Genomic DNA, 83,603 nt, shown 5'->3' with positions numbered 1-83,603 from the left:
TAAGCGGCTTACTAACTTCTCCAAGAAAATAATATCGATTTTCTCGGATTCGTGTCGTAACCCGCTAAGAAAATTTCTGTCGCAAGCTCCGTATTTTCTACGGAAGCCACTATCCTGCGGTCTTCCTAAGCGGCTTACTAACTTCTCCAAGAAAATAATATCGATTTTCTCGGATTCGTGTCGTAACCCGCTAAGAAAATTTCGTTGAATATGCGACGAAGTCGCAAGGGGATAGTTTCCGCCGTGTTGAAAGTCATAGAATGTTTACATTCTATGACTAGGGCTTGGCAAGACTTAGGTTTGCCAAAAAGAAATGGAACTCCGCAGGAGATCGCTTTCGGCCTGCACCACTTCAGGAAACTATCGGAAAACAGAAATTCTTAGCAAACAAGATTTATTTAAAAGGGGGACATTTTTATGTCAGAACGTAAGTTGTTTACGTCTGAGTCAGTTTCGGAGGGGCATCCGGATAAGATTGCTGACCAGATTTCAGATGCTATTTTGGATGCTATTTTAGCCCAGGATCCAGATGCCCACGTGGCAGCAGAGACAGCTGTTTACACAGGTTCTGTCCATGTGTTTGGCGAAATTTCGACCACAGCCTATGTGGACATTAACCGCGTGGTGCGCGATACCATTGCTGAGATTGGCTATACCAAGGGCGAATACGGTTTTGCTGCAGAATCAGTCGGGGTGCACCCGTCATTGGTGGAGCAATCACCGGATATTGCGCAAGGGGTTAATGAAGCCTTGGAGGCACGTCAAGATGCCAGTCAAGATCCACTCGATTTGATTGGGGCAGGTGACCAAGGGCTCATGTTTGGTTTTGCGGTAGATGAAACGCCGGAACTCATGCCTTTGCCAATTTCACTGAGTCATCAGTTGGTTCGTCGCTTGGCAGAGTTGAGAAAATCAGGCGAAATTGCTTATCTTCGTCCAGATGCCAAGTCTCAAGTAACTGTTGAGTATGATGAAAATAATCAGCCTGTTCGTGTTGATACAGTAGTTATTTCGACCCAGCACGACCCAGAAATCAGTCAAGAACAAATTCGTCAAGATGTGATTGAGCAGGTCGTTAAAGCGATTATTCCGGCAAATTATCTGGATGATCAAACTAAGTTCTTTATCAATCCTACAGGGCGCTTTGTGATCGGTGGTCCGCAAGGTGACTCTGGTTTGACTGGTCGTAAAATCATTGTGGATACCTATGGCGGTTTTGCTCGTCATGGTGGGGGTGCCTTTTCTGGTAAAGATGCGACCAAGGTTGACCGTTCAGCATCCTATGCAGCCCGTTATATTGCCAAAAATATTGTCGCGGCAGGATTTGCCAAGAAGGCAGAAGTCCAGCTAGCCTATGCTATCGGTGTGGCCCAGCCTGTTTCTGTCCGTATTGATACCTTTGGCACCAGCACTGTTTCTGAAAGCAAATTAGAGGCGGCTGTGCGTCAGATTTTCGACCTGCGCCCAGCGGGAATTATCCAAATGTTAGACCTCAAGCGTCCGATTTATAAGCAGACGGCGGCTTATGGACACATGGGACGGACAGACATTGACCTTCCGTGGGAACGACTGGATAAGGTGGATGCTTTGAAAGAGGCTTTGGCCTAGTTGATAGGGAGGTCTTGTGATGAAAAAAGCCCTGATTGTATTTGCCCATCCTCGAAAAGAAAGTTTTACCCATGCCTTGGTGGCGCGGGTTGAGCAGGCTTTACGCAAAAATGGGATAGAAGTGACTGTGCGTGATTTGTATGCGCTGGGTTTTGATCCTGTATTGCGTGGAGAGGATGCCATCCATATTGAAAATGGTCAGTTTGTTCGCGATGCAGCTGCCTATCCAGCTGATGTTCAAGTTGAGATGGACTTGATTGCGGAGAGTGATTTGCTGGTTTACATTTTTCCGTCTTGGTGGAATGGGATGCCGGCTATCATGAAAGGCTACGTTGACCGTGTTTTTCAGCATGGATTTGCCTACAGCTTTGAATCTGATGAACCGCGCCAGCTATTTTCCACGAAAAAAGCCATGTTCTTTACTCCAACAGGGCAACCGCAGAATACAGATGGCAGCTTGACACCGATTGACCAAGCCATGAAGTTTTTGACCTCTGATTGGCTCTTCAATAGCAATGACGCCCAAGTTCTTGGCCATGTTTTTTATGGCCGTGTGCCTTATTTGACACGGGATGAATTGGAAGTCTACTTGCAAGATGCAGAAGAGCGTATCCAGAAAATATTCGATTAAAGCAAAGGGGGCCTGCAAGGGCTACCCTTTTCATTTCAAATAACTAGCATTTTCACTAAGCTTGTGGTAAAATAAAACGTATGCCTTTTTGGGCAAAGTTAGAAATGAGAAATTCTAGTATGAGAAAAATTGTAATTCAAGGCGGGAAACCTTTAAAAGGGACTGTTACAGTCAGTGGTGCTAAGAACTCTGTTGTAGCATTGATTCCAGCCATTATTTTATCGGATGGGATTGTAACTCTGGATGGTGTGCCAGCTATTTCCGATGTAGATAGTTTGATTGATATTATGGAGACTATGGGGGCAACGGTCAAACGTGACGGCGAAACTCTTGAGATTGACCCGCGTGGTGTGCAAGATATGCCCATGCCTTTCGGGAAAATCAATAGTCTGCGGGCCTCTTATTATTTCTACGGTTCGCTGTTAGGTCGTTTTGGACGGGCAGTGGTCGGTCTACCAGGTGGTTGTGACCTGGGGCCTCGTCCCATTGATTTGCATCTGAAAGCATTTGCTGCTATGGGCGCTGAAACGACCTACGAGGGCGAGTATATGCGTTTGGCGACGGATGGTTCTCGTATCCGTGGGGCTCATATCTTTATGGATGTTGTCAGTGTTGGCGCGACTATCAATACCATTTTGGCGGCTGTCAAGGCTGAAGGGCGGACAGTTATCGAAAATGCGGCGCGTGAGCCAGAAATCATTGACGTAGCAACTCTTTTGAACAACATGGGAGCCCATATTCGCGGTGCTGGTACAGACATCATTACCATCGAAGGTGTTGACCGTTTGAATGGTACCCGTCACCAAGTCATTCCTGACCGGATTGAAGCAGGTTCCTATATCGCACTTGCAGCAGCAGTTGGGGAAGGTATCCGCATTGACAATGTGCTCTACGAACACTTGGAAAGTTTCATTGCCAAATTGGAGGAAATGGGCGTTAGGATGACTGTTTCTGAGGATAGCATCTTTGTTGAAAAACAGGAGCAGCTTAAGGCAGTCAGCATAAAAACAGCGCCTTACCCAGGCTTTGCGACGGATTTGCAGCAACCCATTACCCCACTCTTGCTCAAGGCAGAGGGGACTGGGACAATTACCGATACAATCTATGAAAAACGTGTCGGACATGTTCAGGAATTGTCAAATATGGGTGCCAAAATCATGACCCGCAGCAATCACATTGCCTTTGAAGGTCCAAACAATTTGGTTGGAGCGCCTGTTAAAGCAACGGATTTACGTGCAGGTGCGGCCATGGTCATCGCTGGTTTGATGGCACAAGGGCGGACAGAAATCACCAATATTGAATTTATCCTTCGGGGCTATTCCAATATTATCGAAAAACTAACAGAACTGGGTGCGGACATCCAGCTAGTAGAAGAATAAAAGAAGGAGGCTGGAAGTCATTCCAGCCTCTCAAGATAGATGATGACTATATGGATGGGCTTGGCAGCGACTGCCAGATTTGAAACAGAACGCCTCATCTTACGGCCTTTTCGCTACGAAGATGGGGATGATTTTTACCAGATGGTTTCTAAGCCAGAAAAGATGCCTTTCATTTTTCCGGCTTTGCCCGACAAGAACTTGGCAGTAGCGACCATGGTGGAGAAATTTATGCGCCAACCCTTGGGCAACTGGGCTTTGGTGGACAAGGTTTCCCAGCAGCTAATCGGTGCGCTCTGTTTTGAAAAAATGGACGAGAGCAAGCTGACTGCGGAGCTCAGCTATTTCCTTAAAAAAGAAAAATGGAGGCAGGGTCTGATGACAGAGGCCGTGCGCAACCTAGTCTTTTTGGCCTTTTATGAATTGGGCTTGCGTGAGCTGACCATCATCACCCATCTGGAAAATGCTGCTAGTCAGGCTGTGGCCAGAAAGGCTGGCTTTGTGCAGGTTGACCACTATCGAGGGAGTGACCGTTATAGTCACAAGACGCGGGACTACCTGAAATTTAGCTTGAAAAAAGCAGACTTTAGATTAGAAATCAATGAGGAGAACCAATGATTACCATTAAATCACAGCGTGAAATTGATGCCATGAATCGTGCAGGAGACGTCTTGGCTGGAGTGCATATCGGATTGCGTGAGCTGATTAAGCCGGGCGTAGACATGTGGGAAGTCGAAGAATATGTCCGAAAGACTTGTAAGGAAAAGAATGTTTTGCCCCTTCAAATCGGTGTAGATGGCGAAATCATGGACTATCCTTATGCCACTTGTTGTGGTCTTAATGACGAGGTGGCTCATGCCTTTCCGCGTCATTACAAACTCAAAGAAGGCGATTTGCTCAAGGTGGACATGGTTCTGAGTGAGCCATTGGACAAATCAGTTATCGATGTGTCAAAACTCAATTTTAACGATGTAGCAGCCATGAAGAAAATCACCCAAAGCTATCGCGGTGGTGTGGCGGATTCTTGCTGGGCTTACGCAGTTGGTCAGGTGTCCGAAGAAGTGACTAAGCTGATGGAAGTGACTAAAGAATGTCTCTATCGTGGAATGGAGCAGGCTGTTGTTGGCAATCGGATTGGTGATATTGGCGCAGCGATTCAAGAATATGCCGAAGGTCTCGGCTACGGTGTAGTCCGTGACTTGGTTGGTCACGGGGTTGGTCCAACCTTCCACGAAGAACCAATGGTGCCTCACTACGGAATTAAAGGCCGTGGTCTCCGTTTACGCGAAGGTATGGTCTTGACCATCGAGCCTATGATCAATACAGGTACTTGGGAAATTGACACCGATATGAAAACAGGTTGGGCTCATAAAACTTTGGATGGCGGTTTATCTTGCCAATACGAGCACCAATTTGTCATCACCAAAGATGGTCCTGTTATCTTGACCAGTCAAGGCGAAGAGGGAACTTATTAAACAGACTCATGCTATAAAAAAGGAGGACAGAAGATGAAGGAGGAAACACTTTTTGAGAAGGTCAAGTCCTTTTTCGGGTCCTTCTTTTCTTTTTATCGATCAGCAGAGGTGGATTTGACCAGCGTGGCAGTGGCCTATTATTTGCTGATTTCAGGCTTTCCCATTTTGCTGACTCTGGCTAATCTTCTGCCCTACTTTCCCTTTGATGTGGAAGAAATCCTGGTCATTCTCAAAGAATTTATTCCAAGTCAGTTTTCTGGGACAGTTTTGCCAACGGTGCGGTTGCTCCTGACCCAACGTTCCTCCTCTTGGCTAGGAATTTCAATTATGACAACGCTCTGGACGGTCTCTAAGAGCATGATGATTTTGCAAAAGGCGGTCAACAAGGCCTACGGTGTCACAGACCACCGCAATGTAATTCTTGCACGGATTGTAGGTGTCTTGATGGGGCTTGGTCTCCAAACCATTCTCATTTTGTCCATTACGCTCTTGACCTTTGGCCAAGCCATTGTCCAATTTATCCGGTCCAATCTGGGTATTGCCAATGATTGGTTGCTGGGGATTTTTAGCCAGGTCCAGTGGATTGCTTATCTAGCCCTGGCGGTTAGTTTGATTATGTTTTACTATGTTTTACCTAATGTAAAAATTCCCAAGCTACGCTATGTTTTGCCAGGACCTGCTTTTGTTCTGGGAGTCTTTATTAGTCTGGGGAATATGTTAGCGACCTATGTTCAGCGTTCGGCAGATAAGATGGTCGATGTCCGCCTGGTGACTAGTTTGGTCTTTCTGGTTGTCATGATTTGGTTCATTCTCTTGAGCCATCTTCTCATAGTGGGAGCAGTTCTCAATGCCACTGTCCAGAGCAGACAGGAGGGCGAATTTGAACAGCGGTCGGGAGATATGAAAGAAACCTGGAAGGCCCTGAAAAGATTTTTTACAAGAAAGCAGAGTACATGACCAGCGAGAGTTGGTCTTTTTTGGTGCGTTTTTCTGGATTTTATGAATAATTAGTGATACAGTTATAAAAAAAGTTGGATACAGGAGGTTGATATGAAATTTAGCCGAATTTTATTTTTATCCTTGTTCAGTTTGATCCTTGTAGCCTGCGGGCTTAGTCAAGGTCAGAATTCTGCACAATCATCAGATTCTGAAGCTACTGTTACTGGGACTTCAAGCAGTGGAACAGCTGAAACTTCTAGTCAATTGCCTTCAAAGCAAGCATTAGAGGCTGATCCCACACCCTTGGATATTGCGAGTGTAGTCAATCTTGCAAATTTGGGTCAGAATCTGTCAGACGGAGGCTATGTTTTTGTTTTTCGCTATACAGGGGCTGGCGGAGAGCGGACAGCAGTTCCGGAGAATCTACAAGGTCAGGTTATCGATGATGGCCAGCGGATTTCTGATTCTAGCGTAGAAAAGATGGGACTCTATGGGCAAAAATACCGGGATTTAGGGGTAGAAGCTGACCATATCCTTACTTCTGAATATTACTTCGTCTGGCAGCATGCCCAGGCTGCATTCGGGGATAATTTGGAAATCAATCGAGATTTGACAGGGTCCTTGAATTTTTCTGACGATCAGGAATTGGAGCAATCCTTACAAAACTTGCGGAATCGGACCATTCAAGTCCCTGAAGCTGGAAAATCAACGATTTTATTTACCCACCAGGGCAAGTTTGACAAGGCCTATGGCTACTATATTCCAGCAGGGACGACCCTGGTATTCAAGCCGGATGGCAGCAACCAACCCAAGCTCATTGCTGTTTTGACTTTTGAAGAGTTTTTGAATGTATAAATTAGATACTTAAAGCAAATAGGTTTGGACCCGCCAAACCTATTTTGTATTTTTAAAAATAAATAATTTACTAAGGACATAGTTGAGGACGATGACCAAGACCTGCGAAAGAGCAGTTGCGATAGCATTGACTTTTTGAATGTCCTGTTGAACAAATTGTCCGATGATGTGAGGGAATTTTTCGACTAGGAAATAGGCTAGAGCCATATCGAGGACCAGGGTAGAAATACGGGCACCGATAAATTTGACTAGCCGTCCCTGCCAACCATTTTTTTCCTGCTTGAAGACATAGCGGTCATTGGTCCAAAAGGCAAAGAGAATGGCAACTGTGTTGGCAATCAGAGTGACCATTAAAATGTTGGGCCAGATGTAAAAGAGGCTGGTTCGCGTGATGATATAGACCAGGGTTGCGGCGACGCCTGCGATTAGATAGAGGATGACTTCATTTTCTAAGAATGTTTTTACTAGTTTTTTCATAAGAACTAGTCTATCATTTTTTTGAAAATTATGCTATACTGGAAAACGTTGTAAATACAACCCTTGGGACTTGCTCACTTTACCCAAGCATATTTCAGGCGGTCAACCCGCTAAAGGAGAATTTTTTATGAAGACATCTACCTTTTCTGTCAGAGATCTGGCAGAGATTGCTATCGTTGCGGCCATTTATGTGGCTTTGACCCTCACACCACCCTTGAATGCTATATCCTTCGGTGCCGTTCAATTTCGGATTTCAGAAATGCTGAATTTTCTAGCCTTTTATAATCCTAAATACATCATCGGAGTGACCATCGGTTGCATGATTGCCAATCTGATTGGCTTTGGGGTCATTGATCTATTTGTTGGTGGTTTTTCAACCCTTATCTTCGTGACACTTGGTGTGAAATTATTTTCAAAATACAAGGACCAATATCTTTTCAATGGTTTGATCAATAAGGCTTTCCTCTATTTTTCCTTGTTTTTCTCATTTACCATGTTTACCATTGCTTTAGAGCTAAAGTTCTTGTACGATTTGCCATTTTTCCTTACCTGGTTGACAACAGCGGCTGGGGAATTGGTTTCGCTCTTGGTCGGGGCAGTCATTATGGATAAATTGGCTAAGCGATTGAATTTGTAACAGAACGAGTTAATGTGAGCAGGGTCTGGACTGAAGTCCAGGCTCTTTTTGCATGTAAGATAGAATGAGCTCATTTAGTTAATCAAAGACAATAGGATTTTCTGGACTATAGCAATAAAAATTGCTCCGCAGACCGGATCTTTGGCTCTCTTTTTGAGCTGTTCAGGTCTTTTTTCATGGTATAATAGAGCTTATGGAAGAAAAATACATGAAGATTGCCCAAGAATTGGGTGTAAGTTTGAAACAGATTGATACGGTATTGACCCTGACAGCTGAGGGCAATACCATCCCCTTCATCGCTCGTTACCGCAAGGAAGCAACGGGTAATTTGGACGAGGTTCTTATCAAGGCTATTATTGACCGAGATAAGGCTTTGACGGCTTTGGCTGACCGCAAGGCGACGGTTCTGACCAAAATTGAAGAGCAGGGCAAGCTGACTGACCAGCTCCGTCAGGCCATTGAAGAGGCTGAAAAGTTGGCGGACGTTGAAGAGTTGTACCTGCCATATAAGGAAAAACGTCGGACCAAGGCGACGGTGGCGCGTGAGGCTGGTCTCTTTCCACTGGCACGCTTGATTTTGCAGTATGGTGCAGACTTAGAAACTCAGGCGGCAAGCTTTGTCACTGAAGGCTTCGATACGCCGACCGCTTGCTTGGTCGGTGCAGTGGACATTCTCGTGGAAGCTCTGGCTGAGGACGCCAAACTCCGTTCTTGGGTCTACCATGAAATCCTGACCAATTCCAGACTTATATCAGAAGTCAAGGACCAGGACAGCGATGAGAAGGCTGTCTTTGAAATCTACTATGAATTTGCCGAGAAAATTGCGAAGATGCAAGGCTATCAGACTCTTGCCATCAACCGCGGTGAAAAATTAGGCATTCTCAAGGTCGGTTTCCAGCACAATCTGGACAAGATGATCCGCTTTTTTGAATTGCGCTTTCCGCAGCAAAATGCCTATATTCAAGAAGTTATCAGTCAGGCCCTGAAAAAGAAGATTATCCCAGCTATGGAGCGCCGTATTCGTACGGAATTGACTGAGCAGGCGGAAGAAGGGGCCATCCAACTCTTCTCGAAAAACCTCCGCAACCTGCTTTTGGTTTCACCCCTGAAGGGCAAGGTAGTCCTCGGCTTTGACCCTGCCTTTCGTACAGGGGCAAAACTAGCGGTCGTTGACCAGACAGGAAAACTCCTGACGACACAGGTTATTCACCCCGTCAAGCCGGCCTCACATGCTCAGATTGCCCAAGCCAAGCAGGATTTGGCGAATCTGATTGGTCAATACCAAGTCGAAATCATTGCCATCGGAAACGGTACGGCCAGCCGCGAATCAGAAAGCTTCGTTGCTGATTTGCTCAAGGACTTCCCACAGGTCTCCTACGTCATCGTCAATGAAAGCGGAGCCTCAGTCTACTCTGCCTCCGAACTGGCCCGTCAGGAATTTCCAGACCTAACTGTCGAAAAACGCTCTGCTATTTCCATCGCCCGCAGGCTCCAAGACCCGCTGGCTGAGCTGGTCAAGATTGACCCGAAGTCCATAGGTGTCGGCCAGTACCAGCACGATGTTAATCAGAAACTTCTGTCCGAGAGTCTGGATTTTGTCGTCGATACGGTGGTCAACCAAGTCGGTGTCAATGTCAATACGGCTAGTCCCGCCCTCCTTGCCCATGTGGCTGGTCTCAACAAGACCATTTCGGAGAATATCGTCAAGTACCGCGAGGAGCATGGCGCTCTGACCACCCGTCAAGAGCTCAAAAAGGTGCCGCGTTTGGGCGATAAGGCTTTCGAGCAGGCGGCTGGCTTCTTGCGTATTCCTAACGGCACTAATCTTTTGGATAATACTGGCGTGCATCCCGAGTCTTACAAGGCTGTCGAGAACTTGCTTGCTCATCTAGCTATCGACCACTTGGACTCTGCTGCGCAGGAAAAATTAGCGACGGTGTCAGTTGCGGACATGGCTGAAACCTTGGGCATCGGTCAGGAAACACTGAAAGATATTATCGCAGACTTGCTCAAACCGGGGCGGGATTTACGGGATGATTTCGAGGCCCCTGTTTTGCGTCAGGATGTCTTGGATGTCAAAGACTTGAAAGTCGGTCAAGAATTGCAGGGAACGGTCCGTAACATTGTGGACTTCGGTGCCTTTGTCGATATTGGTGTCCATGAAGATGGGCTTATTCACATTTCCCGCATGGTCAAACGTAAGCGTGACGGCAAAGGTCGTCTTATGGCGCAACCTCACCCGAGTGAAATCCTTGCGGTCGGCGAAATTGTCACTGTCTGGGTGACAGAAGTAGATATAAAACGCAACCGTATCGGTCTGAGCCTCTTGAAACCTCATGGACTTGACTAAGTACGTAGAGCTGGTATCCAGAGAGGACTTCGGCAAGGAATTTCGTCATGTAGCCATCTGGAATCGCCGTCTGCGCTCGACAGGCGGACGCTTTTTCCCGCAGGATGGGCACTTGGATTTCAATCCCAAGCATCTGGAAGAGTTTGGTTTGGAGGTCTTTAGGCAGATTGTCCGCCACGAGCTCTGCCATTACCATCTCTATTTTGAGAAAAAGGGCTATCGCCACGGGGATAGGGATTTTCAAGAACTATTACAGGCTGTCGATGGACTTCGTTATGCACCTAAATTGGCACAAGCACAGAAACCAAATCCCCGCTACAGTTGCACGGCCTGTGGTCAAGTCTACATGAGAAAGCGCAGGATTGACCTCAAGAAATACAGGTGCGGCAAGTGCAGGGGGATGCTAAAACAGCTAAAAAACGAATCATGATAGTTTCGTCATCACGATTCGTTTTTCTTTTTATAGGGGTAAAATCAATTCTTCCTCTTCCTCTGTAGGTTCGCCCCCAACGGCCTTGATTTCAATCATGAGGTTGTGGGGCAGGCAGACGGAGAGTTGACCGGGTTTGCTAATCCAGCCTGTCATGACGGCAATCTGATCCGGGCTATTGTCTTCCTTGACCCGGATACTCTGACCGTCGACTTCGATGATATTGTATTGGCCAGGATTGGGATAATAGGTGATTTCCTGGTGTTTGGTATCGGCAGCTAGTTCAAATTCATCCACGACCTCGCCGTTGATGCGGACATAAGCAATGATTTTTGCTTCTTGTCCCTGCTCTGATAGCTCTGCATAGGTGAGGATAGCAGGTGTGAAGGACAGAACCAGGGCCAGTCCGATGAGCAGGTAGTCGAATAGTTTTAGCTGCTTGAGAATAGTCTTGAACGTCATAGCTCTATTGTATAGAAAAAATCCAGCTTTGTAAATTGCTGGATTGATTTTATTCTGGGGGACAGCTTTATAACTGAGTAGCTGACTTGATGATGCCTAATCCAACTCATTTTTCATATCCAGGTGTTGGGCTAGGATACTCCAGCTTGGGTTTTCTTGCCAGTTGGCTTCAGCGGTAATTTGGCTAGCCAGGCGCCTAGCTTCTTCTAGGATAGGATAGTCATCAATGATATTGGCAACCTGAAATTCTGGCAGACCGGATTGGCGGGTACCAAAGATCTCACCAGAGCCCCGCATTTTCAGGTCTGCTTCGGATAGGACAAATCCGTCCGTAGTTTCTGTCATCAGTTTCATCCGTTCCTTGCCGGACTCGGTTTTGGGATTGGCGACCAGGATGGCGTAGGATTGCTTGTCTCCCCGACCCACCCGGCCCCTCAGCTGGTGGAGCTGGCTGAGACCAAAACGATCCGCATCCATGATAACCATAATGCTGGCATTGGGAACATTGACACCAACCTCGATAACCGTTGTTGAGACCAGGATATCTGTTTTTCTTTCCTTGAAAGCCTGCATGATACTATCCTTTTCCTCGGAGGACATCTTACCATGCAGGAGGTCAATTGTGGTCTTCGAGCCGAAATAGTCCCTCAATTCCTCCGTTAAGGCAACCGCATTTTTCAAGTCCAGGGCTTCGGATTCCTCAATCAAGGGAGAAACGAAGTAGACCTGGCTTTCTTTTTTTAGCTCCTTTGTCATCCAATCCAGTACAACTGGTAGCTGCTGGTGTTTGACCCAGCGCGTGATAATGGGTTTTCGTCCGGCTGGAAGTTGGTTGATGATGGAGACGTCCATATCGCCAAAGGCTGTGATGGCTAATGTCCTTGGAATCGGTGTAGCCGTCATCATGAGAACATCTGGATTGCTCCCTTTTTGACGGAGGAGTTTTCGTTGCTTGACCCCAAACCGGTGTTGTTCGTCTGTGATGACTAAGCCTAATTTATGATAAGTGACTGCATCCTGAATCAAAGCATGGGTCCCGACGATCAAGTCGACCTGATTTTCCTCGATAGCCTTGAGCGCGGCCCGTCTAGGGGCAGCCTTCATTTTACCGGTTAACAGGGCTATGGACAAGTTGGGAAAGAGTCCCTGTAGGCTTTGATAATGTTGCTCGGCTAGAATTTCCGTTGGAACCATGAGGGCAGATTGAAAGCCAGCTGTGTGAGTGGCGTAGATGGCCAAGCCTGCCACAACCGTTTTTCCGGAACCGACATCACCTTGCAGCAGCCGATTCATGTGGCGACTGGATTTCATATCTTCTAAGATATCCTCCAGGACCTGATTCTGAGCCTGGGTCAGAGAGAAGGGGAGGGCCTGGATGGCTTGCTGGACAGCTAGTTGGTTAAATGGAATGGCTAGTCCCTTAGATTGGTCACGGTTTTGCGCCTTGAGTTGCTGGAGCTGTAGCTGGAAATAGAAGAGTTCTTCAAATTTAATACGGCGCAGGGCTTGTCTATACTGGTCTAAGTCTTCTGGGAAATGCATGGCCCGAACAGCGTCGATCCGTCCCATGAGCTTGTAGCGTTCCAGTATAGGGCTGGGGAGATTCTCAGTCAGGAGGTCTAAATAGCCTAGGTCCACGGCGGACTTGACCAGTTTGACCAGCTGGGTCTGACTAATTCCTTGAGCGACATGATAGACAGGCTGCAAATCATCTGCTTGCTGGGACAAGATTTTCATTCCCGTCAAGCTAGCCTTGGCTTTATCCCATTTACCCCAAATGACTATATCTTGTCCTACTTCCACCTTGTCGGCCAAATAGGGTTGATTGAAAAAAGAAACGGATACCACCACCTGGTCCTGCTTGATAGAAAAACGAAGGCGGTTGCGTTTGAAGCCATAATATTGCACATTGGCTGGAGTGACGACCTGCCCCATAATCACGGCCTTTTCGCCGTCCATAAGCTCTAAGATGGACTTTGTCTCGTAATCTTCGTAGCGGAAGGGATAGTAGCACAGGACATCTTCCACGCTATAGAGGTCTAGTTTTGTAAATTTCTCTGCTGACTTGGGTCCAATTCCAGGCAAGACAGACAGCGGGTCCTTCAAGTGTTTCATGCTTGTATTATAGCAAAAGTTTGACCAATTTCCCAAAACAAAAACACCCAGTGTCGAACTAGGTGTTTGCCATGGCTTGTTTAAGCCGTTTTCTGTAAATCAGGCTACTAGGTATGAGGACGAGAATGCTGCCAATCCAGGCTGCAGGATTAGCGGCCGCAACGCCATTGAAGCCAAAATAGTGGAGGCCAACAATGGCCACGAGAGCCCGCATGATCAATTCTCCGAAACCAGCCAGCATAGGTACGGCACCATTTCCCAGCCCCTGGATGAAGCTCCTAAGGATAAAGAGGCTGGCCACAATCCAATAACAGGAGGCATTGATAATGTAGTAGGCCAGTGCTAAGTCAAGAACGGTCTCGCTGGCGTCTGCGATGAAGAGACCTGAGAAGAACCGATTTCCCCAGATAAGAACAAGAGCGAACAAGATAGACCAGGCCAAACTGATATAGAGGGTCTTTTTGACCCCTTCCAAAATGCGGTCATATAGTTTAGCACCATAGTTTTGGGCCGTAAAGGTTGAGATAGCCAGTCCCAGATTCACCATGGGCAACATGGCCAATTGGTCCGTCCGTAGGGCAATAGATTGGGCAGCGATGGCATCGGTTCCCAACTGGTTCATCATGACCTGGAAGGTCAAGGAGCCAATGGCAATAACGCTGGCCTGTAATCCCATTGGAAAGCCAATATTGGCATGTTTGATTAACTCCTCTTTTTCAAGTTTCAAATCGCCTGGTTTTAAGTGGTAATGGGGAATTTTTCTCTTGATGTAAATGATGAGGAAGATAACGGAGAAGGCCTGGGCCAAGACTGTTGCAAAGCCAGCTCCGAAGACGCCCCATTTCATGGTTAAAATAAAGAAAAAGTCAAGGCCGATATTGATGATGCAGGCGATGATGAGGGCGATAAGCGGAGTTCGCGAATCTCCCAGACTACGGATGGCACTGGACAAATAGTTATAAAAGATGGTAAAGGTCATTCCGCCATAGATAGCTAGAAGGAAGTCGTGGGCGTGCTCGATGATATCAGCAGGCGTCTGCATGAGTTCCAGGGTTGGGCGGAGAAAGAGAAGGGAGACCGTCGTCAGTACCAAACTAACGATGGCAGCATAGAAAAGTCCGTGAACAAAGCTTTTCTTGAGGCCAATCAAGTCCCCTGCACCAAAGCGTTGGGCACTAATAATGGTGAGGCCATTAGTTAAGCCTTGGGCAAAGCCTAGAATCAAAAATGTCAGTCCAACAGTGGCTCCTACACTTGCAAAGGCCGTGGTCCCAAGGGTATGGCCAACAATCATGCTGTCAGCAAAATTGTAGGTTAACTGGAAAAAAGAGCCGATCAAGAGAGGGATAGCAAATTGTAAAATAACAGTTAAGGGTTTCCCCTTGGTCAAATCGTTCATATAATCTCCTTAAAATATGAATGATAAATCAGTCAAAATTTGTCACCTTATCCTGTGAACTCTTCAAAATGATCGACCGTGTTGTGGTCCGTTACAGCCATAACGACCTCGTCTTCATTGAAAACATAGTCAGGCGATAACTGGATATTGAGTTCCTTGGTGGTTTTGAGGCGGTAGCCGATAATGTTCATCTTGTAGTTCTGACGCAGTTGCAACTCTGCCAAAGTCTTGCCCAGCCATTTTTTAGGGGGGTGAAACTCAACGATGGACACGTTACCATCCAGCTGGACTAGGTCCGTCGTATTGCGGTGGAGGAGGTGCTTGGCCAGGGAAACGCCTGTTTCTCTTTCTGGTGAAATAATCTTATCAGCACCAATTTTTAAGAGGACCTCTTTAGCGGTCTTGCTCTTCACCTTTGCGATGACCTTTGGAACACCCAGTGCCTTACAGTGGAGGACGGCTAGGACGCTAGACTCCAGATTGTCACCTGTTGCGACGACGACGGTATCACAGCTGTCAATACCTGCGGCCCGCAAGAGGGATTTATCAGTGATATCTCCGACAATACCGCGGGACAGGATGGGCTCCAATTGGTTGATTTGATTTTCATGATTATCGACGGCGATAATGTTGCAGTTGTAGGGATGTAGGGTCTTAGCGATAGTGGTACCAAAAACGCCTAGACCTAAAATACCGATAGTAAATGATGACATGGGTTCTCCTTTAAACAATCATGGTTGATTTTGCATATTGTAATTTATCCTTCTTGTCAGGTCTGTGACTAGATAGACTGACTAGAATGTAGATAGGGCCGATTCTGCCAAAGAACATCAGGAACATGATGATAACTTTTCCAGCCAAACTGAGGAAGGGGGTTAAATTGGCGGTCACACCGACCGTTGCCAGGGCTGACATGACCTCAAACATGAGGAAAATCAAAGGTTGCTTAGCATCTGTCACACTGAGTCCAGCCAAGCCTAAGATAAAGACAGACGTAAAGACGATGAAGGTTGCAAATGCCTTGCGGATGGTCAGATGGTCAATGGTATGGTGGTTGAAATTAGTATGGGGAAGCCCCAGAATTTCGCTGCGTGCATAGAGTAAAAGCGTCAGGAAGGCTGTGATTTTAATACCTCCTGCCGTACCACCAGGGGCTCCTCCCAGCATCATTTGGAAGATATAGAGGAGGAGGGTGATAGGTTCGGCCTTGGTATAATCAATACTGGCAAAGCCTGCTGTCCGCATGGTCACCGTTTGGAAAAAGCTGGTCAATAGTTTGTTGCCCAGCGACATGGAGCCAATAGTGGCAGGATTATTGTATTCTGTGATAAAGGTTAAGACTGTCCCCGCTGCAAGAATGAGTACAGTCAGAGCCAGCACTACCTTGGTATGGAAATGGAGTTTTCTGTGGTGGAATTTCTTGCCTATTTGAGAACGTAAGTCAAACCAGACGGAAAATCCCAATCCTCCCATGATAATCAGAGCAGCCAAGGTTAGATTGATGAGGGGATTTTCAGCGTACTGGACGATGCTGCTGGCCCCTAAATTATCAAAACCAGCATTACAGAAGGCAGAGACAGCCACAAAGACAGAAGAAAATAGACCGTCCTTCCAGCCGTATTCTGGAACAAATTGAAAGGCCAGGAAGAAGGCGCCCAGGGCCTCACTGGCAAAGGTAAAGGCAAAGACAGATTTGATAAAGCTGGAAAAATGCTTGGTGTCCGTTCGCGACAGGGCCTCCTGTAAGGTAGAAGCATTGACAAAACTCAATTTCCGTCCTCCTCGAAGGGAGAAGAGACCGATAAAACTAATTAAGCTCAATCCGCCGATTTGAATCAGGACCATACAAATCAATTGTCCAAACATGTTGTAGGTTTCAGCCACAGGCTTGGTAAATAACCCCGTCACGCAGACCATGGATACCGTAGTAAACAAATGGTCCAGGTAGCTAGCAGTAGAGCTAGCCTTTTGAGCAATTGGTAAACTGAGCAAAAATGAGCCAACCAGAATTACAGCTAGGAAACTGGCGATAATCCGTTGACTAGGTGAAAATTTCATTTTCAAAGCCCCATTCTATTCTATAAAATATGAAGCCATTTTAGCATAATTTTTCCAAAAAGTAAGGAAAGAAGTGGCGAGAAAGCAGAAGAACCAGCATTTTGGAAGAAATAATTCATTAAATTTTCAGAATATTTAATAAAATCCTTTACAAGTCCATGAAAATGGGTATAATAGGGAGTATAGAAAAAATTAGGAGGTTTAGGTATGAAGAAAAATTTCATTCATCAGCAAGAGGAGATTTCTTTCGTCAAGAATACATTTACCCAGTATTTGAAAGACAAGCTGGAAATCGTTGAAGTGCAGGGACCGATTTTGAGTCGTGTCGGGGATGGTATGCAGGATAATTTGTCTGGCGTGGAAAATGCCGTTACCGTTAATGTCAAACTGATTCCAGATGCGACCTACGAGGTAGTGCATTCCCTTGCAAAATGGAAGCGTCATACCTTGGCTCGTTTCGGTTTCAATGAAGGCGAGGGACTCTTTGTCCACATGAAGGCTCTCCGCCCGGATGAAGAGGATTTGGATGCCATCCACTCGGTCTATGTAGACCAGTGGGATTGGGAAAAGGTTATTCCAGCTGGTCGGAGAAATCTGGCCTATCTGAAGGAAACAGTTGAGCAGATTTACAAGGCCATCCGCCTGACGGAGTTGGCAGTTGAGGCGCGTTACGATATTGAGTCTGTCCTGCCCAAGAAAATAACCTTTATCCACACAGAAGATTTGGTCAAGAATTTTCCTGATTTGACACCTAAGGAACGTGAGAATGTTGTTGCCAAAGAATACGGTGCTGTTTTCCTCATCGGTATCGGTGGTGAATTGGCCGATGGCAAGCCACATGATGGTCGCGCACCTGACTACGATGACTGGACGACACCGTCAGAAGGTTCTTACAAGGGTCTCAACGGAGATATTTTGGTCTGGAATGAAGCTCTAGGTTCTGCCTTTGAATTGTCCTCAATGGGCATTCGGGTGGACCAAGATGCTCTCAAACGCCAAGTAGCTATTACCGGCGATGAGGCTCGTTTGGCCTATGATTGGCACCGTGCTCTCTTGGACGGCCAGTTTCCGCTATCTATCGGTGGTGGTATTGGACAATCGCGTCTGGCCATGTTTCTCCTTCGTAAAAAACATATCGGTGAGGTTCAATCCAGCGTCTGGCCACAAGAAGTCCGAGATAGATTTGAAAATATTTTGTAAGAGATTGGTGACAATCTCTTTTCTTTCGCTTTCATTGACTCATTGAAAACATTTACAACATGATTATCTGTGATTTTTGCGCCAAACTGTGATATACTTTTTTAGTTACATTAAATGATTTAGAGGATAATATGACAAAACTTAGAGAAGACATCCGTAACGTTGCTATTATTGCCCACGTTGACCACGGAAAAACAACCCTCGTTGATGAGCTTTTGAAGCAGTCACAAACCCTTGATGAGCGTACGCAGTTAGACGAGCGTGCCATGGACTCAAACGACATCGAAAAAGAGCGTGGGATTACTATCCTTGCTAAAAACACTGCTGTAGCTTATAACGGTACTCGTATCAACATCATGGACACACCAGGACACGCGGACTTTGGTGGTGAGGTTGAGCGAATCATGAAAATGGTTGACGGTGTTGTGCTTGTCGTAGATGCTTACGAAGGTACCATGCCACAGACTCGTTTCGTATTGAAAAAAGCCCTTGAACAAAACCTGACACCAATCGTTGTTGTCAACAAGATTGACAAGCCTTCAGCTCGTCCAGAAGAAGTAGTGGACGAAGTGCTTGAGCTCTTCATCGAGCTTGGTGCGGATGATGACCAGTTGGAATTCCCAGTTGTTTACGCATCTGCTATCAACGGAACATCTTCTCTGTCAGACAATCCAGCTGACCAAGAAGAAACAATGGCACCAATATTCGATACCATCATCGAGCACATTCCAGCTCCAGTTGATAATTCAGACGAGCCACTTCAGTTCCAGGTTTCGCTCTTGGATTATAACGACTTCGTTGGTCGTATCGGTATCGGCCGTGTCTTCCGTGGTACGGTAAAAGTTGGTGACCAAGTTACCCTTTCTAAACTCGACGGTACAACGAAGAACTTCCGCGTAACTAAGCTCTTCGGTTTCTTTGGCCTTGAGCGCAAGGAAATCCAAGAAGCTAAGGCAGGTGACTTGATTGCCGTTTCAGGTATGGAAGACATCTTCGTCGGTGAAACTGTAACGCCAACGGATGCGGTTGAAGCACTCCCAGTTCTTCGTATCGATGAGCCAACTCTTCAAATGACTTTCTTGGTCAACAACTCACCATTTGCAGGTCGTGAAGGTAAGTGGGTAACTTCTCGTAAAATCGAAGAGCGTCTTTTGGCAGAATTGCAGACAGACGTGTCTCTCCGTGTAGAAGCGACTGATTCACCTGACAAATGGACTGTTTCAGGGCGCGGTGAATTGCACTTGTCCATCTTGATTGAAACCATGCGTCGTGAAGGCTATGAGCTTCAAGTTTCACGTCCAGAGGTTATCATCAAGGAAATCGATGGCGTGAAGATGGAGCCATTTGAGCGCGTGCAAATTGACACACCAGAAGAATACCAAGGTTCTGTTATCCAATCTCTTTCAGAGCGTAAGGGTGACATGTTGGATATGATTTCAACTGGTAATGGTCAAACTCGATTGGTCTTCCTTGTACCAGCCCGTGGTTTGATTGGTTACTCAACGGAATTCCTTTCTATGACTCGTGGTTACGGCATCATGAACCATACTTTTGACAAATACTTGCCAGTTGTCCAAGGTGAAATCGGTGGTCGCCACCGTGGTGCCCTGGTTTCCATCGATCAAGGTAAGGCAACGACTTACTCAATCATGCGTATTGAAGAACGTGGTACCATCTTCGTCAACCCAGGTACTGAAGTGTACGAAGGTATGATCATCGGTGAAAACTCACGTGAAAATGACTTGACAGTTAATATTACAACAGCTAAGCAAATGACCAACGTTCGTTCAGCAACCAAGGATCAAACATCAGTCATCAAGACACCACGTATCTTGACTCTTGAGGAATCACTTGAATTCTTGAACGACGATGAGTACATGGAAGTAACGCCAGAATCAATCCGTCTTCGTAAGCAAGTCTTGAACAAGGCAGAGCGTGACAAGGCTGCTAAAAAGAAAAAATTAGCAACGGAAGAATAGAAATCTCAAAGGGGATGGTCATGTTTTATCTGATACTAGCAATATTATTGGTGCTCTTTTATATCTTTTTAGCCCCCAATAATGTACGAGGGACTATCAACCTCATGGTAGCAGTTGTTGCCGTTGTAGCCCTCTTCATCTTTTTAATGCTAGCCTTCCTAAAAATCTTGCAGGTATCTTCAGATATTTGGGTAGGATTTATCGTCATCTTCATCGGCCTATGGGCCATGAGAGACATCTATTATTTAGATAAACCGAGTCGAAAAACAGTGAGAAAATAAGAAGAAGCAGGATTGGAAAGAGTCCTGCTTTTTTGTTATATTAAAAGCCCGACTTACTGTCGAGCTAAGATATTATTCTTTATCAATTTTCTTTTCTAATTTTTCCAATTGTTTGGCTGCGAAGTCACGACCACCGAGACCGAAGGCCAGGGCAAAGGCAACAGCCAAGGCTCCCAGAACAATCGTGAAGGTCGATTGAACGATATTCTGTGCGAATTTCAATTGGTCAAGAGCCATGAAGGCTGCAAAGACAATGAGGCCATAGCGGACAAGGCCAGCTAGGAAGGCATTGTTGGTCACCTTGCTCAAGAAACCAGATAGAATGTTGCCACCAATGACTGCCAAAACAAGAATGGCAATGGCACTAATCAGGGACGGAAGGTAGGCAAGAATGGCTGTACCAACAGCGTTAAAGACTTGCAGGTTAAGAACTTGGATAGCTTGAACAAAGAAGAATACAATAATGATGCCACGAACCAATTGAGCCAGGATAGAGGAAAGTTGGAAGTTGGCATCTTCTTTGTTTGTCAAATACTTAGAGTAGGCATTGATACCAGCAGTTTCAAGAAGATTTTCCAAGAGGTTGCCCAAGAGCTTGGCAATGAAGCTACCAAGAGCGACTAGGACAAGGGCTACCAGGATATTTGGAAGGAAGCCAATGACCTGGTTGAGAATGGTGACGATTGGTTGAGAAATGCTGGTGATACCCAGAGTTTCCAAGGCCAAGGTCAAGATTGGAATGAAGATAAGAACGTAAACGACTGTTGCTAAGACAGTGATGAGTTGTTTAGTGTCAAATGGCAATTTTTCTTGGCCAGTAACCTTGGTGTACCATTTGTCAATTTCCAGACGCTCCAAGAAGGCTTTCAGAAGACCCTTAATGAAGTTACAGAAGAAGGTTCCTACAAAGAGAATCAATCCAGCTGCAATCAAATTAGGAATAAAGGCAAAGAATTTTTGGAACATGCTCGAAATCGGGTCAACAGTACTGCTGATATTCAAGCCCGAAAGGATAGAAGGCAGGAAGAAGAGAATGACCAAGAAATAAACCAGTTGACCGAGGTTTTTAATGATGGCCTGTCCATTATCTTCCGGCTTGAGGACACCCCATTTTTGCAATTTTTGAGCAAATTGAATCTTGTTCAAACCAGCCAGGGTTAATTTACGCAGGAGACCTGCAAGGACAAAGGCAATGATCAAGAGAACGATCATGCGGACAACTCCTGGCAAGGCCGAAACCAAGGGCAGGAAGAGTGTATCGAAAATATTAGACATATAGATACTCCTTAAAAATATATTTCTATTTTAGTCTAACATTTTTATAGGTAGGGTGCAAAGAAAACGCTTTACAGTCTGCTTTTTGTGGGATAAAAGGTAGTATAGGAGGCGTTAGCTTGTTGCTATGGCTTGAAAAAGCCGGGCTTTCAAGGTAAAATAAAGTGTTAGAAAGTTGAGAGATAGGAATTGTAAGATGAAACAAATTGATAGTGTCAAAAATAAAAAGGTCCTGGTTCTGGGACTGGCTAAGTCAGGCGAGTCGGCAGCTCGCTTGCTCCACCAGCTCGGTGCCATTGTTACAGTCAATGACGGCAAGCCGTTTGAGGATAATCCCACAGCTCAATCTCTCCTGGAAGAGGGGATTCGTGTCATCTGTGGCAGCCACCCCCTAGAATTATTGGATGAAGAATTTGCCCTCATGGTGAAAAATCCAGGTATTCATTATCAAAATCCTATGGTAGAGAAGGCCTTGAAAAAAGGGATTCCAGTTTGGACAGAGGTGGAGCTGGCCTATTTGATTTCAGAAGCGCCGATAGTGGGTATCACAGGTTCAAATGGCAAGACTACGACTACGACCATGATTGCGGAAGTTCTCAATGCTGGCGATACATCTGCTAAACTGTGTGGGAATATCGGTTATCCAGCCTCATCAGTGGCTCAAACAGCGACAGAAGAGGACACCTTGGTCATGGAATTGTCTTCCTTCCAGCTTATGGGGACGGAGTCCTTCCGACCACACATTGCTGTGATTACCAACTTGATTGCCAGCCATATTGATTACCATGGGACCTTTGATGCCTATGTTGCTGCAAAATGGATGATTCAGCGTCAGATGACGGCTGACGATTTTATTGTGCTGAATTTTAATCAGCAGGAAGCCAAGGATTTGGCTGCTCAGACTTTAGCGACCGTGGTGCCTTTTTCTACGCTAGAGGTGGTAGATGGGGCTTATTTGGCAGAAGGCAAGCTGTATTTCAAGGGTGAATATATCATGGATGCTGATCAGATTGGTGTTCCCGGCTCGCACAATGTTGAAAATGCCCTGGCGACGATTGCGGTTGCCAAGTTACTGGGTGTGGCGAATCAGTCTATCCAGGAAAGTTTGGCTGCCTTTGGTGGTGTCAAACATCGCTTGCAATTTGTAGGAACGATCAACGATATTTCCTTCTACAATGACAGTAAATCTACTAATATATTAGCTACCCAAAAAGCTCTATCAGGTTTTGACAATAGCAAGGTCATTTTGATTGCCGGTGGTTTGGATCGTGGCAATGAATTTGATGACTTGGTGCCAGATTTAGTTGGATTGAAACAGATAGTGATTCTCGGTCAATCTGCTGAGAGAGTCCAGCGGGCTGCAGACAAAGCGGGAGTGGATACCATTTCAGCGACAGATATTGCTGATGCCACTCGCAAGGCCTTTGAATTGGCTCAAGCAGGAGACGTCGTTCTCCTTAGTCCTGCCAATGCAAGCTGGGATATGTATGCCAATTTTGAAGTTCGAGGGGATGTTTTCCTCGACACCTTTGAGGAGTTGAAAAACAAATGAAAAAAATCGTATTTACGGGTGGGGGAACAGTCGGTCATGTGACTCTCAACCTCCTCCTAATCCCGCGTTTTTTGGAAGAAGGCTGGGAAGTTCACTATATTGGAGATGAAAAAGGGATTGAGCATGAACAGATTAGCCAGTCTGGTCTGGACGTGACCTTCCATTCCATTGCCACAGGTAAACTGCGCCGTTACTTTAGCTGGCAGAATATGCTGGACGTCTTTAAGGTTGCCTGGGGGATTGTCCAATCCTTAGTGATTATTGGCAAAATCCGTCCTCAAGCCCTCTTTTCAAAAGGTGGTTTTGTATCCGTTCCGCCTGTCATTGCTGCCAAGGCTCTCGGCGTGCCAGTTTACATTCACGAATCAGATTTGTCTATGGGACTGGCCAATCGCATTGCCTATAAATTCGCTACAACCATGTATAGCACTTTTGAGCAACCACTGTCACTGACAAAGGTTAAACATGTGGGGGCAGTGACCAAGGTAGGTCAGACCAAGAAGAAAGTCACCCCTATTCAACTGCCGGAAATTCTGAAACAGTTTGATAAAGAGCTGCCAACGTTACTTTTTGTTGGTGGTTCGGGTGGTGCCAAGGTTTTTAATGACCTGATTAGTCAGCATAAATCGGCCTTGACCGAGCGATTTAACATTATCAATCTGACTGGAGATAGCAGTCTCAACAGTCTGGAACAGCACCTCTATCGTGTGGACTATGTGACGGAGCTCTATCAGCCCTTGATGGATTTGGCGGATGTGGTAGTGACCCGTGGTGGCTCCAATACCCTCTTTGAGTTGATTGCCATGAAAAAGCTGCATCTGATTGTCCCGCTTGGATTAAAGGCCAGTCGAGGAGACCAGATTGAGAATGCCAATTATGCGGTCAATAAGGGCTATTCACGAAAATTGGATGAAGAATTTTTGACGCTGGAGTCACTTTTTGATGAAGTGGGTTATTTGTTGACCAATAAAGACCAATTTGTCACACAAATGGAAAACTCCAATGAAATCCAGTCGGTAGATAGTTTCTATGCTATTTTGATGTCAGATATTGAGGGTGGAGGTGCCAATGGGCCACAAAGATGAACAACTGATTTCTGATGAAAACGAAAAACTTGTAGAGGTCCAAGAGATGGAGGAAACTGAAGACCAGGAGGTAGAATCTGAGTCCTTTTCAGAAGAGCAAAGTGATATAGAGCGAGCTGATGAACATTCGCATGTAGAAGGCGATGAGGAAAGTTCTTCTGAGGATGAAGAGACCGATGCTGAACCTATAGCATTGGAAGACTTGGATCCAGATGAAGCCAGCGAATTTTTCAGGAACTGGAAGGAAAAGTTCAAAGAGCACCAACAAATCCAGGAAGAGGAAATCAAGCAGGCAGAAGACCAGACAGAGACTGAAGTAACACCTGTTTCAAAAAGGTCTTTCTTTCCATTTGGACGAAAAAAAGCAGGAGAAAAGAGTAAGAAAACAGAAGCTAGAATTCCTAAGGATGCCCTCCTTAAATCTATTCCGCTTTATTTAGCTGGGCTCCTCATCATTCTCTCTTCTGCCTATCTGATTAGCCCTTTTGGTAAATTGAAAGATATTCAGGTAAAAGGAAATGAGCATATTTCGGAAGAATTGGTAAAAGAGTACAGTAATATCCATGAAAAGGACTATGTCCTATCTGTCCTTCTCAACCGAAAATCCTACACCAAGAATATCGTCAACAGAAGTAATCTAATCAAGGACGTATCTGTTCAATTCCAGCTGCCTAATCGCTTTTTGCTAGAATTAGAAGAATATAAAGAGCTTGGTTTTATCACAGAGAATAATCAATTTTACTCCATCTTATCTAGTGGCGAGGTTTCAGAGGTTCCTACTGAGGAAGAAAATATGCCTCTGAATGCAACAATGGTTCACACAACTGACAGGGAATTGTTGAAAAAAATGGCTTTACAGCTAGCTGAAATTGATGAGAATATTCGCGCCAATATCCTGACTATCGATTTGACACCTACTAAAGCAACCAAGGATTTGTTGACCTTGACCATGGCTGATGGCAACGTCGTCCTGGTGCCAGTTTCAGAGCTAGATATCAAGCTTCCCTACTATCCAAAAATTGCTCGCCAGCTCATTTTGCCGAGTATGATAGATATGGAAGTTGGAGTTTACAGTTATGCTTTATAAAGCAAGGAAATGAGAAAAAATCTTTTAGAAATAAGCATGAAAAATAGCCATTTTAGAATGTTATATGGTATAATTAAGGATGAATAATTCTATTTATCTAAAAAATGGATGCTTTTTTAAAATGAGATGAAAGTAAGAGAGGACTGACAGAATGGCTAGAAACGGCTTTTTCACGGGATTAGATATTGGTACAAGCTCCGTTAAAGTCTTGGTTGCGGAATATATTGATAATGAAATGAACGTTATTGGAGTAAGTAACGTTAAGAGTGCTGGGGTCAAGGACGGGATTATCGTTAACATTGATGTTGCAGCCGCAGCAATTAAAAAGGCCTTAGAACAGGCTGAAGAAAAATCTGGGATTCGCATCGATAAGGTAAACGTCGGTTTGCCAGCAAACCTTTTGCAAATCGAGCCTACTCAAGGGATGATTCCAGTCACAACAGATTCCCAAGAAATTACAGACTTGGACGTTGAAAATGTTGTTAAATCAGCCTTGACCAAGAGCATCACACCAGAGAGAGAAGTGATTTCTTTTATTCCAGAGGAATTTGTGGTGGATGGCTTCCAGGGAATCAAAGATCCCCGTGGAATGATGGGAATCCGTCTAGAGATGCGGGGTATGCTCTACACAGGTCCAAGAACTATTTTGCACAATCTACGTAAAACCGTTGAGAGAGCTGGAATCCAAGTTGAACATGTTGTGATTTCTCCTCTGGCCCTAACAAGGTCCGTTCTCAATGAAGGTGAACGTGAATTTGGTGCTACGGTGATTGACCTCGGTGGTGGTCAGACAACTGTTGCAGTTATGCGTGGCCAAGAGCTCCAATACACGAATATCTACCAAGAAGGTGGCGACTACATCACCAAGGATATCTCTAAAGTCCTTACTACATCTCAAAGTATTGCTGAAAATCTTAAATACAACTACGGTATCGCTTATCCAGCAGATGCAACTGAAAAAGAAACATTCACTGTTGAAGTGATTGGAGAAAGCAAGCCTGTTGAAGTAACAGAATTGTACTTGTCAGAAGTGATTGCTGCTCGTCTTCGCCAGATTTTCAATAAAATCAAACAAGATTTGGAAAGAACACGAGCATTGGAATTACCAGGCGGGATCGTTCTTGTCGGTGGTGGAGCAATTCTTCCAGGTGTTGAAGAATTAGCAGAAGAAGTTTTTGGTGTAACGACAAAAATCTTCGTACCAAATCAAATTGGTATCCGTAATCCATCCTTCGCACATGTGATTAGCCTAGTTGAGTATGTCGGTCACCTGAGTGAAGTGGAAAAAATTGCACAATATGCTGTAAACGGTGAGGCTCAGCTACGTATCAAACCAGTTGATATTCAACCAACAAGTCGAGTTCAAGTTCAACAGCCTGTAAGAGATTTTGAAGATGAAATCGCTGATGAACCGGTATATGATACGACCGTAAAACCATACGGACAAGAAGAATATGGTCAAAACGAGGAACCAAAAGTTAAGTTGACCGATCGTATCCGTGGTCTCTTTGGAAGTATGTTTGAATAATGAATGAAGGAAAAGGTAAATAATCTATGACAATTTCATTTGAAACGGCAAATACTGGTGCTGTAATTAAAGTTATTGGTGTCGGCGGTGGCGGCGGAAATGCTATCAACCGCATGATTGAAGAAGGTGTAGCTGGCGTAGAATTTATTGCGGCTAACACAGATGTTCAAGCTTTGAGCAGTTCAAAAGCTGAAACAGTCATCCAATTGGGACCTAAGTTAACTCGTGGTCTTGGTGCTGGAGGTCAACCTGAAGTTGGTCGTAAGGCTGCTGAGGAAAGCGAAGAAACTCTGAAAGAAGTTCTTTCAGGTGCAGATATGGTCTTTATTACAGCTGGTATGGGTGGAGGCTCTGGTACAGGTGCTGCACCAGTTATCGCCCGTATCGCCAAAGAGTTGGGTGCCCTTACTGTAGCAGTTGTAACTCGCCCATTTGGTTTCGAAGGAAACAAGCGTGGTAACTTTGCTATCGAAGGTATTGATGGTCTGCGTGAGCAAGTAGATACTCTCTTGATTATTTCAAACAACAACCTCCTTGAGATTGTTGATAAGAAAACTCCGCTTTTGGAAGCCTTGAGTGAAGCAGACAATGTCCTTCGTCAAGGTGTTCAAGGGATCACAGACCTCATCACTAACCCAGGTTTGATCAACTTGGACTTTGCGGATGTGAAGACTGTGATGGAAAATAAAGGCAACGCCCTTATGGGTATTGGTATCGGTACTGGTGAGGACCGTGTCATTGAGGCGGCTCGCAAGGCGATTTATTCACCATTATTGGAAACAACTATCGATGGTGCTGACGATGTCATTGTCAATGTGACCGGTGGTTACGATATGACCTTGACAGAAGCAGAAGAAGCTTCAGAAATCGTTCATCAGGCAGCCGGTCAAGGTGTAAACATTTGGTTGGGTACATCAATCGATGAATCGATGAAAGATGAAATCCGCGTAACCGTTGTTGCGACAGGTGTTCGTCAGGATGGACCTTCTGCTAAAACATCGCCATCAGGTACAACCAAACATCACCGTCCTGAGGTCGTTTCTGCAGCCCGTTCTGCGGCTCGCTTTGACTACACCTCAACACCGGCACCAACTCCTTCTTCTGTTCAACAAGCAGAAGTTCCAAAAGCTTCAGCATTTGGTGAATGGGATTTACGTCGCGAGAATTTGTTGAAATCTTCTGAGCTTGAAGCACGTCCTAGTATTTCGGTTGAGAAATTTACAGTCGAAGAAGATGAAGATGAGTTAGACACTCCACCATTCTTCAGAAATCGCTAGTATGACCATAAAAGAAAACGTTGCAAGGGTGGGCCAAGCAGTTGAACAAGCCTGTTTGGAAGCTGGTCGCCCATTAGAATCGGTAAAGGTAATAGCTGTCACAAAGTATGTTGACAGCTCTATTACTAGAGAATTGATTGAAGCTGGTGTGACAGATATTGGGGAAAATCGGGTGGACAAGTTTCTCGATAAGTACCATGCCCTGAAAGACCAGGCAGTAAGCTGGCATCTGATTGGAACCCTGCAAAGAAGAAAAGTCAAGGATGTTATCAATTTTGTTGATTACTTCCATGCCTTAGACTCTCTTAAGTTAGCAGAGGAAATTCAAAAACGGGCAAAGAAACCAATCAACTGTTTTTTACAGGTCAATGTTTCTAAAGAAGAATCAAAACATGGTTTTTACGAGGAAGGGATTGAACCGGCATTGGTTGAATTGGGTAGGTTAGATAAGGTAAGATTGGTCGGTCTCATGACCATGGCACCTATCAATGCTGATAAAGAACAGCTCAGTCAAATTTTTCATCAAACAAACGCAATCAGAGAAAGATTAGCAAATTTGAATCTCCCTAATATGCCTTTTACGGAATTAAGTATGGGAATGAGTGGAGATTTCAAGGAAGCAATTGAGGCGGGCTCGACTTTTGTTCGCATTGGGACAGCATTTTTTAGTAAGGGAGAGTAAAAGTGGCATTCAGAGATACATTTAAAAATTTTTTCACCTACTTTGAAGTGGATGATAGTGCTGAATTAGAAGATTCAACCGGCCATCAAATGCCCAATGAACAGCCCAAATTGCAAGTTGCTAAGAAAGAAGTTACAAGAGAGCAGGCTTTACCATTGGAAAAAAGAAGAGGAACTGGGAGTCATTCTTCGGAATCCGTTGCCAATATTCAACGGTTGAATGAACGGCAGCAAGAATTGCTCGCAATCAATGGTCCTGAGAGAGAGAAGAAGACAACCATCGACATTAAGTTTCCTAAGCGATACGAAGATGCACCTGAGATTGTGAATCTATTGTTAGAAAATGCAAGTATTTTAATTGATTTCCAATTTATGACAGAGCAGCAAGCTAGGAGATGTTTGGATTATCTGGATGGGGCTCGGTCAGTCTTGGCCGGAAATCTTAAAAAGGTTTCCAATTCTATGTGGCTATTGACCCCGGTTAATGTTCGGGTAAATATTGATGAGTTGAGAAATGTGAACTCTGGCCAACATTTGGACGGGCAGTTCGATTTCGATATGAAGCGGTAAGACATCATGTGGTTACTAGTACAAATCCTGCTAAAGGCTATTGATGTCTATGCAAGCATTTTATTGATTTATGCACTCATGACTTGGTTTCCAGCTCTTGTCCAATCTAGGATTGGTCAACCAATTAGATGGCTTGTTGAGCCCATTTTGATACCGTTCAGAAGATTGAACCTACAATTTGGTGGATTCGATTTCACTATCTTGGTGGCCTATCTGTCTCTTCAAATCTTATCGAGAATTCTAATAGGATTGGTAATTTTATGAAGGATAGGCAAGTCATCCTGCAACACTATCAAAAGTCGGAGCAAGATTTTGTTGAGCGGATTTATGAAATGTGTCAATTTGTAGATAGGACTTCCATCGACAGGTTGACAGATTTTCTTAATCCAAGACAGGTCATGATTATTGAAGCAATTGCCGGGAAGTTTAATCTCTTTGCTCATTCGAGTGGGCATCATCTTCCGACGGAATATAGCAGGCTCATTATTTCAACAAGCGATCAATTGCCAGAGTTTGCTGACTATGAAATTTCGATTTTAGAAGTTGATTTTAACAGAAAGTTTCATCAGCTTAGTCATTCGCAGATTTTAGGAACACTCTTAAATCGTTTGGGTATTCAGCGGAAATTTCTGGGAGATATTTTTATCAATGATCAGGAAATTCTCCTGTTTATTGATGAAAAATTTAGCACCATTCTCTTAATGGATGTTGAAAGGATTGCCAAGGTTCCTGTAAAATGGAAGATGCGGACAGCTGAATCAGTGTGCTTGGAGCACCATATCCAGGTTGACAAGAGGGTCATTCTGGCCTCCAGTTTGCGATTGGATAAATTAGTAGCTGCTGCTTTTCAACTATCTCGTTCAGCAGTTGTGAAGCTAATTGAGTCAAACAAGGTCAAGGTTGACTATGCTGAAATTAGTCAGGTCTCAAAAACTCTTGAAATAGGTCAATTGGTTAGTGTGCGTGGCTTCGGAAGATTCCGATTGGTAGACCTGCTCGGAACATCCAAGCAGGGGAAATTTAAAATAGAAATAGAAGTGACAAAAGTATAGGGGGAAATATGGCCTTAACAACACTTGAATTAAAAGATAAGACCTTTGGGACAAAATTCAGAGGCTATAATGCTGATGAAGTTGATGAGTTTTTGGACATTGTCACCAGAGATTATGAGGAATTGGTTCGTCTGAAGCAAGAGCACGAAGCAGAATTGAAAGCCTTGCGCGAACGCCTCACTTACTTCGATCAGATGAAGGAATCGTTGAGCCAATCTGTCTTGATTGCCCAGGATACAGCTGATCGTGTAAAAGCAGCAGCGGAAGAGCGCGCCTTTAATATTAAGCAACAGGCTGAATATGATGCGCACAATCTTCTCAACGAAGCCAAAGAGAAGGCAAATGAAATACTTCGTTTGGCGACAGACAATGCTAAGAAGGTTGCAGTAGAGACTGAGGAGTTGAAGAACAAGACACGTGTTTTCCATCAACGTCTTCGCTCTACTTTGGAAAGCCAGCTTGCCCTTGTAAATAACGCTGAGTGGGAAGAAATTCTCCAACCAACGGCGTCTTATTTGCAGACAAGTGACGAAGCTTTCCGTGAGGTCCTGGTTAAAGCGATTGATGAAGATGTGGAGTTGGAAGAGTTAAACCTTGATTATACTCGCCAGCTTACAGCTGAAGAAATTGCTGAACTCAATCGCCAGGCAGCTGCTATTGAAGCAGAATTGGAACAATCAGCAGACTAATTACATACTGATGAAGCAAAAACACAACGAATATTGATAGGTTTAGCGAGCAGGTGACGGTGGAAGACTTGTACTCACTCAATAGGAGTTATCATTTTGCGTATTTTTCCTTGAACTCAAGTAGGGGAAAACGTCTGTTCACGTTACGAACGTAGAGGGATAGGGGAAACTCTGTCTAAACTAAGGTGGTACCACGAACTTTCGTCCTTATTGGCGGGAGTTTTTTTGATGCTTATGATACGATTAGAAGAAGTAACGAAAGAAAATTTTGATGCCGTGCTAGATTTAAGTCTGGCAGAGGAAGACAAGCGTAAAGTGGCTCCGGTGGAGTATTCGCTTGCTCAAGCCTGGCTTTATCGAGAGGAAGAGAGGCTCTATCCCCTGGCTGTTCGTCTTGGCAAAAGGATTGTCGGTTTTGTCCTCCTTTCGGTAGATAAGGACAGGCAAACGGTCTTGCTCTGGCGCTTGCTGATTGATAAATCCTATCAAAACAAGGGCTACGGCCAGGAGGTTATTCGACAGGTAATGGTCCTAGCTAGGCAAACATTTTCTTGCCACCAGCTAGTCACTAGCTATGTCATCGGCAATCATAAAATGCGGTACATCTTAGAAAAACTCGGTTTCCAGTCAGCTGGAATGACTGGACATGAAATAAAAATGGTAATTACCCTATAAAAAAGGAGAAATGATGAAATTAAAAGAAACACTCAATCTAGGTCAAACAGCCTTTCCAATGCGTGCAGGCTTACCAACACGTGAACCTGAATGGCAAAAAGCTTGGGACGAGGCAAACTTGTATGCCCGTCGTCAAGAACTCAACGCAGGCAAGCCAGCCTTTCATCTTCATGATGGACCTCCATACGCTAACGGAAATATCCACGTTGGGCATGCCTTGAACAAGATTTCTAAAGATATTATCGTTCGCTCTAAGTCAATGTCAGGCTTCCGAGCACCTTATGTACCAGGTTGGGATACACATGGTCTTCCGATTGAGCAAGTCTTGGCGAAACAAGGGGTCAAACGCAAGGAAATGGACCTGGTTGAATATCTTGAAATGTGCCGTGACTACGCTCTTAGCCAGGTTGACAAACAACGGGATGACTTTAAACGCTTGGGTGTTTCTGCAGACTGGGAAAATCCATACATCACCTTGACTAAAGACTATGAAGCAGCTCAAATCCGTGTTTTCGGTGCTATGGCAGACAAGGGTTATATTTACCGAGGGGCTAAGCCAGTTTACTGGTCATGGTCATCTGAATCTGCCCTTGCAGAAGCTGAAATCGAATACCATGACATTGACTCAACATCTCTTTACTATGCTAACAAGGTCAAAGATGGCAAGGGACTCTTGGATACAGATAGCTACATCGTTGTCTGGACAACGACTCCATTTACAGTAACGGCATCTCGCGGTTTGACAATGGGAGCAGACATTGACTATGTCTTGGTTCAACCAGCTGGTTCTGAGCGTAAGTATGTCTTGGCAGAAGCCTTGGTTGATAGCTTGGCAGTTAAATTTGGTTGGGAATCCTTCGAAGTGATTTCAAAACACAAGGGTGCTGAATTTGAATATATCGTGACCGAACACCCATGGGATAGAGAAGTGGATGAATTGGTCATCTTGGGTGACCATGTTACCACAGACTCAGGTACTGGAATCGTCCATACGGCTCCAGGATTTGGTGAAGACGACTACAATGTCGGTGTCAAATATGGCTTGGAAGTTGCTGTAACTGTCAACGAACGTGGCTTGATGAATGAATCTGCGGGTCCTGATTTTGAAGGGCAATTCTATGACAAGGTTGTGCCAACTGTCAAAGAAAAATTGGGTGACTTGCTTCTTGCTAGTGAAGTGATCAATCACTCATACCCATTTGACTGGAGAACCAAGAAGCCAATCATCTGGCGTGCAGTGCCACAGTGGTTTGCCTCTGTTTCTAAATTCCGTCAGGAAATCTTGGATCAAATCGAAGCAACAACTTTCAATCCATCTTGGGGTAAAACACGTCTTTACAACATGATCCGTGACCGTGGGGACTGGGTTATCTCTCGTCAACGTGCTTGGGGTGTGCCACTCCCAATCTTCTACGCAGAAGATGGCACAGCCATTATGACAAAGGAAGTAACAGACCATGTAGCATCTCTCTTTGAAGAACATGGGTCAATCATCTGGTGGAAATCAGAAGCTAAAGATCTTCTTCCAGCTGGATTTACTCATCCAGGTTCACCAAATGGCGAATTTACCAAAGAAACAGATATCATGGACGTATGGTTTGACTCTGGTTCATCTTGGAATGGTGTCATGAACGCCCGTGAAAACCTTGCCTACCCAGCAGACCTCTACCTAGAAGGTTCTGACCAATACCGTGGTTGGTTTAACTCATCCTTGATTACCTCTGTAGCCGTAAATGGTCATGCCCCATACAAAGCTATCTTGTCACAGGGCTTTGTATTGGATGGTAAAGGCATGAAGATGTCTAAATCTCTAGGCAATACCATCCTTCCAAGTGATGTTGAGAAACAGTTTGGTGCAGAAATCTTGCGTCTATGGGTGACATCCGTTGATACTTCAAACGATGTCCGTGTGTCTATGGATATTCTTGGACAGGTTTCTGAAACCTACCGTAAAATCCGGAATACCCTTCGTTTCTTGATTGCCAACACTTCTGATTTCAATCCTGCAAGCGATGCGGTAGCCTACGAAGAGCTTCGTTCTGTTGACCAGTATCTCTTGGTGAAATTTAACAAGTTGGTAGCTCAAATCCGTGAAGCCTACGACAACTATGATTTCATGGCTATTTACAAATCTGTAGTAAACTTTGTAACACTTGATTTGTCAGCCTTTTACCTCGATTTTGCCAAAGATGTCGTCTACATTGATGGTGCTAAATCACTTTCTCGTCGCCAGATGCAGACAGTCTTCTATGACATCTTGGTGAAAATTACCAAGCTCCTGACTCCGATTTTGCCACACACGGCAGAAGAGATCTGGTCATACTTGGAACACGAAGTAGAAGAATTTGTACAATTGGCAGAAATGCCAGAGGTGGAAACCTTTGCCAATGAAGCGCAGCTTTTGGCTGAGTGGGAAAATTTTATGGTCTTCCGTACTCAGGCACAAAAAGCCTTGGAAGAAGCACGCAATGCTAAAGTGATTGGTAAATCGCTAGAAGCACATCTGACTGCTTATGTCTCAGCTGAAACCAAGTCCTTCTTGAAGAGCTTGAATGCAGACCTTGCTCAGTTGCTCATCGTTTCAAACTTGACAGTAACCACGGAAGCAGCTCCTGAAAATGCACTTGTGGTGGATGATGTTGCCTTTGCAGTAGAACGTGCAGCAGGTGAAGTGTGTGACCGTTGCCGACGCATTGATACTAGTGTTGCAGAGCGCAGCTATGGAGCAACTATCTGTGACCACTGTGCTAGCGTAGTAGAAGAAAACTTTGCTGAAGCAGTAGCAACTGGATTTGAGGCATAATGATATGACAAAGTCTATCGAAAGATAGGCTTTTTCGTCTAAAAAAAAGAAACCGTTCTGGTTTCTTAGATTTCGCTGACGATTGGGAAGGACATCTCAATCAATTTATCTGTGTGGATTGTGCGGATGGCTGCTTTGTTTATCTTCCGTTCATCAATCTTGCGATGAAGGAAAAAATCACGGATTTTTTCAATTTCTGACTGTTGGACAGAGCGGTATTTATTGCTGATGAGGAGTTCGTAGTGGCGGGGAGCCTGAGTGAAGATAACATCAGTATTTCCCGCAGAATAAGTCTCTACCAAAAATGCATCCGTATTGGCAAGTTGATTTTGAACCAACTGGCTATGGCTATTGGTTGTATTTATAATTTTCATGCAAAACCTCCTCTAACTCTATGGCTTCATTATAGCACTATCAGCAAGATTTGACTAGTCTTTTATAGTGTTTTTTGATCTAAAATCCATTGTTGCACGCCCCATTTATGGCTACCTCGTTTTAATTTTTCAAGGGCTTCTTGGATGGGAAACCAGGCAAGATGATTAAAATCTTCTAGTGGTTGTCCGATTTGATGATAGCTTTTAACCTGGTAGATGTAGGCAGGGTTGTGGAAGTGAGTATCTCGATGGCTGGAATAAAAATATTCATCCGCCTGACCATAATAATGCCCAATTTCAGCTGTAAATCCCAGTTCTTCCATCAATTCTCTTTCCAGGGCAATGAGCTGGTTTTCGCCTTTTTCAATTTCTCCACCCGGTAAAAACCAGGCGCCATTTGGTGCTTGAACCAGGATAATCTTATCATTTTCTTCATTTGGAATAACAGCATAGACTCCCTGGCGTAATTGATAGTCGACTCCTGCTTGTTTTTCTCCAAATACTGCAATCTGTTCCATATTTTCCTCGCTTAATGTTTAAGAGCTTGAATTGTTAACATTATACCATTTTTTCATTATTTTTCCTTATGGAAGATGTTATCAAGTGTAATAATTTCAAGGCTCTATAATGTGCTATACTTAGATTATGGAAAACGATTACAAAAGGAGGGGCTCATGAAGGAAATCTATCCAAATATTTATACTTTTCCCATTGTATTGCCCAATAGTCCATTGAGAGAAATCCATGTTTACGTGATAAAAAGTCCGGAAAGGTCGGTCTTGATTGACACGGGCTACAATCATCCAGAATCTTTTGAAGCTATGTTAGCAGGATTGGCTGAATTAGGATTGGAAATGAAGGATGTTGACCTGGTTTTGACCCATCTCCATGCAGATCACACAGGGCTAGCGACAAGGTTTTATCAGGCTGGCGCTAAAATTTATGCTGGTCGTGTGGATGGGATTTTGATGAATGAGATGGCAACGGGTCCTTATTGGGACAGGATGAATGATTATCGTCAGCTATATGGTATCTCCAGGGATGAGATGGCTGTGGAGGACAACCCTGGTTTCAAGTTTCATCTACCTAGTCAGGTCCCTTTTGATATCCTTGAGATTGGCAAGTATTTCAAGGTTGGAGGCTTTAAATTTGAAATTATAAATCTCCAAGGCCATACACCAGGGCACATCGGTTTATTGGACCGTCAGAAACAGCTCTTAATTGGCGGAGATACGGTTCTGGATCCGATTACTCCTAATATTACCTTTTGGGGATGGGATTATCCCAATATCCTAGGAACCTATCTAGCAACCCTGGATAAATTAAGACGAACACCGCTGCGTTTAATCTTGCCTGGCCATCGTAAGCCTATTGAAAATCATTTGGAGCGGATTGGAGTTTTAGAAACCCATCATTTTGAACGTTTACAGGAAATTTTAGATAGCATTTCGGAGGGTGAAAAGGTCACTGTCAGGGATGTATCGGCACGGATTAGTTGGCGCATTAAGGCTGATAGTTGGGAGGCCTTTCCAAAGGCTCAGAAATGGTTTGCTAGCGGTGAGACCATGGCCCACCTAGATTATTTGGTGCATACGGAACATCTAACTATGACTATAGAAGATGGCGTTGCACAGTTTGTCAAATTGCGTTCCAACATCACTCCTGTTGATTGATTTCTTCATCAGTTATAGGGCGGGCAAGGATGATTGGTTGCAAATAGGCGCTCTTGCGATCATCTCGATGTTCGCGATGATTTAGTTTTTTCTCTTTCAAAAACAGAACCTGTTCGTTTGAAACAGGCTCTGTTTTCTTTTTATAGACGAAACTAGACTGAGTATCCCTTTAGACTTCTTTGACTTTGGCGACGGTTTGCGCCTTAATCTGAATGTCTCCCTTGCTGGACATGACAGCGCGGAGATTTTTCTCCGTTGGATGTTCCAGATAGAAGTCCGTAATAGCATCTTCAATCTGGTCTTGAATGGTTCGGCGGAGCGGACGGGCACCCATTTTTGGATCATAGCCCAGGTCGACCAATTTTTCCTTGACCTTGTCTGTCACATGGAGGCTGATGCCGTTGGCAGACAAGCGCTTGTTGACATCTTCCAGCATGAGGCTGACAATTTCAAGCAGATTATCCTTACTAAGCGGCTGGAATTCGATGATACCGTCGAAACGGTTCATAAATTCTGGGCTGAAGAAGTTACCAAGCTGACCGAGGACTGATTGAGCCCGCCCTTCCATAGCAGCACCGAAACCGACAGAGGCCTCAACCTTGCCAGTACCGGCATTGGAGGTCATGATAATGATAGTATCTTTGAAGGAAACAGTCCGACCTTGCCCGTCTGTCAAGCGACCGTCATCCAGGACCTGCAAGAACATGTGCATGACATCTGGATGGGCCTTTTCTACCTCGTCCAGGAGAATGAGCGAGTAGGGATTGCGGCGCACTTTCTCAGTCAATTGCCCGGCCTCTTCATAGCCGACATAGCCTGGAGGGGCACCGACCAATTTGGCAACGGCGTGTTTTTCCATGTACTCAGACATATCAAAGCGAATCATACTATCAGCTGAGCCGAAGAGCTCGATGGCCAGCTGTTTAGAAAGCTCGGTCTTACCGACACCGGTTGGACCAACGAAAAGGAAGGAACCGATTGGACGGTTGGGCGCACCCAATCCGACGCGATTGCGACGAATGGCCTTGGCAATCTTATCCACGGCATCGTCTTGGCCAATCACATGAGCCTTGAGGTCGCTAGCTAGGTTGATGAGTTGAGATTGTTCTTTCTCCTTCAAATCGCCGACAGGAATATTGGTTTTCTGCTCGATAATGGCCTCAATTTCCTTCTCAGTAATGAGTGGAATGTCCTCTTCACTGATAGTCGCCTGCTGCATTTCCTTGTATTTAGCAATCTGGTCGCGGAAGTAAGCAGCTTTTTCGTAGTCTTCATCACGAGTAGCCTGGGCTTTGCGATTTTCAGCATCGATCAGGCGTTGGTCAATCTCTTTCGGATCAATGAAATTGAGAGTCAGGTTCATCTTGGAACCCGCCTCATCCAAGAGGTCAATGGCCTTGTCAGGCAGGAATCGGTCCTGGATGTAGCGGTTGGAAAGGACAGCTGCAGCTTCAATAGCCTGATCTGAATACTTAACGTGGTGGTAGTCCTGGTACTTAGCCTGGATGCCCTTGAGAATGGTAATGGTCTCTTCGACGCTTGGCTCCTCAACCTTGACAGGTTGCATGCGGCGTTCCAAGGCGGCGTCCTTCTCGATAATACGATATTCATTGAGGGTGGTTGCTCCGACCAGTTGCATTTCGCCACGGGCAAGAGCTGGTTTGAGAATGTTGCCGGCATCCATGTTGCCGTCGCCAGCAGAACCTGCTCCGACAATTTCATGGATTTCGTCGATAAAGAGGATGACTTCCTTACGGTTGCGAATTTCCTCCATTAGTTTTTGCATGCGTTCTTCAAATTGTCCACGGATACCTGTTCCTTGCACTAAGCTAACAACGTCTAGGCGGATAACTTCCTTCTTTTGGAGTTTATGTGGGACATCTCCGTCTACGATTTTCTGGGCCAGACCTTCGACAACGGCCGTTTTACCAACACCGGGCTCACCGATGAGGACGGGGTTGTTCTTGGTCCGGCGGTTGAGAATCTCAATTACGCGAGTGATTTCTTGGTCGCGTCCGATAACCGGGTCAATATCTCCACGGCGAGCAATCTCGGTCACGTTAATACCAAATTCTTCCAAGAGGCCGTTTGGCTGTTGCGGTGCTTGCGGGATACCTCCGCCAGGCTGATTGGAGCGGCCGCCGCCTCGGTTCCCTCCTCCAGACTGGGTCGGAGGTGTCTGGTTGCGGTCACGTCCAGCTGGTGTGTTGTCAGGGTATCCTCCCAAATGATTGAAAAATTCACTGAAGGGATCCATGTTGTTAGGGTTGAAGTCGCCTAGGCCACGGAGAATGGCGTTGTTGGGGTCAGTCTTCATGATTTGGTAGCAGTTGTGGCAGAGGTCGACCTGCTGTTGTTTGCCGTTGAGGTTGGTGTAGAGATGGATGGTTGCGTCATTGATGTTACAGTTTTTGCAGAGCATAATTCTACCTCTTTCTTTGAAAAAATGTGACCTTTGTTCAAATGGTCAATAAAGGTCAAATGTAATTTAATTATAACAAGTTTTAGGAAAAAATCAAGAAATTGCTATTTGCTAGTCTATTTGCAGAAAAATGTGCGGGTGTATGCAACAAAAACGTGTAAAAAAGAGACTTTTCAGTTACTTTGTGGTAAAATATACCTATACTAAGAAGAGGAGAAAGATTATGGAATCACACTTAGTGAGAATCATCAATCGTCTGGAAGCGATGGCGGGTGATGGTGGTACCCTCAAGCGTAATTTTGAGCGTGAAGGTGTTGTCGTTGCTGAAGTTGCCTACAGCTACGATGAAGAAAATGGTTCAGTATATACCTTGCGTGATGTTGCTGCTCGTGAAACCTATACGTTTGACAGCATCGACTTGATTGCAATGGAAATCTACGAATTGTTGTACTAATAAGTAGTAGAATGCACCTTCGGGTGCTTTTTAGTTTAAATGATGAATATTTTAGACAGGGATGTTGCATATTTATTCAAGACGTGGTATAGTAGTGAGTATATGAAAAAATGGAGTAGTGGATGAAATGAATTTTTCTTTTTTGAATGATTATATTGCTTATTTTAATTATGGGGCCTTGGTAACTCTCATCATTGCCAGTTTTGTCGTCCTTTTCGGGAGCATCATCGGTGTCTTGTTAGCCTTTGCCCAGCGGAGCAAGTATAAAATTTTGGCCTGGTTTGCCAATATCTATGTATGGATTTTCCGTGGTACGCCAATGGTGGTGCAGATTATGATTGGTTTTACCATGACCCACATTGCAGCACCGACCTTCCAGTTGGGGATTTTGTCTGTTGACTTGACCCGTCTTTTGCCAGGTATTATTATCCTATCTATGAACTCAGGTGCCTATGTGTCAGAGGTGGTCCGGGCAGGTATCAACGCGGTTCCTAAAGGGCAGCTGGAGGCGGCCTATTCTCTAGGGATTAGACCAAAACAGGCCATGCGTTATGTCATCATGCCACAGGCCATTAAGAATATCCTTCCAGCCTTGGGAAATGAATTTGTGACCATTGTCAAAGATAGCTCACTCCTGTCTACGATTGGGGTTATGGAGCTTTGGAATGGGGCAACGACGGTTTCGTCTACGACTTATATTCCTTTGGAGCCACTGATTTTTGCAGCATTTTATTACTTGATTTTGACCAGCTTGCTGACGCTTGTCATCCAGCATTTTGAGAAGAAAATGAACAAGGGAGGCCATTAAGATGGCGGAAACAATTATTTCAATTAGAGATTTACACAAGTATTTCGGGGAAAATGAAGTTCTGAAAGGAATTGACTTGGATGTGGAGCAGGGAGAGGTAGTGGTTATTATCGGACCGTCAGGATCTGGGAAATCGACTTTCTTGCGGACCATGAACCTACTTGAGGTACCAACCAAGGGGACGGTGACCTTTGAGGGCGTGGATATTACGGATAAGTCCAACGATATTTTCAAGATGCGAGAGAAGATGGGCATGGTCTTCCAGCAGTTTAATCTATTTCCCAATATGACTGTTCTGGAAAATATCACCCTTTCGCCCATTAAGACCAAGGGGATTGCCAAGGCAGAGGCTGAGAAAAAAGCCTTGGAATTGTTAGAAAAGGTTGGTTTGCCAGACAAGGCCCAGGCCTATCCACAAAGTCTCTCAGGTGGTCAGCAACAGCGGATTGCCATTGCGCGTGGTCTGGCTATGGACCCAGATGTGCTCCTCTTTGATGAGCCGACATCTGCCCTTGACCCTGAAATGGTTGGAGAGGTATTGGCGGTTATGAAGGATTTAGCCAAAGCTGGGATGACCATGGTTATCGTGACCCATGAAATGGGCTTTGCCAAGGAGGTCGCAGACCGAGTTATCTTCATGGATGGGGGCTATATCGTTGAGATGGGCAGTCCTGAAGCAGTCTTTGACCAGACCAAGGAAGAGCGAACCAAGGACTTTTTATCTAAGGTACTATAGACCAGTAACTCCGGCATTGTTCGGGGTTTTTCTTATTTTTTTGAAAAATAGCAGAGCAGGTTGGGAAATTGTCCCTGTTTTTTGTATAATGAAAGAAAACAATAAGGAGTTGGCATGACAATTATTGATGGTAAAGCCCTGGCGGCGAAATTGCAGACGGCCCTGGCAGACAAGGTTGCAGAAATGAAAGAAAAGACAGGCTTGGTTCCAGGTCTTGTGGTCATTTTGGTTGGTGAAGATCCTGCCAGCCAGGTCTATGTACGAAACAAGGAACGTTCGGCTTTGGCTGCTGGTTTTAAGAGTGACGTTGTTCGCCTTCCAGAGTCTATCTCAGAGAATGAATTATTGGACCTGATTGACAAGTACAATCAAGATGAGAATTGGCACGGTATCCTGGTCCAACTGCCTCTACCTGTTCATATTGATGAAGAAAAGGTGCTCTTGGCTATTGATCCTGACAAGGATGTGGATGGGTTCCATCCGACCAATATGGGGAAACTCTGGTCTGGTCATGCAGTCATGATTCCTTCAACTCCTGCTGGAATTATGGAGATGTTTAAGGAATACCAGATTGACTTGGAAGGTAAATCAGCTCTAGTCATTGGCCGTTCAAATATTGTTGGTAAGCCCATGGCCCAGCTCCTCTTGGATGCCAATGCGACTGTGACCATTGCCCATTCTCGGACCAAAAACTTGCCAGACTTGGCTCGTCAGGCGGATATTTTGGTGGTAGCTATCGGCCGTGGACATTTTGTCACCAAGGAATTTGTCAAACCAGGTGCAGTTGTCATTGATGTGGGGATGAACCGTGATGAAAATGGCAAGCTGATTGGCGATGTCAAGTATGATGAAGTTGCCGAACTTGCTAGTCACATCACCCCTGTTCCAGGTGGTGTCGGTCCGATGACCATTACCATGCTGATGGAGCAGACTTTCGAGGCTTTTAAGCGGTCATTATAGAAGATGGAAGGGCAGGTTATTCTGCTCTTTTATTACTGGTTAATATACATTTTTATAAATTCAGCCTTTGGACTGATTATAATTTATATGTAAAGGTTTACAATAAGGGTGTTCCTAGTAATGGGAACACCCTTTTACCCCAGGATTCAAGAATGCTTACAGTGGTTTTCTTGAATTTTCCTAATCTCCTTTAGGTGTCGACTGAGGTCGGCGCCTTTTCTGTCACAAAAAAGGGAGCGGGAAAGAACTCGACTAATGAAAAGAGAGTTCGTCAACAAGTCCTTATTTCCAGTTGTTGAGCTGAAACAGTCTATCCCCAGACTGTTTCACTCCCACCCCCGCACACCTCAAAAGGTTCAGTGAACCTTTTGAGGTTGGAACTAGAGCGAACTTTGTTCGCAACAGTCGTAATGGTCAGATTCGGAGCGTTAAACGCGAACGAAACTGCCAATCAACCCCTGCGTCAATATGTTTTTGCTAATCAAATAGCCATAGGTTGGACTTTATGCCCAACCTTAACATCTTATGGATTTGGAACAGAGAAACTGTCAGCATGTGCCAGGTCTCCGTAGGTATAACCACGGTCAAACCAGCGTTTGCGCTGTTCGGATGTACCGTGAGTGAAACTGTCTGGGACAGTCCGGCCGTAGGCTTCTTTTTGCAGGGTATCGTCACCTACTGCATGGGCTGCCTGCATGGCCTCGTCGATGTCACCAGCATCTAGCATGCCTTGGCCATCGACAAATTTGGCCCAAGCACCAGCATAGTAGTCTGCCTGCAGTTCCAGACGAACATTGAGGGCGTTTCCTTCCTTGTCAGACAGACGGGCGCGCTCCTTATGGTAGGCACCGAGGACCTCTAGCTCGTTTTGAACATGGTGACCAACTTCGTGGGCAATGACGTAGGCCATGGCAAAGTCACCTTTAGCCTTGTAGCGGTTACCTAATTCTTGATAGAAAGAGGTATCGATATAAATTTTTCGGTCAGCAGAACAGTAGAAGGGACCCGCTTGGGCTGATCCCATTCCACATCCTGTGCTGGTTTGGTCAGTGTAGAAGACCAGAGTTGGAGCCTTGTAGGTCATGCCATTTTTGTCAAATTCCTGGGTCCAGAAATCTTCTGTAGAGGCTAGGACCTTACTCATAAAGACAGCATCCTCATCGGAGACCTCAGTCCCTGCAGTTGATACCTGAGCGGATTGATAGGGATTGACTCCAGATGAACCGCCCAATAGACCTCTTAGTCCTGAACTACCACCAAAGAGTATGAGGACCAGGAAGAGGATGATTTTTCCCTTCCAGCCTAGTCGTGAAAAGAGTAGCCCCAAGAGCATGCCACCACCGGAAGAGCCACTTCGACTGGTTCCTCCAGGAAAGAAGGAGCCACCGTTGGATTGACCACGTCTGTCCTCTATATTTTTACTTTGTCGTTGATTGTCTAACTTCATATAAAACTCCTAAGTTTGTTCAAGTATATTATATAGTAAAATTTCTAAAAAGGCACAAGAAAGCAATTACAAATTTATTCTCTAATTCTGAATAATCTTGCGATTTTTGGTATAATGAAAGAGATATAGACAGAAGGAGCTGACATGGTTGACTATTTGTCGGTTAGTCATTTAACCAAGTATTTAAAATTAAAATTTGACCGTGATCCCTATCTAGAAAAAGTTTATTTGACAGGGCAGGTATCCAATTTCCGCAAGCGTCCGACCCACCAGTATTTTTCCCTCAAGGATGACAAGGCAGTTATCCAGGCGACCATGTGGGCAGGTATTTACAAAAATCTGGGCTTTGAGCTGGAAGAAGGTATGAAAATCAATGCGATTGGTCGGGTCCAGCTCTATGAGCCAAGTGGATCCTATTCGATCGTCATTGAAAAAGCTGAGCCAGACGGCATCGGAGCCTTGGCAATCAAGTTTGAGCAACTCAAGCAGTCCTTGACTGCAGAAGGCTTGTTCAAGCAGGAATTTAAGCAGCAAGTGCCTCGCTTTACCCAGAAAATTGGTGTCATTACCAGTCCAAGCGGCGCGGTCATTCAGGACATTATCACGACAGTCAGTCGGCGTTTTCCTGGTGTGGAAATTGTTCTCTACCCGACCAAAGTGCAGGGTGAGGGAGCGGCTCAGGAAGTAGCTGCCAATATCCAGAAAGCAAATAGCAGGGAGGATTTGGATGTCTTAATTGTCGGTCGTGGTGGTGGGTCTATTGAGGACCTTTGGGCATTCAACGAGGAAATGGTGGTTCGAGCCATTTTTGAATCGCGAATTCCGATTATTTCTAGTGTGGGCCATGAGACGGACACGACCTTGGCGGATTTTGTGGCAGACAGACGGGCAGCGACCCCGACGGCAGCAGCAGAATTGGCGACACCGGTGACCAAGGCGGACCTCTTAGGCTATTTGAACCAGCAGGAAAACCGTGCCTACCAGGCTATGACCAATCGGATTAAGTTTCGGCAAAGCCAGCTGGACAAAATCAGTCAGTCGGTTATTTTCAGGCAGCCAGAACGGCTGTATGATGGCTATGTGCAAAAATTAGACCGGTTGACCAGCCAGCTACAGACTAGGATGAAAGAGATTTTCGGGGATAACAAGCAGGCCAGTGTCCTGCTCCAGCAACGCCTACAGGGCTTGCAATTGCTCCAGAAAGTCAGCCGTTATCAGGAGCAGGTCAGCCAGTTGCAACGCTTGCTCAAGAGCAATATGGCCAACATTTATGACAATAAAATGGCCAAGGCTGACAAGCTGATAGAGGCCATGACCATGCTGGATACCAGCCGCATCGTGGCGCGCGGTTATGCCATTCTGGAGCAGGCTGGTCGGGTCATTGATAGCGTAGAAAAGATTGAAAAAGATGAGCAGTTGACCATTGTCATGAAGGATGGTCGTGTGGATGTGGAGGTAAAGGATGTCCAAAAAAATGAAAACATTTGAAGAAAATTTAGCAGAACTTGAGGGAATTGTGACCCGCTTGGAGCAGGGAGATGTAGCCTTAGAAGAGGCTCTGGCTGAGTTCCAAAAGGGTATGGTCCTGTCCAAGGACTTGCAGAAAACCTTGGCTGATGCAGAAAAGACTCTGGTTAAGGTCATGCAGGCAGATGGTAGTGAAAGTGAGATGGTTTAGGTATGGATAAATTTAATCTCATAGGCTCAACCATTGAAAACTACTACAGAAATACCCACACCTGTGTTTCGGAAGAGTTGATTGAGTCAATTCTCTACTCAATAGAAGCAGGAGGGAAACGCCTTCGTCCCCTCATCCTGCTGGAGGTTTTGGAGGGATTTGGCAAGACAGTGACAGAAGCCCACTATCAAATTGCTGCTGCTTTGGAAATGATTCACACGGGAAGTCTTATCCATGATGATTTACCTGCCATGGACAACGATGATTACCGTCGAGGTCGGTTGACAAACCACAAACAGTTTGACGAAGCTACAGCTATTTTGGCGGGGGATAGCCTTTTTCTGGATGCCTTTGATTTGGTAGCCCGTGCCGACTTACCATCACCCATTATTGTTCAGTTAGTTCAGTTCCTAGCCACTTCCTCAGGCACATTTGGTATGGTTGGGGGACAGATGTTGGATATGAAAGGGGAGGGGCAGATGCCGGAGGCTACGGAACTCTTCAAGATTCATGAGAATAAAACTGGTCGTCTCCTGACTTATCCTTTCTATGCAGCTGGTATTATCGCAGAGCAGTCAGAATATGTCCAAGGGAGATTGTGGCAATTGGGCTCGCTGATTGGGTATGCATTTCAGATTCGGGATGATATTTTGGATGTGACAGCAAGTTTTGAAGAATTAGGGAAAACGCCTAATAAGGATCTTGTGGCTGAGAAAGCAACTTTTCCAGCTTTGTTGGGCTTAGATGAATCTAAGAGTCTTCTTGAGGAAGCCTTGGATAAGTCTATAAAAATTCTTGAGGAATTGACTCAGGATTATGATTTCAAGTCTGACAATATCATTAAGATTTTAGAAAGTTTACGAATCAATGAGTAAAGAACGAGTAGATGTGCTAGCCTACAAGCAGGGGCTTTTTGAGACTAGGGAGCAGGCCAAGCGAGGCGTCATGGCGGGCCTGGTGGTCAATGTCATCAATGGCGAGCGCTATGACAAGCCGGGCGAGAAAATCGATGAAGGGACCGAGCTTAAGCTCAAGGGTGAGAAATTAAAATATGTCAGCCGTGGTGGCCTCAAATTAGAGAAGGCCTTGCAGGTCTTTGGAATTTCTGTTGAAGGGCAGACGACCATTGATATTGGTGCTTCCACAGGCGGCTTTACGGATGTCATGCTCCAGTCTGGCGCCAAGCTGGTTTACGCCGTGGACGTTGGGACCAATCAATTGGCTTGGAAACTTCGGCAAGATGAGCGTGTAATTTCCATGGAGCAGTACAATTTCCGCTATGCTGAACTGGTTGATTTTGACCAGGGACAGCCAAGTTTTGCCTCTATTGATGTCAGCTTTATTTCGCTCAGTCTGATCTTGCCAGCCCTGCATAATATTTTGGCAGACGGCGGTCAGGTCGTAGCCCTGGTCAAGCCTCAGTTTGAAGCGGGACGGGAGCAGATTGGTAAAAATGGTATCGTTAAAGACAAGCAGGTTCATGTCAAAGTTTTGCAGGACGTGACCAAGATGGCAGTGGAGACTGGCTTTACCGTTAAGGCGCTCAGCTTTTCTCCGGTTCAGGGCGGTCAGGGCAATATTGAATTTTTGGCTCATTTGGAAAAATCTGACCAGCCAGAAAATATGGTTGTGGGTCAGATTGGTAACTTGGTTGAGCAAGCACACGAGGAATTTAAGAAAGATGAATAAACGAGAACGCTTAGAAGTAATAAAAGATTTGGTGGTCCGCTATCCGATCGATACCCAGGAAGAGATTGTGGAACGCTTGGAGGCTATGGGGGTCCATGCAACCCAGGCGACGGTTTCCCGGGATATCAAGGAGTTGGGTATCATCAAGGTGCCAGCAGCTGACAAGGGCTATATTTACGGTCTGCCTAAGGTGGGCCTGGCAAAGGTCCGCTCGAAAAATATCCTTGATTTTTCACATTCGGGTAACATGGTCAATATCAAACTGGTGCCTGGAAGTGCCATTGTTGTCAAACGTCAGATTGTGGAACAATTTGAGGACCAGCTGTTCACCATCATTGCGGACGACGATAGTATCTTTTTAATCTTGAAGGACCAGGAAAAACTGCTTCAGTTGGAGCGCATGGTTAAAGGGTGGTAAGGGATGTTACTAGAAGTTTCGATTAAGAATTTTGCCATTATCGAGCAGGTCTCTCTTAACTTTGAAAAGGGTATGACCATTCTCTCTGGTGAGACGGGAGCTGGGAAGTCTATCATTATCGACGCCATGAACCTTATGTTGGGGGCGCGGGCGACTACTGATGTCATCCGCCACGGGGCTGCCAAGGCGGAGATTGAGGGGCTTTTCTCTTTTGAACATAGCAGAGCCTTGGAGCAGATTTTGGAGGAGCAGGGGATTGAAGTGGCTGACGAGCTGATTATCCGTCGGGAAATCCTGCAAAATGGTCGGTCGGTCAGCCGGGTCAACGGTCAAATGGTCAACCTGTCTGTCCTCAAGCAAATTGGTCAGCACTTGGTCGACATTCACGGTCAACATGACCAGGAAGAATTGATGAAGTCCCAGCACCATATTCGTCTGTTGGATAGCTTTGGAGAAGAGGATTTTTGGACCCTCAAGGACAGCTACCAAGCGACTTTTGATGCCTACCGTAGCCTCCGCAAGCGCGTGCTTGAAAAGCAGAAAAACGAGCAGGAACACAAGTCTCGTATCGAGATGTTGGAGTATCAGATTGCGGAGATTGAATCCGCTGACCTCCAGCTTGGTGAGGATGTCCAGCTCAATCAGGAGAGGGATAAGCTACTCAATCATAAGCAGATTGCAGATACGCTGACCAATGCCTACGCCCTCCTGGACAATGAGGATTTCTCCAGCGTCAACAATATCCGCTCAGCCATGGGGGATCTGCAGAGTTTGGAAGAATTCGACCCAGAATACAAGGCCCTATCGATCAGCCTGACCGAGGCCTACTATGTGGTGGAGGATGTGGCCAAGCGTTTGGGTGATGTGGTGGACAATTTGGAGTTTGACGGCAATCGTCTCATGCAGCTGGAAAGTCGCTTAGACCTGCTCAACACCATGACCAAGAAATATGGCGGTTCGGTCGACGATGTCCTCGATTATTTGGCAAAAATCACTGAAGAGTACAATCTTTTGACCGGTAACGACCTGTCTGGTGATGACCTGGAAGTCCAGCTCAAGACCTTGGAGAAAGACTTGGTTAACTTGGCTGGTCAATTGAGTCAGGCCCGCCATGAGTTGGCCCAGATTTTAGAAGAGGTTATTCGCCAGGAATTGCAGGACTTGTATATGGAGAAGGCCAAGTTCCAGGTTCGATTTACTAAGGGTAAATTCAGCAAGGAGGGCCATGAAACGGTTGAATTTTATATTTCTGCCAATCCTGGTGAGGATTTCAAACCCCTGGTCAAGGTGGCCTCAGGAGGGGAATTGTCTCGCCTCATGTTGGCCATTAAATCAGCCTTTGCCCGCAAGGAAGGCAAGACATCCATTGTATTTGACGAGGTGGACACGGGTGTATCTGGTCGCGTAGCCCAGGCCATTGCCCAGAAAATTTACAAAATCGGTCAATACGGTCAGGTCTTGGCGATTTCGCACCTGCCACAGGTGATTGCGATTGCGGATTACCAGTTTTTTATTGAGAAAGTATCGGACGAGCATTCGACCGTTTCTCGTGTGCGTCTCTTAACAACGGATGAGCGGGTGGAAGAGATTGCCAAGATGTTGGCTGGTGACACAGTGACGGAGGCAGCCAGAACGCAGGCCAGAGAATTAGTGATGAAAGGCTGATGAGGGAGTGGTCAAACCTTACTGATTTGACAGGCTGGGACCAGTTTGAGGCTGTTATGAAATGTAGAATACAGCATATAAATCCTTCACAGAAAAACGGAAAACTGCCAAAATATATGTAAAGAATCACTCTATATATAAAGTAGGTGGTTAGCATGAAACAGTATCTAGGTCGGTTTGTAGGTGTTTTATCGGTCTTGAGTTTATTCCTTCCCTTTGCCTTTACTCCCAATCTGAAGACTTTTGAGATTGTCACGATTTCTGGATGGGTCTATTTCAGCGGTAGTCTCTTTGCTATCCTTTGTCTGGCTCTTGTACTTGCCTTCTGTTTTAAATTGGTGCTGTTTTCCAAGACCGTCAATCTGTTACTCTTTGCTGGTGCTGGGCTCATGACACTATATTTTTATAGTTTGCCGCTACAGGCAGTTGGCAGCTCATTTCTGAGTCGATTGGATGAATTTCCTGTTGGCTACTTTCTCTGTGGCGTCTTCTTGGTACTTGAGTTTGGATTCACCTTGAAAGAATTGCTTTCTCAGTAAGTGTGACATATCTTACTTTTTATCAATAATGCTTGAAAGCAGTATAGGGCTAGGTTTTAGAGGTCTAGCCTTTTTTCATTTCTAGCGTTTTATTTTTGAGGTGATTTTTGTTATAATAGTAGACATATTTGTAGAGAATTGTAGGATGAAATATGTCAAGGATTAAAATTGTAACAGATTCAAGCACCACTATCGAGCCACACTTGGTGGAAGAGCTGGGAATTACGGTTGTTCCTCTTTCGGTGATGATTGATGGAGTGGTCTATTCGGATAGCGACCTGACAGAGGGGCAATTTTTGCAACTGATGCGCAATGCTAAGAGCTTGCCGAAGACCAGCCAACCTCCAGTGGGGGTCTTTGCAGAAACCTTTACTGATTTGGCCAAGGACGGTAGTCAAGTGATTGCCATCGTCTTATCTCACGCTCTTTCGGGCACCGTTGAGGCTGCTCGTCAAGGGGCAACCTTGTCCGGCGTTGATGTGACGGTTATTGATTCAAGTTTCACAGACCAGGCTGCAAAATTCCAGGTGGTTGAGGCTGCTCGTCTGGCTCAAGCTGGGGCTAGCAAGGAGGAAATCTTGGCGGCCATCGAGCAGGTGCGAGAAAAAACAGAATTGTATATTGGCGTATCGACGCTTGAAAATCTGGTTAAGGGTGGCCGTATTGGTCGCGTTCAAGGGCTCTTAAGCAGCTTGCTCAATATCCGTGTCATTATGACCATGAAAAATCATCAGCTAGAGCCAATTGTGAAGGGCCGGGGCAACAAGACCTTCAAGAAATGGTTGGATGAGTTTATTTGTCAATTAGCCGATAAAAAGGTGGCTGAAATCGGCATTTCCTATGCAGGCGCAGCAGATTTTGCCCAGCAGATGAAAGAACAGTTACAGCCCTACCTAGACAAGGATATCGCTGTTCTAGAAACCGGCTCTATCATCCAAACCCACACTGGTGAAGATGCCTGGGCAGTCTTAGTACGCTATGAATAATCGAAAAGTTTTTCATGGGCTCTTTTATTTCTTTCTGTGCTTGATATTGGCTGTCTTTCTGTTTGACCGGCTGATTCCAAAGGCTGCATCAAGGGTGACTCCTTCAGAAATCAGTCAGTCAGACGAGCACCCCATCCTACACTATATTGCGATTGGTGATTCATTGACGGAAGGTGTGGGGGATACCACGGGCCAAGGTGGCTTTGTTCCGCTTCTGGCTCAAGATTTGGCCAACCAGCTCTCAGTGGATGTTGTCGATGCCAATTATGGCATTGCAGGCAATACCAGCAACCAAATTTTAAAAAGGATGAAGTCTGATAAGAAATTGCAGGCAGATTTGAAGCGGGCGGATTTGATGACTTTGACGGTTGGTGGAAATGATTTGCGAAAGGTGATTATGAACAATATCACCGATTTAAAAGTATCTTCTTTCAATAAGCCATCCAAGGATTATGCCAAAAGACTGAAAGAGATTATTGACTACGCCCACAAGCAAAATAAGGATTTACCTATTTATGTTGTTGGTATTTACAATCCTTTCTTTTTAAGTTTTCCAGAGATGACCGAAATGCAGACAATCGTGGATAATTGGAATAACGTGACTGCCAAGACGCTTGAAGGGCAGGATAAGGTTTACTTTGTTCCCATCAATGATTTGCTTTACAAGGGATTGGAAGAAGAGGTGGGTGTCAGTTCCACTGATGCAGGGACTAGAAATAATCTACTCTACAACGAAGATAGTTTTCATCCCAATAATACGGGCTATGAAATTATGAAGAAAGCAATCGTGGAGAAAATACATGAAACCCAAAAAGAATGGTAAGATAAAGATTTGGAAATGGTTGTTTTTGGCACTTCTAGCTTGTAATGTTGGTGCCTATATTGTCCTTATCAATCGTGTGCAGGATAAGCGTGAAGACTTGACGGTTTTCGTAAAAAATAATCCTGACGATGTCAAAATAGGGACATTTACGACCACAAGAGAACAGCTGAATCAGACACTTGAAAACTATCTCAAAGAATATCAAACCAAAGATTTTGAATATTCCATTGCCCTGACCAGCCAACAGATTGTCTTTGAGGGCAGTTACAAGTTGTTTGGTGTGGAAATTCCCCTCTATCTCTATTTCCAGCCAAGCAAGATGAAGGATGGAAGTATCATGTTGCAAATAATGGAAGTTTCAGCAGGCAGTCTATCTTTACCCAAAGCAGAGGTTCTAAATTATTTGAAGAAAAATTATAAATTTCCAGACTATGTCCATGTGGATACGGAGGCATCTAGAGTGCAGGTCCAGCTCCAGGAAATGGAGAATAAGCTAGGGATTTATGCCAAAATGAATACGCTTGATTTATATAATGACCAATTTATTGTTGATATTTACAAAACAGAAATAAAATAACACTTTAAGCTTGACCAAAAGCTTAAAATTGGGTAAGATATTAGAGTGAGTAGTCACTCAGAAAACAATTGGAGGATTTAGCAAAATGGCTAATAAACAAGATTTGATCGCAAAAGTTGCAGAAGCAACTTCATTGACTAAAAAAGATTCTGCAGCAGCAGTTGATGCGGTATTCGCAGCAGTAGCTGACTACCTTGCAGCTGGTGAGAAAGTTCAATTGATTGGCTTCGGTAACTTCGAAGTTCGTGAGCGTTCAGCACGTACAGGTCGCAACCCTCAAACAGGTGCAGAAATCAAAATCGCAGCTTCTAAGGTTCCTGCTTTCAAAGCTGGTAAAGCACTCAAAGACGCTGTAAAATAATTCAGCATTAAAAAGCCCGTCATATCAAGCTTTCTAGCTTGTCCGACGGGCTTTTTTCTGTGTTTTGGGGCATTTTTGGGGCATAAAATCAGTATTTCACAACGTCGGCAAACTGTATTCTGGATAAATAAACTAAGTAGCTCTGCTAAGAAAAAACGATAATTTAGTTTATTTTGCAAGCGGAGCGAGCCCTAAGCCAGGACTTTCCGCTGTGATGAAAATGAGAAACGTTGTCGTTTCGGACATTCGGAGTATTTGAGACCTTAGGCTCAAATACTAGGTATGGAATTCCGTAGGTAGCTCAAACAGTCTGGGGGACTGTTTGAGGAGTAAAACTAGAAACAAGAAAGTTTACTACCGTCCGACATCACCTCAGGAAAGTCTGAAAAGAGATTTTGTCTACAAACTCAGGATTTTTCCTTAACTTTTGACTTCTAATTACAAATAAAACAACCACCTGCTTCAGATGGTTGTCTCTTTCTATCTCGAACGTTGTTTACCAGCGTTGCGGTTTTTCTTTTTAGATGCTTTTTCTTCGATGATAGCTGATGCAGCTGGGGTCACATCTTTGACTTTGCCTGGTGCAGCTTTCAAGGGTTTGTTCTTAAATTCTTCCTCTACCTGCTTGCGAATGCGTGGCTTGAGGATGAAGTTGGTGATGGCTTGTTGGATAAGACTAATCAGACCACCGACTACCCAGTAAAGGGTTACACCAGCTGGAGAGCCAAATGAGATCATCACAATCATGAGCGGATTCATCAGTGCCATGGTTTTCATTTGCTTTTTCTGTTCTTCATCCATACCGACCTGCATGAGGAGGGATTGTCCATAGTAGAGTACACCTGCAATAGCTGTTAAAATCAGGCTGGATTTGCCCAGGTCGATACCGAGGAAACTAGCCTCAGCAATACCTGGAGTGTGGCGAGCCGCAAAGTAGATAGCCGAGAAGAAAGGCATCTGAATCAGGAGTGGTAAACAACCCATGCCTCCCAACATACTCACACCGTACTGTTTTTGCGTAGCGAAGTATTCTTGTTGGGCAGCAAGCTGTTCTTCCTGAGAACTTGCATTCTTCATACGTTCCTGGATTGGACCAAGAATTGGCTTGAGGTAGTTCATCTTTTCAGACTGGATAGCTGCCTTATAAGATTGGTAAATACCTAGTGGAAGGATAATCAAGCGGACAATCAGGGTCACGATGATAATGGCCAAACCATAACCCAGGGCCTGGTTCTCAGCAAAGTATTCGATGAGATAAGACATTGGTTGCCCCAGATAGTTCCAGATGAAACCGGTCGGATTACCACTTTTATCTGTCTGCACACAGCCCGACAAGAAGAGCAGAGTTGCCAGTGACAAGCCTGACAATTTGATGAATCGTTTATTTTTCAATTTCAAACTTCCTTTTTTACAATATAGTCTCTATTGTACTTGTTTTGGTCAAAATTCTCAAGTCTTTCACTTACCAGCCTTAAAAATCCTTCTCAAGCCCTAGCCATGACTGACTTTAAAATCTGTCATATCCGGGAAATTGGCCAAATTCACATCCAGATAGTTGACCCTGGCCATACGAGAAGGTCCTTTTCGTATTTCATGGATAAAATGGCTGAGCTTGTCAGCTTGATCCGACTGGGCCAGGATGGTGACTGTTCCATCGTCATTGTTCCAGACACGGCCGTAGACGTCACCGATTTCCAGAGCCAGAGCCTGGACTGACCAACGAAAACCAACTCCCTGGACACGACCAGAGGCAATCATTTTGACCTTTCTCATGAGGTTCTCCTTTTTGACAAGTAACTTACTTTATTATATCATGGACAATAAGAAATAAAAAGGAGCAGCCATGGACATTATCCGCTCAAAGGCCAATAATCTGGTCAAGCAAATCAAGAAATTGCAGCAGAAAAAATACCGGACCTCCTCCTATCTGATAGAGGGCTGGCATCTGCTAGAAGAGGCTGGTGCTGCTGGTGCGACTTTCGAGCATATCTTGGTCTTGGAAGAATACGCAGAGCGGGTTGCTGGTTTGCCCAATGTTAGTCTAGTAACACCTGACATCATGCGGGACCTGGCCGATTCCAAGTCTCCCCAGGGTGTCCTTGCCCAGCTGGCCCTTCCTAGACAAGACTTGCCAACAAGTCTTACCGGCAAATTCCTGGTCTTGGAAGATGTCCAGGACCCAGGCAATGTGGGCACCATGATTCGGACAGCAGACGCGGCTGGTTTTGACGGTATTTTTTTGACGGACAAGTCGGCTGATATTTACAATATTAAAGTTCTGCGGTCCATGCAGGGAAGTCATTTTCATCTGCCGATCTATCGTCTGCCTGTGGAGGAGCTTGTCAGATACCTGCAGGCTCAAGGGTTACCAATCTTAGCAACGACCCTGTCAAGCCAATCGGTGGACTATAAGGACTTCCAACCTGGTCCTAGCTTTGCTATGGTTATGGGCAATGAAGGTCAAGGAATTTCAGCCTACATGGAGGAAGTTGCGGACCAGCTGGTCCACATCAGCATGCAGGGTCAGGCGGAAAGTCTTAATGTGGCCATAGCTGCCGGTATTCTTATGTTTAGTTTTATTTAAGGCTATCTTGGTAGACTATGCTATAATAGTCCGAGGAGGTCAAGATTTGACAGCTTACAAAAAAGATAAAGAGTATATGTGCTATGTGGGCCATCTGATTGAGACGCCCAAGGTGCAAAAATTGGGCACTATTCCCCACCACTACCATTCGACACGGCTGGAACATTCCATCAATGTGTCCTACACCAGCTATAAAATTGCCAAAAAATTTGGCTGGGATGCCAAATCGACAGCTAGAGGCGGTCTCTTGCACGATTTGTTTTTCTATGACTGGCGGGATACCAAATTTCAGAAGAGCCATGCCTGGGTCCACCCAAGGATTGCCAAGCGCAATGCCCAGAAATTGACCAAGCTCAATAAGGTCGAAGAGGATATTATCGTCAAACACATGTTCGGTGCCACCATTGCCCCTCCCCGCTACAAGGAATCTTGGATTGTCACCTGCGTAGACAAGTATTGGGCGGTTCGTGAATGGAGTCTACCCCTGCAGCACAAGTGGAAGCATCGCAAAATTCTACGTTTTCAATAAATAAAGGAGTTTTTTATGAATAATGATTCAGTAATTATCAACCAGGTGGACAATACCGCCCTCAACCGTTTCTTTGGTAGGGTTTACGGCGTTGTCGCTATGGGAATTGGCTTGTCGGCCTTGGTGTCGTTTTTGACAGTGACGGTTTTCCGAGACGCTTTATTCGCTCTCATGCGTGGCGGTTCCATGCTCATGATGATTATCATGATTGCCCAGATTGCCCTGGTCTTTGCGGCCTCAGCTATGGCGGCTAAAAATAGTCCGCTGGCTCTGCCTATGTTTTTGGGCTATTCAGTGACAAATGGTTTCACTCTGAGTGTCGTGCTGTTGGCCTATACAGGTGAAACAGTGGCCCTGGCCTTTGTATCAACTGCCCTCATGTTTGCAGTCATGGCTATTATCGGGATGACCACCAAGAAAAATCTGTCCGGCATGGCCCAGGCTCTTCGAGCAGCTCTCTGGGGAGTGATTATTGCCAGTGTTGTCAATATCTTTCTACGTAGCTCAGGTATCAGCTTCGCTATGTCTATCATCTCTGTCTTGATTTTCTCAGGTTTGATTGCCTATGATAATCAGCGCATCCGCACTGTTTTCGAGCAAACAGGCGGAAATGTCGGTCAAGGCTGGGTCGTTTCTATGGGCCTGCAGCTCTATCTTGACTTTATTAACTTGTTCCTGAACTTGCTCCGCATTTTCGGTAACTTAAATCGAGATTAAAACTTCCCACTCTCCGAGTGGGTTTTTCATTTTCTGAAAATGCCTTTCTATGCTATAATGGTTAGAAAATTGAGGAGAATGAGTTATGACCAAAATACCATTTATTGATAAGGAAACCCTTGCGACGATTACAGACCAATTTCCAACGCCTTTTCACTTGTACGATGAGAAGGGGATTCGTGAAAAAGCGCGTGCGCTCAATGCTGCCTTTGCTTGGAACCCAGGCTTTAAGGAATATTTTGCGGTTAAGGCGACACCGACACCAGCTATCTTGAAAATTTTGCAAGAAGAGGGCTGCGGTGTGGATTGTGCGACGGATGTGGAAGTGCTGATGAGTGCCAAAATGGACTTTACGGACATTATGTTTACTTCCAATGATACCCAGGCGCAAGAATTTGTCTATGCACGCGAAGTTGGAGCGACCATTAACTTGGACGCCTATGAGCATATCGAGTTTTTGAAAAATGTAGCCGGTATTCCTGAGACAGTTTGCCTACGTTATAATCCAGGTGGCATCTTCTCGCTTGGTACAGACATCATGGACCATCCAGAAGAGTCCAAATTTGGCATGACCAAGGCCCAGCTCATGCAGGGCTACAAGGACTTGAAAGAATTGGGCGTTAAGGAATTTGGTATCCATGCCTTCTTGGCCTCCAACACTGTGACCAATGACTACTATCCAGAATTGGCGCGCCAACTCTTCGAATTGGCCCTGGAAATCCGTGAGGAGACAGGTGTCACACTTGATTTTATCAACCTGTCAGGTGGTATTGGGGTCAACTACCGTCCAGACCAGGAGCCAAATGATATTGCCGTGATTGGCGAGGGTGTCCGCAAGGTTTACGAAGAAATTCTTACGCCTGCTGGCATGGGACATGTGAAAATCTTTACGGAGCTAGGACGCTTCATGCTGGCGCCACATGGGCATCTGATTACTAAGGTTCTCCACCGCAAGGAAACTTATCGGACTTATGTCGGTGTGGATGCCTCAGCAGCTAACCTAATGCGTCCAGCCTTCTATGGTGCCTACCACCATATCACCAACATCAGTCGACCAGACGCTCCGATTGAAGTAGTGGATGTGGCGGGCTCTCTCTGCGAAAATAACGATAAATTCGCAGTCAATCGTGAATTGCCACGCGCAGAAGTGGGGGATACCCTGGTTATCCATGATACGGGTGCTCACGGTTTCTCCATGGGCTATAACTACAACGGACGCCTGCGTTCAGCGGAGATTCTCTTGGAGGAAAATGGCGGAGCGCGTATGATTCGACGGGCTGAAACGCCAGAAGACTACTTTGCGACCTTGTACGGTTTTGAATTTGACAGGTAAGTCTTGGAAAAGACGGGAAAATTTGGTATAATAGGTCTAGAAATTAGAATACAGTCTATAGGAGATTGAAATGCAAATCGGAATCGGAATTGTTATATTATTGGTTGTCTTAGCACTTGCAGGTGGTGTTGCTCTCGGTATTTACCTATCACGCAAACAGGTTGAAAAAATGATTGCGGACAAGCCTATTTTGGATGAAAACGCTCTTCGTTTGATGATGAGCCAAATGGGTCAAAAACCAAGCGAGGCTAAGGTTCAGCAGGTATTGCGCCAAATCAAGAGCCAACAAAAAGTAGCAACTAACAAGAAAAAATAAGCAAGCACTGGGGCTGGGGATTCATTCCCAAGTCCTTTTGTTTGGAGAAAGTCCTAGGAAACTATATGGATAATCGACCAATCGGATTTTTAGATTCAGGTGTGGGTGGTCTGACGGTGGTTCGTGAACTCATGCGTCAACTTCCCCACGAAGAAGTCGTCTATATCGGCGATTCGGCCAGGGCCCCTTACGGCCCAAGGCCAGCTCAACAAATCAGAGAGTATACCTGGCAGCTGGTCAATTTTCTCTTGACCAAGAATGTTAAAATGATCGTTTTCGCCTGCAATACAGCGACGGCTGTTGCCTGGGAAGAGGTTAAGGAAAAGTTGGATATTCCAGTTTTAGGTGTGATTTTGCCAGGGGCATCGGCTGCTATCAAGGCGACCCAGTCTGGCAAGGTGGGAGTGTTGGGTACAGCTATGACTATCCAGTCAGATATTTACCGGGAAAAAATTCAGGCCTTGTCGCCGGAAACTCAGGTTGAAAGCTTGGCATGCCCACGCTTTGTCCCTCTGGTGGAGTCCAATAGCCACCAGTCTAGCCTGGCCAAGAAGGTGGTCTACGAAAACCTCAAGCCCCTTATGGGGAGGGTGGATACCCTGGTGCTGGGCTGCACCCACTATCCCCTCCTGCGGGCTATCATTCAAAATGCCATGGGGCAGGATGTAAAACTGATTGACTCTGGGGCAGAAACAGCGCGGGATATCTCCGTTTTGCTCAATTATTTCCAGCTCAATCGCAGTCGGACGGAGGCCAATCTTCAACATCGATTTTATACAACAGCCAGCCCAGAGGCTTTTAAGGATATCGCAGAAAGCTGGTTGGGCATTGATATTCAAGTGGAGCATGTAGAACTATGACAGAAAAGATTTACGAATACAGGGACGAGCAGAATTGGTTTATTGGCAAGGCGAGCTTTGCCAATCTATTTGGGAGCTTTGGTGAGACTGGAAGAGAGCAGGAAATATATCAATTGGGGCATGCTTTCGATCAACTTATTGCCTCAAAATATGAAGATGACTACAACCAGTGCGTCCAGATTGAGATTATTCGATTGCATTCGGATTTCAAACTCATCCAGTTTGCTCTCGATGTCTTAAATGACCTCAACAACCGCCAATTCAAGGCTATCCAGCACCAGGGAACTGTGCTGGTGACCGAAGGCGAAAAACTGCACCTGGTTTACTTGCCCAAGGAAGGGGTGTCCACAGAGGCTTTCTTTGGTCAGGAGCAAGGCTTGTCCGGTCTTGGAGACAGTATTCTGATTGCCACTAAAAATGAAGGCAAGACCAAGGAATTTCGCAAGTTCTTTGAGAAATTGGGCTATCAGGTTGAGAATCTCAACAACTATCCTGACCTGCCAGATTTGGCTGAGACAGGGACCACTTTTGAGGAGAATGCCCGTCTCAAGGCGGAAACCATTGCAGAGCTGACAGGCAAGATGGTCCTGGCAGATGATTCGGGTCTCAAGGTAGATGTCCTCGGCGGTTTACCAGGAGTTTGGTCAGCTCGTTTTTCAGGTCCAGAGGCGACAGATAGCCGTAACAATGCCAAGTTGCTCCACGAATTAGCCATGGTTTTTGAGACCAAGGACCGCTCGGCCCAGTTCCATTGCACCTTGGTCATGGCAGCACCGGGTCGGGAAAGCCTGGTGGTTGAGGCAGATTGGGCAGGCTATATTGGCACAGAACCCAAGGGAGAAAATGGCTTTGGCTACGATCCGCTCTTTCTGGTCGGTGAGACTGGCAAGACGTCGGCTGAACTTAGTCTAGAAGAGAAGAATAAGATTTCCCACCGGGCGCAAGCCTTAGAAAAATTGTTGGAGGCATTTCCAGTATGGCAGGAGCAAGCAAGACAATCCTAGTCATGAGTGATTCTCATGGAGACCGTAAGATTGTAGAGGAAATTAAGAACCGTTACCTTGGCAAGGTTGATGCAATCTTTCACAATGGAGATTCGGAGCTAGACAGTCAAGACCAGCTTTGGGAGGGAATGTACGTTGTCAATGGCAACTGTGACTACTTTGGTGGCTATCCAGATAGGCTGATTACCCAGTTGGAGGATGTGACCATTGCCCAGACCCACGGCCATCTCTATGGCATCAATTATGGCTGGCAGCGGTTGGATTATTGGGCCCAAGAAGTGGAGGCGGATATCTGTCTCTACGGGCATCTCCATGTGCCCGATGCAGAGCTGCGGGGCAAGACCCTCTTTCTCAATCCTGGATCAGTCAGTCAGCCACGGGGCTTGGTCAGAGAGTGCCTCTATGCCCTGGTGACCATTACAGATAGTCACTTCCATGTTGAACACTACAATCGTCAGCACCAGATTTATCAGCCACTAACAAAGGACATTCCACGATGATTGCACGCGAATTTGAAGCATTTTTGCTGGATCAAGAAGAGACTTTTTTGACTCCGGCCAATAAGTTGGCGGTCATTATTGATAGCCATAATATCGACCATGCCAAGCTCCTGCTCAGCCACATGTCCTATTCACGGGTACCTGTAGTGACCGAAGAAGGACAGTTTTTCGGCACCATTGGCCTGACGGAAATCAATCGTTACCAGGCTGAAAATGGCTTGAGCGATGATGAGCTTAATAGCGATATTTCCCTGATTGCAAAGGCGGATGAGGAGACAGTTGGTCAAGATTACAACTTGACAGAAGTCATGCGAAAATTGGTCGACCAGTCCTTCCTTCCTGTTCTGGGTGAAAATGGGGAGTTCAAGGGGATTATTACTCGAAAATCCATTCTCAAGGCCATCAATGCCCTGCTCCACAACTTTCCCCTGCCGTCTAAAGAGGCAAAAAAATGAAAGATTGGATTGCAGCATTTATCAGGAGCAAGTCCATAAGCAGCAACAGTCAAAAGTCCTACACCTATGACCTACAGCAATTCATGGAGGTGACCCAGGGCCAGGTCAACCAGCAGACGCTCTTAACCTACCAGCAGACGCTCTTGACTCTGAAGCCTGCTGCCCAGAAGCGCAAGTTGTCAGCAGTCAATCAGTTCCTCTATTTTCTCTACGAGGAGGGGCAGCTAGAGCGATTTTATAAGCTCAAGGCCCTGACCAGCCCTGCCTCTATCAAGCAGCGACCACAGGTGGAAGAATTGTCCCCCTTATGGACGGAGACAGCCTTTCTTGATGGGCAGACCATTGCTCTTTTGATTGGCTTTTTAGGGCTGACGCCTAGTGAAATAGCAGAGCTGACTGTGGATGACCTTAACCTAGATTTTCAGGTGTTGACTGTCCAGAAGGGTCAGACCAAGCGGGTCCTGGATATTCCTAAAGAAATCCTGCCCTACCTAGAAAATCGCTTGACCGGTGTCTATCTTTTTGACAAAAAAGGGCAAACCTATTCCCGCCAGTGGTTCTTTAATCGCTTGACTGAATTTGTTAGCTCCATAGGTCGGTCAGATTGGACCGCCCAGAAATTGAGAGAACAGTATATTCTGGGGCAAATCAAGCAAGGCAAGTCTCTGGACCAGCTGGTCAAACAATTGGGCTTGAAATCAAGCATGAGTTTGGAAAAATACAAGTAATGGATATTAAACTGAAAGATTTTGAAGGACCTCTGGACCTCTTGCTCCACCTGGTGTCCAAGTACCAGATGGACATCTACCAGGTGCCGATTACAGAGGTCATTGAGCAGTATCTAACCTATATTGCCACCTTGCAGGCCATGCGGCTGGAAGTGGCAGGTGAATACATGCTCATGGCCAGTCAGTTGGTGGTCATCAAGAGTCGGAGGCTCCTGCCCAAGGTAGTGGAGCAGACAGACCCAGAAGATGACCCAGAGCTGGAGCTCTTGGACCAATTGGAAGAGTACCGCAAATTCAAACTTCTCAGCGAGAAGCTGGGAGAGCAGCATGATGAGCGGGCTAAGAGTTTCTCCAAGCCCAAGGAAGAGCTGGTCTACGAAGATGTGCAGCTGGTCCAGGACAAGACCGTTGTCGATTTGTTCCTGGCTTTTTCCAAAGTCATGGCTGAAAAGCAGGCCAGCCTGCGCCAATCGCATACGACCATTGCCAGAGATGAGTACAAGATTGAGGACATGATGGACCTGGTCCGTAGTCACTTTAAGGCTGGTTCGCGTCTGGAGTTGCGCCAGCTCTTTAAGGATAGTCAGGATATCAATGAGGTTATCACCATTTTTCTGGCCACTTTGGAGTTGGTCAAGGTCCATGAGATTAGCTTTGAACAAACGGAGGCTTTTGGGGACATTTACCTAGTAAGGAGGGAGCATGAGCCGATTAGCTGAAATAGAAGTCCTGCTATTTGTGGCAGGTGAGGAAGGCCTGACCTTGCGTAATCTAGCGGAGATGCTGGACATGCAGCCGACCGCCCTCATCCAGCAGTTGGAGAAATTATCTGAAAAGTACATGTCGGATAAGGATTCTGGTCTGGCACTCTTGGAATCATCCAACCGCTACAAGCTGGTAACCAAGAAGGAATTTGCCGAGCTCTTGCGGATTTATGCCAAGACACCGATAAACCAGACCATGTCCCGGGCCCTATTGGAAACCCTGTCTATTGTTGCCTACAAGCAGCCCATTACACGGATAGAGGTGGATGACATCCGTGGGGTCAATTCCAGCGGTGCCATTAGTAAGCTCCAGGCTTTTGATTTGATTCGGGAAAATGGCAAGAAGGAGGTGTTGGGCCGTCCAAATCTCTATGTGACCACTGATTATTTTTTGGACTACATGGGGATTAACAGCCTGGACCAATTGCCGGATGTGTCAGATTTGGACCTGAAAGATGAGGAAACAGAGCTTTTCCTAGAAAGAAATGAGTTAGAAGATGAGAATTAACAAATATATTGCCCACGCAGGCATTGCCAGCCGACGCAAGGCTGAGGAATTGATCAAGCAGGGGCTGGTGACTGTCAATGGTCAGGTGGTGCGTGAATTGGGAACTGTCATCAAGTCTGGTGACAGGGTTGAGGTAGAAGGCCAGCCTATTTACAATGAAGAGAAGGTCTATTACCTGCTCAACAAGCCTAGTGGAGTGATTTCCAGCGTATCGGACGACAAGGGTAGAAAGACGGTCGTAGACCTTTTGCCTACGGTCAAGGAACGGATTTATCCCGTGGGTCGTCTGGACTGGGATACATCAGGTGTCTTGATTTTGACCAACGATGGAGATTTCACAGACGAGATGATTCACCCGCGCAATGAGATTGATAAGGTCTATCTGGCGCGTGTCAAGGGGGTTGCCAATAAGGACGTTCTTCGTCCCTTGACCCGTGGAGTGGTCATTGATGGTAAGAAAACCAAGCCAGCTGTCTATGAGATTATCAAGGTGGACCCTGTCAAGAACCGTTCGGTGGTCGAATTGACTATCCATGAGGGGCGCAATCACCAGGTTAAGAAGATGTTTGAAGCGGTTGGTCTACAGGTGGACAAGCTGTCTCGGACTCGTTTTGGTAATCTAGACTTGACAGGTCTGCGTCCAGGTGAGTACCGCAAGCTCAATAAGAAGGACATCAGTAAGCTCCATACCATGGCTGTTACCAAGCCAGCTAAGAAGAAATGACCAGGCTCATCATCGGCCTGGTCCGGCTGTACCAACGATTTATCTCTCCCCTCTTTCCACCGTCTTGCCGTTATCGACCTACCTGCTCGGCCTATATGATTGTGGCCTTGCAGAAGCACGGCTCAAAGGGATTCTTGATGGGCCTGGCCCGTATTGGGCGCTGTCATCCCTTTGTGGAAGGTGGTGATGATCCAGTACCGGACCATTTTAGCCTGAGAAGAAATAAAGTATGAATAGGTGTAAAAAATAGCGAAAAATGGTGATTTTTGGGAATAAATCCTTGACAGAGGCATCAACTGAGCGGTATAATAGTAACACGATTTCATTGATTTAACTCAAACCTGTTGTGAGTTAAGTGAATGAATCATCATTCACCATGCTGTTTGCTGAGCTTGACTCCGGGCAGTGTGGCATTTTTTTTACTTGAAATGAGATGAAAGATAATGAATATCGAAGAATTGCACTACAAAGAGGAAACAGCTAAAAACCATGTCGTTCTGTTTGAGCCACAAATTCCCCAGAATACGGGCAATATCGCCCGGACCTGTGCTGCGACCAACAGTCCTCTGCACATTATCAAGCCCATGGGTTTTCCTATTGATGATAGCAAGATGAAACGAGCTGGTCTTGATTACTGGGACAAGCTGGACGTACGTTTTTATGAAAATTTAGATGAATTTATGACCTACGCCAGCCAGCATGGCCAGGTACATCTGGTGTCAAAATTCGCTGCTAAGACCTATTCCAACCAGTCCTATCAGGAGGGAATACATTATTTTCTTTTTGGGCGTGAGGACAAGGGCCTGCCAGAAGAATTCATGCGCCAGCATTCAGAAAAGGCTATCCGCGTTCCCATGAACGATGAGCATGTCCGTAGCCTCAATGTATCCAATACAGTCTGCATGATTGTCTATGAAGCCCTGCGTCAGCAGGAATTTGCAGGCCTTGACCTGGTCCATACCTATGAAGGGGACAAACTCAAATAGTGTGATATCATTACCGAAGTCTTGCAGAGGCAAGGCTTTTTTGGTATCATTAAATAGTCTTCAGGGCAGGGTGAAATTCCCGACCGGCAGTGATTTTATTAAGATAGTTTCTCTATTTTGAAAATTTTTCTTTGAGGGCGGCAGCAGGAGCGACCGAAGGTCGCAAGTCCGACGCTTGTCGCCGTGGTGAAAGTTATCCTATTTTTGAATAGGATGACAGGGGATTTTCGAGACCTTAGGCTCGAAAATAAGTCATGAAACCGAAGGTTTGCTACGTCCCTACCACCTTAGACAAGTGTCAAAAAAGAAATTATCTAGTAAATAAGTCTGCGAGCGCAAGCTGATGTGGTGCAATTCCACAACCGACAGTACAGTCTGGATGGGAGAAGACGAAGTAGTTGGCCTCGGCCTGCTCTTTTGGCCTTCTTCAATTTTCAAAAATTGGAGGAACCTTTATGACAAACACACGCAAAATGACGATTATCGCCATTCTCTCAGCAGTATCTTTTCTGCTCATGTACTTGAAATTTCCGCTGATTCCAACAGCTAATTTCCTGGAAGTGGACTTTTCAATCGTACCCATTCTCTTTGGTCTCTTGATGCTGGATCTGAAATCAAGCTTTGCGATTCTTTTCATCCGGACCTTGCTCAAGTTGATTTTGAACAACCAAGGTGCATCGACCATTATTGGTCTGCCAATGAATATTGCAGCTATGTCAGTCTTCATTCTAGTTGTGGCCTACATTTGGAAAAAAGACCAGACAGTGAAAAATTATGTGAAAACAGCAGCAGTGGCAACAATTGCATCGACCTTGGTCATGCTGGTCATGAACTATGTTTATGCTGTGCCAGTCTATGCGACCTTTGCAGGCTTCGATATCAAACAAATTCTAGGACTTGGCAACTATCTCTTTGCCATGGTCCTTCCCTTCAACCTCTTGCAGGGAATCGTGCTGTCGCTGGCTTTCTATGTATGTTACAAGGCAGCCCAGCCAATTTTAAAGAAAGTTTAACCATTCTATGGTAAACTAAATACATGAGAAACAAACAAACACATTTACGAAACGCATCTTTTTTGGCCCTGGCCTTTGTTATTCTAGGCTATACGGTCAAATTTTATCCAGAGGCAGTCGCAGGCTTTGACACAACAATTCAGACACTTGTCCGTGGCAATCTACCTAGCACTGCCAGCCAGTTTTGGACCTCGATTACGGTTCTTGGAAATACTGTGATTATTCTGACTATTTCCTTGCTCCTTGCAGCTTTCTTCTATTTTTATAAAAAGTGGAAGATGGAGGCTTACTTGATTCTTGCTAGTTTTGCGGTTATGGGGGTGGCATCAACAGCCCTGAAATATGTCTACCAACGGCCGCGCCCTAGTATCGAATGGTTAATCGATACGATTGGTTATTCCTATCCTAGCTGGCACACTGCCTCGACCATGATGATTGCAGGAGCGGTGGTTATCATTATTCAGCAACGAATGAAGAAGGGAGCACTAAAGCTCTTGCTTCAAGCTGGTCTGCTCATTTTAGCGGCTCTAGTTGCGATTTCAAGGATTTACATCGGCGTTCATTTTCCAACAGACATTATCGGTGGTTGGCTGTTGGCAGGCTTCCTGCTGTCAGTCCTCTATCCTTTCTATGATCAAAAACGCTTCGAATGGCGTTTTCAGAGTAAACAAAAATAATAAGCGAGGCTCCTGCCTCGCTTATTTGCTTTCAACAATGGTCTATTTATTCTTAATCGGTCCGTTTTCTGCTTCTTTTAGAGCTTCTTGAACCGTTTGGGCAAAGAGTTGTCCACCTTCATTGATGGTGCTTGGTTCGCTACCAAAATGAATATTGTCTGTGCCGGCCCAAATCTGAGGATTTTGCTTGGCAACGGCATTCCAATCAGCCACGGTGATAAAGTCATAATCCTTGGCTAATTGACGAATGTAACGCGCATGTTTTTCAGCTATTGGGTCATCGTACGTAGCAGAGTTACCATCGTAGGGGGTCACTAGAATCAAGCGGTAACCATTCGGCAGGATATCAACCATTTTCTTCAGCTCTTCCTGGTAATTGGTGACCACATTGGCACCGGTTGCTACCACAACATTTTTCAAGAGTGTTCCATTGTCAATATTGGTCTGCAGGATTTCGTTAGCCTGGATGGTATTCCGGCTCTTCTCCGCATCAATTATAGCATCAGGCAGGGCTGCTTGTAGGTGCTCGCTTGCTCGAAGTGTCACAGAATCACCGATAATGGTCATTCCGTCTGTGATATCAAAATGGCTGGCTTTTCCCTTTTCGGCAAAGTTTTTGGTCTGTGTCATGCGGGTATCTGCCTGCTTGAGGCTTTCCACCATAAGCGAATGGTCTAAATCACCGAGTTTTGGAACAAACAAACTAATGCCCAAGGTAAGCAAGCTGAGAACAGCGAACGTTATAGCCAACCATTTGGTATAGGGAACTAAATCAATTTCCAGACCAAAGAGTTTTCCCGTCCTGCCTGCAATGTAAGGCTCTAGCACATAGTAGGATAGGCTAGCCATCAGCAGTGTCACAAGCAAGGTCAGTCCAACGGCCAGAAGGTGGTTGGAAATCAGTTGATTGAAGATAATGTAAAGGGGCCAGTGGAAAAGGTAGATACCGTAGGAAATATCCGCCAGAAACTGGATAGCTGCCGGCTCCTTCACGCTTGCTGTCTTTTCGTGTAAGATTCTAGCCGCAAGAATCATGGCACAGGTTGCCAGACTTGAGAGGAAGAAACCGAAAAGATAGGTGAAAATCGAATCAAACCGTAGGAAGAAGAGGAGGAGGGCTTCTAAGCCCAGACCACCTGAGAAAACCAATAGGGTCTTCCGTAAATCCCATTGTTGCACCATTTTCTGGAAACCGGTTGTAGTATGCTTGATGCCTACAATGGTCGCAAGCAGGCTCCCCAGAAAGAAGGGGAAGGAGTGAGCTAGTGTAGAGAAGTAAATCCTAGAATAGCTTGTGACAAAGAAGCTAGAAATAAACATTCCAAAGAAGCTAAGGACAAATAGGAGGCCTGAACTGAGGAAAATAGTTCCTCTAAGTTGTCCTACAGACCTGGCTTGCCGCGTTATCCACCAGAGAGCTAGCCCCCAGATGATGTAGAATTGGACTTCAATCGCAAGGGTCCAGGTGTGAACAAAGAGATGGGGGGTAAATTGATTTTCGTATCCACCACCGGCCAAAATTTCATAGATGTTGGTCATAAAGCCCAGAGCAGCTGTGATTTGCCGTCCGATATTGGCTGTAAAATCATTACGAATCAGGAGAGCCAGAGGTGTGACGGTCAGAATCAGCAGGACCAAAGGTGGGAAAATACGGTACAAGCGCCGTTTTAGAAATGCCTTGAAATCGAACTCCTTGTCGGCATGAAATTGGTCAATAATCAGGGCAGTCGTCAGATAGCCGGATAGGGTGAAGAAGAGGTCAACTCCGACAAAGCCTCCAGAGAAGTATTTGATGTAAAAATGATAGAGCAGGACCATTACCAGTCCTAGCACTCGAATTGTTGAAAACCATTTAATCCTCATGTTGATAAATCCCCTGCTTAAACGTTCCTTCGTAGACTGATTTTGCCTTGGTTGTTAGCTTACCTTTACCATCAGCCAGGCCATTGACAAATCGACCTGAATAGCTCCAACCATCCTTTGAAGTGAAGGTTCCCTGACCATTGAAACTGCCATTTTTAAACTGTCCTTCATAGGTATCTCCATTTTCAAAGGTCAGCTTGCCCTTACCGTCCATTTTATTGGCCAAGACGGTGCCGCTATACTTGATTTTACCGTCATCTAGGGTCAAGGTTCGTTGGCTGGGAATGCGTCCGATAAAGACGGAAATCAGGCAGATTAGGATAAATAGGAGTGTCAACCGTTCGATATTTTGCCTTGTGAGGAAGGCCTTCCAATCTTCTGGAAGCGAATAATGCATGCTTTTCATGTCTTGTCCCTTACTAGAATAGATTCGCCTACTATTTTACCATTTTTTCTCATATATTACAAAAATGTTACGTAATTCCTCTGCTTATTTTAGCCGTTCCAACCAGTCCTTGCAGCCCTGGCTGACCATTTGATAAGTTTCCTCGAAATCCCCTGTGTACCAAGGGTCGGGAACGGATCTGTCGGCAAATTGGTAGATTTTATCTTGGGCAGACGGAGGAGCCATCTTTTTTAAGTCACGGACATTGTTGCTGTCCATGCCGATGATATAGTCAAATTCCTTAAAATCCGCTGCTGAAATCTGCTGAGATGTCTTGCTACTACTGTAGGGAATCTGGTATTTTTTGAAAATCTTCTGGGTTCCCGGATAGATAGGATTGCCGTGTTCCCAGCCTGATGTGGCACGGCTTTCGATGTGGTAGTCGTCGGTCAAGGCTTTCATGACAAATTCAGCCATGGGACTGCGACAGATATTTCCAAGACAGACAAATGCAATTTTTTTCATGATTTTCCTTTCACTTCACAAGAAAAGGCAACCGAAGTTACCTTAGCATGTTTATTTTTCGTCCTTGTCAAAGGCGTTTTTGATACCGTTGACAGCACCTTCGAGGCCGTCTTTAGCATCTTCTACAAAGCCCTTGGCATCTTCGACCAACTCTTTAGCTTTGCCGAGCCCTTTTTCAACAAGACCTTCCACTTCAAGCTCTTTATCACCTGTCAATTTGCCCAAGCCCTCTTTGACAGAACCAGTCAATTGATCTAATTTAGCACCGAATTTTTCTTCTGACATATGAACCTCCAATAGATGTTATAGGGAGTGATGGGAGAAATTCCCATATGTTGACTATCTATAGAATACCTTAATTATCCTCATTTTGCAAGCGCTTTGCTTGTCTAAAAATGGACTTCTCACTAGAGGGTAATTAGTTGCACATTTATTGAAATAATATTATAATAAATATAAATAAAAGAAAGAAGGTTCCTTTTATGAAAAAAGAAATATTGAAGCCATCAGCTGAAGTTGCTAGTCTGTCTCTGGGGAAATCTCTGAACTATCAGGATACCAAGGCTGTTCTCAATCAGGCTGTCGCAGACCTGTCAGTGGCTCATTCTATCTTGCATCAGGTTCATTGGTACATGCGTGGTGCTGGATTTATGATTTGGCATCCAAAAATGGATGAATACATGGATGAGTTGGATGGTTACCTAGATGAAATGAGTGAACGTTTGATTACCTTGGGTGGCGCTCCATTTTCAACGCTTGTAGAATTTTCGGAAAACAGTCAACTCAAGGAGGTTCCGGGAAGATACAGCTTGACCTTGGAACAGCAGTTAGCGCGTATCGTAGAAGTGTTTCGTACATTGGCTACCCTCTTCCAGGAAGGTTTTGACATTAGCGATGAAGAGGGCGACAGCGTGACCAATGATATTTTCAACGTTGCCAAGGCCAGCCTTGATAAGCATATTTGGATGCTGCAGGCAGAATTGGGACAAGCTCCGAAATTGTAAATAGATGAAGGGTCCAGTAGGACTCTTTTTTTGCTGCATAGACGATAGTTGAATGAATTAGATTTTAGACTGGATTGTGGATGAAACTTGCAATCAAGTCACTTATGAAGAGTGCAGCAAGTCGAAAGTGTCGATGTATCAAAGCAAAATTAGATGAAAATATTCAAAGATAAACTAAATGACAATAATATGACATTTGTCACATGAGTTAATGACAAAGCCTTCTAGTTCGGGCTTCATTTTCGAGATATACTGTCTATGTAAGATGTTCAAGAAGTAGGAGGTAGAAAGATGATAGAAGTACGAGCATTAAAAAAAATCATCAAAGGACGGACCATTTTGTCTGATATTTCCTTTGAAATCAAGTCAGGAGAATGTGTGGCTTTAATCGGTCCAAACGGGGCTGGGAAAACGACGCTTATGTCTTGTTTGTTGGGAGATAGGAAAGCGACGAAAGGCCAGGTTTTGTTGGACGGTCTGGCTCCACAGGCTCAGTCTAATAAGGAAAAGGTGGCAGTCTTACCACAAGAAAATGCTATCCCGACAGACCTGAAGGTCAAGGAATTGCTCCGCTTTTTCCAAGCCATCTACAAGGATAGTCTGACAGATGCGGAAATCGACAGCCTGCTCTGCTTTTCCCCAGAGCAAAAAAATCAACTGGCAGGTAAGCTATCGGGTGGTCAGAAGCGGCTCTTGGCTTTCGTCATCTGCCTGATTGGCAAGCCCAAGTTGCTTTTCTTGGACGAGCCGACGGCGGGCATGGATACTTCGACCCGTCAGCGTTTTTGGGAGATTGTCCATGAACTTAAGGCTCAGGGTGTGACTATTTTTTATACCAGCCACTACATCGAGGAAGTGGAGCATACGGCGGAGCGGATTTTGGTCTTGCACCAGGGGAGGTTACTAAGAGATACCACGCCATTTGCCATGCGGAGTGAGGAGCAAGAAAAAGAAGTGACTTTGCCGATTGCCTTTGCGGCGATGGTGGAGAGCTTGGCTGAAATCAATGAGATTAGCTACAAACAAGACACGGTCAGCTTTAAGACCCGAGCCATTGAGCAGGTTTGGGCTAGTTTGCAGGAGGCAGGTTGTCGGATTTCAGACCTGGAAGTGCAGAATAAGACTCTGCTCAATAGCCTATTTGACAAGACAAGGGAGGAAGAATCATGAAAGCATTGCTGCAAGTAGAAAGCATTAAATTATCCAGAAGTTTGGGAGTTTTTCTCCTATCTATCGGCATGCCTGTCATCTTTTTCTTGATTTTTTCATCAACGGTCCAGTTTGACGATGCAGCCATGCAAAAGGCCTTTATCCAGTCCTATATGCTGACCATGACAGGTTTTTCCATGTCGGGCTTTGCCCTTTTCACCTTTCCAACGATGCTGGCAGAGGACAGAAAAAATAGCTGGTTGACCTTTATCCAGCATTCGCCCCTGCCAATCTGGCACTATTACCTGTCCAAACTGGTGCGGGTCTTGCTCTGCTTTGTATCTTCCATTGCCATTGTCTTCGCGGTGGGGGGCTTAGTCAAGGGAGTAGAGATGACTGCTCAGGAATGGGTCGTGTCCGCACTCATACTCCTTGTAACCTCTATCGTATTTCTAGCCATTGGCTTGCTTTTGGTGCAAATTCAGTCGGAACAAACCATGTCGGTTGTGGCAAACTTGCTCTACTTTGTTCTGGCCATCATGGGTGGCTCTTGGATGCCTGTTTCCCTCTTTCCAGACTGGGTGCAGCGGATTTGCAAAGTCCTGCCCAGCTACCATGTCAACCAACTGGTGACCACTTACGCTCAAGAAGGAGATTTTCTCTGGAAATCCTTGCTAATTGTCCTAGGCTATGCGATAATTTTCTTAGGAATTGCTCTGATACTGAATAGAAAATCCGAGCAGCAGTGAGGTGACAGATGATATTTGAAAAAAGAAAGGTACCGCTCATGTTCTTCGTGGGCATGATCTTTCTCTATTTTCCCTTTTACTATGCCCAGTATAGTCCCAATCCGACGGCAGTTGTCCTAGCTACTATTCTCTTTGCCTTGGTCTATTGTTCTCTGTTTTATACTGACCATAAGCTCTATTCCATGCTGGCTTGGTTTTACCTGATTGGCTATATCGCCGTCATGAGTTTTTGGGGCAATCTGCAATTTTCCCTCTTCATCTTTAACCTGTCCAATATGTTGGGCTGGTATTATAAAGAGAATCGACCGACCTATCGGACGGTGTCCTACGGGCTTTTGTTGCTGGCTATTATCCTATGGGCTCTCTTTGGCCCTGTTCCTTTTGAGATGAGAGCTTTTGCACTTGTTATTCACTTTTTCGGCTTGGCCTTGCTGATTTTCAGTTGGATTGAAACCAAGCGGGAAGCCCTTCAGCAACGCCTACAGGAGCAGAATGCTTCCATTAACCTACTGCTGGCTGAGAATGAACGCAACCGTATCGGTCAGGACTTGCACGACACACTGGGTCATGTCTTTGCCATGCTGTCTGTCAAGGCTGAGCTGGTCCAGACTTTGTTAGACCACGATCAGATTGACCAGGCCAAGAAGGAGGTGGCAGCCCTTCAGACCTTGGCTAAGGACTCCATGCAGGAGGTCCGCCAGATTGTCCAGTCCCTCAAGCAGCACACCGTGGCAGAGGAACTCCAGATTTTGCAACAGATGTTGGACTTGGCAGGAGTGGACTTAGTTGTCTTGGGCGGGGAAATAGCAGAGCAGCTCAGCTTACCTGTCCAGAACAAACTGGCTATGGTGCTGAGAGAGTTGGCCAATAACCTACTCAAACACAGCCAGGCTAGCAAGTGCCGTTTGATGTTTGAAAAAGACCAGCAAGAATTGGTTGTATACTACGAAGACAACGGTGTGGGCTTTGCCCAGTTGACTGGTCAGGAATTGCATACCATAAAGGACAGGTTGGTAACGGTGAAAGGAAGTTTGGAATTTATCTCTCTAGTCAAGCCCACCCGCCTGTCCGTCCGAATTCCGTTTGAGGAGGTGGTAGAATGAGAATCTTAGTCGCAGAAGACCAAGCAATGCTGCGGGACGCCCTCTGTCAGCTCTTGGGCTTTCAAGAGGCGGTTGAGGCTGTTTTACAGGCAGAAAACGGCAGTCAGGCCATTGCTCTTTTGGAAAAAGAGCCAGTAGACGTGGTGCTCTTAGATATAGAAATGCCTGAAAAGACGGGCCTAGATGTCTTGGAATGGGTGCGAGGGCAAGCCTTGCCTGTCAAGGTTGTCATCATGACCACCTTCAAGCGACCGGGCTATTTCGAGCGGGCGGTCAAGGCTGATGTGGATGCCTATGTGCTCAAGGAACGCTCCATCGCAGACCTCATGCGGACCCTTGAAACGGTCTTGGCGGGGCGGAAGGAATACTCACCAGAATTGATGGACATTCTCCTGACCCAACGTAGTCCCTTAACCAACTTGGAAAGTCAACTACTCAAGCTGGTGGCAGAAGGTCTATCCAATAAGGAAATCGCCTGCCAGCTCCACCTGTCTGACGGGACAGTCCGCAACTACATGACCTCTATCCTGTCCAAGCTAGGTGCTGAAAACCGCACCGCAGCTGTTAAGGTGGCACAGGAAAAGGGCTATATATAGCTAGAACCTCTATTCACAGGAAAAGGCTTGCACTCGGCAGGTCTTTTTCTAGTCGAATTTTGCTTTAACCTTCATTTCTCTATTGAAAATATCCCTATATTTTGCTAGAATTTTCTTATGGAACGACTTTACGATGTGCAGCAGTTGCTCAAACGTTTTGGTATCATTGTGTATATGGGAAATCGTTTGTATGATATTGAAATGATGCAGATTGAGCTCAATCGGGTCTACCAGGCTGGAGTTCTGGATAGGCTGGAATACATGGAGGCTGAGTTGGTTTTACGCCGGGAACATCGTTTGGAATTAGAGTACCAGAGATTGAAGGAGAAGTAGATGGAAACCTTGTGGACAATTTTATTATTTGTAGCCTTATTGGGTGCCTGGATGGGCTTTAATTATTGGAGATTGCGCCGTGCAGCCCTGGTCATTGACAATGCGGAATTTGCGCAGAAAATCCATGGTGGTCAGCTGATTGATCTGCGCGAGCCGGGCGAGTATAACCGCAAGCACATTTTGGGTGCGCGGAATATTCCCTACCAGCAGCTCAAGCAAAGTACTAATGCCCTTCGCAAGGACAAGCCTGTTTTGATCTATGAAAATGACCGTGGTCAATTGGTTACCCCAGCAGCTCTTTATTTGAAAAAGCAAGGTTTTAATGACATCTATATCTTGAGCTATGGTTTGAATGGCTGGGATGGCAAGGTGAAGACCGCAAAACAAAATAAGTAGATTTTTCATTACGAGTGTAGAATGTTAGTATGAGGAAACGAAAATGAATCGAAAAGATGAAAAATTATCCTTGGATGAAATTGGCATAATTGCAGGTATCGTGTTGATTTTATCCATTAGTTTATTGGCAATTTGGTTTAATGGCTCAACTGCAACAAAAGAGACTAGGGCTGAGCAGTCTGAAACGGTTGATACCAGTCTCTCTTCGGCTGAAAAAGCTGTGAAAAAATTGGAAAATTCTTCCAGTGAGGCTGACTTGAAAGCTGCCCAGGCTGCTGTGGATAAGTTACAGGCTACGACTGCAAAAGAGAGCCTGCAGAAGCGAATCGATACGGTTAAGCAAGCGATTGCTAAGCAGAAAGAAGCAGAAACACAGGCAAAATTAAAGGCTGAAAAGATTCGGGCAGAAGAAACCCGCAAATATGTTGAGAAGCACCAGAAAGACCAGGTGGCAGACAATCAAACCGAACCAAGCCAGGCTGAACCGGCTCCTGCACCAGAAGTAGTGATAGAACAACCAGTGGTAGAGGAATATTATGAAGTACCAGCGGTTGTAGAGGTTCCTGTGGAGCCTTCTGTAGCACCGCCGGCTGAACCAGCTCCAGAGGAAGTTGCACCTACAGCTCCTACAGCAGAGGTTCCAGCATCAGAAACACTGGCCACAGAAGGTCAGTAATTGAACTTAATTTGCAAGAGGAGGTTGGGCATAAAGTCCAACCTCTAGTTCTTTGATTAACAAAATTACATTAGCGCAGGGGTTGATTGTTCAAATGGTTCGGGGAACTGTGAAAGGTGGGAAACAGGGATTGTGAAACAATCCTCGATAGTTCTAGTTTTACGCTCCAAACTAGACTTAACGAATGGTGCGAACTCCGTTCGCTCTATTTTCAATCTGTAACTGTCTTCTACAGCTTTTTGGATGCGTCTGGGCAGAAAGTCCAGCCTCGCTTCTCAGAGTTCGTGTCAACATCTCAGCGCAGTGGTTGATTGGCAGATTTATTCGTGTTTCACACTCCAAATCTGACCTAATCAACTGTGCGGGGGTGGGAAGACGAACTCTTTTTAGACTGGTCGAATTCTTTCCCACTCCCATTATCTCCAACCTCCAAAGGTTCCCAAAACCTTTGGAGGCATGAGAAAGTAAATTCTAGATAAATTCTGAAGAGGGGAAACCCTCTTTTTTAGTTGTTTCTTCTGCTAAAATTTGCTATACTGAGAAAAAGGAGTAGGCTATGGAAGAGTTGAATATGTGGTATCTTGTCTGGCTTGGATTGGTCTTGGTGATTGCAAGTTCTGTCTTCTATGATGATAAGCGGTATAAGCCTTTCGGCTTTCGCTATTGGCTAAGTGTTGTTGGAGCCTTCTGTCTGGTTTTGGTTGCCCTAATTTCCTGCTTAATCTTTGTAACTAGCATTTCCTTGATGCTCTATCATCGATTTGGTAATGGCACCGTTTTGCTTGGAATTCTATTTTTTCTGATGACGTTTGCTTTAGTGAGTTATGCCTATTTTGCCTGTAAAAGGGTTGTTGCTCGTACACGGTTTTATCGGTCAATGACGAGGAGGGACTAGTACGAATATAATTGGTGAATTAATCGTTGAATTTTTGACGGAATTGCCAGATTTTGATTCCAAAAAGCACAAGCCTTTCGGAGGTCGCTATTGGTTGGGCTGGCTAGGGATTTTGGTGAATCTGATTATGGGAGCTTTCTTGACCTTCTTAGTAGGTTATACACTTTTTTCCATAGGCAAAGGCAATCTAGCGTTCATTCTCATTTTCAATCTCTTTCTTATTCCAACTACCTTATTTTGGTTTTGGCGGACCAGTCGCCTGTTCAAAAAAATGTGGCAGACCACCCTTTATTATCTTGATAACAAATCTTAGCATCAGCCTTGCTGATGTTTTTTCAACTGTGTTTTAAGGAAAAGATTGGTTGTTTTGTGCTATAATAGACCCTATGAGAATTGTATCAGGAAACTATGGCGGACGGCTCCTCAGGACCTTAGATGGCAAGACGACACGACCGACTTCGGACAAGGTTCGTGGAGCCATGTTCAATATGATTGGTCCCTATTTTGAAGGTGGGCGAGTGCTGGATTTGTATGCTGGTAGCGGTGGCTTGTCCATTGAGGCAGTATCTCGGGGCATGGATGAGGCGGTCTTGGTCGAACGTGATCGCAAGGCCCAGGCCATTATCCGAGAAAATATAGTCATGACCAAGGAGGAAGGTAAGTTCCGTCTCTTGCCCACGGAGGCCCGTCAGGCCTTGACTCAACTGGAAGGAGTCTTTGACCTGGTCTTTCTGGATCCGCCCTATGCGGAGCAGGAGATTGAGGCAATGGTCACTGAACTCTGCCAGCGAAAACTTCTGTCCGAGGATGTCATGGTGGTTTGCGAGACGGATAAATCTGTCACACTTCCTGAAGAAATCGCAGAGCTGGGCATCTGGAAGGAAAAAGTCTACGGAATAAGTAAGGTAACAGTCTATGTCAGATAAAATTGGAATGTTTACAGGCTCCTTTGATCCCATTACCAAGGGACATTTGGACATTATCGAACGGGCCAGTAGCCTTTTTGACAGGCTTTATGTGGGGATTTTTTACAATCCCAATAAAAATGGTCTCTTTACTGGTCAAGAGCGGCTGGACTTATTGGAGAAGGTCTTTGCCAAAGATGAGAAGATCCAGGTCTTTCTAGCGGGTCAAGAGCTGGTGGTCGATGCAGCCCATGAACGGGGAGTGACCCATATTGTCCGCGGTTTGCGCAATGGGATTGACCTGGAATATGAGGCCAATTTTGATTATTTCAATCGCCAGTTGGCCCCAGACTTGGAGACGGTATATTTGATTTCCAAGCCGGAATACCGCAATATTTCGTCCAGCCAAATCCGTGAACTGATAGCCTACAAGCAGGATATTAGTCCTTATGTGCCCGAGCTTGTTAGTAAGGAAATAGAAAAGCATGAAAAAAAATAAAGGTCTCATTTTAATTTTATCTATCATTTTAGGAGTACTCTTGCTCTGGTTTACGGTCTTTGTTCCCCTGCCCTATTATATCGAGAGTCCTGGCGGAGCCATGGATGTGAAACAGGTCCTGACGGTTAATGAGGAGGAGGACAAGAAGGACGGTTCTTATGAGTTTACCTATGTCTCTGTCCAGCAGGCAACGGCTCTGCAGCTGCTCTTTGCCCAGTTTGATCCCTATGCGGATATTACTTCGGCTGAGGAGATGACGGGAGGAGCAGACAGCGAGGAATATTTCCGGATTGCGCAATTTTACATGGAAACTTCGCAGAATATGGCCAAATACCAGGGATTAACCCTGGCCAAAAAAGATGTTGAAATGGATTTCTTTGGGGTCTATGTGCTTGATTTGGCGGAGGATTCGACCTTTAAGGACGTTCTCAAGATTGCGGATACGGTTGTCAGTATCAATGGCAAGACCTTTGAGTCGTCGCCTGATTTGATTAAGTATGTCAGCGGTTTGGAACTGGGCAGTCCTGTGACGGTGGGCTATGTGACAAACGGTCAGGAAAAATCAGCTGACGGTAAGATTATCAAGCTGGTCAATGGAAAAAATGGTATCGGAATTACCCTGGTGGACCACACAGAGGTCAAGTCCTCAGTACCTATTGACTTCCAGACGGGCAATATCGGCGGTCCTAGTGCAGGTCTCATGTTCACTTTGGCTATCTATACCCAGCTGGCTGAGCCAGATTTAAGGGATGGCCGGACCATTGCAGGAACGGGAACCATTGAGCAGGACGGCAAGGTCGGCGACATTGGCGGGGCGGACAAGAAGGTCCTTTCTGCTGCCAAGGCCGGTGCCAGCATCTTTTTTGTTCCTAATAATCCTGTGGATAAGGAAATCCTAAAAGAAGATCCAGATGCCAAGACCAACTATGAGGAGGCCAAGGAGGTTGTAGAGAAAGCGGGAGTAGACATCGAGGTCGTACCTGTCAAAACAGTCCAAGATGCCATTGATTATTTGAAAAAATAGAGTTTGTGGAGTAACCTAGTTGCTCCTTTTTTCTTAAAATTGTCAGAAATTTCTTTGAAAACTGATAGGAGGAGCATTCCTGTTAAAATCATGGTATAATGGTAAGGTTAGAATGTATGAGAAACCAATAGAATGGAGGCCCAATGAAAAAAGAAATTACACCAGAAATGTATAACTACAACAAGTATCCTGGTCCTAGTTTTGCTCGGGTTGGGGACAAGGTTGTCTCTGAAAATATCGAGTTGGACTTGCTAGAAAATCACAAGGATGCCTTTGACCAGACCATTTTCGGTCAACGCTTTTCCCAGCTTATGCTCAAGTTTGACTATATTGTGGGCGACTGGGGCAATGAACAATTGCGTCTCAAGGGATTCTACAAGGATGATAAGACGGTCAAGTCTGACTTGAAAATCGGTCGCTTGGATGACTATCTGACCGAGTTTTGTAATTTTGGTTGTGCTTATTTTGTCTTGGAAAATCCAAATCCACAGGAGCTGCCTGAAGAGGTGGAGGACAGACCACGTCGTAAGCGGAGCCGGTCTCGTAACCGCAATCGCAACCAGCAGCGGACGGAGCCTATTTCCCATAAGGAACAGCAAAAGGCTCAACCGGAGAAGAAGGGGCGGGACAATCGTGCCAAGTCCAACAGGAATGACCGCAAGAAGGGGGCACGCCAGGATAAGGTGGCTGACCAGTCTCGGCACTTTACGGTCCACCATGATAAGAAAGCTGGCAAGCAGGCGCCCAAGCAGGAGCGTAGACAAGCATCGGATGCCAAAGAGACCAAGCGTAGTTTTGTCATCCGTCAGAAGTAGGGAGAAACATGAAACCATCAATTTATTCATTTAGCCAGGCCAATTTGGTGGACTGGATTTTAGAAAATGGCGAGAAGAAATTCCGCGCAACTCAGATTTGGGAGTGGCTCTACCGTTCGCGGGTCCAGTCCTTTGAAGAGATGACCAATTTGCCCAAATCTTTGATTGAAAAACTGGAGGAGAACTTTGTTGTCAATCCTTTGAAACAGCGGATTGTGCAGGAGTCAAAAGACGGTACGATTAAATACCTGTTCGAGTTGCCAGACGGCATGCTGATTGAGACGGTGCTCATGCGTCAGCACTACGGTTTGTCTGTCTGTGTGACGACCCAGGTCGGCTGTAATATCGGATGTACCTTCTGTGCCTCTGGTCTCATACCCAAGCAACGGGACTTGACCAGTGGTGAAATTGTGGCTCAAATCATGCTGGTGCAGAAATATTTGGACGAACGTGGACAGAGTGAACGTGTCAGCCACATCGTTGTCATGGGGATTGGTGAACCGCTGGATAATTACGATAACGTCATGACCTTCTTGCGGGTTGTCAATGATGACAAGGGGCTGGCTATCGGTGCCCGTCACATTACTGTGTCGACGTCTGGCTTGGCACCAAAAATCAAGGATTTTGCCCGCGAAGGCGTTCAGGTCAATCTGGCCGTGTCCCTTCACGCGCCAAATAATGACCTACGTTCCAGCATCATGCGCATCAACCGTAAGTACCCTATTGAGGTTTTGTTTGAGGCGATTGAGGATTATATCCAAACGACCAACCGTCGCGTGACCTTCGAGTACATCATGCTCAATGAAGTGAATGACGGTTTGGAACAGGCTCAGGAATTGGCAGACTTGACCAAGAATATCCGCAAATTGTCCTATATCAACCTGATTCCTTACAATCCGGTATCTGAGCATGACCAGTACAGCCGGTCGACCCGTGAGCGGACCCTTGCCTTCTTTGACCTGCTTAAGAAAAATGGGGTCAACTGTGTCGTTCGTCAAGAGCATGGTACGGATATTGATGCCGCTTGTGGTCAGCTGCGTTCCAATACGCTCAAGAAAGACCGTGAAAAGGCGCGTGCCCGCATCGCTGAAGCCAAGGCCAAGGCAGGTATTCAGGCATGAGAAGGTTATTCCTCAGTGACGGCAATTTGACTGGTCTTGGAAGAAAGATATACAAAATCTTAGCTGGAGCCTATGCTCTGGCTATTGTTTTCATGTGTTTCCTCCCGCAGTCCTGGTACCCCCAGTACAAGGATTTTTCCACTCCGGGCATCATCCAGGTCGGGCGCCTCTATTTTCTGCCGGTTCCCTTTAATAGCATCGTCAACGGTGACAAGGTCGACAGTCTGGCGGATTTGGGCTGGATTTTCCTGCAAAATGCCACCAATATTTTCCTGCTCTTTCCTCTCGTTTTGGCTCTTGTTTTTCTTTTTGAAAAATGGCGGAGCCTTCGAGCAGCTGCCCTCTATAGTTTTTGTATCAGCCTCTTCATTGAGTGCACCCAACTCTTGTTGGATCTTCTGATTGATGCCGGCCGTGTCTTTGAAATTGATGACCTCTGGACCAATACGCTGGGTGGGGTGTTGGCTTACCTGTTCTATCGGTTCTGGTACCGTATCTATAAGCAGAAGAAATAAAATGAATGATTATTCGGATTTTTCAGAAAATTCCGCAAAAACCATTGACTGCTTTCATATAATCTTGTAAAATATGTATAATTAATCAAATGACTTACGGGATTTGGTTAGTGGATGAAATAATGATGAGATTCCTTGAATATTCGTGCATGTTTATTCGTCTTGTTTCATAGAAAAACCTCACTGTTTAGCTGTTACAGTGAGGTTTTTTCTGTGTTTCAAGTGATTTATTTCCAAAAATTGTCAAATACTGTAATCGGTAGGTGGCGTTTGTGTTCTGTTTTTTTCCACCAGCCTTCGATGATTTCTTGGGCTTGGAGGTCGATGGTTTTCCCCTCTAGATAATCATCAATCTGATTATAGGTCACGCCGAGGGCTACTTCATCTGCCAGACCGGGCTTGTTTTCCTCCAAATCAGCCGTAGGAACTTTATCATAGAGTTTGCGGTCGGCACCGAGAGCAGCCAAGAGTTGCTTGCCTTGACGCTTGTTGAGGCGGAAGAGTGGGAGAATGTCTGCACCGCCATCGCCATGCTTGGTGAAAAAGCCTGTAATATTTTCTGCGGCATGGTCGGTTCCGATAACGGCACCCTTGCGTTCGCCAGCGACAGCGTATTGGGCAATCATCCGCATGCGGGCCTTGGCATTTCCCTTGTTAAAATCAGACATTGGCAGGCCAGTCGCTTTGACGGCCTCCGCCATAGCATCTGTCGCATCCTTGATATTGATGGTCAGGCTGACATCTGGCTGAATGAAAGCAAGAGCGGCTTGGGCGTCGGATTCATCAGCCTGAACGCCATAAGGGAGACGAATCGCTATGAATTGGTAGTCCTCATCTCCTGTCTCAGCCCGCATTTCTTCCATGGTTAATTGGGCCAGACGACCAGCAAGGGTGGAATCTTGACCGCCAGAAATGCCCAGAACATAGGTTTTTAGAAAGGGATTTTTTTTTAGGTAATCCTTGAGAAATTGGATAGATGTGCGGATTTCTTCTTGTGGATCAATTTTGGGCTTGACGCCCAGCTGTTGGATAATCGTTTTTTGTAAGGTCATAGGAGCCTCTCTTAGATAGATTTTGCTTGACTTTGCTTGCGAATGCGGTGGATGAGGTCCATCTTGTTATCCCAGACATCTTGGGCAAGGTCAACAGGGTAGAGCTGTGGATTGAGTACGCGCTTGTATTCGTCCCAGAGTTGGTCAATTTCTTGGTTGGCATAGGATTGAATATCCGCCAAACTTGGTAATTCATAGACCTGCTTGCCTTCTTCAAAAATAGGAACCAAGAGCGGACGAGCCTCAAAATTCTCTATCGTCTTTTTGATATAGGTGTAGGTCGGGTGGAACATGTAGATGCTGTCCATCTTGGTCACATCTGTGTCGGCAAAAGTAATATAATCGCCTTCTGACTTGCCTTTTTCTTTAGAAGTAATGCGCCAAACCTGTTTTTTACCCGGGGTAGACACTTTTTCTGCGTTGGACGATAGTTTGATTGTGTCACGCATGACTCCATTTTCCTCTTCGATGGCAACAATCTTGTAGACAGCACCGAGAGCTGGTTGGTCGTAGGCTGTAATCAATTTTGTTCCGACACCCCAGACATCAATTTTAGCCTTCTGCATCTTGAGGTTGAGGATGGTATTTTCATCCAAGTCGTTAGAAGCGTAAATCTTGGCTTCAGTAAAACCAGCGTCGTCCAGCTGTTGACGGACTTTTTTAGAAATGTAGGCCATGTCACCAGAGTCAATACGAACACCTTTGAAATTGATTTTGTCGCCCATTTCCTTGGCGACACGGATAGCGGCTGGCACACCAATACGGAGGGTATCGTAGGTATCGACCAAGAAAACGCAGTCCTTATGAGTCTCTGCATAGGCCTTGAAGGCTTGATAATCGTCGCCATAGGTTTGAACCAAGGCGTGAGCATGGGTACCAGCTACAGGAATGCCAAATATTTTGCCGGCTCGGACGTTGGAAGTGGCTGAAGCACCACCGATAAAGGCTGCGCGTGTTCCCCAGATGGCTGCATCCATTTCTTGGGCCCGGCGTGTCCCGAATTCCATCAAGGGTTCGTCCTCGATAACGGCTTTAATGCGACGGGCCTTGGTAGCAATCAAGGTCTGGTAGTTGACGATATTCAAAATAGCCGTTTCAATCAATTGGCACTGAGCCAGCGGTCCCTCAACCTGCATAATCGGTTCATTGGCGTATACCAAATCCCCTTCCTTGGCTGAACGAAGGCTCAACTTCATCTCTAAATTGGCTAAATAATCCAGAAAATCCTCTGGATAGCCCAATTCGGTCAAGTAGTCAATATCTGTCTGGCTAAAGGTCAGGTTGTTAAGATAGTGGACAACCCGCTCTAGCCCTGCAAAGACTGCGTAGCCATTTTCAAAGGGTTGCTTACGGAAATACACTTCAAAAACCGCCCTTTTATTGTGAATGTTTTGCTTGAAGTAGACCTGCATCATATTGATTTGATAGAGGTCGGTGTGCATGGTCAGGCTGTCGTCTGTATATAGAGTCATGGTATTCTCCTTTGCTAACAATAATATCATTATAACAAAAAAAATCGGGAAAACCCGATTTAAAGAACAATAGTCACCAAAATACTGGCCAAAAAGAGGAAGGGGACATAGGGCAGGGACCGAGATTTAAAGATGTAGAAGATAGCCAGACCCAGGAGGGAGCTGATTTGGACAATCCAGAGAATTTCGGTAAAGCCAAAAAGCAGGGATAGGCTGGCTAGATAGAGGAAGTCGCCTGAGCCGATAGACTTGGACATTTTTTCTGTCACAAAGGCTAGGACCAAAAAGCCACAGAAGAGCCAATTGAGTTGAGATAAGATTAGGGCTACAAGGGTAAAGACCAACCAGACCATGAAGGGATATTCCTGGTGTTTGATGTCATAAATAGTCAAGACCAGGCCGCCAAGGACCAGCACCATTTCCATAAGGGAAAGGACTTGAAAATGGCAGAGCAGGACCAAGAGACCAGACAAGACTTCCAGTCCCAGATACCAATAAGGGATTTTGGCTCTGCAGTAGCGGCATCTGGATTTGGTCAGGACTTGGGAAACAATGGGAATCAAATCCCAGGCCTTGAGCCTACGCTTGCAGGCATTGCAGTGGCTGGCAGGTGCAACGATAGATTGCTCGGGAAACCGGTCGATGACCAGACCGAGGAAGGAACCGATAGAG

Annotated in this window: 93 protein-coding genes and 1 riboswitch (1 of these 94 only partly in view); of the genes, 73 read left to right on the top strand and 20 right to left on the bottom strand. The window is 45.5% G+C overall.

Going from position 1 to position 83,603, the window contains the following annotated elements; all coding sequences use genetic code 11:
- Positions 1-417: 417 nt before the first annotated feature.
- The 7 genes from metK to ACHBHN_RS02260 all read left to right on the top strand — a co-directional run bounded on the left by metK (position 418) and on the right by ACHBHN_RS02260 (position 6,884).
- Positions 418-1,608 carry a methionine adenosyltransferase gene (gene metK, locus ACHBHN_RS02290; protein WP_394733169.1) on the top strand — a complete coding sequence of 397 codons (1,191 nt, stop codon included), beginning with the start codon at positions 418-420 and terminating at the stop codon, positions 1,606-1,608.
- Between the two features lie 31 nt (positions 1,609-1,639).
- Entirely contained in the window at positions 1,640-2,239 is a 600-nt protein-coding gene (locus ACHBHN_RS02285; protein WP_105110231.1) for an NAD(P)H-dependent oxidoreductase, read from the top strand.
- Positions 2,240-2,358: 119 nt separating this feature from the next.
- Entirely contained in the window at positions 2,359-3,618 is a 1,260-nt protein-coding gene (locus ACHBHN_RS02280) for a UDP-N-acetylglucosamine 1-carboxyvinyltransferase (protein WP_105110226.1), read from the top strand.
- Positions 3,619-3,660: 42 nt separating this feature from the next.
- Positions 3,661-4,233 (top strand): GNAT family N-acetyltransferase, encoded by a 573-nt coding sequence (locus tag ACHBHN_RS02275; protein ID WP_105123561.1) that lies wholly within the window; start codon positions 3,661-3,663, stop codon positions 4,231-4,233.
- A complete protein-coding gene (locus ACHBHN_RS02270; RefSeq protein ID WP_105123481.1) occupies positions 4,230-5,090 on the top strand; it encodes a methionyl aminopeptidase in 861 nt (286 codons plus the stop codon). Before ACHBHN_RS02275 ends, ACHBHN_RS02270 begins: the two co-directional genes overlap by 4 nt.
- A 33-nt stretch (positions 5,091-5,123) precedes the next feature.
- Complete coding sequence (locus tag ACHBHN_RS02265) at positions 5,124-6,047, top strand: YhjD/YihY/BrkB family envelope integrity protein (RefSeq protein ID WP_172073777.1); 924 nt, start codon at positions 5,124-5,126, stop codon at positions 6,045-6,047.
- Positions 6,048-6,140: 93 nt separating this feature from the next.
- Positions 6,141-6,884: a hypothetical protein gene (locus tag ACHBHN_RS02260; RefSeq protein ID WP_394733562.1), complete on the top strand. Its 744-nt coding sequence runs from the start codon at positions 6,141-6,143 to the stop codon at positions 6,882-6,884.
- Between the two features lie 39 nt (positions 6,885-6,923).
- Here ACHBHN_RS02260 and ACHBHN_RS02255 read toward each other — a convergent pair whose 3' ends face one another.
- Complete coding sequence (locus ACHBHN_RS02255; protein ID WP_105110222.1) at positions 6,924-7,361, bottom strand: GtrA family protein; 438 nt, start codon at positions 7,359-7,361, stop codon at positions 6,924-6,926.
- A gap of 29 nt (positions 7,362-7,390) precedes the next feature.
- Positions 7,391-7,488, top strand: a riboswitch (PreQ1 riboswitch).
- Here ACHBHN_RS02255 and ACHBHN_RS02250 point away from each other — a divergent pair.
- The 3 genes from ACHBHN_RS02250 (at position 7,489) to ACHBHN_RS02240 (ending at position 10,778) form a co-directional block, all read left to right on the top strand.
- Entirely contained in the window at positions 7,489-7,998 is a 510-nt protein-coding gene (locus ACHBHN_RS02250) for a QueT transporter family protein (protein ID WP_394733172.1), read from the top strand.
- Positions 7,999-8,191: 193 nt separating this feature from the next.
- Positions 8,192-10,348, top strand: coding sequence for a Tex family protein (locus ACHBHN_RS02245; RefSeq protein ID WP_105123485.1), 2,157 nt, complete (start codon positions 8,192-8,194; stop codon positions 10,346-10,348).
- On the top strand, positions 10,335-10,778 hold the full coding sequence (locus tag ACHBHN_RS02240; protein WP_105123486.1) for a SprT family protein: 444 nt from the start codon (positions 10,335-10,337) through the stop codon (positions 10,776-10,778). Before ACHBHN_RS02245 ends, ACHBHN_RS02240 begins: the two co-directional genes overlap by 14 nt.
- 30 nt (positions 10,779-10,808) lie before the next feature.
- Here ACHBHN_RS02240 and ACHBHN_RS02235 read toward each other — a convergent pair whose 3' ends face one another.
- From ACHBHN_RS02235 to ACHBHN_RS02215, 5 genes are all read right to left on the bottom strand, one after another.
- Positions 10,809-11,240 carry a NusG domain II-containing protein gene (locus ACHBHN_RS02235; protein WP_105110218.1) on the bottom strand — a complete coding sequence of 144 codons (432 nt, stop codon included), beginning with the start codon at positions 11,238-11,240 and terminating at the stop codon, positions 10,809-10,811.
- A gap of 96 nt (positions 11,241-11,336) precedes the next feature.
- The gene (gene recG, locus ACHBHN_RS02230) at positions 11,337-13,355 is read right to left on the bottom strand and encodes an ATP-dependent DNA helicase RecG (RefSeq protein WP_394733561.1); all 2,019 of its coding nucleotides are present in this window, start codon (positions 13,353-13,355) and stop codon (positions 11,337-11,339) included.
- Between the two features lie 58 nt (positions 13,356-13,413).
- Positions 13,414-14,754, bottom strand: a complete 1,341-nt coding sequence (locus ACHBHN_RS02225) for an MATE family efflux transporter (protein ID WP_105110216.1) — start codon at positions 14,752-14,754, stop codon at positions 13,414-13,416.
- A gap of 47 nt (positions 14,755-14,801) precedes the next feature.
- Positions 14,802-15,467, bottom strand: coding sequence for a TrkA family potassium uptake protein (locus tag ACHBHN_RS02220; RefSeq protein ID WP_172009209.1), 666 nt, complete (start codon positions 15,465-15,467; stop codon positions 14,802-14,804).
- A 10-nt stretch (positions 15,468-15,477) separates the two neighbouring features.
- Positions 15,478-16,812, bottom strand: a complete 1,335-nt coding sequence (locus tag ACHBHN_RS02215; protein WP_105160849.1) for a potassium transporter TrkG — start codon at positions 16,810-16,812, stop codon at positions 15,478-15,480.
- 207 nt (positions 16,813-17,019) lie between these two features.
- Between ACHBHN_RS02215 and asnA the strand changes: the two genes are divergently transcribed.
- The 3 genes from asnA (at position 17,020) to ACHBHN_RS02200 (ending at position 20,272) form a co-directional block, all read left to right on the top strand.
- Positions 17,020-18,012 carry an aspartate--ammonia ligase gene (gene asnA, locus ACHBHN_RS02210; protein ID WP_105123490.1) on the top strand — a complete coding sequence of 331 codons (993 nt, stop codon included), beginning with the start codon at positions 17,020-17,022 and terminating at the stop codon, positions 18,010-18,012.
- Positions 18,013-18,143: 131 nt separating this feature from the next.
- On the top strand, positions 18,144-19,991 hold the full coding sequence (gene typA / locus ACHBHN_RS02205) for a translational GTPase TypA (RefSeq protein ID WP_105123491.1): 1,848 nt from the start codon (positions 18,144-18,146) through the stop codon (positions 19,989-19,991).
- Between the two features lie 20 nt (positions 19,992-20,011).
- Positions 20,012-20,272 (top strand): DUF3165 family protein, encoded by a 261-nt coding sequence (locus ACHBHN_RS02200; protein ID WP_105110211.1) that lies wholly within the window; start codon positions 20,012-20,014, stop codon positions 20,270-20,272.
- A gap of 72 nt (positions 20,273-20,344) precedes the next feature.
- On the opposite strand, the gene ACHBHN_RS02195 is transcribed toward ACHBHN_RS02200, so the two are convergent.
- Positions 20,345-21,547, bottom strand: a complete 1,203-nt coding sequence (locus ACHBHN_RS02195; protein ID WP_105123492.1) for a mechanosensitive ion channel — start codon at positions 21,545-21,547, stop codon at positions 20,345-20,347.
- A 196-nt stretch (positions 21,548-21,743) separates the two neighbouring features.
- Here ACHBHN_RS02195 and murD point away from each other — a divergent pair, with 196 nt between their 5' ends.
- From murD to ileS, 12 genes are all read left to right on the top strand, one after another.
- Complete coding sequence (gene murD / locus ACHBHN_RS02190) at positions 21,744-23,099, top strand: UDP-N-acetylmuramoyl-L-alanine--D-glutamate ligase (protein WP_105123493.1); 1,356 nt, start codon at positions 21,744-21,746, stop codon at positions 23,097-23,099.
- Entirely contained in the window at positions 23,096-24,184 is a 1,089-nt protein-coding gene (locus ACHBHN_RS02185) for a UDP-N-acetylglucosamine--N-acetylmuramyl-(pentapeptide) pyrophosphoryl-undecaprenol N-acetylglucosamine transferase (protein WP_105110208.1), read from the top strand. Before murD ends, ACHBHN_RS02185 begins: the two co-directional genes overlap by 4 nt.
- Positions 24,168-25,271 carry a cell division protein FtsQ/DivIB gene (locus tag ACHBHN_RS02180; protein ID WP_105110207.1) on the top strand — a complete coding sequence of 368 codons (1,104 nt, stop codon included), beginning with the start codon at positions 24,168-24,170 and terminating at the stop codon, positions 25,269-25,271. The genes ACHBHN_RS02185 and ACHBHN_RS02180 overlap by 17 nt, the downstream gene beginning before the upstream one ends.
- A gap of 151 nt (positions 25,272-25,422) precedes the next feature.
- Positions 25,423-26,799, top strand: coding sequence for a cell division protein FtsA (ftsA, locus tag ACHBHN_RS02175; RefSeq protein ID WP_105110206.1), 1,377 nt, complete (start codon positions 25,423-25,425; stop codon positions 26,797-26,799).
- A gap of 26 nt (positions 26,800-26,825) precedes the next feature.
- Positions 26,826-28,076 carry a cell division protein FtsZ gene (ftsZ, locus tag ACHBHN_RS02170; RefSeq protein WP_105110205.1) on the top strand — a complete coding sequence of 417 codons (1,251 nt, stop codon included), beginning with the start codon at positions 26,826-26,828 and terminating at the stop codon, positions 28,074-28,076.
- A gap of 1 nt (position 28,077) precedes the next feature.
- A complete protein-coding gene (locus tag ACHBHN_RS02165) occupies positions 28,078-28,758 on the top strand; it encodes a YggS family pyridoxal phosphate-dependent enzyme (protein ID WP_105123495.1) in 681 nt (226 codons plus the stop codon).
- 2 nt (positions 28,759-28,760) lie between these two features.
- Complete coding sequence (locus ACHBHN_RS02160) at positions 28,761-29,327, top strand: cell division protein SepF (RefSeq protein WP_238140793.1); 567 nt, start codon at positions 28,761-28,763, stop codon at positions 29,325-29,327.
- A gap of 6 nt (positions 29,328-29,333) precedes the next feature.
- Positions 29,334-29,591: a YggT family protein gene (locus ACHBHN_RS02155; RefSeq protein ID WP_394733174.1), complete on the top strand. Its 258-nt coding sequence runs from the start codon at positions 29,334-29,336 to the stop codon at positions 29,589-29,591.
- On the top strand, positions 29,588-30,379 hold the full coding sequence (locus tag ACHBHN_RS02150) for an RNA-binding protein (RefSeq protein ID WP_105110202.1): 792 nt from the start codon (positions 29,588-29,590) through the stop codon (positions 30,377-30,379). Before ACHBHN_RS02155 ends, ACHBHN_RS02150 begins: the two co-directional genes overlap by 4 nt.
- A gap of 8 nt (positions 30,380-30,387) precedes the next feature.
- On the top strand, positions 30,388-31,068 hold the full coding sequence (locus ACHBHN_RS02145) for a DivIVA domain-containing protein (protein WP_105110201.1): 681 nt from the start codon (positions 30,388-30,390) through the stop codon (positions 31,066-31,068).
- 234 nt (positions 31,069-31,302) lie between these two features.
- Positions 31,303-31,743: a GNAT family N-acetyltransferase gene (locus ACHBHN_RS02140; RefSeq protein WP_105123562.1), complete on the top strand. Its 441-nt coding sequence runs from the start codon at positions 31,303-31,305 to the stop codon at positions 31,741-31,743.
- Positions 31,744-31,756: 13 nt separating this feature from the next.
- Complete coding sequence (gene ileS, locus ACHBHN_RS02135; protein ID WP_394733560.1) at positions 31,757-34,546, top strand: isoleucine--tRNA ligase; 2,790 nt, start codon at positions 31,757-31,759, stop codon at positions 34,544-34,546.
- Positions 34,547-34,611: 65 nt separating this feature from the next.
- Here ileS and ACHBHN_RS02130 read toward each other — a convergent pair whose 3' ends face one another.
- Positions 34,612-34,920: a DUF1827 family protein gene (locus ACHBHN_RS02130; protein ID WP_105110199.1), complete on the bottom strand. Its 309-nt coding sequence runs from the start codon at positions 34,918-34,920 to the stop codon at positions 34,612-34,614.
- A 62-nt stretch (positions 34,921-34,982) separates the two neighbouring features.
- On the bottom strand, positions 34,983-35,438 hold the full coding sequence (locus ACHBHN_RS02125; protein WP_105123497.1) for an NUDIX hydrolase: 456 nt from the start codon (positions 35,436-35,438) through the stop codon (positions 34,983-34,985).
- A gap of 156 nt (positions 35,439-35,594) precedes the next feature.
- Between ACHBHN_RS02125 and ACHBHN_RS02120 the strand changes: the two genes are divergently transcribed.
- Entirely contained in the window at positions 35,595-36,593 is a 999-nt protein-coding gene (locus ACHBHN_RS02120) for an MBL fold metallo-hydrolase (protein ID WP_105110197.1), read from the top strand.
- 169 nt (positions 36,594-36,762) lie between these two features.
- On the opposite strand, the gene ACHBHN_RS02115 is transcribed toward ACHBHN_RS02120, so the two are convergent.
- Positions 36,763-39,015, bottom strand: coding sequence for an AAA family ATPase (locus ACHBHN_RS02115; RefSeq protein WP_394733176.1), 2,253 nt, complete (start codon positions 39,013-39,015; stop codon positions 36,763-36,765).
- A 223-nt stretch (positions 39,016-39,238) separates the two neighbouring features.
- Between ACHBHN_RS02115 and ACHBHN_RS02110 the strand changes: the two genes are divergently transcribed.
- The 4 genes from ACHBHN_RS02110 (at position 39,239) to ACHBHN_RS02095 (ending at position 41,973) form a co-directional block, all read left to right on the top strand.
- Complete coding sequence (locus tag ACHBHN_RS02110; RefSeq protein ID WP_105123499.1) at positions 39,239-39,469, top strand: DUF1797 family protein; 231 nt, start codon at positions 39,239-39,241, stop codon at positions 39,467-39,469.
- Positions 39,470-39,596: 127 nt separating this feature from the next.
- A complete protein-coding gene (locus ACHBHN_RS02105; protein ID WP_105110194.1) occupies positions 39,597-40,277 on the top strand; it encodes an amino acid ABC transporter permease in 681 nt (226 codons plus the stop codon).
- Position 40,278: 1 nt separating this feature from the next.
- On the top strand, positions 40,279-41,013 hold the full coding sequence (locus ACHBHN_RS02100; RefSeq protein WP_105110193.1) for an amino acid ABC transporter ATP-binding protein: 735 nt from the start codon (positions 40,279-40,281) through the stop codon (positions 41,011-41,013).
- A 114-nt stretch (positions 41,014-41,127) separates the two neighbouring features.
- On the top strand, positions 41,128-41,973 hold the full coding sequence (locus tag ACHBHN_RS02095) for a bifunctional methylenetetrahydrofolate dehydrogenase/methenyltetrahydrofolate cyclohydrolase (protein WP_125265334.1): 846 nt from the start codon (positions 41,128-41,130) through the stop codon (positions 41,971-41,973).
- A 523-nt stretch (positions 41,974-42,496) separates the two neighbouring features.
- Here the strand turns inward: ACHBHN_RS02095 and ACHBHN_RS02090 are convergent.
- The gene (locus ACHBHN_RS02090; RefSeq protein WP_105160869.1) at positions 42,497-43,420 is read right to left on the bottom strand and encodes a neutral zinc metallopeptidase; all 924 of its coding nucleotides are present in this window, start codon (positions 43,418-43,420) and stop codon (positions 42,497-42,499) included.
- 144 nt (positions 43,421-43,564) lie between these two features.
- Here ACHBHN_RS02090 and xseA point away from each other — a divergent pair, with 144 nt between their 5' ends.
- From xseA to ACHBHN_RS02035, 11 genes are all read left to right on the top strand, one after another.
- Positions 43,565-44,908: an exodeoxyribonuclease VII large subunit gene (xseA, locus tag ACHBHN_RS02085; RefSeq protein ID WP_394731906.1), complete on the top strand. Its 1,344-nt coding sequence runs from the start codon at positions 43,565-43,567 to the stop codon at positions 44,906-44,908.
- Entirely contained in the window at positions 44,883-45,098 is a 216-nt protein-coding gene (locus ACHBHN_RS02080) for an exodeoxyribonuclease VII small subunit (RefSeq protein ID WP_105123503.1), read from the top strand. The genes xseA and ACHBHN_RS02080 overlap by 26 nt, the downstream gene beginning before the upstream one ends.
- 2 nt (positions 45,099-45,100) lie before the next feature.
- Positions 45,101-45,973: a polyprenyl synthetase family protein gene (locus tag ACHBHN_RS02075; protein ID WP_105123504.1), complete on the top strand. Its 873-nt coding sequence runs from the start codon at positions 45,101-45,103 to the stop codon at positions 45,971-45,973.
- Positions 45,966-46,787 (top strand): TlyA family rRNA (cytidine-2'-O)-methyltransferase, encoded by an 822-nt coding sequence (locus ACHBHN_RS02070; protein ID WP_172009233.1) that lies wholly within the window; start codon positions 45,966-45,968, stop codon positions 46,785-46,787. Before ACHBHN_RS02075 ends, ACHBHN_RS02070 begins: the two co-directional genes overlap by 8 nt.
- Positions 46,780-47,205: an arginine repressor gene (locus tag ACHBHN_RS02065; RefSeq protein ID WP_105111911.1), complete on the top strand. Its 426-nt coding sequence runs from the start codon at positions 46,780-46,782 to the stop codon at positions 47,203-47,205. The genes ACHBHN_RS02070 and ACHBHN_RS02065 overlap by 8 nt, the downstream gene beginning before the upstream one ends.
- Before the next feature lie 3 nt (positions 47,206-47,208).
- On the top strand, positions 47,209-48,870 hold the full coding sequence (recN, locus tag ACHBHN_RS02060; RefSeq protein ID WP_394733559.1) for a DNA repair protein RecN: 1,662 nt from the start codon (positions 47,209-47,211) through the stop codon (positions 48,868-48,870).
- 155 nt (positions 48,871-49,025) lie between these two features.
- Complete coding sequence (locus tag ACHBHN_RS02055; protein ID WP_394733558.1) at positions 49,026-49,409, top strand: hypothetical protein; 384 nt, start codon at positions 49,026-49,028, stop codon at positions 49,407-49,409.
- A gap of 152 nt (positions 49,410-49,561) precedes the next feature.
- The gene (locus tag ACHBHN_RS02050) at positions 49,562-50,395 is read left to right on the top strand and encodes a DegV family protein (RefSeq protein ID WP_394733557.1); all 834 of its coding nucleotides are present in this window, start codon (positions 49,562-49,564) and stop codon (positions 50,393-50,395) included.
- Positions 50,388-51,218 (top strand): SGNH/GDSL hydrolase family protein, encoded by an 831-nt coding sequence (locus tag ACHBHN_RS02045; protein WP_394733556.1) that lies wholly within the window; start codon positions 50,388-50,390, stop codon positions 51,216-51,218. The genes ACHBHN_RS02050 and ACHBHN_RS02045 overlap by 8 nt, the downstream gene beginning before the upstream one ends.
- A complete protein-coding gene (locus ACHBHN_RS02040; RefSeq protein ID WP_394733555.1) occupies positions 51,196-51,795 on the top strand; it encodes a YpmS family protein in 600 nt (199 codons plus the stop codon). The genes ACHBHN_RS02045 and ACHBHN_RS02040 overlap by 23 nt, the downstream gene beginning before the upstream one ends.
- An 85-nt stretch (positions 51,796-51,880) precedes the next feature.
- Positions 51,881-52,156 carry an HU family DNA-binding protein gene (locus ACHBHN_RS02035; protein WP_105106668.1) on the top strand — a complete coding sequence of 92 codons (276 nt, stop codon included), beginning with the start codon at positions 51,881-51,883 and terminating at the stop codon, positions 52,154-52,156.
- Positions 52,157-52,636: 480 nt separating this feature from the next.
- Here the strand turns inward: ACHBHN_RS02035 and yidC are convergent, their stop codons facing one another.
- Both yidC and ACHBHN_RS02025 read right to left on the bottom strand, forming a co-directional pair.
- The gene (yidC, locus tag ACHBHN_RS02030; RefSeq protein WP_105160875.1) at positions 52,637-53,548 is read right to left on the bottom strand and encodes a membrane protein insertase YidC; all 912 of its coding nucleotides are present in this window, start codon (positions 53,546-53,548) and stop codon (positions 52,637-52,639) included.
- A 99-nt stretch (positions 53,549-53,647) separates the two neighbouring features.
- Positions 53,648-53,929, bottom strand: a complete 282-nt coding sequence (locus ACHBHN_RS02025; protein ID WP_105136845.1) for an acylphosphatase — start codon at positions 53,927-53,929, stop codon at positions 53,648-53,650.
- Positions 53,930-53,999: 70 nt separating this feature from the next.
- On the opposite strand from ACHBHN_RS02025, the gene ACHBHN_RS02020 reads away from it, so the two are divergent.
- The 17 genes from ACHBHN_RS02020 to ACHBHN_RS01940 all read left to right on the top strand — a co-directional run bounded on the left by ACHBHN_RS02020 (position 54,000) and on the right by ACHBHN_RS01940 (position 65,854).
- Positions 54,000-54,740, top strand: coding sequence for a TrmH family RNA methyltransferase (locus tag ACHBHN_RS02020; protein ID WP_394719196.1), 741 nt, complete (start codon positions 54,000-54,002; stop codon positions 54,738-54,740).
- 46 nt (positions 54,741-54,786) lie between these two features.
- Positions 54,787-55,269, top strand: coding sequence for an HD domain-containing protein (locus tag ACHBHN_RS02015; RefSeq protein ID WP_394733554.1), 483 nt, complete (start codon positions 54,787-54,789; stop codon positions 55,267-55,269).
- A gap of 15 nt (positions 55,270-55,284) precedes the next feature.
- The gene (locus ACHBHN_RS02010) at positions 55,285-55,986 is read left to right on the top strand and encodes a Bax inhibitor-1 family protein (RefSeq protein ID WP_172062546.1); all 702 of its coding nucleotides are present in this window, start codon (positions 55,285-55,287) and stop codon (positions 55,984-55,986) included.
- A gap of 85 nt (positions 55,987-56,071) precedes the next feature.
- Positions 56,072-57,319: a diaminopimelate decarboxylase gene (locus ACHBHN_RS02005; RefSeq protein WP_394733553.1), complete on the top strand. Its 1,248-nt coding sequence runs from the start codon at positions 56,072-56,074 to the stop codon at positions 57,317-57,319.
- Between the two features lie 70 nt (positions 57,320-57,389).
- Positions 57,390-57,635 (top strand): YneF family protein, encoded by a 246-nt coding sequence (locus tag ACHBHN_RS02000; protein WP_394719201.1) that lies wholly within the window; start codon positions 57,390-57,392, stop codon positions 57,633-57,635.
- A 65-nt stretch (positions 57,636-57,700) separates the two neighbouring features.
- The gene (gene racE / locus ACHBHN_RS01995; RefSeq protein WP_394733552.1) at positions 57,701-58,495 is read left to right on the top strand and encodes a glutamate racemase; all 795 of its coding nucleotides are present in this window, start codon (positions 57,701-57,703) and stop codon (positions 58,493-58,495) included.
- Positions 58,492-59,499 carry a nucleoside-triphosphate diphosphatase gene (locus ACHBHN_RS01990; RefSeq protein WP_172062542.1) on the top strand — a complete coding sequence of 336 codons (1,008 nt, stop codon included), beginning with the start codon at positions 58,492-58,494 and terminating at the stop codon, positions 59,497-59,499. Before racE ends, ACHBHN_RS01990 begins: the two co-directional genes overlap by 4 nt.
- On the top strand, positions 59,472-59,999 hold the full coding sequence (locus ACHBHN_RS01985; RefSeq protein WP_105136853.1) for a metallophosphoesterase: 528 nt from the start codon (positions 59,472-59,474) through the stop codon (positions 59,997-59,999). The genes ACHBHN_RS01990 and ACHBHN_RS01985 overlap by 28 nt, the downstream gene beginning before the upstream one ends.
- Positions 59,996-60,454, top strand: coding sequence for a cyclic-di-AMP-binding protein CbpB (gene cbpB, locus ACHBHN_RS01980; RefSeq protein ID WP_394733551.1), 459 nt, complete (start codon positions 59,996-59,998; stop codon positions 60,452-60,454). Before ACHBHN_RS01985 ends, cbpB begins: the two co-directional genes overlap by 4 nt.
- Positions 60,451-61,182 carry a site-specific tyrosine recombinase XerD gene (gene xerD / locus ACHBHN_RS01975; protein WP_394733550.1) on the top strand — a complete coding sequence of 244 codons (732 nt, stop codon included), beginning with the start codon at positions 60,451-60,453 and terminating at the stop codon, positions 61,180-61,182. The genes cbpB and xerD overlap by 4 nt, the downstream gene beginning before the upstream one ends.
- Positions 61,182-61,901, top strand: coding sequence for a segregation/condensation protein A (locus ACHBHN_RS01970; protein WP_105160616.1), 720 nt, complete (start codon positions 61,182-61,184; stop codon positions 61,899-61,901). Before xerD ends, ACHBHN_RS01970 begins: the two co-directional genes overlap by 1 nt.
- Positions 61,885-62,454 (top strand): SMC-Scp complex subunit ScpB, encoded by a 570-nt coding sequence (scpB, locus tag ACHBHN_RS01965; RefSeq protein WP_172009252.1) that lies wholly within the window; start codon positions 61,885-61,887, stop codon positions 62,452-62,454. The genes ACHBHN_RS01970 and scpB overlap by 17 nt, the downstream gene beginning before the upstream one ends.
- Positions 62,444-63,178 (top strand): pseudouridine synthase, encoded by a 735-nt coding sequence (locus ACHBHN_RS01960; protein ID WP_105160615.1) that lies wholly within the window; start codon positions 62,444-62,446, stop codon positions 63,176-63,178. Before scpB ends, ACHBHN_RS01960 begins: the two co-directional genes overlap by 11 nt.
- Positions 63,175-63,411 (top strand): membrane protein insertion efficiency factor YidD, encoded by a 237-nt coding sequence (gene yidD / locus ACHBHN_RS01955; protein WP_172073751.1) that lies wholly within the window; start codon positions 63,175-63,177, stop codon positions 63,409-63,411. Before ACHBHN_RS01960 ends, yidD begins: the two co-directional genes overlap by 4 nt.
- A gap of 210 nt (positions 63,412-63,621) precedes the next feature.
- Entirely contained in the window at positions 63,622-64,164 is a 543-nt protein-coding gene (locus tag ACHBHN_RS01950) for a tRNA (cytidine(34)-2'-O)-methyltransferase (RefSeq protein WP_394733549.1), read from the top strand.
- A 455-nt stretch (positions 64,165-64,619) separates the two neighbouring features.
- Positions 64,620-65,177 carry an ECF transporter S component gene (locus ACHBHN_RS01945; protein ID WP_394733548.1) on the top strand — a complete coding sequence of 186 codons (558 nt, stop codon included), beginning with the start codon at positions 64,620-64,622 and terminating at the stop codon, positions 65,175-65,177.
- 23 nt (positions 65,178-65,200) lie between these two features.
- Positions 65,201-65,854, top strand: coding sequence for a phosphatase PAP2 family protein (locus tag ACHBHN_RS01940; RefSeq protein ID WP_394733547.1), 654 nt, complete (start codon positions 65,201-65,203; stop codon positions 65,852-65,854).
- 42 nt (positions 65,855-65,896) lie between these two features.
- On the opposite strand, the gene ACHBHN_RS01935 is transcribed toward ACHBHN_RS01940, so the two are convergent.
- The 4 genes from ACHBHN_RS01935 to ACHBHN_RS01920 all read right to left on the bottom strand — a co-directional run bounded on the left by ACHBHN_RS01935 (position 65,897) and on the right by ACHBHN_RS01920 (position 68,912).
- Positions 65,897-67,717, bottom strand: coding sequence for an acyltransferase family protein (locus ACHBHN_RS01935; protein ID WP_394733546.1), 1,821 nt, complete (start codon positions 67,715-67,717; stop codon positions 65,897-65,899).
- Positions 67,707-68,123, bottom strand: a complete 417-nt coding sequence (locus ACHBHN_RS01930) for a hypothetical protein (protein WP_105136862.1) — start codon at positions 68,121-68,123, stop codon at positions 67,707-67,709. Before ACHBHN_RS01930 ends, ACHBHN_RS01935 begins: the two co-directional genes overlap by 11 nt.
- 84 nt (positions 68,124-68,207) lie before the next feature.
- Positions 68,208-68,627, bottom strand: coding sequence for a low molecular weight protein-tyrosine-phosphatase (locus tag ACHBHN_RS01925; RefSeq protein ID WP_105111937.1), 420 nt, complete (start codon positions 68,625-68,627; stop codon positions 68,208-68,210).
- 51 nt (positions 68,628-68,678) lie between these two features.
- On the bottom strand, positions 68,679-68,912 hold the full coding sequence (locus ACHBHN_RS01920) for a CsbD family protein (protein WP_105160609.1): 234 nt from the start codon (positions 68,910-68,912) through the stop codon (positions 68,679-68,681).
- A 197-nt stretch (positions 68,913-69,109) separates the two neighbouring features.
- On the opposite strand from ACHBHN_RS01920, the gene ACHBHN_RS01915 reads away from it, so the two are divergent.
- The 15 genes from ACHBHN_RS01915 (at position 69,110) to ACHBHN_RS01845 (ending at position 80,407) form a co-directional block, all read left to right on the top strand.
- Positions 69,110-69,631, top strand: a complete 522-nt coding sequence (locus ACHBHN_RS01915; protein WP_394732796.1) for a DNA starvation/stationary phase protection protein — start codon at positions 69,110-69,112, stop codon at positions 69,629-69,631.
- Positions 69,632-69,922: 291 nt separating this feature from the next.
- Positions 69,923-70,801: an ABC transporter ATP-binding protein gene (locus ACHBHN_RS01910; RefSeq protein WP_394733545.1), complete on the top strand. Its 879-nt coding sequence runs from the start codon at positions 69,923-69,925 to the stop codon at positions 70,799-70,801.
- Positions 70,798-71,529 carry an ABC transporter permease gene (locus ACHBHN_RS01905; RefSeq protein WP_394733544.1) on the top strand — a complete coding sequence of 244 codons (732 nt, stop codon included), beginning with the start codon at positions 70,798-70,800 and terminating at the stop codon, positions 71,527-71,529. Before ACHBHN_RS01910 ends, ACHBHN_RS01905 begins: the two co-directional genes overlap by 4 nt.
- 8 nt (positions 71,530-71,537) lie before the next feature.
- Positions 71,538-72,632 carry a sensor histidine kinase gene (locus ACHBHN_RS01900; RefSeq protein ID WP_394733543.1) on the top strand — a complete coding sequence of 365 codons (1,095 nt, stop codon included), beginning with the start codon at positions 71,538-71,540 and terminating at the stop codon, positions 72,630-72,632.
- Positions 72,629-73,228, top strand: coding sequence for a response regulator (locus ACHBHN_RS01895; protein ID WP_105111943.1), 600 nt, complete (start codon positions 72,629-72,631; stop codon positions 73,226-73,228). Before ACHBHN_RS01900 ends, ACHBHN_RS01895 begins: the two co-directional genes overlap by 4 nt.
- A gap of 117 nt (positions 73,229-73,345) precedes the next feature.
- The gene (locus tag ACHBHN_RS01890; RefSeq protein WP_105110460.1) at positions 73,346-73,561 is read left to right on the top strand and encodes a YqgQ family protein; all 216 of its coding nucleotides are present in this window, start codon (positions 73,346-73,348) and stop codon (positions 73,559-73,561) included.
- Positions 73,562-73,957 carry a rhodanese-like domain-containing protein gene (locus ACHBHN_RS01885; protein WP_172059787.1) on the top strand — a complete coding sequence of 132 codons (396 nt, stop codon included), beginning with the start codon at positions 73,562-73,564 and terminating at the stop codon, positions 73,955-73,957.
- Between the two features lie 43 nt (positions 73,958-74,000).
- Complete coding sequence (locus ACHBHN_RS01880; RefSeq protein WP_105110458.1) at positions 74,001-74,633, top strand: hypothetical protein; 633 nt, start codon at positions 74,001-74,003, stop codon at positions 74,631-74,633.
- Between the two features lie 556 nt (positions 74,634-75,189).
- Entirely contained in the window at positions 75,190-75,528 is a 339-nt protein-coding gene (locus tag ACHBHN_RS01875; protein ID WP_105110457.1) for an MFS transporter, read from the top strand.
- Between the two features lie 386 nt (positions 75,529-75,914).
- On the top strand, positions 75,915-76,454 hold the full coding sequence (rsmD, locus tag ACHBHN_RS01870; protein WP_105110455.1) for a 16S rRNA (guanine(966)-N(2))-methyltransferase RsmD: 540 nt from the start codon (positions 75,915-75,917) through the stop codon (positions 76,452-76,454).
- Complete coding sequence (gene coaD / locus ACHBHN_RS01865; protein WP_105110454.1) at positions 76,444-76,932, top strand: pantetheine-phosphate adenylyltransferase; 489 nt, start codon at positions 76,444-76,446, stop codon at positions 76,930-76,932. Before rsmD ends, coaD begins: the two co-directional genes overlap by 11 nt.
- Positions 76,919-77,956, top strand: coding sequence for a SepM family pheromone-processing serine protease (locus ACHBHN_RS01860; protein WP_394732790.1), 1,038 nt, complete (start codon positions 76,919-76,921; stop codon positions 77,954-77,956). The genes coaD and ACHBHN_RS01860 overlap by 14 nt, the downstream gene beginning before the upstream one ends.
- Before the next feature lie 143 nt (positions 77,957-78,099).
- Positions 78,100-78,771, top strand: coding sequence for a YutD family protein (locus ACHBHN_RS01855; RefSeq protein WP_105123533.1), 672 nt, complete (start codon positions 78,100-78,102; stop codon positions 78,769-78,771).
- 8 nt (positions 78,772-78,779) lie between these two features.
- Positions 78,780-79,892 carry a 23S rRNA (adenine(2503)-C(2))-methyltransferase RlmN gene (gene rlmN / locus ACHBHN_RS01850; protein ID WP_105110451.1) on the top strand — a complete coding sequence of 371 codons (1,113 nt, stop codon included), beginning with the start codon at positions 78,780-78,782 and terminating at the stop codon, positions 79,890-79,892.
- Complete coding sequence (locus tag ACHBHN_RS01845) at positions 79,889-80,407, top strand: VanZ family protein (protein ID WP_105110450.1); 519 nt, start codon at positions 79,889-79,891, stop codon at positions 80,405-80,407. Before rlmN ends, ACHBHN_RS01845 begins: the two co-directional genes overlap by 4 nt.
- 227 nt (positions 80,408-80,634) lie before the next feature.
- Here ACHBHN_RS01845 and nadE read toward each other — a convergent pair whose 3' ends face one another.
- The 3 genes in view from nadE to ACHBHN_RS01830 are tightly spaced (at most 59 nt apart) and all read right to left on the bottom strand, a layout consistent with a single transcriptional unit that may run on beyond the window.
- On the bottom strand, positions 80,635-81,459 hold the full coding sequence (gene nadE, locus ACHBHN_RS01840) for an ammonia-dependent NAD(+) synthetase (RefSeq protein WP_394733542.1): 825 nt from the start codon (positions 81,457-81,459) through the stop codon (positions 80,635-80,637).
- Between the two features lie 11 nt (positions 81,460-81,470).
- The gene (locus tag ACHBHN_RS01835; RefSeq protein ID WP_105160596.1) at positions 81,471-82,931 is read right to left on the bottom strand and encodes a nicotinate phosphoribosyltransferase; all 1,461 of its coding nucleotides are present in this window, start codon (positions 82,929-82,931) and stop codon (positions 81,471-81,473) included.
- Between the two features lie 59 nt (positions 82,932-82,990).
- On the bottom strand, positions 82,991-83,603 hold the 3' portion of the coding sequence (locus ACHBHN_RS01830; protein WP_172074201.1) for a prepilin peptidase. The gene runs 32 nt beyond the window's last position; the window shows 613 of its 645 coding nt (coding positions 33-645); its start codon lies off the right edge, out of view — the gene reads right to left on this strand; its stop codon occupies positions 82,991-82,993.

Source organism: Streptococcus sp. A22 (genome assembly GCF_043674215.1).
Lineage (GTDB): Bacteria > Bacillota > Bacilli > Lactobacillales > Streptococcaceae > Streptococcus > Streptococcus suis_V.
This window is presented reverse-complemented; position numbering and strand designations above follow the sequence as displayed.

Bases quoted from the DNA above. Each gene is read 5' to 3' on its own strand.
- metK (WP_394733169.1), top strand. From the start codon at position 418: ATGTCAGAACGTAAGTTGTTTACGTCTGAGTCAGTTTCGGAGGGGCAT.
- ACHBHN_RS02280 (WP_105110226.1), top strand. From the start codon at position 2,359: ATGAGAAAAATTGTAATTCAAGGCGGGAAACCTTTAAAAGGGACTGTT.
- ACHBHN_RS02275 (WP_105123561.1), top strand. From the start codon at position 3,661: ATGACTATATGGATGGGCTTGGCAGCGACTGCCAGATTTGAAACAGAA.
- ACHBHN_RS02270 (WP_105123481.1), top strand. From the start codon at position 4,230: ATGATTACCATTAAATCACAGCGTGAAATTGATGCCATGAATCGTGCA.
- ACHBHN_RS02265 (WP_172073777.1), top strand. From the start codon at position 5,124: ATGAAGGAGGAAACACTTTTTGAGAAGGTCAAGTCCTTTTTCGGGTCC.
- ACHBHN_RS02260 (WP_394733562.1), top strand. From the start codon at position 6,141: ATGAAATTTAGCCGAATTTTATTTTTATCCTTGTTCAGTTTGATCCTT.
- ACHBHN_RS02255 (WP_105110222.1), bottom strand. From the start codon at position 7,361: ATGAAAAAACTAGTAAAAACATTCTTAGAAAATGAAGTCATCCTCTAT.
- ACHBHN_RS02250 (WP_394733172.1), top strand. From the start codon at position 7,489: ATGAAGACATCTACCTTTTCTGTCAGAGATCTGGCAGAGATTGCTATC.
- ACHBHN_RS02245 (WP_105123485.1), top strand. From the start codon at position 8,192: ATGGAAGAAAAATACATGAAGATTGCCCAAGAATTGGGTGTAAGTTTG.
- ACHBHN_RS02240 (WP_105123486.1), top strand. From the start codon at position 10,335: ATGGACTTGACTAAGTACGTAGAGCTGGTATCCAGAGAGGACTTCGGC.
- ACHBHN_RS02235 (WP_105110218.1), bottom strand. From the start codon at position 11,240: ATGACGTTCAAGACTATTCTCAAGCAGCTAAAACTATTCGACTACCTG.
- recG (WP_394733561.1), bottom strand. From the start codon at position 13,355: ATGAAACACTTGAAGGACCCGCTGTCTGTCTTGCCTGGAATTGGACCC.
- ACHBHN_RS02225 (WP_105110216.1), bottom strand. From the start codon at position 14,754: ATGAACGATTTGACCAAGGGGAAACCCTTAACTGTTATTTTACAATTT.
- ACHBHN_RS02220 (WP_172009209.1), bottom strand. From the start codon at position 15,467: ATGTCATCATTTACTATCGGTATTTTAGGTCTAGGCGTTTTTGGTACC.
- ACHBHN_RS02215 (WP_105160849.1), bottom strand. From the start codon at position 16,812: ATGAAATTTTCACCTAGTCAACGGATTATCGCCAGTTTCCTAGCTGTA.
- asnA (WP_105123490.1), top strand. From the start codon at position 17,020: ATGAAGAAAAATTTCATTCATCAGCAAGAGGAGATTTCTTTCGTCAAG.
- typA (WP_105123491.1), top strand. From the start codon at position 18,144: ATGACAAAACTTAGAGAAGACATCCGTAACGTTGCTATTATTGCCCAC.
- ACHBHN_RS02200 (WP_105110211.1), top strand. From the start codon at position 20,012: ATGTTTTATCTGATACTAGCAATATTATTGGTGCTCTTTTATATCTTT.
- ACHBHN_RS02195 (WP_105123492.1), bottom strand. From the start codon at position 21,547: ATGTCTAATATTTTCGATACACTCTTCCTGCCCTTGGTTTCGGCCTTG.
- murD (WP_105123493.1), top strand. From the start codon at position 21,744: ATGAAACAAATTGATAGTGTCAAAAATAAAAAGGTCCTGGTTCTGGGA.
- ACHBHN_RS02185 (WP_105110208.1), top strand. From the start codon at position 23,096: ATGAAAAAAATCGTATTTACGGGTGGGGGAACAGTCGGTCATGTGACT.
- ACHBHN_RS02180 (WP_105110207.1), top strand. From the start codon at position 24,168: ATGGGCCACAAAGATGAACAACTGATTTCTGATGAAAACGAAAAACTT.
- ftsA (WP_105110206.1), top strand. From the start codon at position 25,423: ATGGCTAGAAACGGCTTTTTCACGGGATTAGATATTGGTACAAGCTCC.
- ftsZ (WP_105110205.1), top strand. From the start codon at position 26,826: ATGACAATTTCATTTGAAACGGCAAATACTGGTGCTGTAATTAAAGTT.
- ACHBHN_RS02165 (WP_105123495.1), top strand. From the start codon at position 28,078: ATGACCATAAAAGAAAACGTTGCAAGGGTGGGCCAAGCAGTTGAACAA.
- ACHBHN_RS02155 (WP_394733174.1), top strand. From the start codon at position 29,334: ATGTGGTTACTAGTACAAATCCTGCTAAAGGCTATTGATGTCTATGCA.
- ACHBHN_RS02150 (WP_105110202.1), top strand. From the start codon at position 29,588: ATGAAGGATAGGCAAGTCATCCTGCAACACTATCAAAAGTCGGAGCAA.
- ACHBHN_RS02145 (WP_105110201.1), top strand. From the start codon at position 30,388: ATGGCCTTAACAACACTTGAATTAAAAGATAAGACCTTTGGGACAAAA.
- ACHBHN_RS02140 (WP_105123562.1), top strand. From the start codon at position 31,303: ATGATACGATTAGAAGAAGTAACGAAAGAAAATTTTGATGCCGTGCTA.
- ileS (WP_394733560.1), top strand. From the start codon at position 31,757: ATGAAATTAAAAGAAACACTCAATCTAGGTCAAACAGCCTTTCCAATG.
- ACHBHN_RS02130 (WP_105110199.1), bottom strand. From the start codon at position 34,920: ATGAAAATTATAAATACAACCAATAGCCATAGCCAGTTGGTTCAAAAT.
- ACHBHN_RS02125 (WP_105123497.1), bottom strand. From the start codon at position 35,438: ATGGAACAGATTGCAGTATTTGGAGAAAAACAAGCAGGAGTCGACTAT.
- ACHBHN_RS02120 (WP_105110197.1), top strand. From the start codon at position 35,595: ATGAAGGAAATCTATCCAAATATTTATACTTTTCCCATTGTATTGCCC.
- ACHBHN_RS02115 (WP_394733176.1), bottom strand. From the start codon at position 39,015: ATGCTCTGCAAAAACTGTAACATCAATGACGCAACCATCCATCTCTAC.
- ACHBHN_RS02110 (WP_105123499.1), top strand. From the start codon at position 39,239: ATGGAATCACACTTAGTGAGAATCATCAATCGTCTGGAAGCGATGGCG.
- ACHBHN_RS02105 (WP_105110194.1), top strand. From the start codon at position 39,597: ATGAATTTTTCTTTTTTGAATGATTATATTGCTTATTTTAATTATGGG.
- ACHBHN_RS02100 (WP_105110193.1), top strand. From the start codon at position 40,279: ATGGCGGAAACAATTATTTCAATTAGAGATTTACACAAGTATTTCGGG.
- ACHBHN_RS02095 (WP_125265334.1), top strand. From the start codon at position 41,128: ATGACAATTATTGATGGTAAAGCCCTGGCGGCGAAATTGCAGACGGCC.
- ACHBHN_RS02090 (WP_105160869.1), bottom strand. From the start codon at position 43,420: ATGAAGTTAGACAATCAACGACAAAGTAAAAATATAGAGGACAGACGT.
- xseA (WP_394731906.1), top strand. From the start codon at position 43,565: ATGGTTGACTATTTGTCGGTTAGTCATTTAACCAAGTATTTAAAATTA.
- ACHBHN_RS02080 (WP_105123503.1), top strand. From the start codon at position 44,883: ATGTCCAAAAAAATGAAAACATTTGAAGAAAATTTAGCAGAACTTGAG.
- ACHBHN_RS02075 (WP_105123504.1), top strand. From the start codon at position 45,101: ATGGATAAATTTAATCTCATAGGCTCAACCATTGAAAACTACTACAGA.
- ACHBHN_RS02070 (WP_172009233.1), top strand. From the start codon at position 45,966: ATGAGTAAAGAACGAGTAGATGTGCTAGCCTACAAGCAGGGGCTTTTT.
- ACHBHN_RS02065 (WP_105111911.1), top strand. From the start codon at position 46,780: ATGAATAAACGAGAACGCTTAGAAGTAATAAAAGATTTGGTGGTCCGC.
- recN (WP_394733559.1), top strand. From the start codon at position 47,209: ATGTTACTAGAAGTTTCGATTAAGAATTTTGCCATTATCGAGCAGGTC.
- ACHBHN_RS02055 (WP_394733558.1), top strand. From the start codon at position 49,026: ATGAAACAGTATCTAGGTCGGTTTGTAGGTGTTTTATCGGTCTTGAGT.
- ACHBHN_RS02050 (WP_394733557.1), top strand. From the start codon at position 49,562: ATGTCAAGGATTAAAATTGTAACAGATTCAAGCACCACTATCGAGCCA.
- ACHBHN_RS02045 (WP_394733556.1), top strand. From the start codon at position 50,388: ATGAATAATCGAAAAGTTTTTCATGGGCTCTTTTATTTCTTTCTGTGC.
- ACHBHN_RS02040 (WP_394733555.1), top strand. From the start codon at position 51,196: ATGAAACCCAAAAAGAATGGTAAGATAAAGATTTGGAAATGGTTGTTT.
- ACHBHN_RS02035 (WP_105106668.1), top strand. From the start codon at position 51,881: ATGGCTAATAAACAAGATTTGATCGCAAAAGTTGCAGAAGCAACTTCA.
- ACHBHN_RS02025 (WP_105136845.1), bottom strand. From the start codon at position 53,929: ATGAGAAAGGTCAAAATGATTGCCTCTGGTCGTGTCCAGGGAGTTGGT.
- ACHBHN_RS02020 (WP_394719196.1), top strand. From the start codon at position 54,000: ATGGACATTATCCGCTCAAAGGCCAATAATCTGGTCAAGCAAATCAAG.
- ACHBHN_RS02010 (WP_172062546.1), top strand. From the start codon at position 55,285: ATGAATAATGATTCAGTAATTATCAACCAGGTGGACAATACCGCCCTC.
- ACHBHN_RS02005 (WP_394733553.1), top strand. From the start codon at position 56,072: ATGACCAAAATACCATTTATTGATAAGGAAACCCTTGCGACGATTACA.
- ACHBHN_RS02000 (WP_394719201.1), top strand. From the start codon at position 57,390: ATGCAAATCGGAATCGGAATTGTTATATTATTGGTTGTCTTAGCACTT.
- racE (WP_394733552.1), top strand. From the start codon at position 57,701: ATGGATAATCGACCAATCGGATTTTTAGATTCAGGTGTGGGTGGTCTG.
- ACHBHN_RS01990 (WP_172062542.1), top strand. From the start codon at position 58,492: ATGACAGAAAAGATTTACGAATACAGGGACGAGCAGAATTGGTTTATT.
- ACHBHN_RS01985 (WP_105136853.1), top strand. From the start codon at position 59,472: ATGGCAGGAGCAAGCAAGACAATCCTAGTCATGAGTGATTCTCATGGA.
- cbpB (WP_394733551.1), top strand. From the start codon at position 59,996: ATGATTGCACGCGAATTTGAAGCATTTTTGCTGGATCAAGAAGAGACT.
- xerD (WP_394733550.1), top strand. From the start codon at position 60,451: ATGAAAGATTGGATTGCAGCATTTATCAGGAGCAAGTCCATAAGCAGC.
- ACHBHN_RS01970 (WP_105160616.1), top strand. From the start codon at position 61,182: ATGGATATTAAACTGAAAGATTTTGAAGGACCTCTGGACCTCTTGCTC.
- scpB (WP_172009252.1), top strand. From the start codon at position 61,885: ATGAGCCGATTAGCTGAAATAGAAGTCCTGCTATTTGTGGCAGGTGAG.
- ACHBHN_RS01960 (WP_105160615.1), top strand. From the start codon at position 62,444: ATGAGAATTAACAAATATATTGCCCACGCAGGCATTGCCAGCCGACGC.
- yidD (WP_172073751.1), top strand. From the start codon at position 63,175: ATGACCAGGCTCATCATCGGCCTGGTCCGGCTGTACCAACGATTTATC.
- ACHBHN_RS01950 (WP_394733549.1), top strand. From the start codon at position 63,622: ATGAATATCGAAGAATTGCACTACAAAGAGGAAACAGCTAAAAACCAT.
- ACHBHN_RS01945 (WP_394733548.1), top strand. From the start codon at position 64,620: ATGACAAACACACGCAAAATGACGATTATCGCCATTCTCTCAGCAGTA.
- ACHBHN_RS01940 (WP_394733547.1), top strand. From the start codon at position 65,201: ATGAGAAACAAACAAACACATTTACGAAACGCATCTTTTTTGGCCCTG.
- ACHBHN_RS01935 (WP_394733546.1), bottom strand. From the start codon at position 67,717: ATGAGGATTAAATGGTTTTCAACAATTCGAGTGCTAGGACTGGTAATG.
- ACHBHN_RS01930 (WP_105136862.1), bottom strand. From the start codon at position 68,123: ATGAAAAGCATGCATTATTCGCTTCCAGAAGATTGGAAGGCCTTCCTC.
- ACHBHN_RS01925 (WP_105111937.1), bottom strand. From the start codon at position 68,627: ATGAAAAAAATTGCATTTGTCTGTCTTGGAAATATCTGTCGCAGTCCC.
- ACHBHN_RS01920 (WP_105160609.1), bottom strand. From the start codon at position 68,912: ATGTCAGAAGAAAAATTCGGTGCTAAATTAGATCAATTGACTGGTTCT.
- ACHBHN_RS01915 (WP_394732796.1), top strand. From the start codon at position 69,110: ATGAAAAAAGAAATATTGAAGCCATCAGCTGAAGTTGCTAGTCTGTCT.
- ACHBHN_RS01910 (WP_394733545.1), top strand. From the start codon at position 69,923: ATGATAGAAGTACGAGCATTAAAAAAAATCATCAAAGGACGGACCATT.
- ACHBHN_RS01905 (WP_394733544.1), top strand. From the start codon at position 70,798: ATGAAAGCATTGCTGCAAGTAGAAAGCATTAAATTATCCAGAAGTTTG.
- ACHBHN_RS01900 (WP_394733543.1), top strand. From the start codon at position 71,538: ATGATATTTGAAAAAAGAAAGGTACCGCTCATGTTCTTCGTGGGCATG.
- ACHBHN_RS01895 (WP_105111943.1), top strand. From the start codon at position 72,629: ATGAGAATCTTAGTCGCAGAAGACCAAGCAATGCTGCGGGACGCCCTC.
- ACHBHN_RS01890 (WP_105110460.1), top strand. From the start codon at position 73,346: ATGGAACGACTTTACGATGTGCAGCAGTTGCTCAAACGTTTTGGTATC.
- ACHBHN_RS01885 (WP_172059787.1), top strand. From the start codon at position 73,562: ATGGAAACCTTGTGGACAATTTTATTATTTGTAGCCTTATTGGGTGCC.
- ACHBHN_RS01880 (WP_105110458.1), top strand. From the start codon at position 74,001: ATGAATCGAAAAGATGAAAAATTATCCTTGGATGAAATTGGCATAATT.
- ACHBHN_RS01875 (WP_105110457.1), top strand. From the start codon at position 75,190: ATGGAAGAGTTGAATATGTGGTATCTTGTCTGGCTTGGATTGGTCTTG.
- rsmD (WP_105110455.1), top strand. From the start codon at position 75,915: ATGAGAATTGTATCAGGAAACTATGGCGGACGGCTCCTCAGGACCTTA.
- coaD (WP_105110454.1), top strand. From the start codon at position 76,444: ATGTCAGATAAAATTGGAATGTTTACAGGCTCCTTTGATCCCATTACC.
- ACHBHN_RS01860 (WP_394732790.1), top strand. From the start codon at position 76,919: ATGAAAAAAAATAAAGGTCTCATTTTAATTTTATCTATCATTTTAGGA.
- ACHBHN_RS01855 (WP_105123533.1), top strand. From the start codon at position 78,100: ATGAAAAAAGAAATTACACCAGAAATGTATAACTACAACAAGTATCCT.
- rlmN (WP_105110451.1), top strand. From the start codon at position 78,780: ATGAAACCATCAATTTATTCATTTAGCCAGGCCAATTTGGTGGACTGG.
- ACHBHN_RS01845 (WP_105110450.1), top strand. From the start codon at position 79,889: ATGAGAAGGTTATTCCTCAGTGACGGCAATTTGACTGGTCTTGGAAGA.
- nadE (WP_394733542.1), bottom strand. From the start codon at position 81,459: ATGACCTTACAAAAAACGATTATCCAACAGCTGGGCGTCAAGCCCAAA.
- ACHBHN_RS01835 (WP_105160596.1), bottom strand. From the start codon at position 82,931: ATGACTCTATATACAGACGACAGCCTGACCATGCACACCGACCTCTAT.